General features: G+C 70.5%; 99 protein-coding genes and 1 pseudogene (1 of these 100 running past the window's edge). 63 read left to right on the forward strand and 37 right to left on the reverse strand.

The genetic code is table 11. The annotated features are described in order from the left end of the window. Together ACZ7NC_RS28115 and ctaC are read right to left on the reverse strand one after the other, a co-directional pair. Window positions 1–464 (reverse strand): cbb3-type cytochrome c oxidase subunit I (locus ACZ7NC_RS28115; protein WP_471492267.1); only part of this gene is annotated, 464 nt, incomplete at its 3' end. Beyond that, window positions 461–1,426, reverse strand: coding sequence for an aa3-type cytochrome oxidase subunit II (ctaC, locus tag ACZ7NC_RS28120; protein ID WP_471492268.1), 966 nt, complete (start codon window positions 1,424–1,426; stop codon window positions 461–463). The genes ctaC and ACZ7NC_RS28115, both read right to left, overlap by 4 nt. Before the next feature lie 287 nt (window positions 1,427–1,713). On the opposite strand from ctaC, the gene ACZ7NC_RS28125 reads away from it, so the two are divergent. Beyond that, window positions 1,714–3,093 carry an aminotransferase class V-fold PLP-dependent enzyme gene (locus ACZ7NC_RS28125; RefSeq protein WP_471492269.1) on the forward strand — a complete coding sequence of 460 codons (1,380 nt, stop codon included), beginning with the start codon at window positions 1,714–1,716 and terminating at the stop codon, window positions 3,091–3,093. A gap of 20 nt (window positions 3,094–3,113) precedes the next feature. On the opposite strand, the gene ACZ7NC_RS28130 is transcribed toward ACZ7NC_RS28125, so the two are convergent. After that, window positions 3,114–4,088, reverse strand: coding sequence for a carbohydrate kinase family protein (locus ACZ7NC_RS28130; RefSeq protein WP_471492270.1), 975 nt, complete (start codon window positions 4,086–4,088; stop codon window positions 3,114–3,116). Between the two features lie 131 nt (window positions 4,089–4,219). Between ACZ7NC_RS28130 and ACZ7NC_RS28135 the strand changes: the two genes are divergently transcribed. Then, complete coding sequence (locus ACZ7NC_RS28135; RefSeq protein WP_471492271.1) at window positions 4,220–4,429, forward strand: hypothetical protein; 210 nt, start codon at window positions 4,220–4,222, stop codon at window positions 4,427–4,429. A 227-nt stretch (window positions 4,430–4,656) separates the two neighbouring features. Then, on the forward strand, window positions 4,657–6,462 hold the full coding sequence (locus tag ACZ7NC_RS28140; RefSeq protein ID WP_471492272.1) for a hypothetical protein: 1,806 nt from the start codon (window positions 4,657–4,659) through the stop codon (window positions 6,460–6,462). Window positions 6,463–6,532: 70 nt separating this feature from the next. On the opposite strand, the gene ACZ7NC_RS28145 is transcribed toward ACZ7NC_RS28140, so the two are convergent. After that, window positions 6,533–6,889 carry an iron-sulfur cluster assembly accessory protein gene (locus tag ACZ7NC_RS28145; RefSeq protein WP_030951236.1) on the reverse strand — a complete coding sequence of 119 codons (357 nt, stop codon included), beginning with the start codon at window positions 6,887–6,889 and terminating at the stop codon, window positions 6,533–6,535. A gap of 325 nt (window positions 6,890–7,214) precedes the next feature. Here ACZ7NC_RS28145 and nadA point away from each other — a divergent pair, with 325 nt between their 5' ends. After that, window positions 7,215–8,399 (forward strand): quinolinate synthase NadA, encoded by a 1,185-nt coding sequence (gene nadA / locus ACZ7NC_RS28150; protein ID WP_471492273.1) that lies wholly within the window; start codon window positions 7,215–7,217, stop codon window positions 8,397–8,399. Between the two features lie 165 nt (window positions 8,400–8,564). Here the strand turns inward: nadA and ACZ7NC_RS28155 are convergent, their stop codons facing one another. The 5 genes from ACZ7NC_RS28155 to ACZ7NC_RS28175 form a co-directional block, all read right to left on the reverse strand. Next, window positions 8,565–11,714: an efflux RND transporter permease subunit gene (locus ACZ7NC_RS28155; protein WP_471492274.1), complete on the reverse strand. Its 3,150-nt coding sequence runs from the start codon at window positions 11,712–11,714 to the stop codon at window positions 8,565–8,567. Between the two features lie 178 nt (window positions 11,715–11,892). Then, entirely contained in the window at window positions 11,893–12,576 is a 684-nt protein-coding gene (locus tag ACZ7NC_RS28160) for a response regulator (RefSeq protein WP_471492275.1), read from the reverse strand. 110 nt (window positions 12,577–12,686) lie between these two features. After that, entirely contained in the window at window positions 12,687–13,904 is a 1,218-nt protein-coding gene (locus ACZ7NC_RS28165) for a sensor histidine kinase (protein ID WP_471492276.1), read from the reverse strand. Window positions 13,905–13,998: 94 nt separating this feature from the next. Then, window positions 13,999–14,277, reverse strand: a complete 279-nt coding sequence (gene pspAA / locus ACZ7NC_RS28170) for a PspA-associated protein PspAA (RefSeq protein ID WP_471492372.1) — start codon at window positions 14,275–14,277, stop codon at window positions 13,999–14,001. A 42-nt stretch (window positions 14,278–14,319) separates the two neighbouring features. Next, window positions 14,320–15,099, reverse strand: coding sequence for a PspA/IM30 family protein (locus tag ACZ7NC_RS28175; RefSeq protein ID WP_471492373.1), 780 nt, complete (start codon window positions 15,097–15,099; stop codon window positions 14,320–14,322). A 250-nt stretch (window positions 15,100–15,349) separates the two neighbouring features. Between ACZ7NC_RS28175 and ACZ7NC_RS28180 the strand changes: the two genes are divergently transcribed. The 3 genes from ACZ7NC_RS28180 (at window position 15,350) to ACZ7NC_RS28190 (ending at window position 17,970) form a co-directional block, all read left to right on the forward strand. Next, window positions 15,350–16,048, forward strand: coding sequence for a DUF3043 domain-containing protein (locus ACZ7NC_RS28180; protein WP_471492374.1), 699 nt, complete (start codon window positions 15,350–15,352; stop codon window positions 16,046–16,048). 83 nt (window positions 16,049–16,131) lie between these two features. Then, window positions 16,132–16,833 (forward strand): class I SAM-dependent methyltransferase, encoded by a 702-nt coding sequence (locus tag ACZ7NC_RS28185; RefSeq protein ID WP_471492375.1) that lies wholly within the window; start codon window positions 16,132–16,134, stop codon window positions 16,831–16,833. 57 nt (window positions 16,834–16,890) lie between these two features. Further along, window positions 16,891–17,970 (forward strand): S1C family serine protease, encoded by a 1,080-nt coding sequence (locus tag ACZ7NC_RS28190; protein ID WP_471492277.1) that lies wholly within the window; start codon window positions 16,891–16,893, stop codon window positions 17,968–17,970. 39 nt (window positions 17,971–18,009) lie between these two features. Here the strand turns inward: ACZ7NC_RS28190 and ACZ7NC_RS28195 are convergent, their stop codons facing one another. Continuing rightward, entirely contained in the window at window positions 18,010–18,222 is a 213-nt protein-coding gene (locus ACZ7NC_RS28195; protein WP_383417185.1) for a hypothetical protein, read from the reverse strand. 113 nt (window positions 18,223–18,335) lie between these two features. Between ACZ7NC_RS28195 and ACZ7NC_RS28200 the strand changes: the two genes are divergently transcribed. Further along, window positions 18,336–19,538 (forward strand): bifunctional adenosylcobinamide kinase/adenosylcobinamide-phosphate guanylyltransferase, encoded by a 1,203-nt coding sequence (locus tag ACZ7NC_RS28200; protein WP_471492278.1) that lies wholly within the window; start codon window positions 18,336–18,338, stop codon window positions 19,536–19,538. Between the two features lie 53 nt (window positions 19,539–19,591). Here ACZ7NC_RS28200 and ACZ7NC_RS28205 read toward each other — a convergent pair whose 3' ends face one another. Beyond that, window positions 19,592–20,398 (reverse strand): class I SAM-dependent methyltransferase, encoded by an 807-nt coding sequence (locus tag ACZ7NC_RS28205; protein ID WP_471492279.1) that lies wholly within the window; start codon window positions 20,396–20,398, stop codon window positions 19,592–19,594. A 215-nt stretch (window positions 20,399–20,613) separates the two neighbouring features. Here ACZ7NC_RS28205 and cobT point away from each other — a divergent pair, with 215 nt between their 5' ends. Continuing rightward, window positions 20,614–21,714 carry a nicotinate-nucleotide--dimethylbenzimidazole phosphoribosyltransferase gene (gene cobT / locus ACZ7NC_RS28210; RefSeq protein ID WP_471492280.1) on the forward strand — a complete coding sequence of 367 codons (1,101 nt, stop codon included), beginning with the start codon at window positions 20,614–20,616 and terminating at the stop codon, window positions 21,712–21,714. Window positions 21,715–21,922: 208 nt separating this feature from the next. After that, window positions 21,923–22,135: a hypothetical protein gene (locus tag ACZ7NC_RS28215; RefSeq protein WP_471492281.1), complete on the forward strand. Its 213-nt coding sequence runs from the start codon at window positions 21,923–21,925 to the stop codon at window positions 22,133–22,135. Window positions 22,136–22,167: 32 nt separating this feature from the next. Here ACZ7NC_RS28215 and ACZ7NC_RS28220 read toward each other — a convergent pair whose 3' ends face one another. Continuing rightward, a complete protein-coding gene (locus ACZ7NC_RS28220) occupies window positions 22,168–22,932 on the reverse strand; it encodes a hypothetical protein (RefSeq protein WP_471492282.1) in 765 nt (254 codons plus the stop codon). Window positions 22,933–23,005: 73 nt separating this feature from the next. Here ACZ7NC_RS28220 and ACZ7NC_RS28225 point away from each other — a divergent pair, with 73 nt between their 5' ends. Then, window positions 23,006–23,785, forward strand: a complete 780-nt coding sequence (locus ACZ7NC_RS28225) for an adenosylcobinamide-GDP ribazoletransferase (RefSeq protein WP_471492376.1) — start codon at window positions 23,006–23,008, stop codon at window positions 23,783–23,785. 342 nt (window positions 23,786–24,127) lie between these two features. On the opposite strand, the gene ACZ7NC_RS28230 is transcribed toward ACZ7NC_RS28225, so the two are convergent. The 3 genes from ACZ7NC_RS28230 to ACZ7NC_RS28240 all read right to left on the reverse strand — a co-directional run bounded on the left by ACZ7NC_RS28230 (window position 24,128) and on the right by ACZ7NC_RS28240 (window position 29,272). Next, window positions 24,128–25,570, reverse strand: coding sequence for a hypothetical protein (locus tag ACZ7NC_RS28230; protein WP_471492283.1), 1,443 nt, complete (start codon window positions 25,568–25,570; stop codon window positions 24,128–24,130). Then, complete coding sequence (gene pelF / locus ACZ7NC_RS28235; protein WP_471492284.1) at window positions 25,567–27,087, reverse strand: GT4 family glycosyltransferase PelF; 1,521 nt, start codon at window positions 27,085–27,087, stop codon at window positions 25,567–25,569. Before pelF ends, ACZ7NC_RS28230 begins: the two co-directional genes overlap by 4 nt. A 142-nt stretch (window positions 27,088–27,229) precedes the next feature. Next, window positions 27,230–29,272: a hypothetical protein gene (locus ACZ7NC_RS28240; protein ID WP_471492285.1), complete on the reverse strand. Its 2,043-nt coding sequence runs from the start codon at window positions 29,270–29,272 to the stop codon at window positions 27,230–27,232. 342 nt (window positions 29,273–29,614) lie between these two features. Here ACZ7NC_RS28240 and ACZ7NC_RS28245 point away from each other — a divergent pair, with 342 nt between their 5' ends. The 10 genes from ACZ7NC_RS28245 (at window position 29,615) to ACZ7NC_RS28290 (ending at window position 46,678) form a co-directional block, all read left to right on the forward strand. After that, a complete protein-coding gene (locus tag ACZ7NC_RS28245) occupies window positions 29,615–31,162 on the forward strand; it encodes a leucyl aminopeptidase (RefSeq protein ID WP_471492286.1) in 1,548 nt (515 codons plus the stop codon). A gap of 252 nt (window positions 31,163–31,414) precedes the next feature. Continuing rightward, on the forward strand, window positions 31,415–32,803 hold the full coding sequence (lpdA, locus tag ACZ7NC_RS28250) for a dihydrolipoyl dehydrogenase (protein ID WP_471492287.1): 1,389 nt from the start codon (window positions 31,415–31,417) through the stop codon (window positions 32,801–32,803). 59 nt (window positions 32,804–32,862) lie between these two features. Beyond that, a complete protein-coding gene (gene sucB / locus ACZ7NC_RS28255) occupies window positions 32,863–34,656 on the forward strand; it encodes a 2-oxoglutarate dehydrogenase, E2 component, dihydrolipoamide succinyltransferase (protein WP_471492288.1) in 1,794 nt (597 codons plus the stop codon). A 195-nt stretch (window positions 34,657–34,851) separates the two neighbouring features. Then, window positions 34,852–35,484 (forward strand): GntR family transcriptional regulator, encoded by a 633-nt coding sequence (locus tag ACZ7NC_RS28260; protein ID WP_471492289.1) that lies wholly within the window; start codon window positions 34,852–34,854, stop codon window positions 35,482–35,484. Between the two features lie 177 nt (window positions 35,485–35,661). Next, window positions 35,662–41,202 carry an HAD-IC family P-type ATPase gene (locus tag ACZ7NC_RS28265; RefSeq protein ID WP_471492290.1) on the forward strand — a complete coding sequence of 1,847 codons (5,541 nt, stop codon included), beginning with the start codon at window positions 35,662–35,664 and terminating at the stop codon, window positions 41,200–41,202. Between the two features lie 55 nt (window positions 41,203–41,257). Beyond that, on the forward strand, window positions 41,258–41,389 hold the full coding sequence (locus tag ACZ7NC_RS28270; RefSeq protein ID WP_471492291.1) for a hypothetical protein: 132 nt from the start codon (window positions 41,258–41,260) through the stop codon (window positions 41,387–41,389). A gap of 115 nt (window positions 41,390–41,504) precedes the next feature. Continuing rightward, window positions 41,505–41,972 (forward strand): hypothetical protein, encoded by a 468-nt coding sequence (locus ACZ7NC_RS28275; protein WP_471492292.1) that lies wholly within the window; start codon window positions 41,505–41,507, stop codon window positions 41,970–41,972. Between the two features lie 367 nt (window positions 41,973–42,339). Then, entirely contained in the window at window positions 42,340–45,042 is a 2,703-nt protein-coding gene (aceE, locus tag ACZ7NC_RS28280; protein ID WP_471492293.1) for a pyruvate dehydrogenase (acetyl-transferring), homodimeric type, read from the forward strand. A gap of 75 nt (window positions 45,043–45,117) precedes the next feature. Then, window positions 45,118–46,092, forward strand: a complete 975-nt coding sequence (locus ACZ7NC_RS28285; protein WP_471492294.1) for a helix-turn-helix transcriptional regulator — start codon at window positions 45,118–45,120, stop codon at window positions 46,090–46,092. A 67-nt stretch (window positions 46,093–46,159) separates the two neighbouring features. Beyond that, window positions 46,160–46,678 carry a DUF4240 domain-containing protein gene (locus ACZ7NC_RS28290; RefSeq protein WP_471492377.1) on the forward strand — a complete coding sequence of 173 codons (519 nt, stop codon included), beginning with the start codon at window positions 46,160–46,162 and terminating at the stop codon, window positions 46,676–46,678. Window positions 46,679–46,713: 35 nt separating this feature from the next. On the opposite strand, the gene ACZ7NC_RS28295 is transcribed toward ACZ7NC_RS28290, so the two are convergent. Next, on the reverse strand, window positions 46,714–46,926 hold the full coding sequence (locus ACZ7NC_RS28295) for a hypothetical protein (protein ID WP_471492380.1): 213 nt from the start codon (window positions 46,924–46,926) through the stop codon (window positions 46,714–46,716). Between the two features lie 70 nt (window positions 46,927–46,996). On the opposite strand from ACZ7NC_RS28295, the gene ACZ7NC_RS28300 reads away from it, so the two are divergent. Continuing rightward, window positions 46,997–48,136: a lipid II:glycine glycyltransferase FemX gene (locus ACZ7NC_RS28300; protein ID WP_471492295.1), complete on the forward strand. Its 1,140-nt coding sequence runs from the start codon at window positions 46,997–46,999 to the stop codon at window positions 48,134–48,136. A gap of 272 nt (window positions 48,137–48,408) precedes the next feature. Here the strand turns inward: ACZ7NC_RS28300 and ACZ7NC_RS28305 are convergent, their stop codons facing one another. Next, the gene (locus ACZ7NC_RS28305; RefSeq protein ID WP_471492378.1) at window positions 48,409–49,146 is read right to left on the reverse strand and encodes a peptidoglycan recognition protein family protein; all 738 of its coding nucleotides are present in this window, start codon (window positions 49,144–49,146) and stop codon (window positions 48,409–48,411) included. Here ACZ7NC_RS28305 and ACZ7NC_RS28310 point away from each other — a divergent pair. The 3 genes from ACZ7NC_RS28310 to ACZ7NC_RS28320 all read left to right on the forward strand — a co-directional run bounded on the left by ACZ7NC_RS28310 (window position 49,036) and on the right by ACZ7NC_RS28320 (window position 51,394). Next, window positions 49,036–49,383, forward strand: coding sequence for a hypothetical protein (locus tag ACZ7NC_RS28310; protein WP_471492381.1), 348 nt, complete (start codon window positions 49,036–49,038; stop codon window positions 49,381–49,383). The genes ACZ7NC_RS28305 and ACZ7NC_RS28310 overlap by 111 nt on opposite strands. Window positions 49,384–49,464: 81 nt before the next feature. Next, entirely contained in the window at window positions 49,465–49,653 is a 189-nt protein-coding gene (locus tag ACZ7NC_RS28315) for a hypothetical protein (RefSeq protein WP_471492296.1), read from the forward strand. A 556-nt stretch (window positions 49,654–50,209) separates the two neighbouring features. Continuing rightward, a complete protein-coding gene (locus ACZ7NC_RS28320) occupies window positions 50,210–51,394 on the forward strand; it encodes a MarP family serine protease (RefSeq protein ID WP_471492297.1) in 1,185 nt (394 codons plus the stop codon). 1 nt (window position 51,395) lies between these two features. Here the strand turns inward: ACZ7NC_RS28320 and ACZ7NC_RS28325 are convergent, their stop codons facing one another. Next, window positions 51,396–51,896, reverse strand: coding sequence for a GNAT family N-acetyltransferase (locus ACZ7NC_RS28325; RefSeq protein WP_471492298.1), 501 nt, complete (start codon window positions 51,894–51,896; stop codon window positions 51,396–51,398). Window positions 51,897–51,967: 71 nt separating this feature from the next. Here ACZ7NC_RS28325 and ACZ7NC_RS28330 point away from each other — a divergent pair, with 71 nt between their 5' ends. Together ACZ7NC_RS28330 and ACZ7NC_RS28335 are read left to right on the forward strand one after the other, a co-directional pair. Then, the gene (locus ACZ7NC_RS28330; RefSeq protein WP_471492299.1) at window positions 51,968–52,873 is read left to right on the forward strand and encodes a TIGR01777 family oxidoreductase; all 906 of its coding nucleotides are present in this window, start codon (window positions 51,968–51,970) and stop codon (window positions 52,871–52,873) included. A gap of 170 nt (window positions 52,874–53,043) precedes the next feature. Continuing rightward, window positions 53,044–54,429, forward strand: a complete 1,386-nt coding sequence (locus ACZ7NC_RS28335) for an NAD(P)/FAD-dependent oxidoreductase (RefSeq protein WP_471492300.1) — start codon at window positions 53,044–53,046, stop codon at window positions 54,427–54,429. 48 nt (window positions 54,430–54,477) lie between these two features. On the opposite strand, the gene ACZ7NC_RS28340 is transcribed toward ACZ7NC_RS28335, so the two are convergent. Then, window positions 54,478–55,917: a regulator gene (locus ACZ7NC_RS28340; protein ID WP_471492301.1), complete on the reverse strand. Its 1,440-nt coding sequence runs from the start codon at window positions 55,915–55,917 to the stop codon at window positions 54,478–54,480. 281 nt (window positions 55,918–56,198) lie between these two features. Between ACZ7NC_RS28340 and lipB the strand changes: the two genes are divergently transcribed. The 4 genes from lipB (at window position 56,199) to ACZ7NC_RS28360 (ending at window position 59,329) form a co-directional block, all read left to right on the forward strand. Further along, entirely contained in the window at window positions 56,199–57,035 is an 837-nt protein-coding gene (lipB, locus tag ACZ7NC_RS28345; protein ID WP_471492302.1) for a lipoyl(octanoyl) transferase LipB, read from the forward strand. 54 nt (window positions 57,036–57,089) lie between these two features. After that, window positions 57,090–58,079 (forward strand): lipoyl synthase, encoded by a 990-nt coding sequence (lipA, locus tag ACZ7NC_RS28350; protein WP_471492303.1) that lies wholly within the window; start codon window positions 57,090–57,092, stop codon window positions 58,077–58,079. 257 nt (window positions 58,080–58,336) lie between these two features. Next, the gene (locus ACZ7NC_RS28355; protein ID WP_471492304.1) at window positions 58,337–58,540 is read left to right on the forward strand and encodes an SCO2195 family GlnR-regulated protein; all 204 of its coding nucleotides are present in this window, start codon (window positions 58,337–58,339) and stop codon (window positions 58,538–58,540) included. Between the two features lie 90 nt (window positions 58,541–58,630). Continuing rightward, entirely contained in the window at window positions 58,631–59,329 is a 699-nt protein-coding gene (locus ACZ7NC_RS28360) for a DUF4191 domain-containing protein (RefSeq protein WP_471492305.1), read from the forward strand. 100 nt (window positions 59,330–59,429) lie between these two features. Here the strand turns inward: ACZ7NC_RS28360 and ACZ7NC_RS28365 are convergent, their stop codons facing one another. Further along, window positions 59,430–59,897 (reverse strand): RDD family protein, encoded by a 468-nt coding sequence (locus ACZ7NC_RS28365; protein ID WP_471492306.1) that lies wholly within the window; start codon window positions 59,895–59,897, stop codon window positions 59,430–59,432. Window positions 59,898–60,095: 198 nt separating this feature from the next. Between ACZ7NC_RS28365 and glnA the strand changes: the two genes are divergently transcribed. From glnA to pspAB, 4 genes are all read left to right on the forward strand, one after another. Then, a complete protein-coding gene (gene glnA, locus ACZ7NC_RS28370) occupies window positions 60,096–61,505 on the forward strand; it encodes a type I glutamate--ammonia ligase (protein WP_471492307.1) in 1,410 nt (469 codons plus the stop codon). 118 nt (window positions 61,506–61,623) lie between these two features. Further along, window positions 61,624–61,893 (forward strand): SCO2583/SCO2584 N-terminal domain-containing protein, encoded by a 270-nt coding sequence (locus tag ACZ7NC_RS28375; RefSeq protein WP_471492379.1) that lies wholly within the window; start codon window positions 61,624–61,626, stop codon window positions 61,891–61,893. 105 nt (window positions 61,894–61,998) lie between these two features. Next, window positions 61,999–62,916 (forward strand): zinc metalloprotease HtpX, encoded by a 918-nt coding sequence (gene htpX / locus ACZ7NC_RS28380; protein WP_471492308.1) that lies wholly within the window; start codon window positions 61,999–62,001, stop codon window positions 62,914–62,916. A 1-nt stretch (window position 62,917) separates the two neighbouring features. Then, window positions 62,918–63,517 (forward strand): PspA-associated protein PspAB, encoded by a 600-nt coding sequence (gene pspAB, locus ACZ7NC_RS28385; RefSeq protein ID WP_471492309.1) that lies wholly within the window; start codon window positions 62,918–62,920, stop codon window positions 63,515–63,517. Between the two features lie 40 nt (window positions 63,518–63,557). Here pspAB and ACZ7NC_RS28390 read toward each other — a convergent pair whose 3' ends face one another. Beyond that, window positions 63,558–63,863 (reverse strand): hypothetical protein, encoded by a 306-nt coding sequence (locus ACZ7NC_RS28390; RefSeq protein WP_471492310.1) that lies wholly within the window; start codon window positions 63,861–63,863, stop codon window positions 63,558–63,560. Between the two features lie 248 nt (window positions 63,864–64,111). On the opposite strand from ACZ7NC_RS28390, the gene ACZ7NC_RS28395 reads away from it, so the two are divergent. Then, window positions 64,112–65,791 carry an alpha/beta fold hydrolase gene (locus tag ACZ7NC_RS28395; protein WP_471492311.1) on the forward strand — a complete coding sequence of 560 codons (1,680 nt, stop codon included), beginning with the start codon at window positions 64,112–64,114 and terminating at the stop codon, window positions 65,789–65,791. Between the two features lie 32 nt (window positions 65,792–65,823). On the opposite strand, the gene ACZ7NC_RS28400 is transcribed toward ACZ7NC_RS28395, so the two are convergent. Continuing rightward, window positions 65,824–67,176, reverse strand: coding sequence for a DUF2252 domain-containing protein (locus tag ACZ7NC_RS28400; protein ID WP_471492312.1), 1,353 nt, complete (start codon window positions 67,174–67,176; stop codon window positions 65,824–65,826). 238 nt (window positions 67,177–67,414) lie between these two features. On the opposite strand from ACZ7NC_RS28400, the gene ACZ7NC_RS28405 reads away from it, so the two are divergent. Then, a complete protein-coding gene (locus tag ACZ7NC_RS28405; protein ID WP_471492313.1) occupies window positions 67,415–68,614 on the forward strand; it encodes a winged helix DNA-binding domain-containing protein in 1,200 nt (399 codons plus the stop codon). 104 nt (window positions 68,615–68,718) lie between these two features. Here the strand turns inward: ACZ7NC_RS28405 and ACZ7NC_RS28410 are convergent, their stop codons facing one another. Further along, entirely contained in the window at window positions 68,719–69,045 is a 327-nt protein-coding gene (locus tag ACZ7NC_RS28410; RefSeq protein ID WP_471492314.1) for a hypothetical protein, read from the reverse strand. A 220-nt stretch (window positions 69,046–69,265) separates the two neighbouring features. Between ACZ7NC_RS28410 and ACZ7NC_RS28415 the strand changes: the two genes are divergently transcribed. From ACZ7NC_RS28415 to ACZ7NC_RS28450, 8 genes are all read left to right on the forward strand, one after another. Continuing rightward, window positions 69,266–69,631 carry an arsenate reductase family protein gene (locus tag ACZ7NC_RS28415; RefSeq protein ID WP_471492315.1) on the forward strand — a complete coding sequence of 122 codons (366 nt, stop codon included), beginning with the start codon at window positions 69,266–69,268 and terminating at the stop codon, window positions 69,629–69,631. A 118-nt stretch (window positions 69,632–69,749) separates the two neighbouring features. Further along, entirely contained in the window at window positions 69,750–70,454 is a 705-nt protein-coding gene (locus tag ACZ7NC_RS28420; protein ID WP_471492316.1) for an RlpA-like double-psi beta-barrel domain-containing protein, read from the forward strand. Between the two features lie 272 nt (window positions 70,455–70,726). After that, on the forward strand, window positions 70,727–71,758 hold the full coding sequence (gene glnII / locus ACZ7NC_RS28425; protein WP_471492317.1) for a glutamine synthetase: 1,032 nt from the start codon (window positions 70,727–70,729) through the stop codon (window positions 71,756–71,758). Between the two features lie 420 nt (window positions 71,759–72,178). Next, window positions 72,179–72,730, forward strand: coding sequence for a winged helix-turn-helix domain-containing protein (locus ACZ7NC_RS28430; protein WP_471492318.1), 552 nt, complete (start codon window positions 72,179–72,181; stop codon window positions 72,728–72,730). A 78-nt stretch (window positions 72,731–72,808) separates the two neighbouring features. Next, window positions 72,809–73,834, forward strand: a complete 1,026-nt coding sequence (locus ACZ7NC_RS28435) for an SDR family oxidoreductase (protein ID WP_471492319.1) — start codon at window positions 72,809–72,811, stop codon at window positions 73,832–73,834. Window positions 73,835–73,887: 53 nt separating this feature from the next. After that, the gene (locus tag ACZ7NC_RS28440; RefSeq protein WP_471492320.1) at window positions 73,888–75,156 is read left to right on the forward strand and encodes a sensor histidine kinase; all 1,269 of its coding nucleotides are present in this window, start codon (window positions 73,888–73,890) and stop codon (window positions 75,154–75,156) included. Further along, window positions 75,141–75,794: a LuxR C-terminal-related transcriptional regulator gene (locus ACZ7NC_RS28445; protein WP_471492321.1), complete on the forward strand. Its 654-nt coding sequence runs from the start codon at window positions 75,141–75,143 to the stop codon at window positions 75,792–75,794. Before ACZ7NC_RS28440 ends, ACZ7NC_RS28445 begins: the two co-directional genes overlap by 16 nt. Before the next feature lie 204 nt (window positions 75,795–75,998). Beyond that, window positions 75,999–77,558, forward strand: coding sequence for a DUF1996 domain-containing protein (locus ACZ7NC_RS28450; RefSeq protein WP_471492322.1), 1,560 nt, complete (start codon window positions 75,999–76,001; stop codon window positions 77,556–77,558). A gap of 66 nt (window positions 77,559–77,624) precedes the next feature. On the opposite strand, the gene ACZ7NC_RS28455 is transcribed toward ACZ7NC_RS28450, so the two are convergent. Continuing rightward, window positions 77,625–78,041, reverse strand: coding sequence for a hypothetical protein (locus ACZ7NC_RS28455; RefSeq protein ID WP_471492323.1), 417 nt, complete (start codon window positions 78,039–78,041; stop codon window positions 77,625–77,627). Between the two features lie 121 nt (window positions 78,042–78,162). On the opposite strand from ACZ7NC_RS28455, the gene ACZ7NC_RS28460 reads away from it, so the two are divergent. The 5 genes from ACZ7NC_RS28460 (at window position 78,163) to ACZ7NC_RS28480 (ending at window position 83,411) form a co-directional block, all read left to right on the forward strand. Beyond that, entirely contained in the window at window positions 78,163–78,657 is a 495-nt protein-coding gene (locus ACZ7NC_RS28460; RefSeq protein WP_471492324.1) for a tetratricopeptide repeat protein, read from the forward strand. A 74-nt stretch (window positions 78,658–78,731) separates the two neighbouring features. Then, window positions 78,732–80,657 (forward strand): hypothetical protein, encoded by a 1,926-nt coding sequence (locus ACZ7NC_RS28465; RefSeq protein ID WP_471492325.1) that lies wholly within the window; start codon window positions 78,732–78,734, stop codon window positions 80,655–80,657. 107 nt (window positions 80,658–80,764) lie between these two features. Beyond that, window positions 80,765–81,643 carry a metal-dependent hydrolase gene (locus ACZ7NC_RS28470; protein WP_471492326.1) on the forward strand — a complete coding sequence of 293 codons (879 nt, stop codon included), beginning with the start codon at window positions 80,765–80,767 and terminating at the stop codon, window positions 81,641–81,643. Beyond that, on the forward strand, window positions 81,643–82,665 hold the full coding sequence (locus ACZ7NC_RS28475) for a PDR/VanB family oxidoreductase (protein WP_471492327.1): 1,023 nt from the start codon (window positions 81,643–81,645) through the stop codon (window positions 82,663–82,665). Before ACZ7NC_RS28470 ends, ACZ7NC_RS28475 begins: the two co-directional genes overlap by 1 nt. Before the next feature lie 56 nt (window positions 82,666–82,721). Continuing rightward, a complete protein-coding gene (locus ACZ7NC_RS28480; RefSeq protein WP_471492328.1) occupies window positions 82,722–83,411 on the forward strand; it encodes a TetR/AcrR family transcriptional regulator in 690 nt (229 codons plus the stop codon). Window positions 83,412–83,430: 19 nt separating this feature from the next. On the opposite strand, the gene ACZ7NC_RS28485 is transcribed toward ACZ7NC_RS28480, so the two are convergent. From ACZ7NC_RS28485 to ACZ7NC_RS28520, 8 genes are all read right to left on the reverse strand, one after another. Then, a complete protein-coding gene (locus ACZ7NC_RS28485) occupies window positions 83,431–83,787 on the reverse strand; it encodes a 5-carboxymethyl-2-hydroxymuconate Delta-isomerase (protein WP_471492329.1) in 357 nt (118 codons plus the stop codon). Window positions 83,788–83,815: 28 nt separating this feature from the next. Next, window positions 83,816–85,540, reverse strand: a complete 1,725-nt coding sequence (locus ACZ7NC_RS28490) for a SpoIIE family protein phosphatase (protein ID WP_471492330.1) — start codon at window positions 85,538–85,540, stop codon at window positions 83,816–83,818. A 75-nt stretch (window positions 85,541–85,615) separates the two neighbouring features. Then, window positions 85,616–91,015 carry a pullulanase-type alpha-1,6-glucosidase gene (pulA, locus tag ACZ7NC_RS28495; RefSeq protein WP_471492331.1) on the reverse strand — a complete coding sequence of 1,800 codons (5,400 nt, stop codon included), beginning with the start codon at window positions 91,013–91,015 and terminating at the stop codon, window positions 85,616–85,618. 127 nt (window positions 91,016–91,142) lie between these two features. After that, on the reverse strand, window positions 91,143–92,528 hold the full coding sequence (locus ACZ7NC_RS28500) for an alpha-amylase (protein WP_471492332.1): 1,386 nt from the start codon (window positions 92,526–92,528) through the stop codon (window positions 91,143–91,145). 258 nt (window positions 92,529–92,786) lie between these two features. Then, entirely contained in the window at window positions 92,787–94,451 is a 1,665-nt protein-coding gene (locus ACZ7NC_RS28505; protein WP_471492333.1) for a glycoside hydrolase family 13 protein, read from the reverse strand. A gap of 137 nt (window positions 94,452–94,588) precedes the next feature. Then, window positions 94,589–95,482 (reverse strand): sugar ABC transporter permease, encoded by an 894-nt coding sequence (locus ACZ7NC_RS28510; RefSeq protein ID WP_471492334.1) that lies wholly within the window; start codon window positions 95,480–95,482, stop codon window positions 94,589–94,591. A gap of 12 nt (window positions 95,483–95,494) precedes the next feature. Continuing rightward, window positions 95,495–96,499, reverse strand: coding sequence for a carbohydrate ABC transporter permease (locus ACZ7NC_RS28515; protein ID WP_471492335.1), 1,005 nt, complete (start codon window positions 96,497–96,499; stop codon window positions 95,495–95,497). Window positions 96,500–96,606: 107 nt separating this feature from the next. After that, on the reverse strand, window positions 96,607–97,878 hold the full coding sequence (locus tag ACZ7NC_RS28520; protein ID WP_471492336.1) for an extracellular solute-binding protein: 1,272 nt from the start codon (window positions 97,876–97,878) through the stop codon (window positions 96,607–96,609). A 380-nt stretch (window positions 97,879–98,258) separates the two neighbouring features. Here ACZ7NC_RS28520 and ACZ7NC_RS28525 point away from each other — a divergent pair, with 380 nt between their 5' ends. Together ACZ7NC_RS28525 and ACZ7NC_RS28530 are read left to right on the forward strand one after the other, a co-directional pair. Beyond that, window positions 98,259–99,293 carry a LacI family DNA-binding transcriptional regulator gene (locus ACZ7NC_RS28525; protein WP_471492337.1) on the forward strand — a complete coding sequence of 345 codons (1,035 nt, stop codon included), beginning with the start codon at window positions 98,259–98,261 and terminating at the stop codon, window positions 99,291–99,293. A 142-nt stretch (window positions 99,294–99,435) separates the two neighbouring features. Beyond that, complete coding sequence (locus ACZ7NC_RS28530; RefSeq protein ID WP_471492338.1) at window positions 99,436–100,311, forward strand: phosphatase PAP2 family protein; 876 nt, start codon at window positions 99,436–99,438, stop codon at window positions 100,309–100,311. Between the two features lie 25 nt (window positions 100,312–100,336). Here the strand turns inward: ACZ7NC_RS28530 and ACZ7NC_RS28535 are convergent, their stop codons facing one another. Then, window positions 100,337–103,339: a bifunctional [glutamine synthetase] adenylyltransferase/[glutamine synthetase]-adenylyl-L-tyrosine phosphorylase gene (locus tag ACZ7NC_RS28535; protein ID WP_471492339.1), complete on the reverse strand. Its 3,003-nt coding sequence runs from the start codon at window positions 103,337–103,339 to the stop codon at window positions 100,337–100,339. Window positions 103,340–103,508: 169 nt separating this feature from the next. On the opposite strand from ACZ7NC_RS28535, the gene ACZ7NC_RS28540 reads away from it, so the two are divergent. Both ACZ7NC_RS28540 and ACZ7NC_RS28545 read left to right on the forward strand, forming a co-directional pair. Continuing rightward, entirely contained in the window at window positions 103,509–104,030 is a 522-nt protein-coding gene (locus tag ACZ7NC_RS28540; RefSeq protein WP_471492340.1) for a pyridoxamine 5'-phosphate oxidase family protein, read from the forward strand. Between the two features lie 2 nt (window positions 104,031–104,032). After that, the gene (locus ACZ7NC_RS28545; protein WP_471492341.1) at window positions 104,033–104,491 is read left to right on the forward strand and encodes a VOC family protein; all 459 of its coding nucleotides are present in this window, start codon (window positions 104,033–104,035) and stop codon (window positions 104,489–104,491) included. A 61-nt stretch (window positions 104,492–104,552) separates the two neighbouring features. On the opposite strand, the gene ACZ7NC_RS28550 is transcribed toward ACZ7NC_RS28545, so the two are convergent. The 3 genes and pseudogenes from ACZ7NC_RS28550 to ACZ7NC_RS28560 all read right to left on the reverse strand — a co-directional run bounded on the left by ACZ7NC_RS28550 (window position 104,553) and on the right by ACZ7NC_RS28560 (window position 106,297). Further along, on the reverse strand, window positions 104,553–104,795 hold the full coding sequence (locus tag ACZ7NC_RS28550) for a hypothetical protein (RefSeq protein ID WP_471492342.1): 243 nt from the start codon (window positions 104,793–104,795) through the stop codon (window positions 104,553–104,555). Between the two features lie 172 nt (window positions 104,796–104,967). Further along, window positions 104,968–105,054, reverse strand: a pseudogene (locus tag ACZ7NC_RS28555) (glutamine synthetase); the annotation flags it as partial. A 388-nt stretch (window positions 105,055–105,442) separates the two neighbouring features. Further along, window positions 105,443–106,297: a hypothetical protein gene (locus ACZ7NC_RS28560; protein ID WP_471492343.1), complete on the reverse strand. Its 855-nt coding sequence runs from the start codon at window positions 106,295–106,297 to the stop codon at window positions 105,443–105,445. Window positions 106,298–106,800: 503 nt separating this feature from the next. Between ACZ7NC_RS28560 and ACZ7NC_RS28565 the strand changes: the two genes are divergently transcribed. Further along, window positions 106,801–107,928: a TIR domain-containing protein gene (locus ACZ7NC_RS28565; RefSeq protein WP_471492344.1), complete on the forward strand. Its 1,128-nt coding sequence runs from the start codon at window positions 106,801–106,803 to the stop codon at window positions 107,926–107,928. Between the two features lie 533 nt (window positions 107,929–108,461). Here the strand turns inward: ACZ7NC_RS28565 and ACZ7NC_RS28570 are convergent. Next, window positions 108,462–109,283, reverse strand: a complete 822-nt coding sequence (locus tag ACZ7NC_RS28570) for a class I SAM-dependent methyltransferase (protein WP_471492345.1) — start codon at window positions 109,281–109,283, stop codon at window positions 108,462–108,464. A gap of 56 nt (window positions 109,284–109,339) precedes the next feature. Here ACZ7NC_RS28570 and ACZ7NC_RS28575 point away from each other — a divergent pair, with 56 nt between their 5' ends. The 8 genes from ACZ7NC_RS28575 to ACZ7NC_RS28610 all read left to right on the forward strand — a co-directional run. Continuing rightward, a complete protein-coding gene (locus ACZ7NC_RS28575) occupies window positions 109,340–110,056 on the forward strand; it encodes a GntR family transcriptional regulator (protein ID WP_471492346.1) in 717 nt (238 codons plus the stop codon). A 521-nt stretch (window positions 110,057–110,577) separates the two neighbouring features. Beyond that, window positions 110,578–110,844: a DUF6284 family protein gene (locus ACZ7NC_RS28580; protein ID WP_471492347.1), complete on the forward strand. Its 267-nt coding sequence runs from the start codon at window positions 110,578–110,580 to the stop codon at window positions 110,842–110,844. Further along, a complete protein-coding gene (locus ACZ7NC_RS28585) occupies window positions 110,841–111,032 on the forward strand; it encodes a hypothetical protein (RefSeq protein WP_471492348.1) in 192 nt (63 codons plus the stop codon). Before ACZ7NC_RS28580 ends, ACZ7NC_RS28585 begins: the two co-directional genes overlap by 4 nt. Next, window positions 111,029–111,451 carry a hypothetical protein gene (locus ACZ7NC_RS28590; protein WP_471492349.1) on the forward strand — a complete coding sequence of 141 codons (423 nt, stop codon included), beginning with the start codon at window positions 111,029–111,031 and terminating at the stop codon, window positions 111,449–111,451. The genes ACZ7NC_RS28585 and ACZ7NC_RS28590 overlap by 4 nt, the downstream gene beginning before the upstream one ends. Continuing rightward, the gene (locus ACZ7NC_RS28595) at window positions 111,448–112,347 is read left to right on the forward strand and encodes a DUF2637 domain-containing protein (RefSeq protein WP_471492350.1); all 900 of its coding nucleotides are present in this window, start codon (window positions 111,448–111,450) and stop codon (window positions 112,345–112,347) included. Before ACZ7NC_RS28590 ends, ACZ7NC_RS28595 begins: the two co-directional genes overlap by 4 nt. Continuing rightward, window positions 112,344–113,168 carry a phosphoadenosine phosphosulfate reductase gene (locus ACZ7NC_RS28600; protein ID WP_471492351.1) on the forward strand — a complete coding sequence of 275 codons (825 nt, stop codon included), beginning with the start codon at window positions 112,344–112,346 and terminating at the stop codon, window positions 113,166–113,168. Before ACZ7NC_RS28595 ends, ACZ7NC_RS28600 begins: the two co-directional genes overlap by 4 nt. 38 nt (window positions 113,169–113,206) lie before the next feature. Then, window positions 113,207–113,524, forward strand: a complete 318-nt coding sequence (locus tag ACZ7NC_RS28605) for a hypothetical protein (RefSeq protein ID WP_471492352.1) — start codon at window positions 113,207–113,209, stop codon at window positions 113,522–113,524. Between the two features lie 100 nt (window positions 113,525–113,624). Next, window positions 113,625–113,627: the 5' end (the start) of an FtsK/SpoIIIE domain-containing protein gene (locus ACZ7NC_RS28610; protein ID WP_471492353.1), read on the forward strand. It continues 2,124 nt past the right edge of the window; 3 of the gene's 2,127 nt are visible here — the first part of the coding sequence; its start codon is at window positions 113,625–113,627; the stop codon falls past the right edge of the window.

Below are 113,627 nucleotides of genomic sequence, written 5' to 3' on the forward strand. Positions count from 1 at the left end.
CAGCCGAAGTCGGCCGCACCCTGCGGGGTGAGGAAGCCGCCGACCGCGATGAGCGAGCCGAACAGGTACAGCCAGTAGGCGAACATGTTCAGCCGGGGGAACGCCACGTCCGGCGCGCCGATCTGCAGCGGCATGATCCAGTTCGCGAAGCCGGCGAACAGCGGCGTCGCGAACATCAGCAGCATGATCGTGCCGTGCATCGTGAACGCCTGGTTGAACTGCTCGTTCGACATGAGCTGCAGACCGGGCCGGGCGAGCTCGGCGCGCATGAGCAGCGCCATCACGCCGCCGATCACGAAGAACGCGAACGACGTGACGAGGTACAGCGTTCCGATCGTCTTGTGGTCGGTGGTGGTGAGCCACTTGACCACGACGTTGCCGGGTTGCCTGCGCCGGACCGGCAGCTCGTTCTCGTACGAGTCCTCAGCTGCCGCGGCACCCTGGGGTTCGTTGAGGATGCTCACAGGTTGTTCGTCTCCCGGTTCTTCTCGTGGCTCGTCTGCGCGATGCCGGCGGGAACGTAACCGGTCTGCCCCTTCTTGGCGAGGTCCTTGAGGTGCTGCTCGTAGCGCTCGGGGGAGACGACCTTCACGTTGAACAGCATCCGGGAGTGGTCGACGCCGCAGAGTTCGGCGCACTTGCCCAGGAAGGTGCCCTCCTTGTTGGGGGTCACCTCGAAGGCGTTGGTGTGGCCCGGGATGACGTCCTGCTTCATCAGGAACGGCACCACCCAGAAGGAGTGGATGACGTCACGCGAGGTGAGGACGAAGCGGACCGTCTTGCCCTTGGGCAGCCACAGGGTGGGACCCGGGTTGCCCGTCTGCGGGTTCCGGGTACCGGGGGTACCGCAGTCGTAGACACCGCCGGCGTTCGCCGGGAAGTCTTCCTTGAACCGGGTCGGGATCGCGTCCAGTTCCTTGGCCGTCTTGGCGTCGCCGGTCGAGCCTTCGACGTCCGCGACCATGTTGAAGCACCAGCTCCACTGGAAGCCGACGACGTTGACGGTGACGTCGGGCTTGTCCTTGAGGCTGAGGATCTTCGACTCGTCGCGGGCCGTGAAGTAGAACAGGACCGAGACGATGATGAGCGGGACCACCGTGTACAGCGCCTCGATCGGCATGTTGTACCGGGTCTGCGGAGGTACCTCGACCTTGGTGCGGCTGCGCCGGTGGAACATGGCGCTCCACAGGATCAGCCCCCACACCAGCACGCCAACGGCGAGCGCAGCCGCCCAGGAACCCTGCCACAGGGAGAGGATCCGCGGAGCCTCTTCCGTGGTCGGGGTGGGCATACCAAGGCGGGGGAAGTCTTCCCAGTTGTACGAGCAACCGGTGGCTGTCGCCAGGACCAGGCCCGCGGTCATTGCCTGCAGCAGCTTCCGCCGCATCGGGCGCCGCGGCGAGCGGTCGGAGCCGTTGGGACTCACGTAGCGCCTTCCCGAGAGTCTCGCCCGCGCGGATCGGCTGCGGCCTGGCCTTCTCGCTGGTCGGTCGCCGCCCTGCGTCGGGCAGGGGTTTGGATGTTTATGCGGACCAAACCCTACTGGACGCTATTTGGGGTCGCGCGAGGAGGGGTGCCTACTAGCTCGGGTGGTTCGCTGGATTGGCGGGTGCGGGCTCGTTGTGGCTGATCGCGCCCCGCGGCGGAGCCGCTGATGTCACCGCCCGCGCCCCTTTGGGGGCGCCCGGGAGCCGGACGTTCTAGCGTTGCTGTGTGGCTTACTTCGACGCTGCTTCCAGCGCTCCGCTTCATCCTGTTGCACGGCAGGCACTGCTGGCCTCCCTCGATGAGGGGTGGGCTGATCCCGCCCGTCTCTATCGGGAAGGGCGGCGGGCGCGGTTGTTGCTCGATGCGGCTCGGGAAGCAGCCGCTGAGGCTGTGGGCTGCCGACCGGACGAGCTGGTCTTCGCGTCGTCCGGCACTCGGGCCGTGCACTCAGGGATCGCCGGGGTGTTGGCCGGGCGCCGTCGCGTCGGGCGTCACCTGATCGTGTCCGCGGTCGAACACTCCTCGGTGCTCCATGCGGCCGACGCGCACGAGGCCGACGGGGGGTCGGTCACCCAGGTCGCGGTGGACCGTGCGGGGACGGTGAGCGTGCAGGGCTACGCGGACGCCCTGCGCCCGGACACCGCGCTCGCGTGTCTCCAGTCGGCCAACCACGAGGTGGGGACCGAGCAGCCGGTGGCCGACGTGGCCGCCCTGTGCCGGGAGGCCGGGGTGCCGTTGCTGGTCGACGCGGCGCAGTCACTCGGGTGGGGGCGCGTCGAGGGCGACTGGTCGGTGGTGACCGGGAGTGCCCACAAGTGGGGCGGTCCGTCGGGGGTCGGGTTGCTCGTGGTGCGCAAGGGCGTGCGGTTCGCCGCGCAAGGGCCCTCGGACGAGCGGGAGTCGGGGCGGGCGGCCGGGTTCGAGAACATCCCGGCGATCGTCGCCGCGGCGGCCTCACTGCGGGCCGTACAGGCCGAGGCGGTTCAAGAGGCGGCACGGCTGCGGGAGTTGACGGAGCGGATCCGGGCGCGGGTGCCGCAGCTGGTGCCGGATGTGGAGGTGGTCGGCGATCCGGTGCGCCGGCTCCCCGGCATCGTCACCTTCTCCTGTCTCTATGTCGACGGGGAGACACTGCTGCACGAGCTGGATCGTTCGGGGTTCTCGGTTTCGTCCGGTTCATCCTGTACGAGCAGCACACTGACGCCCAGCCATGTGCTCAGGGCGATGGGGGTACTGAGCGAGGGGAACGTGCGTGTGTCCCTGCCGTCCGGGACGGCGGCGGAGGATGTCGAGCGGTTCCTGGAGGTGCTGCCGGGGGCGGTGGCGGGGGTGCGGGAGAAGCTCGGAGCGCCGGTCACCCGGGCGGTCGTGCGGGAGGACGACGTCCTCGTCGTTGATGCCGTGGACAAGCTGTGCCCGATCCCCGTCATCGAGCTCGCCAAGGTCATCGGCGAGGTCCCGGTGGGCGGCACGGTCCGGGTCCTCGCGAACGACGAGGCGGCGCGACTGGACATCCCGGCGTGGTGCGAGATGCGAGGACAGCAGTACGTGGGCGAGGAACCGGCGGAGAAGGGAACGGCATATCTTGTCCGCCGGGTGATCTGACCCCCGCAGGGCGCGCGGAATCAGCTCAGGTGCGTCCGAACCTCTTCTCCCGCGTCATGCCCGTACGCCTTGGTGAACCGGTCCATGAAGTGCGCGCGCCGCAACTGGTACTCCTGCGTGCCCACCGTCTCGATGACGAGCGTCGCCAGCATGCAGCCGACCTGCGCGGCCCGCTCCAGGGACACGCCCCACGCCAGCGCCGACAGGAACCCGGCGCGGAAGGCGTCGCCGACACCCGTGGGGTCGGCCTTGCGCTCCTCCTCGGGGCAGCCGACCTCGATCGGGTCCTCGCCCTTGCGCTCGATGCGTACGCCTCGCGAGCCGAGGGTGGTGACCCGGTGGCCGACCCTGGCCAGGATCTCCTCGTCCGTCCAGCCGGTCTTGGACTCGATGAGCCCCTTCTCGTACTCGTTCGAGAAGAGGTAGGTCGCCCCGTCCAGCAGTATCCGGATCTCGTCGCCGTTCATACGGGCGATCTGCTGGGAGAAGTCGGCCGCGAAGGGGATCGCGCGGGAGCGGCACTCCTCCGTGTGGCGGAGCATGCCCTCGGGGTCGTCGGCGCCGATGAGGACCAGGTCGAGGCCGCCCACGCGGTCCGCCACGGTCTTCAGCTCGATCAGCCGGGCCTCGCTCATCGCGCCCGTGTAGAAGGAGCCGATCTGGTTGTGATCGGCGTCGGTGGTGCAGACGAAGCGGGCGGTGTGCAGGGTCTCGGAGATGCGGACCGAGCCGGTGTCGACGCCGTGCCGGTCCAGCCAGGCCCGGTACTCGTCGAAGTCGGAGCCCGCGGCGCCGACCAGGATCGGCTTCGTACCCAGTTGGCCCATGCCGAAGGCGATGTTCGCGCCTACGCCGCCCCGGCGTACGTCCAGGTTGTCGACCAGGAAGGAGAGCGAGACCGTGTGCAGCTGGTCCGCTACGAACTGGTCGGCGAACCGGCCGGGGAAGGTCATGAGGTGGTCGGTGGCGATGGAGCCGGTGACTGCGATACGCACGGCGTGGAGTCTCCTGCGGAGAGGTGAGGTTGACATTCCACGCTACCGTTCGTGACCGGGACACAGAAGCAGGCAAAACTACCCGATAGTAGATCTTTCTTCGCGGGCTCAAGCGTGCATACGGTGCCGCTATGACGAAATTCGAGGTCCGTGCCCCTGCTCCGGCCGACCCGGAGGTCGACCTGGCGTCACTGCTGGGTGACTGCGCGCGGATGGCTCCGCACTGGGCCGTTCCCGACCGTGTCCTTTCCCGTCCGGTCTCCCCGTCACGCATCCACGGGGTGAGCGTGCCGCCGAAGTCCGCGCGGCTGCTGGACGCGATGTCCGACTACGGGGACTGACCGGACTGGGCCGATCGGGCGACCGGTCGGCGTGCGGCGGCCGAATCGGCGCGGTTCGGCCGCTTCGGCGCGAGCTCAGGCGCGAGTTCAGGGAACCGTGCGCTCCCCCGCTGCGTCCCATCGCTGTCCCCCGTAAAGGGGATGCGGGATACGACCCGACGGACCGACCTCTTTGACAGGGCCGGGTCAGGGTCATGGGACATGTGCGCAGCCGAAGGAGCGATGCGGTGAACACCGAGCGACCCGACAACGACGACGCGGGCGCCTCCGGCAAGGACGCGGAGGAAGCACGGGCGCAGCAGGGTGCCGTCGGTGCTGAGGGGCTCGCCGCCAAGGACGGGGAGGCAGGCGGAGCTCCTGACACCGGGGACGAGAAGGCCGAAGCGGCGCGCGAGAGCGACGAAGCCCCGGCGGCGCAGGAGGCCGCTGAGGGCGGGGCGGAGACCGAGGGGCCCTCGGAGGCTCCCGACGCACCCGTCGCTTCCGCCGCCGCGGACTCCGGGACCGCCCCCGCCCCGGATGCCGAGGACTCCGCCCCCGCTCCGGACGCCGAACACGACGACACCCACGACGGCTCCCGTCGCCGCTCCCCCGCGATCATCGCCTCCGTCGCGGCGGCCGTGCTGCTCGTCGGGGGCGGCGGGGCCTATCTCGCCGCCAACGCGTCCAGCGGGTCGGACGGCGGTACGTCGTCCGGGGCATCCGGCGACGACACTCCCCCGCCGCTCCACCTCGACGGCTACACCGAGGGCGGCGGCAACGGCATCGCCCCCGGGGAGCCCAACCCCTACGGCGTCACCTACAAGGCCGACGGCGAGCTGCCGGACGGGCCCGGATCGGCGCCGGTGTACCGGGCCGGGGGCCAGGTCGGCGCGGACGAGGTGGCCCGGCTGGCCGCGGCGCTCGGGGTGGACGGGAAGCCGGTGGCGCAGGGACAGACCTGGCGGGTCGGGTCGACGGACGGGGCTGGGCCCAGTCTGCAGGTGAACAAGCAGGCGCCGGGGACCTGGACCTTCTATCGGTACGCCCCGGGCCCGGACAACTGCCAGAGCACCACCGTCTGCGCCAAGGCCCCCACCGACCAGGCGGGCGGCGACCCGGTGAGCGAGGCCGTCGCCAAGAAGGCCGCCGCGCCCGTGCTCAAGGCGGTGGGTCAGGACGACGCGAAGCTCGACGCTAGCCAGGTCATGGGCGCCCAGCGGGCGGTCAACGCGAACCCCGTGGTCGGCGGACTGCCCACGTACGGCTGGACGACCGGGGTGACCGTGAACGCCCAGGGTGAAGTGGTGGGCGGAAGCGGCCAGTTGAAGGCGCCGGTGAAGGGGGACACGTACCCCGTGCTGGACGCCGAGAAGACGCTCGGGATGATGAACGCGGCGCCCGGGACCGACCACCGCATGGGCATCGGCGGCTGCGCCAGTCCCGTACCGCTGAAGGACCGTCTTGAGGCCCCCTGCGGTGCGGAGGCCTCGGCGAGCACGCCGGCCAAGGAGACCATCAAGGTCGAGAAGGCGGTGTTCGGGCTGGCCGCGCACTATGTGGACGCACGGCAGACGCTGGTGCCGTCCTGGCTGTTCGAGGTGCGGACGCCAGGCGCGCAGGACAGTTTCACGGTGACGCATCCGGCGATCGACCCGAAGTACCTGGCCTCCTCCACGCCCTCGGAGGAGCCGTCGGGGCGGCCGAGCCCGCGGCCGAGCCATCCGAAGGACGAGCCGACCTCGGCGCCGGTCACGCAGAACGTGCCGGTGGACGGCTACACCGTCGACGGCAAGGAGCTGACCGTGGCCTTCACGGGCGGTGTGTGCTCCGAGTACGAGGTGACGGCGCGCGAGAGCGGCGACCAGGTGACGGTCAAGGTGACGTCGACCACGCAGCCGAAGGAGATCTGCATCATGATCGCCAAGGTGTTCCACAAGACCGTGCGGCTGGACCAGCCGCTCGGTGACCGCGAGGTCGTGGGCTCGGACGGCCGGAAGGTCCCGCTGGAGAAGCCGGGAGATCGGCTTCCGGAGACGTCCGGGGCCCGGTAACGGCCCACGGACACGGGAAGGCGGCGGCCCCGTCGGAGGGGGTCGCCGCCTTTCTGCGTGGGGGCGGGGCTCAGCTGAAGGAGTCGCCGCAGGCGCAGGAACCCGTCGCGTTCGGGTTGTCGATCGTGAAGCCCTGCTTCTCGATCGTGTCCACGAAGTCGATGGACGCGCCGCCCAGGTACGGGGCGCTCATACGGTCGGTGACGACCTTGACCCCGCCGAAGTCCTTGACGACGTCGCCGTCGAGCGAGCGCTCGTCGAAGAAGAGCTGGTAGCGCAGGCCGGAGCAGCCACCGGGCTGAACGGCGACACGCAGCGCGAGGTCGTCGCGGCCTTCCTGGTCGAGCAGGGCCTTGACCTTGGCCGCGGCGGCGTCACTGAGGATGATGCCGTCGGTGGCGGTGCTGGTCTCGTCCGATACGGACATCTACATCTCTCCCGGGTTGTACGGAGACTGCTTGCCGACGGTTGCAACCGGCGGGGCCGCGGATTCATTCCGGGCCGGGCGCTTGTCTTTCGGTTCTCTTCATGCTCGCACACGGTGCGCTCAGCGGAAAACGCCTCATTCGGGAATACCCGAGCCCGCACCGGGATTCACGTCACATCGACATGATGGCCGTCGTCAAACTGACGTGAACCGGTTATGATAGATAACGTCAATTCGACGAGAAGTCGATGAAGGTGTCCCGCTTGACCCGCCGGGTCCGGATCCTCCGGTCCCGGCGAGCCGCAGAACAGAAAGGGTGCGTGTCGTGACCACCGCCCAGACCCAGGAGCTCGACGTACAGCCGACGCCCCTCGCCCTGCTGCTCCTCGGCCGCGAGGCCGACCCGAGGAGCGAGCGCGGCGTCGAGTGTCCCGGCGACCTTCCCTCGCCGTCCGACCCGGACCTGGTCGAGCGCGCCCGCGCGGCCAAGGAGAAGCTCGGCAGCAAGGTCTTCGTACTCGGCCACCACTACCAGCGCGACGAGGTCATCCAGTTCGCGGACGTGACCGGTGACTCGTTCAAGCTGGCCCGGGACGCGGCGGCGCGCCCGGAGGCCGAGTACATCGTGTTCTGCGGTGTGCACTTCATGGCCGAGTCGGCGGACATCCTGACGTCCGACGACCAGAAGGTGGTCCTGCCCGATCTCGCCGCCGGCTGCTCGATGGCCGACATGGCGACGGCCGAGCAGGTCGCCGAGTGCTGGGACGTGCTGACCGAGGCGGGCATAGCCGAGCAGGTCGTCCCCGTCTCGTACATGAACTCCTCCGCGGACATCAAGGCGTTCACGGGCAAGCACGGCGGCACGATCTGCACCTCCTCCAACGCCAAGCGGGCGCTGGACTGGGCCTTCGAGCAGGGCGAGAAGGTGCTCTTCCTGCCCGACCAGCACCTCGGCCGCAACACCGCCGTCCGCGACATGGGCATGTCCCTGGAGGACTGCGTCGTCTACAACCCGCACAAGCCGAACGGCGGGCTGACCGCCGACGAGCTGCGTGCCGCGAAGATGATCCTGTGGCGCGGCCACTGCTCGGTGCACGGCCGCTTCAGCCTCGACTCGGTGAACGACGTGCGTGAGCGCATCCCGGGCGTGAACGTCCTGGTGCACCCCGAGTGCAAGCACGAGGTCGTGGCCGCGGCGGACTACGTCGGCTCGACGGAGTACATCATCAAGGCCCTGGAGGCCGCGCCGGCCGGCTCCAAGTGGGCCATCGGCACGGAGCTGAACCTGGTCCGCCGGCTGGCGAACCGTTTCGCGCCGGAGGGCAAGGAGATCGTCTTCCTCGACAAGACGGTCTGCTTCTGCTCGACCATGAACCGCATCGACCTCCCCCACCTGGTCTGGACCCTGGAGTCGCTGGCCGAGGGCAACCTGGTCAACCGGATCGAGGTCGACAAGGAGACCGAGGCGTTCGCGAAGCTGGCGCTGGAGCGGATGCTGGCGCTGCCGTAGGCCGTACGGCGCTCTGGGCGTTCTGGGCGTTCTGGGCGTTCTGGGCGTTCTGGGCGTTCTGGGCGTTCTGGGCGTTCTGGGCGTTCTGGATAACGGGAAAACGGCGGTGGCCGGGTCCCGAACCGTACTTCGCGGTTCGGGACCCGGCCACCTCGGGTCGTGCGATCAGACCGACGCGGGCTCCGTCTCGTCCGAGGAGGCCGCCTGGGCCTCGGTCTCCGACTGCCCGGTCAGCCCCGCCCGCTTCGCCCGCTTCGCCGCCCGCTTCTTCGCCCGGCGCTCCTTGCGGAGCTCCAGCATCGCGTAGAGGGTCGGGACGAGGAGCAGGGTCAGCAGGGTCGAGGTGATCAGGCCGCCGATCACCACCACCGCCAGCGGCTGGGCGATGAAGCCGCCCTCGCCGGTGACGCCCAGGGCCATGGGGAGCAGGGCGAAGATCGTCGCCAGTGCGGTCATCAGGATGGGGCGCAGACGGTGGCGGCCGCCCTCGATCACCGCTTCCACGACGCCGTAACCCTGCTTGCGGTACTGGTTGATCAGGTCGATCAGCACGATCGCGTTCGTCACCACGATGCCGATCAGCATCAGCATGCCGATCATCGCGGGGACGCCCATCGGGGTGCCGGTGGCGATCAGGAGGCCGATCGCGCCGGTCGCGGCGAACGGGATCGAGACCAGCAGGATCAGCGGCTGGACCAGCGAACGGAACGTTGCGACCAGCAGCATGAAGACGATCGCGATGGCCGCCAGCATCGCCAGGCCCAGGTTGACGAACGCCTCGTCCTGGTCCTCGGAGACACCGCCGATCGAGGCCGTCGCGCCCGCCGGGAGGGTCAGCTGGTTGATCTTGGACTGGAGGTCCGCGCTCACCGCGCCCGTGTTGTCACCGGTCGGCTTCGCGGTGATCGTGGCGGCGCGCTGACCGTCGATCCGGGTCATCGAGACCGGGCCGTCCACCAGCTTCACATCCGCGATGTCGCCCAGCTTCACCGGGCCCAGGCGCAGGTCCTGAAGCTGCTTCAGCGTCGTCGCCGGCTTGGCCGACTTGATGACGACGTCCCGCTCGGTGTCGTCGAGGGTCGCCTGGGCCGCCGTGTTGCCACGGACCGCCTGGGCCACCGCCAGGCCGAGGGTCTGGTCGTTGAAGCCCGCCGCGGCCGCCTTGTCGTTGGCCTTGACCGAGATCCGCGGCACGCTCTGCGCCAGGTCGCTGGTGACGTCCGTGACGTCGTCCAGTCCGGCCACCGCCTCACGGACCTGCTCGGACGCCTTGCGCAGCACGTCCCCGTCGGCCGCCTTCACGACGACGCTCAGGTCCTGGGCGCCGAAGCCGTCACCGGCGGCGATCGTGGTGGTGCCGATGCCGTCCAGCTTCTTCAGGCCGGACTCGATACGGCCCTGTACGTCGTCGTAGGACGCCGAGTCCTCCAGCATCACCTGGTACGACGCCTGGTTGGTGTCGGTGCCGCCGCCGAAGGCCGCCATGAAGCCGGACGAGCCGATCGTGACCTGGTAGTCCTTGACGCCCTTGGTGTCGGCGAGCAGTTGCTCGACCTTCTTCGCCTGCTCGTCGGTCGCCGCGAGGCTGGTGCCCGGCTTCAACTCCTGCTTGACGGTGAGGACTTCCTGCTCGCCCTGGTCGAAGAAGTTCGTCTTCAGCAGCGGCGCCATGCCGAACGTGCCGATGAGGATGACGATCGCGAGCAGCACGCTGGTGAGGCGGCGGCGGGTCGCGAAGCGCAGGACGGGGACGTAGAAGCGCTGGAGCCTGCTCTTCGCCTCCTTCTCCTCCGCCAGGCGGCGTGCCTCCTCGGCGTCCTCTGGCGTGCCCTTCGGCGCGCGCAGGAACCAGTACGACAGGACCGGTACAACCGTCAGGGACACGATCAGCGACGCCAACAGGGCCGCCGTCACGGTCAGGCTGAACGAGCCGAACAGCTGGCCCACCATGCCGCCGACCAGGCCGATCGGCAGGAACACGGCCACCGTGGTGAGCGTGGACGACGTCACCGCGCCGGCGACCTCGCGGACCGCCTTGAGGATGGCGTCCTCGCGCTCCTCGCCGTAGCCGAGGTGCCGCTTGATGTTCTCCAGGACCACGATCGAGTCGTCGACGACCCGGCCGATGGCGATGGTGAGCGCGCCGAGCGTCAGCATGTTGAGCGAGAGGTCCCGCGTCCACAGCACGATCAGGGCCAGGACGACGGAGAGCGGGATGCTCACCGCCGTCACCAGCGTCGAGCGGATCGACGCGAGGAAGACCAGGATGACGAGGACCGCGAAGAGCAGCCCGAGCGCGCCCTCCGTCGTCAGACCGTCGATGGACTTCTTCACCGCCGGGCCCTGGTCGCTGACCACGGTGACCGCGGCGTCCGAGCCGAGGTCCTTGCGCATCTCCGGGAGCTTGTCCTCGACGGCGTCCGAGATGGCGACCGCGCTGCCGTCGCGGTCCATCGTGACGGCGACCGCGAGCGACGGCTTGCCGTCGGTGCGGGTGATGGAGTCGGCCGGGGCCTGCTCCTGCTCGACCGTGGCGACGGCACCGAGGCGGACCGGCTTCTTCGCGGACGCGCCCTCGCCGGTGATCATGAGGTCCTCGATCTGCTGGATCGAGGTGAAGCCGCCGCCGACCTGGACCGTGCGGTTGTCGCCGTCCTCGTCGAAGGAGCCCGCCGGGACGGTGGCGCCGCCCGCCTGGAGGGCCTGGGAGATGGCCGCCGAGGTCAGGCCCGCGTCCGCCAGCTTCGCGTCGTTCGGGGTGACGGTGACCTGGAGGTCGCGTACGCCGTCGACGGTGACCTGGCCGACGCCGTCGATGTCCTTCAGGTCCGGCACGATGGTCCGGTCGATCCGGTCGGCGAGGGCCTGCTGGTCCTTGCCGGAGGTGACGGCGAGGACGACGGTCGGGATGTCGTCCGTGGAACCGGCGATGACCTGCGGGTCCACATCGTCCGGCAGCTGGACGCGGGCCCGGTTGACGGCCTGCTGGACGTCCGCGACGAGCTGCTGGGTGTCGGGGCCGTAGTCGAAGGACGCCATGATCACGGCGTTGCCCTCGCTGGCCGTGGAGGTGACGCCGGTGATGCCGTCGACGGCTTCGAGGCTGTCCTCGATCGGCTCGACGACCTGCTTCTCGACCACGTCCGGGGAGGCGCCCTGGTACGGCGCCAGCACGGACACCATGGGCAGTTCGATGGAGGGCAGCAGCTGCTGCTTGAGCTGGGGTATCGCGATGGCACCGAAGGCGATCGCGATGATCGACATCAGGCCTATCAGGGCACGTTGGGCGAGGCTGATTCGGGACAGCCAGGACATGGGTCAGGGTCTCTCTTCTGTGAGCGGCAGAAGTGGGCAGCGGACGTGGCAGGGGCGTCTTGGCGCACAAGTGAGCGCCCGCCCCTACACCCTGAGCCATCGGGGAGCCGTTTTTCATAGGCCCCAGGACCATTTCCTTATACGGCGCATACTCCCGGCGCAGTATGCGCGGTCGAGCTCACTCCACCCTTGGACGTACCAGCCCGGACTCGTACGCGATCACCACGAGCTGGGCCCGGTCACGGGCGCCGAGCTTGGACATGGCCCGGTTGACGTGCGTCTTCACGGTCAGCGGGCTGACCTGGAGGCGCTCGGCGATCTCGTCGTTGGAGTGCCCGCCGGCGACCTGGACCAGGACCTCGCGCTCCCGGCCGGTGAGGGCGTCGAGCCGCTCGGCGCGGGCGGGGTCCCGGTCGTCGTCCGCGCCGTCGCCCTGGGCGAGGAAACGGGCGATCAGGCCCTTGGTGGCGGCCGGGGACAGCAGTGCCTCACCGCCGGCCGCGATGCGGATGGCGCTGAGGAGTTCGTCGGGTTCGGAGCCCTTGCCGAGGAAGCCGGAGGCGCCGGCGCGCAGCGACTGCACCACGTAGTCGTCGACCTCGAAGGTGGTCAGTATGACGACGCGGACCTGGGCGAGGGCGGGGTCGGCGCTGATCATGCGGGTGGCGGAGAGGCCGTCGGTGCCGGGCATCCGGATGTCCATCAGCACGACGTCCGCCCGCTGTTCCTTGGCCAGCCGCACCGCCTGCGCCCCGTCGGACGCCTCGCCGACGACCTCCATGTCGGGCTCGGAGTCGACCAGCACCCGGAAGGCGCTGCGCAGGAGGGCCTGGTCGTCGGCGAGCAGGACGCGGATGGTCATGCGGGGTCCTCGTCTGTCAGGTGGCGTAACGCGTCTGTCATGTGGTGTGCCGCGTCCTCGGTCGTCATACGGCCGCGTCCTCGGTCGTCATACGGCCTCCTCCGCGGTCGTCATACGGCCTCTTCCGCGGCGCGCGTACGGCTCTGGAGCGGCAGGATCGCATGGACGCGGAAGCCGCCTCCGTAGCGGGGGCCGGTGGTGAGGGTGCCGCGCAGGGCGGTGACACGCTCGCGCATGCCGAGCAGACCGTGGCCGCCGCCGTCGATCGTGTCGTCCTCGCCGGCGCCGTTGTCGAGGACGGTGATCTCGACGTTCGGGCCCACCCGGACGACGCTGACCTCGGCCTTGGCCGCCGGGCCCGCGTGCTTCTGCACATTGGTGAGGGCCTCCTGGATGACCCGGTAGGCGGCCAGGTCGACGGCGGCGGGGAGCGTGGTGCCCTGGTCGGCGCGGGCGACCTCGACCTGGAGGCCGGCGCTGCGGAAGGTGCCCGCGAGTTCGTCGAGGCGGTCGAGGCCGGGGGCCGGTTCGGTGGGGGCCTCGGGGTCGCCGGACTGGCGGAGCAGGCCGACGGTGGCGCGCAGTTCGTTGAGCGCGGAGCGGCTGGCCTCGCGTACGTGGGCGAGGGCCTCCTTGGCCTGGTCGGGTCGCTTGTCCATGACATGGGCCGCGACACCGGCCTGCACATTGACCAGGGCGATGTGGTGGGCGACGACGTCGTGCAGGTCCCGGGCGATCCGCAGGCGCTCCTCGGCGACGCGGCGGCGGGCCTCCTCCTCGCGGGTGCGCTCGGCTTTCTCGGCCCGCTCGCGGATGGCGGCGACGACGGCACGGCGGCTGCGGACGGCGTCGCCGGCGGTGGCGCCGATGCCGGTCCAGGCGAAGATGGCGAGGTTCTCCTGGGCGTACCAGGGCAGGGGGCCGGCGAGCATCGCGGAGCCGGTCAGGACGGTGATGGTGAGCAGGCCGACGCGCCAGGTGGTGGTGCGGTCGGTGGTGGAGGCGACGGTGTAGAGGGCGATCACCGCGGACATGGCGACGGGGGCGCGGGGGTCGCCGGTGACGGACTCCACGAGGGAGACCGCGCCGGTGAGGGCGAGCACCGTCATGGGGGCGCGGCGGCGGAAGACCAGGGCCGCGGAGCCGAGGGTGATGAGCAGGAGGCTGAGCACGTCCGGGGTGCGCAGGGCCCAGGTGACCTCGCTCTTCCCGTGCGGGTCCACGAACGAGCCGGCCACCATGCAGGCGAGGACCCCCACCGCCAACGCCGCGTCCAGCGCCAAGGGGTGCGCCTTGAGATGCTGCCGGGCTCGTTCGAGGGTGCTCACGCCTGATTACGGTACGGCGTCCCTGCGGGGCTTGGAACGGGTGCCGACCGGAGGTTCCTCACGTTTTGACGCGAACGCCGGACGGGCCGAGAGCTCACCCCGGGATCAAGCCGTCATCGCTCAGCAGTCCCCGAACCTCCTCCAGCGTCGCGTCCGGCGACGGCAGGATCAGTTCCGACGGTTCCAGGGAGTCGTCGGGCAGCGGCTCGCCCAGTTCGCGGACCTTGGACAGGAGTGCGGCGAGGGTACGGCGGAAGCCGGGCCCGTCGCCGTTCTCCATTTCCGTGAGGAGCTCGTCGTCGAGTTTGTTCAGCTGGGGCAGGTGGCTGTCGGACAGCTTCACCTGCCCCTCACCCATGATCCGGACGATCATGTCGCCCATCGCGCCCTCCTAGGCGTGGGCCCCGGCCGTCGGCTACTGCTTGTCGAAGCGCGGGGTGTCCTGCGGCTGCTGCTGGGACTGCTGCGCCTGACCCGAGCCGCCTTCGATGGCCTGCTGGCCGCCCGACGGGCCGCCCGCCAGCTCCGCCTTCATGCGCTGCAACTCCAGCTCTACATCCGTACCACCGGAGAGCCGGTCCAGCTCGGCCTGGAGATCGTCCTTCTGCATGCCGGACTGGTCGTCCAGGGCACCGGAGGCAAGGAGCTCGTCGATGGCTCCCGCGCGGGCCTGGAGCTGGGCCGTCTTGTCCTCCGCGCGCTGGATCGCCATGCCGACGTCGCCCATCTCCTCCGAGATGCCGGAGAAGGCCTCGCCGATCCGGGTCTGGGCCTGGGCCGCGGTGTACGTGGCCTTGATCGTCTCCTTCTTGGTGCGGAAGGCGTCGACCTTGGCCTGAAGGCGCTGCGCCGCGAGGGTGAGCTTCTCCTCCTCGCCCTGCAGGGTCGAGTGCTGTGTCTCCAGGTCGGTCACCTGCTGCTGGAGGGCGGCGCGGCGCGACAGCGCCTCGCGGGCCAGGTCCTCGCGACCCAGCGCGAGCGCCTTGCGGCCCTGGTCCTCCAGCTTCGACGACTGCTGTTGCAGTTGGTTCAGCTGGAGTTCCAGCCGCTTGCGCGACGTGGCGACGTCGGCCACGCCCCGGCGTACCTTCTGGAGCAGCTCCAGCTGCTTCTGGTACGAGTAATCGAGGGTCTCGCGCGGGTCCTCGGCCCGGTCAAGGGCCTTGTTCGCCTTCGCGCGGAAGATCATCCCCATACGCTTCATGACACCGCTCATGGGCTTCGCGCGCCCCCTTCTGACGGACTCCACTCCAGCACCTGCGACAGAACCCACAGTACGGGCCCTGCATCCATTACCGCACTGTTCGGGGACGGATGCGCTCATCCCCAAGGACGACTGCTGACGCTTGCGCTCCGGCGTAAGGAGTAGGTGACTCCCGGGCGGACCCAGGGGTGACCACCCGGTGCCGCCCGGGTGCCTCCCCCGTGGCCGCCGAACGAACCGTCTGCAACGTCCCCTCTGTCCCCCTACGACGACTGGTGTTGCCGGATCGTTCCCCACGGGGCTGGGGTCCAACCCCGGGCACCCCGTACCCTTGGGTTTTGTGTTCCGTAGCCGTGCGAAGGATGAGAAGGCCCAGACCGCCGACAAGGCCCTGGTGACCGACTCCAACGAGACCCGTCACCCCGAGGCCCCGAAGGGCCGCCCCACGCCCAAGCGCAGTGAGGCCCAGTCGCAGCGTCGCAGCGTGGCCAACACGTCGACGACGCGCAAGGAGGCCGCCAAGCGCGGGCGCGAGGAGCGCCGGGCCGCCCTGGAGCGTCAGCGCAAGGCGCTGGCCGGAGGCGACGAGCGGTATCTGCCGGCCCGTGACAAGGGTCCGGTCCGCAAGTTCGCGCGTGACTTCATCGACTCGCGGTTCAACATCGCGGAGTTCTTCCTGCCGATGGCCGTGGTCATCCTCGTGCTCAGCATGGTGCAGGTGCCCGCGTTGCAGAACATCGCGCTGCTGCTGTGGCTGGTCGTGATCGTGCTCATCGTGCTCGACTCGGCCGTCACCGGCTTCCGGCTGAAGAAGCGGCTCGCCGAGCGCTTCCCCGACGACAACAGGCGCGGCGCCGTCGCCTACGCGCTGATGCGCTCCCTGCAGATGCGCCGGCTCCGGCTGCCCAAGCCGCTGGTCAAGCGTGGAGAGCGGCCCTGAGCGCTGCGGCTTTCTCCGGGGGTGCGGCCGACGCGTGGCTCAGCAAGTTGGGTGGGGTGCGTGATGTCGTACGGCAGGAGCTGGTGGCCCGCCAGCTCGACGAGCAGATAGCCGGGCGGTTCCCGGTCGGGCAGCGGCTGCGGGTGCTCGACGTGGGGATGGGCCAGGGCACCCAGGCGCTGCGCCTGGCCCGCGCCGGGCACCAGGTGACCGGCGTCGAGCAGGACCCCACGATGATCGCGGCGGCCCGCGAGGAGCTGGCCGGTGAGCCGGAGGGGATCCGGGAGCGGGTGCGCCTGGTCCAGAGCGACGGGCGGGACACCGGCGTCCACTTTCTGCCGGGCAGCTTCGACCTCGTGCTGTGCCACGGCGTGCTGATGTACATCGACGAGCCCGATCCGATGCTGGCCGGGCTGGCCCGGATGCTCGCCCCGGGCGGACTGCTCTCACTCCTCGTACGCAACGGGGACGCGCTCGCCATGCGGCCCGGACTGTCCGGGGACTGGGCGGGGGCGTTGTCGGCCTTCGACACGACGACCTATCACAACCGGCTGGGCCTGGACGTTCGGGCCGACCGGCTGTCCGACCTGACCGCGACGCTCGCGGGGATCGGGGCGCCCCTGCACGCCTGGTACGGGGTGCGGGCGTTCACCGACACGGCGGCCGACGAGGCGGAGATCCCGGTGGACCTCGACGCCTTGCTGGCCGTCGAGGAACGGGCCGGGAAGACGGATCCCTATCGCAGTGTGGCGGCGCTGCTGCATCTGTGCGGAGTGCGCGGCTGATCCCGTTCGGGTGAGCAGTACGCGCCGGACCCCGGCCCCCGCGGTGAGACTCGGGGCATGGATGCCCGCCGTTTCCGTGCCCGGTGTTCGGCCGTCACGGCCATCGCCCTCGTCTGCTGCCTCGGCCTGCTCTCCGCCTGTTCGTCCTCCTCGTCCACGCGCGACGAGGAGGACGCGACGACACAGGCCGCCGTGCCGAGGACGGTCCGGGCGGCCGACGATCTTCAGGACGGCTATCTGAAGGTGATCAAGGACGTGCTGCCGTCGGTCGTGCAGATCCAGGGCCGGCGCGACCTGGGTTCGGGAGTGGTCTACGACGACGAGGGGCACATCGTCACCAACGCGCATGTCGTGGGGGACGAGAAGACCTTCCGCGTGACGACCGCCAACAGCGAGCACCAGTTCACCGCGAACCTCGTCTCCTCCTACCCGCAGCAGGATCTCGCCGTCATCGAACTCGACGATCCGCCGGACGGGCTGCGGGCGGCGAAGTTCGGGGACTCCTCGAAGGTCGAGGTCGGGCAGATCGTGCTGGCGATGGGCTCACCGCTCGGACTGTCGTCCAGCGTGACGCAGGGCATCGTCTCGGCGACCGGACGGACCGTCACCGAGGGCGGCGACGACGGCGGTACGGGCGCGACGATCGCCAACATGGTGCAGACCTCGGCGGCCATCAACCCGGGCAACAGCGGCGGCGCACTGGTGAACCTCGACAGCGAGGTGATCGGCGTGCCGACCCTCGCCGCCACCGACCCGGACCTGGGGGGCGGCGCGGCGCCCGGCATCGGGTTCGCGATCCCGGCGTCGACGGTGAAGACGATCGCCGACCAGATCGTCAAGGACGGCAGAGTGACCGACTCGGGCCGGGCGGCACTCGGCATCACCGGCCGTACGGTCGTGAACGACGACCTCCAGGCCGCCGGCGTGGCCGTCGTCGAGGTGCAGTCGGGCGGGGCGGCCGACAAGGCCGGTCTTGAGACCGGGGACATCATCACCCGGCTGGGCGACACGGACATCACCACCATCACCTCGCTGTCCGAGGCACTGGCCGCCGACAGGCCGGGAGACCGGACGACGGTGACATACACCCGTGACGGCAGCGAGAAGAAGGCGGACGTGACGCTGGGTGAGCAGTGACGGGGGCGGGCGAGGGCCGTGCGACCCTCGCCCGGGTGACTACGCCTCCGCGGCGCTCAGGCTCATCGGCCCATAGATCTCCGCGGCGTCCTCGAACAGCCGGACCTGGTCCACACCGCCCTCGAGCAGCGCCTTCCAGTGCTCCCCGATCCAGGACTCGGCGTCGCCCTGGGTGGTGAACTCCTCGGGCTGCACCGCGGGCTGGACCTCCGCCCCGTCGGCCTTCTCGAACCGCCACGTCCATGCCGCCATGTACGCCTCCAAGGTCTCAGCACATGCAGAGTGAAAGCCGGATCGAGGTCCGGCTCCTCTCCTGAGCCTAGTCGGAAGCGCGAGACCTGCGCGGACACGCGAAAATCGGTCCCGTGGAACTCACTCTTCTCGGCACCGGTGCCCCGGCGGGACTTCCCCGCCCCGACTGTCCGTGCGCGGCGTGTGCCAGTGCGCTCGGTGACGAGGCGCGGGCGGCGACCGCGTTGCTCGTGGACGGGGCGCTGCTGCTCGATCTGACGCCCGGGGCGGCGTTCGCGGCGGCGCGGGCCGGGCGTTCGCTGGGGGCCGTACGGCAGGTGCTGCTGTCGCATCCGCACAACGGGCCCGCCGTGGAGGTGCCGGCGGGGGTCCCGCAGCCCGGGCGGGTGCCGGACGGGCGGGAGTTGGCGGTGCTGACGGGGCATCGGGTGCGGGCGGTGGCGATGGACTCGCCGGGCACGGGGTACGCGGTGACCGGGCCGGACGGGCAGCGGCTGCTCTATCTGCCGCCGGGGGGTGCGCCGGCCGGGCTGGAGGAGGGGGCCGTCGGGATGTACGACATGGTGGTCGCCGATGTCGTGGGGCGGCCGGACGCCCTGGCCAAGCTGCGGGCGGTGGGGGCCGTCGGGCCGACGACGGATGTCATCGCCGTACATCTGGACCATGACGTGCCGCCGGGGGCGGAGTTGCGGCGGCGGCTTGCCGCGGCGGGCGCGCGGGCGGTGCCGGACGGGACGACGCTGGTGGTGGGGGCGTACGAGGACGTGCCGGACGTGCCGCGGCGGACCCTGGTGCTGGGCGGCGCCCGGTCCGGGAAGTCGGTCGAGGCGGAGCGGCGGCTGGAGGCCTTTCCGGATGTGCTGTACGTCGCGACCGGGGGCACCCGGGGCGGGGACAACGAGTGGGCGGCGCGGGTCGCCCTGCACCGGGAGCGGCGGCCGGGGTCATGGCGTACGGCCGAGACGTGCGACCTGGTGCCGCTTCTCTCCGAGGGTGGGGCGCCGTTGCTGATCGACTGTCTGTCCTTGTGGCTGACGGACGCCATGGACTCCGTCGGGGCGTGGGACGACGCGGTGTGGGCGGACGGCGGGGAACGGGCGCTCAGGGAGCGGGTGCGGGAGCTGACGCTTGCGGTGCGGGCGACTGGGCGGACCGTGGTCGCCGTGTCCAATGAGGTGGGGTCGGGGATTGTGCCGGCTACGGCTTCGGGGCGGCGGTATCGCGATGAGCTGGGGCGGCTGAACGCGGCGTTCGCGGGTGAGTGTGAGCAGGTGGTTCTGGTGGTGGCGGGGCAGGCGTTGGTGCTTCGCGGATGAGGGTGCCGCGGTGTGCCGTCGGGCGTGCGCTTCGGTGACCGTCGTGCCAGGACTCAGGCCGGCTCCTTGCGGGCGATGATCCGGTACGCGTTCGAGAAGCGGGTGTGGCGGAGGAACGGGGCGAGGAGGTGGTCCAGGGCCCAGGCCACGGCCACCAGGGGCGCGCCCACGCTCGACAGCAGGGACGGCAGCAGATGTGACACCACCAGCGATGTCGCGGCCGCGATGTCGTAGGGGATGTGCGCGGCGCGGCGGTCCGTCGCGACGATCGTGCAGCCCTGGGCCCGCAGTTCCTCGCACAGGGCGTCCATGGGCAGCAGGTGCAGATGGCCCGGCGGGCTGTGCGGAACCCACAGCCTGCCGAGCAGCGCGGCGAACAGGCAGCCGGGGTTGGGCAGTTCGAGCAGGAGGTGGCCGCCCGGGCGCAGGACCGTGAGGGCGGCGCGGAGTTCCTCGCGGGGGTCGCGGGCGTGTTCCAGGTGGCGGAACATGCTGACGATGTCGTAGCGGCCGCGCAGCCGGGCCGTGACGCGCCGGTCGGTGAGGCTGCCGACATGGGCCTCCTCCACGCGCTCGGCCACGCGCGCGTGCAGGACGCGGTAGGTCGGGTCCAGGCCGTCGAACGCCGTGTACGGGAAGAGCTCCTTCGCGGTCTCCGGGAAACGGGCGTATCCCGTGCCCACATCCAGCCAGCTCTCCGGCTCCGGGAAGGCGAGCGCCAGGCGGGCGGCGGCTCTGAGCCGGCGTGGCCCTCGCCGGGTGAGCCCCAGGTGGCGGGGGACGTAGGTGTGCTCCCGGCACGGGGTGAGGGTGAACGCGCAGACGGCGTGGGGGCGTTCGGAGGGTGCGGTCGCGGTCATGGGCGGCTCCCGGGCGTGGCGGCGTACGGCTGGGGCGTACGGCGAAGGCGGTGCGAGACGGTGCGAGCATGCCCCGACAATCCACTGCAAAACGGAACGTAAGGGATGGCGATCTTGGGTGCAACGACGTCGCGTGGAAGCGGGGGTGACGTGGCGGGGCCGGTGGTGGCCATGTGGCGCCGCTCTGTTCGACCGGTGCCGGTACTGTTCGGCGAATGAGCTCGCTTAATCTCGACGACTTCTCCGACCTGATCGAGCGCCCCGACGGTGGGGTGCGCCGTGACGCCGAGGCGCGCCGTGAGCGGCAGATCGTGCCGCCCGGGGCGCTGGGGCGCCTCGACGAACTGGGTGAGTGGCTGGCGGCGGCGCAGTCCGCGGTGCCGGTGCGGCCGATCGAACAGCCGCGGGTCGTTCTGTTCGCCGGTGACCACGGCGTCGCGGAGCTGGGCGTGTCGGGGCGGCCCGCGGGCGGTGCCGGGGAGTTGGTGCGGGAGATCCTCGAGGGCGGCCGGCCCGTGTCCGTGCTCGCGCGCCGGCTCGGGATCCCGGTGCGGGTGGTCGACATGGCGCTGGACTGCGATCCGGCATCGCTGCCGGAGGCGGTCGTACGGCATCGGGTGCGGCGGGGCAGCGGTCGCATCGACGTCGAGGACGCGCTCACGACCGAGGAGGCGGAGGCCGCCTTCCGGACCGGGATGGCGGTGGCCGACGAGGAGGCCGACTCCGGTACGGATCTGGTGGTGCTCGGCGATGTGAGCGTCGGGGGGACCACGGCGGCCGGGGTGCTGGTCGCGGCGCTGTGCGGGACGGACGCGTCCGTGGTGACCGGGCGGGGTGGCCTCGCCATCGACGACCTGACGTGGATGCGCAAGTGCGCGGCGATCCGGGACGCGCTGCGCCGGGCCCGGCCCGTGCTCGGGGATCAGCTGCAGCTGCTCGCGACGGTGGGCGGTGCCGACCTCGCCGCGATCACCGGGTTCCTGCTGCAGAGCGCGGTGCGGAAGATGCCGGTCGTGCTGGACGGGGTCGTGGTCGCCGCCTGTGCGCTGGTGGGCCAGCGGATCGCGTTCCGGGCACCGGACTGGTGGCTGGCGGCACACGACAGCGGGGAGCCGGGCCAGGCCAAGGCGCTGGACCGGATGGCCCTGGAGCCGGTGCTCGACCAGGGCGTGAAGGTCGGCGAGGGCGCCGGGGGCCTGCTGGCCCTGCCGCTGGTACAGGCGGCCGCGGCACTGGCCGCGGAACTGCCGGAGAAGCCGAAGGACACGGAGACGGCGGAGACGAGCGAGGCAGCCGAGGCAGCCGAGGCCGAGTAGGGGGCGCGGGCTGGGCTCTCACGGCGGGAAAACAAGGGCATACGCCCATAAGATCGACATCCGTGAGCGTTGACACCCTCGGTCGCTGGGCTCGTGCCGAGTGGGGGGCGTTGTATCTCGCCGTGCGAGGGGCGTGGGTGACGCGGCGGTGGTGGGCCTCGCCGTCTTCCTCGGATGGCGCTGCGGCGCGTAAGTCACGGCCGCTGTGGTGATCGCGGCGATGCTGGTCGAGGTCGCCCTGAAGGGGAACCTCGCCGCCAAGGAACACCTGGCGGCCATCGCGGCGGTGCTGGTGCTGTGCGCGCTGGCGACGGTACGTCAACGGCGTTCCAGGGCCCGGTCCGGGGTTGCGTCGGGGGTGCCGCCGATTCAGTCCTGGAGTTTGCGGCTGGGGCCCGCCCAGCGGCGGTCGTGGTGGTAGGCGCGCAGCTGGGTGTTGGCGGCGGCGGTGCGTCAGCGGTGTTCCAGGGCCCGGTCCGGGGTCGTGTCGGGGGCGCCACCGATCCAGTCCTGGAGTTTGCGGCTGGGGCCCGCCCAGCGGCGGTCGTGGTGGTAGGCGCGTAGCTGGGACTTGGCGCGGGCGCGTGGGCGGTTGCGGTAGAAGCGTTTTGCCCAGGGGGAGGTGGGGCGGGCCAGGCGGATCGCGCCGAACAGGGCGACGAAGGGGACGATCACCCCGAAGATCGCGATGCGGGCCTTGCCCTTGGCGAGGGCGATCAGGGCCAGGAGGAAGTTCCCGGCGATCGTGACGAGCACCGACCCGCGGTTCTGCATCTCGTCCTCGTTCAGGTCGTTCACCCCGAACGGCGCGTAGCCGAGGAGGAGCAGGCCGACCAGGGCGGCGGTGAGCACGACGACCTCGACGCTCTTGCGGCCGGCCTCGGTCCAGTAGACGTCGTCGAGGTGCAGGATCAGCGCGAACTCGTCCATGACCAGCCCCGCGCCCATTCCGAAGATCACGGCGGCCGCGGCCGAGCCGAAGCCGCGCTGCCCGCCGGCGACCGCGCAGAAGCCGCCGATGATCGTGAGGACGATGCCGGGGACGACATGGTGAATATGGACGGCGCCGGTCTCGATGTTGCGGAAGGGTCCTTTGCCCGCGCGGATGAGGCGGGTGATGACCCGGGTGACCACGAACGTGACCACGAAGGCGGCCAGGGCCAGGAGCAGGGGGAGTTTGCCCGGCTCGATGATGTTGCGCTGCCACCAGTCACCCATGTTCTCAGTGTGTCCGTGACAGGGGTGGGCTGCCTGGCGGGTACGACGTCCGGGCTAGTCTGCGGCCGTGTCCATGACCCCGCCGCCGCTGCACGGCCTCCGTTTCGCCTTCGGCACCCTGAGCGTGCTCCCCGTCAAGGTGAGCCGCTGGGACCGGGAGGCGGCGCGCGGCGGGATGCTGGCCGCGCCGCTCGTCGGGGTGGTGCTGGGCTGCGGTGCCGCCGTCGTCGCCCTGGTACTGCTCTACCTCGGCACCGGCTCCCTCCTCGCCGCCGTCGCGGCCGCCGCCGTCCCCGCCGTACTCACCCGGGGCCTGCATCTCGACGGGCTCGCGGACACCGCCGACGGGCTCGGCAGCGGCAAGCCCGCCGAGGACGCGCTGCGGATCATGAAGCAGTCGGACATCGGGCCGTTCGGCGTGATCACGCTCGTGTTCGTGCTGCTCGGCCAGGTGGCCGCGCTGTCGCGGCTGTACGACGACTCATGGACCCGGGGCGCCCTCGCGACCGTCGTCTCGGCCGTCGCCGCCCGCCTCGCCCTCACCCTCGCCGCACGGACCGGCGTGCCCGCGGCCCGGCCGGAGGGGCTGGGCGCCGCGGTGGCCGGGGTCGTTCCGGTACGGGGCGCTGTGGCGGTCGCCCTGGCCGTGACCGGCGTCGCCGCCGCGGCGGGGGCGCTGCTCGGGACGGACGGCATCGCCCGCACCGCCCTCGCGGTCCTCGCCGCGCTCGCCGTCGCCGAACTGCTCCTGCGGCACTGCGTCCGCCGCTTCGGCGGCGTCACCGGTGACGTCTTCGGCGGCCTGGCGGAGTCATCGGCGACGACCGCGCTCGTCGTACTGACCCTGGGCTGAGCGGAGCGGCCGGGTCACCGCACAGGCGCCAAGCCGTGCGGCAACGTGCCCCACGGGTGATCGCCCGTGCCCGGCACCGCGCAGTGCACCGAGGCGCCACGTGACCGGGCCAGTTCCGTCAGGTCGACGTCGGCCGGGACGCCGTACACCAGATGACACAGCCGCACTCCCCCGGCGCCGCGCCACCGCTGCGGGGTGAGACCGCTGTACGACTGCCAGGTGCCCTCGAAGGTGACCAGCAGGTCCGCGATCCTGGCGTACGAAGGATGCGGGGCCGTGCCGTGGTTCAGGGCGCGCCGCAGCCGCGCCCCAGGCGGCCGACGCGAGCCGCTGGTAGGTCGGTCATCGGTGGGCGGTCGCTCTCCCCAACAGGCCGTAGACCAGGGCGGCTTGGGTCACGGCCGCCGTGCCGTGGACGATCACGCCGATCCAGTGCGGGCTGCCCGTGTGGGTCACCAGGGCCACGGTCTGGGCGAGGGCCGCCGCGCAGCAGACCGTCGCCGCGCTGAGCACCGCGCCGAAGGACTGGAGCAGCAGGCCCGTCCACAGGACCACGCCCAGCAGGAGCAGTCCGGCGAGGCGGACGCCGGTGATTGCGGGGCCCTGGGGCCACAGGGCGGAGGTGGCAAGGCTGAGCGCAAGCAGGGCGGCCAGGTACCCGGCGAGGCACTCCACGAACGTGAGCGCCGTCGTACGCCGGAACGCCCTCGGTGTGCTGCTGGAGCGCAGGCCCGCCAGGCTGCCGCTGCGGAAGCGGTACAGCAGCCATTCGGCGGGGCCCATGCTGAGGGTGAGGGCGACCACTCCGGTTCCGTCCTCGGCGAGCGCGTCCCCCAGGGCTGTGTACAGGACGAGGACGCCGGTGGCCAGGCCGAAGAGGGCGTACGGGAGGGATGCGAAGAGTCGGGGCCGCGGCGGTAGCCGCACATCGGATACAGCCCCGCGCCCCTTGCGGGGCGCTACCTCGCGCAGGCCGAGAACGGCCACCGCCGTCAACGAGCCCAGCAGCAGAGTCAGTCGTGCGGCATCCGGTACGGAGTGGACCAGCGCTACGACCGCGCCCGCGGCCATCGGTAACAACGCGGCCAGCAGGGCCCGTTCGCGGCCCATCACCAGCAGGACGGTGGCCGCGCCCAGGTAGACGGACTGCCCGGCCGCGAAGGCCAGGGCGGCGGGGTGGGCAGCCCCCGCGACGGCCGCGACCAGGGCGCCGAGCAACGCTCCGACCGGGGCGCCCAGAAGCAGGGAGCCGCGGGCGGCCGATCGATCGCCCAACCCCAGCCAGGAGTAAGCCCGATGGGCGAGCCCCTGGTTCCACGCCCAGCCGACCAAGGCGCCGGCCAGCAGCGGGACCGTGCCCGCGGGGAGGCCGAAGTCGTCCTGCGGGCCCGCGAGCAGCGGGGCGCCGAGGACGTAGCCGAAGCCGGGAAGGGCGAAGACGACGCCGCGCAGGAGGCAGCCGAGCAGGCCCGTCCGCCACGGGTCGCGGACCTGGCCGTCCGGCTCGGGGTAGCGGCGCTCGACCCGCTCGTACAGCTCCTCGGCGAGGGCGAAGGAGTTCTTCACGCCGTAGCGCTCGCGTATCTGGTCGTCCGACAGACCGTCCGACTCCAGCAGCGCGGCTATCTCGTCCGGGTGGACGGCGGCGGCTATGAAGTCGTCGAGGCGTACGGCGAGTTCGTCGATGGGGTCGGCCTGCGCCCAGCTCGGTCGGGTGCGCGGGCGCGGGACGGCGGGCAGGGTCTCCGGGCGGGAGCCGGCCGGCATCCGGATGTTTCCGCTCACCAGCCGGTTCCGTCCGTGGCGACCTTCTCATACCAGGGGTCACGCAGTTCGAGGGTCCAGTCGGCGACCGTCTCCAGCGTGGGCTCGTACGCCTCGGAGCTGCCCGCGAGCTCCCGGTAGATCGTCCGGAAATTGTCCACGGAGCGGCGCAGCGTGAACCGGTCGATCACTCGCCGGCGGGACAACTCGCCCAGTTCCAGGCGCCGTTCGTCGTCGCGCAGGAGGGTCAGGGCGGCCGCGGCCAGCTTCTCCGGCTCGCGCGGCGGGACGACGAGGCCGGTGTCGCCGACGGCCTCGCGCACTCCCCCGACGTCGGTCGAGACGGTCGTACGGCCGCAGGACATGGCCTCGATGACGGAGAACGGGAAGCCCTCGGAGATGGACGACAGCATCACCAGGTGGCCGGCGGCGTAGGCGCGCCAGACCTCGCTGATCCGGCCCTCGAAGGTCAGGCCGTCCGTGACGCCGAGTTCCGCGGCGAGCTTCTCCAGCCTGGTCCTGTACGCCTCGCCGCCGGGCGGGACCGGGCCGAACAGCCGCAGCCGGGTCTCGGGGAGTTCGGCGCGGACCATGGCGTAGGCCCGCAGCAGGGTCTCCAGGTCCTTGATGGGGTCGACGCGGCCGCACCAGGAGAGGGTGGGGGCCTCGGGTTCGGGCCCCGCGTGCGGGAAGGCGTGCGGGTCGACGCCGTTGTAGACGGTGCGGATCCTGTCCGGGTCGGCGCCGCCGCGCTCCTCCCAGCGGCGGTTGTACTGGTTGCACGGGGTGATCAGGTCGGCCGTGCGGTATCCGTGCGAGTTCAGTTCGCGGTAGAAGCCGAGCATGAACGCCTTCACGGGCCAGCGCTGGGCGTCGCCACGGTGGCCGAGGTAGCGCTCGCGCAAGTAGATGCCGTGCTCGGTCAGGAGGAAGGGCACGCCGTCCAGTCTGCGGGCGGCGAGCGCCGGGAGGGTCGCGAGGCCGCTGCTGACGGCATGGGCGACGCAGTCCTCGGGGACACGGATCCCGAGCGGGCGCAGCGCGTGTTCCAGCAGGTCGGTCGCGGTCAGGGCGTCGTGCACGGTGGGGCGGGCGGCCGCGGTCGGCAGATGCGGCATCGTCCAGATCCACATCAGCGATCTGAGCGCCGTCTCGGTGCGCAGTGCCGCCGACAGGCGTCCGTCGCGGGCGACTACGGCGATCTCGTCCAGGGCTTCGCCGAAGTCGCCGTGGGCGTCGGGGTCGAGGAAGGAGAGCAGGAAGCGCTCGTAGGAGTCGGTGAAACGGCGACGGGCCCGGCCGTACGGCGCTCGTTCGCGCCCCGGACGCGGGCCCCAGGTGGGGACGGAGGTGTGACGGTAGACGTTCGGCGGCAGCTCCCAGGTCACCGGTTCACGGCCGGTTCCGGTGAGCGACACGATGTGGAAGTCGACCTCGGGCATGCCCTTGACGAGCTGGTCGCACCAGGTGCTGACCCCGCCGTGGACATGCGGATAGGTGCCTTCGGTGAGCATGGTGACATGACGGCCTGTGCGCATCGCTGCGCGACTCCCCCCTGTTGTTGCGGTCGCTGAACGTGGACGCGACCCCGGACCCGGCTACAGGCCCGTTGTGGCTGGTCGCGCCCACGCGGCGGAGCCGCGGATCGGTGCACTCCCGCGGCTCCTCAGGGCGTTGTCGCTACGGCAGCTTGAGCGTGACCGCCGACTGGAGCAGCCCCGGCGTGGTCCACGCCGAGCGTTCTCCCGCGTACGGCGTCCCGAACGCGGTGGTGCCGAGCAGGAGTTGCTTGACAGTGCCTTCCGGTGCGGTCACCGGGATCTGCGTTCCGGACGGGGCGTTGACGGTGACGGTCCTGCCGATGCGGTACGCCGTGACGGAGCCCTTCGCGAGCGCGCTCTGCCAGGCGGCACGGCGCTGCAGCTCGGTGCCGATGGCGCTCTGCGCGAGGTTCTCCACGGGGGTGTTGGCGGCGAAGAGCGCCTGGTAGTCGGCGAGCACCCGGTCCAGGACGGGGTAGAGGACGCGGCCCTCGGCCAGGTTGGACTGGTGGGCGTAGTGCGGACGCGGGTCGTTGCCGATCACATGCCCGAGGGCGAGGCGGGCCTCCTGCGGCACGATGTACGTGTCGTAGCCGGTGGCGGTGTCCAGCGGTTGGGCCAGGCAGGTGGAGGCGGGGTTGGTCTCGCAGATTCCGCTGCCGCCGTCGGCCGCCGAGGTGTAGATCCAGTTGTACTCGTCGGCCATCTCCTCCTCGGTGCCCGTGTTGTAGTACACGTTCATCGGATACCGGGGCACGGTGAGCGCGGCGCCGACCGAACGCTGCGCGGGCTCACGGGAGTTGTCCGAGGCGATCCACCTGACCCCGTTGTCGGCGAGGGCGCCGGCCAGGTTGGGGTTGTCGGCGGGCTGCTGCGGCAGGGTCTTCAGGCCCGAGTGCTCGCCGGTCACGAGTTCCGTGCGGTCGAGCGGGAGTCCCTTGGTGAGGCCCCAGTTGAGGTTGTTCCTGATCTGCGCCGAGATCTCCGAGCGGCTCATGTACCGCGTCGAGCCGTCCGCGTTCTTCGCACAGCTCCATGGCACGGTCGAGGTGTCCTGGACACAGCCGAGGAACAGGTGCGTGTAGGTGTGGTTGATCCAGCGGTACTGCGCCCGGTCCGCGAGCAGCCGGTCGGTGAGGGCGTCGGTGCCGCCGTTCTCGCTCTTCCACTCCTCGCCGGAGCCGGCGTTGTAGACCATGTCCAGCTTGAAGCCGCGCTCCCGCTGCCACTGCGCGGCGTGCACCGCGTCCTCGGCGGTCATACGGATCGGCGTGGCCTCCTCGCCGCCTCCGCCCACGCAGTCGATGTCACCGGGCGTGCAGTTGCGCTCGGTGTCCCAGCGGGCGTCGGGCGCGAAGACGTCGTCGACGTGGACCGCGAAGTAGTTGCGCGCCCGACCGAGGTGAGTCCCCTGGGTCAGCCATTCGACGATGCCGCGGGCGAGGACGCGGAACTGCTGCTGGTACTGGTTGTAGGCGAAGGTCACGACCAGCTGGCGGCGGCCGTCGCTGGTGTACTCGCCGACCAGGCTGCCGCGCCCGGAGCCGCCCGGCACCGGAACGTCGACATAGCTGGTGAAGCCCGTGCGGGGCCGCGCGATGTAGCCGTAACTCTCCGGCACGGACGGGTCGTTGTCCTCGAAGGCGAAGGCGCCGTCGAGATAGCCGAAGTACCCGGCCCTGCCCTGGGCGGTGACCGAGGCCTCCTGCCCGTCCAGGGTGCCCGCCCAGCCGCCCTCGCTGGTGTAGTCGAGGCCGACGCCCGGGTGGGCCCAGGTGTAGGCGTCGACCTGCGGGATGCCGTAGGTCCGCTCGTAGCTCTCCAGCGCGCTCTGCTCGGCCGAACCCGCCCCGAAGGGCGCCTCGTTGGGCAGTACGACGCCCTGGAACCTGGCGCGGGGCGTGCCGCCCACGGTGTCGCTGAGGAACCCGGGTGTGATGGTCGGGCGGTTCGCGGCGTTCAGGTCGACGGTGGTGTACGGGATGCCGGTGCTCTGCAACTGAGCGGCGATGGCCTGGACGGCGCTGCCGCCGTTGTCCACCACCAGCACCCTGAGATCGACGCGCGGTTCCTCGGCGGCCGCGGCGCCGGGCACCGAAAGGCCCAGTGTCAGCAGACCGGCGGCCGCCAGAACGGCGGCCGCGTTTTTGTGGTTTCTCCGTCTGTGCGCGCTGTGCGCCATTGGTTGTCCCTTCCCCCCAGAAGATCCTCTTGTGGCCGCTTGCGGTGAATCGGCGGAGGATCCGTGGAAATCATGCAAAGCGGCAAGCGGATGGCTCGCCGGAACCAGACGAGTGTGACTCAGCTCACTGGGGGCGGGGATCAAGAAATGGCCGCGACGCCACCGACAGGTGAACGCCCGAAAGAATGAGCGAACGCTCACGCGAGCGTAGGCTCATCCCGAGTGTTCGCCGTACCGGGGAAGGCCCCGCTGCCACCGCACCCGTAGGGTCGGCCGTCGGGCCCGGTCGACCCACACTGTTCGGCCATCGCAACTTCACATCGGAAGCGAGATTTCACCACCGTGACTGCTCTCACTCTCAGCACCGCTGCGGCGCCCGGCCTGCGCGCCGACGCGATCGTGATCGGTGTCGCCAAGGGCGCCAATGGCCCGGTCGTCGCACCGGGCGCTGAAGCCGTGGACAAGGCCTACGACGGCAGGCTCGCCGGCGTCCTGGAGACCCTCGGTGCCTCCGGCGCCGAGGGCGAGGTGACGAAGCTCCCCGCACCCGCCGGCTTCAAGACCCCGCTCGTGGTGGCGGTGGGGCTGGGCGCCGAGCCCGACAAGGACGCCGAGTACGACGGCGAGGCGCTGCGCAAGGCCGCCGGCGTCGCCGCCCGCGCCCTCGCCGGCTCCAAGAAGGCCGGGTTCGCGCTGCCACTGGGCGACTCCGGCGACGTCGGTGCCGTCGCCGAGGGCGTGCTGCTCGGGGCGTACTCCTTCGACGTCTACAAGGACAACGGCAAGGACGCCCAGGCCGCCCGCGGCGCCCAGGGCAGGAAGAACGGCAAGGCCCCCCTCGCCGAGGCCACGCTGCTCGGCGCCAAGCCCCGCGACAAGGAGCACAAGGCCGCGATCGAGCGCGCCACCGCCGTCTCCGAGGAGCTCAACCGCGCCCGCGACCTGATCAACACCCCGCCCAACGACCTCACCCCCGAGTCCTTCGCCGAGATCGCCACGGCGGCCGGCAAGGAGCACGGCATCAAGGTGCAGGTGCTCGACGAGAAGGCGCTGACCAAGGGCGGCTACGGCGGCATCCTCGGCGTCGGCTCCGGGTCGGCGGCGGGTCCGCGGCTGGTGAAGCTGACGTACACCCACTCCAAGGCGGACAAGCACCTCGCCCTGGTCGGCAAGGGCATCACCTACGACTCGGGCGGCATCTCGCTGAAGCCCGCCGGGCACAACGAGACGATGAAGTGCGACATGAGCGGCGCGGCCGCCGTGTTCGCCGCCGTCGTCGCCGCCGCGCGGCTCGGGCTGCGGGTCAACATCACCGGCTGGCTGGCGCTCGCCGAGAACATGCCGTCGGGTTCCGCGGTGCGCCCGGGCGACGTCCTGCGCATGCTCAGCGGCAAGACCGTGGAGGTGCTCAACACCGACGCCGAGGGGCGGCTGGTGCTGGCGGACGCCCTGTGGGCGGCCTCCCAGGAGAAGCCGGACGCGATCGTGGACGTGGCGACGCTGACCGGGGCGATGGTGCTGGCGCTGGGGAACCGGACGTTCGGCGTCATGGGCAACGACGACGCGTTCCGCTCCGCGATCGTGGAGGCGGCCGAGGAGGTCGGTGAGGCGTCCTGGCCGATGCCGATGCCGGAGCACCTGCGCAAGGGGATGGACTCGCCCACCGCCGACATCGCCAACATGGGTGAGCGCATGGGCGGCGGGCTGGTCGCGGGGCTCTTCCTGCGGGAGTTCGTGGGCGAGGGGATCACCTGGGCGCACCTGGACATCGCGGGGCCCGCGTTCAACGAGAGCGGGGCCTTCGGGTACACGCCGAAGGGTGGTACCGGCAGCGCGGTGCGGACGCTGGTGCGGCTGGCCGAGCTGACGGCGGCCGGGGACCTCGGCTGACGTCGATCCGAGTGAGGGGGCTCCGCCCCGCCCGCACGCGGGTGGGGCGGAGCCCCCTCTTCCATGCCCGCTCAAGTGAACGTGGGACGTCTCACACACCGGCCCGGCGTCTCGTTCGGTGTGGACAAGTGCGAAGATGGGGCTCGGCAGGACAGGGCCCCCACCACAGGGCCGAAGAAAGAGCGGCCGGACACCAGCCGCCGCCCGGTCAACGCTGACCGGCGTACGGCGCACATGCATGGAGGACGTGACGTGGCGAACGACGCCAGCACCGTTTTCGACCTAGTGATCCTCGGCGGTGGTAGCGGTGGTTACGCCGCGGCCCTGCGCGGGGCGCAGCTGGGCCTGGACGTCGCCCTGATCGAGAAGGACAAGGTCGGCGGCACCTGCCTGCACCGGGGTTGCATCCCCACCAAGGCCCTGCTCCACGCGGGCGAGATCGCCGACCAGGCCCGCGAGAGCGAGCAGTTCGGTGTGAAGGCCTCCTTCGAGGGCATCGACATCGCCGGGGTCCACAAGTACAAGGACGGCGTGATCTCCGGCCTCTACAAGGGCCTGCAGGGACTCGTCGCCTCCCGCAAGGTGACGTACATCGAGGGTGAAGGCCGACTGTCCTCCCCCACCTCCGTCGACGTGAACGGCCGGCGCGTCCAGGGCCGCCACGTCCTGCTGGCGACCGGCTCCGTGCCGAAGTCGCTGCCGGGCCTGGAGATCGACGGCAACCGGATCATCTCCTCGGACCACGCCCTCGTCCTGGACCGCGTACCCAAGTCCGCGATCATCCTGGGCGGCGGCGTCATCGGCGTCGAGTTCGCCTCCGCCTGGAAGTCCTTCGGCGCGGACGTCACCGTCATCGAGGGCCTGAAGCACCTCGTCCCGGTCGAGGACGAGAACAGCTCGAAGCTTCTTGAGCGCGCCTTCCGCAAGCGCGGCATCAAGTTCAACCTGGGCACCTTCTTTCAGAAGGCCGAGTACACCGCCGACGGCGTCAAGGTCACCCTCGCCGACGGCAAGGAGTTCGAGGCCGAGGTCCTGCTGGTCGCCGTCGGCCGCGGCCCGGTCTCCGCCGGTCTCGGCTACGAGGAGGCCGGCGTCGCCATGGACCGCGGCTACGTCCTCGTCGACGAGTACATGCGGACGAACGTCCCGACCATCTCCGCCGTCGGTGACCTGGTCCCGACCCTCCAGCTCGCGCACGTCGGCTTCGCCGAGGGCATTCTGGTGGCGGAGCGTCTGGCCGGTCTGAAGACCGTCCCGATCGACTACGACGGTGTCCCCCGCGTGACCTACTGCCACCCGGAGGTCGCCTCCGTCGGCATCACCGAGGCCAAGGCCAAGGAGATCTACGGTGCGGACAAGGTCGTCGCTCTGAAGTACAACCTGGCGGGCAACGGCAAGAGCAAGATCCTGAACACCTCGGGCGAGATCAAGCTCGTCCAGGTCAAGGACGGTGCGGTGGTCGGCGTCCACATGGTCGGCGACCGTATGGGCGAGCAGGTCGGCGAGGCCCAGCTGATCTACAACTGGGAGGCGCTGCCGGCCGAGGTCGCCCAGCTCATCCACGCCCACCCGACGCAGAACGAGGCGCTCGGCGAGGCCCACCTGGCCCTGGCGGGCAAGCCGCTGCACTCGCACGACTGACCCTCGGTCGACGAAGCGACGACTCAGACTTCCGCAATTCGTTAGGAGCAACCGAAACCATGGCGGTTTCCGTAACCCTTCCGGCGCTCGGCGAGAGCGTCACCGAGGGCACTGTCACCCGCTGGCTGAAGGCCGAGGGTGAGCGCGTCGAGGCCGACGAGCCGCTGCTCGAGGTCTCCACCGACAAGGTCGACACCGAGATCCCCTCGCCGGCCGCCGGCGTCCTGGCCTCCATCAAGGTCGCCGAGGACGAGACGGTCGAGGTCGGCGCCGAGCTGGCCGTGATCGACGACGGCACGGGCGCGCCCGCTGCCGCTCCGGCTCCGGCCGCCGAGCCCGCTCCGGCCGCCGAGCCGGAGCCGGCCCCGCAGGCCGCTGCCCCGTCCACCGAGCAGGCCGCCCCGGCTCCGGCGCCCACCGCCGAGGCCGCCGCCGGTGCCGGCTCCGCCGAGGGCACGGACGTGGTCCTGCCCGCGCTCGGCGAGTCCGTCACCGAGGGCACCGTCACCCGCTGGCTGAAGTCGGTCGGTGACAGCGTCGAGGCCGACGAGCCGCTGCTCGAGGTGTCGACGGACAAGGTCGACACCGAGATCCCCGCCCCCGCCTCCGGCACGCTGCTGGAGATCGTGGTCGGCGAGGACGAGACGGCCGAGGTCGGCGCCAAGCTGGCCGTCATCGGCGTCGCGGGTGCCGCTCCGGCGGCCGCCCCGGCCCCGGCTGCCCCGGCCCCCGCCGCCGCTGCCCCGGCTCCGGCCGCGCCCGCGGCTCCGGCAGCCCCGGCTCCGGCCCCCGCCGCTCCGGCCGCGCCCGCCGCTGCCGCTCCGGCTCCGGCCCAGCCCGCTGCTCCGGCTCCCGCGCCGGCCGCCCCGGCCCCGGTCACCCCGGCTCCGGCCGCTCCGGCCGCCGCCCAGCCGACCGACGAGGGCGCCTACGTCACCCCGCTGGTGCGCAAGCTCGCCGCCGAGCACGGCGTCGACCTGGCCGCCGTCAAGGGCACCGGCGTCGGCGGTCGTATCCGCAAGCAGGACGTCGTCGCCGCCGCCGAGGCCGCGAAGGCCGCCGCCGCTGCTCCGGCTCCCGCCGCTGCCGCCGCCCCGGCCGCCAAGAAGGCGCCGTCCCTGGAGGCCTCGCCGCTCCGTGGCCAGACCGTCAAGATGCCGCGCATCCGCAAGGTCATCGGCGACAACATGGTCAAGGCGCTGCACGAGCAGGCGCAGCTGTCCTCGGTCGTCGAGGTCGACGTCACCCGCCTGATGCGCCTGCGCGCCCAGGCCAAGGACTCCTTCGCCGCGCGCGAGGGCGTCAAGCTCTCCCCGATGCCGTTCTTCGTGAAGGCGGCGGCCCAGGCGCTGAAGGCCCACCCGGTCATCAACGCCAAGATCAACGAGGCCGAGGGCACGATCACCTACTTCGACTCCGAGAGCGTCGGAATCGCGGTGGACTCCGAGAAGGGCCTGATGACCCCGGTCATCAAGCACGCGGGCGACCTCAACATCGCCGGCATCGCGAAGGCCACGGCGGAGCTGGCCGGCAAGGTCCGCGCCAACAAGATCACGCCCGACGAGCTGTCCGGCGCGACCTTCACCATCTCCAACACCGGTTCGCGCGGTGCGCTCTTCGACACGATCATCGTGCCGCCGGGCCAGGTCGCGATCCTCGGCATCGGTGCCACGGTCAAGCGCCCGGCGGTCATCGAGACCGAGGAGGGCACGGTCATCGGCGTCCGCGACATGACGTACCTGACCCTCTCCTACGACCACCGCCTGGTGGACGGCGCCGACGCGGCCCGTTACCTGACGGCGGTCAAGGGGATCCTGGAGGCGGGCGAGTTCGAGGTCGAGCTCGGCCTGTAACTCCCTCCTGGGTACGGCTGTTCGGTGCCCCCGTCCGGAAGCTTCCGGACGGGGGCACCGCCATGTGGGTATGTAAGTCTCGTCTCACCTGCGCAAAAGCGCCCCCGTGCGCCCCTCCCGCGCGGCGTCCCGGCCGTATTGTCTAAACGTCAAAACGCCCCCGGGGGCCCCTGGGCCCCGCCCTAAGGAGCTCTCATGACCGCCCCCGTCATCCACTCGCTGCGCGAACAGATCCGCGAGCACATCCTGGAGGGGATCATCAGCGGTCGCTGGCAGCCGGGCGAGCGGATCGTGGAGCGGCGGATCGCGACCGAGCTGGAGGTCAGCCAGACGCCCGTGCGCGAGGCCCTGCGCGAGCTGGAGTCGCTGCGGCTGATCGAGTCCGCGCCCAACAAGGGCGTACGCGTACGGAATCTGACGGCCGCCGACCTGGAGGAGAGCTACCCGGTGCGGGCCGGTCTGGAGGCCATCGCCGCCGAACTCGCGGCCGACCGCCTCGCCGAGGACTGCTCGGCCCTCGAACCCCATGTCAGCGCCCTCTACGAGGCCGACCGCATGGCCGACGGCACGGCCCAGGTGCGGCACACGGTCGCCTTCCACCGGGAACTGGTCCGCGCGGCGGGCAACTCCGTGCTGCTGCACACCTGGGAGGGCCTCGGCATCGAGGTGTTCACGGCGCTGTCCATCCGGTGGCTGGGGACCGTGCAGCAGTCGTACGCGGAGGAGCACGAGGAGCTGGTGGCCGCGTTCCAGCGCCAGGACCCCCGGATCGCCGAGATCGTCAAGGCGCATGTGCTCGGGTGCGCGCCGCGGCACGAGGGCGAGTAGGGCGGGCTCGCGCTGAGTCCGCGCTGAGTCCGCGCCGGGTCCTCGCTGGGGGACTCGTCCACCCGGCCCAGCTTGAGCGGCTGTGACGAGCGGGGCTGTTGGGGCGCATCAATACTGGTGGGAGCCAAGTCTCCCCGAGGCGGCACCCACGACCCCCGTCGCCGAGGTGGAGGCCGCGTGATCTGGACACACCTCTCCTCCGTTCTCCCGCTGAGCGCCGTGGTGTCGACCGCCTCGGCGGTCCGGAACGTGGCGCGGAGCCTGAACGCCCTCCCCGCCGTGCTGCCGGTGATCGGGCCGCTGGTACGGCCTCGTACGCCCGGCGTGTGGCCCACCTCCGGAGGCGTACAGATCGAGCTCAAGCGGCTGGGCCGGCCCGACACGATCTCCGCGACCCGCGGTCTGGAGACAGCACTGCGCCGGGTACCGGGAGTGAGCCGCGCCGAGGTGAACGGCACGCTGGGCTGTGTCTACGTCGGCTGCGGGCCGGAGACCGACCTGAAGAGCGTCGCGGGCATGGTCGCGGCGGCCGATGCCGCCGCGGAAGAGGGCGCGGGACGTGACGGCACCCCATCCGGGGAAGCGGCGACGCGGGGGGCACGGCGGTATGGGGGCGGGGCGCGGGGGGCGGGACGTGACGGGGGCGGGGCGCGAGGGGCGGGACGTGACGGGGGCGGGGCGCCGGGCCAGGAACACGACGGGGCCGGGGCGCGGGGCACGGGACATGACGAGGCCGAGGCGCACGGCCCGGAACACGACGAGGCCGGGCCGCGGGGCCAGGAACACGACGAGGCCGAGGCGCACGGCCCGGAACACGACGGGTCCGGGGCGCAGGGCCCGGAACACGACGCGGCCGGGGCGCAGGACGCAGGCGACGAGGCCTGGGCGCGGGGCGGGCACCGCGAAGGGGCCGGGGCACGGGGCCCCCACGACGCGGCCGAGGCGCGAGACCCGGGGCACGACGCGGCCAAGGCGCAGAGCCCGGGACACGACGAGGCTGAGGCGCAGGGCGCGCGCCGCGGCGGGGCCGGGGCGCGGGGTGTGGAACTCGACGAAGCCAAGGCGCGCGGCGCTGAAGACGACGGCCCCAAGGCGGCACCCGGGCCGGGACACGACGACCCACGCGGCACGGAACACGACGCGGCCAAGGCACAGAGCGCGCCCCGCGATGCGGTGAGGCGGCGGGGTGTATCGCGCGAGGGCGGGGGCGATCGTGGGCGACCCACGGTTGGTTACCCGGGGGCTCCGGGGGCGCAGGTCGGGGCGGCCGTGCGGCTCGGGACGGGGGTGCTGGCCGTGGGGGTCGCGGCGGTGGGCGACGCGCTGCGGCTGCGCGGACTGCACCCGCTGGTGTTGTCGACGATCCAGCTCGCGGAGTCCACCCCGCCGCTGCGCGAGGGCCTCGCCCGCCGGCTCGGCGAGACCGCCACGGAGCGCGTCTTCGGCGTGGCGAACCTGCTGGCGACGACGTTCAGCTTCCGGCCGCTCGGCGCCACGGTGAGCGCCGCGCTGGCCGCCGCCCGGTACGCGGAGGTGCGGTCACGGCGCACGGCGTGGGAGAGGTGGGCGGGCAGGCTGGCCGTGCACGAGGGAACGTACCGCCATGACGCGGTACCGGCCCACGAGCGCCCCGCGCCGCTGCCGCCGGGCCCGGGCGACCGGTACGCGAACTGGGCGGCGCCGGTGTCGCTCGCGGCGTACGGGCTGACCACGCTCGGCACGTTCAGCCATGACCGGGGGCTGGCCCTGCTGATCGCGGGAACGCCGCGTGGCCCCCGGTCAGGTCGCGAGGCGTTCGCCTCCTCGGTGGGCCGGGCCGTGTCCGACCGGGGTGCGCTGGTGCTGCGGCCGGAGGTGCTGCGGCGGCTGGACCGGATCGACACCGTGGTCCTCGACGCCCGGGTGCTGGCCGGCCGCGACTGGACGCTCGAGGGCGTCCTGCGCCTGCCAACGCCCGGTGCCCGTCCCGGTGTTCGCCCGGAAGCGCCCGAGTCCTCGCCCACCGACGGTCAGCCCCAGGGCATCCCGGAGAGCAGGAAACCCGAGGACGCTGCCGAGCGGAACGGCCGGGAGGTGCCCGGTGCGCAGAGCGGTGGTGCGGCGAACGGCGGGCCGGACAACGGACCGGACGACAGGCCGGGCAACGGACCGGACGACAGGCCGGGCAACGGACCGGACGACAGGCCGGGCAACGGACCGGACGACAGGCCGGGCAACGGACCGGGCAACAGACCGGGCAACGGGCCGGACGACAGGCCGGACACCGGGCCAGACGACGAGCCGGGCAACGGACCGGGCAACGGGCCAGGCACCGGCCCGGGCGACGACGAGATCCACGTCCGCATCCACGAGCTGATCGAGGCGGAAGGTGCGGCCAAGAAACGTCCCCGGCAGGGCGTCGGGGCCCCCGAGCCGCGGCCGCGGGGCGGGTGGGAGTTGCGGCCGTTCGGCGGCGCCGACGGCGTTGTGCTGGCCCCGGACGCGGCCGCGCAGGCCCGGCAGTGGGGCGAGCGAGGGGCTCGGGTCGTGCTCGTGCTGCGGCAGGGCACTCCGGTGGCCGTGGCCGCTCTGGTGCCCCAACTGCATCCGCTGGCCCACCACTTGGTGCGCGCGGCGCAGGAGTGCGGCCAGGTGCGGCTGGTGGGCGGTCCGCCCGGACTGCATCTCCGGTTCGGGCTGGAGGAGGCCGTACCCACCGGGCACCGGCGTACGGCCGCCCTGGTGCGGTCCCTGCAGGCGGAGGGGCACGGGGTCGCCGTGGTCTCGGCGCGGACCCGGCGTGCCCTGGTCCGCGCCGACCTGGGCCTCGGATCGATCTCCGACCCCCGGCACGTGCCCTGGGACGCCGATGTCGCCGCCCCGCCCGATGTCATCCATCTGCTGCTGACGGCCCTGCCGGAGGCCCGTCGGATCAGCCGGCTGTGCGCACGGCTGGAGGGCGTCGGTGCCGTGGCGGGCTCGGCGCTCGCGCTGCTGGTGCCCCGGCCGCGGGCCTGGGCGCGGGCCCGTCTGGTGGCCGACGGAGTGACGGTCGCCGGTGTCTCGGCGGGGTTCTGGGCCGGGTGGCGGCTGCACGGCCAGCCGGCCCCGGCCGCCACCGGCCACACGCCCTGGCACGCGATGGCGGTACGTCAGGTGATGGCCCGGCTCGGCACGTCGTCCCGGGGCCTGGACGAGGCCGAGGCCGCGCGGCGCCGCCAGTTCGAAGGAGGCGACCGCCACGACGGCGCCGTCACCCTGATCGGCCGGGTCGCCGAGGAACTGGCCAATCCGCTCACCCCCATCCTCGCGGTCGGCGGCGGTATCTCGGCGGCGCTCGGCTCCGTGCTGGACGCCGTGCTGATCGGCGGGGTGCTCGGGGTGGACGCGTTGGTCGGCGGGGTGCAGCGGCAGCAGGCCGACGATGCGGCGGAACGGCTCGTCGAGGCCACCTCGGTGCAGGTGCGGGTGCTGCGGCCCGGCCGGGCGGAGGCGGTCCAGACGGCCGGTGAGCACCTGGTGCCCGGCGACGTGATCGAGCTGCGGGCCGGGGACTCGGTGCCGGCGGACTGCCGGGTGGTGCGGGCCCAGGGCCTGGAGGTGGACGAGTCCAGCCTGACCGGCGAGTCGCTGCCCGTCACGAAGACCGCGGCGCCGACCTCGGCCCGGGCGGTCGCGGACCGCACCTCGATGCTCTACGAGGGCACGACGGTGGCGGCCGGTCACGCGCTCGGCGTGGTCGTCGCCACCGGCACCGCCACCGAAGCGGGCAGCGCGGGCGAGGTGGGCGCCGAGGACGGACCGCCGGAGAGCGGGGTGGAGCGGCGGCTGAAGGCGCTGGGCCGCTGGTTCCTGCCGCTGTCCGTCGGCGCGGGCGTGGCCCTGTTCGCCGTGGACATGCTGCGCGGACGGCCGTTGGGCGCCGCCCTCGGCTCGGCCGTCAGCCTGTGCGTGGCGGCCGTACCGGAGGGGCTGCCGTTCGTCGCCACGGTCGCGGAGCTGGCGGCGGCCCGCCGGCTGTCCACGCGCGACACCCTGGTCCGCAGCGCCTCCACCATCGAGGCACTGGGCCGTACCGACGTGCTGTGCTTCGACAAGACGGGCACGCTCACCGAGGGCCGGATCAGCCTTCAGCAGGTCTCCGACGGCGTGGAGCGCGGTGCGCCCGACCGGCTCACCCCGGCGCTGCGACGCATCGTCGCCACGGCCGCACTGGCCGGACCGCCGGGCGCGGCCGCGGACCTCACCCATCCCACCGACCGGGCGATCGCGGCCGGGGCCGAGCTGCTGGGCGCCGCCCCGGCCCGGGCCGCCGGGCTCGGTACGGACACCTGGGAGCGCCTCGCGGAGCTGCCGTTCGAGCCGGGGCGTGGCTTTCACGCCGTGCGGGGGCGGTCGGACGGCGAGGCGCGGATCGTCGTCAAGGGCGCGCCGGAGGTCGTACTGGCGCGCTGTGACCGCGTGCGCCGGGGGGACGCCACCGAGCCGTTCGACGAGGCGCTGCGCGCGGAGTCGGAGGCGGAGGTCGACCGGCTCGCCAGACGCGGTCTCAGGGTGCTCGCGGTCGCCGAGCGCGTACTGCCCGAGGGCGCGTCGCCGGAGGACACCGAGCTGGACGACGAGAGCGTCGACGGGCTGTGTCTGCTGGGTCTGCTGGGGCTCGCGGACCCGGTGCGGGCCACCGCCGCCGAGAGCGTGGACCGGCTGTCGCGGGCCGGGGTGCGCATCGTCATGGTCACCGGGGACCACCCGAGCACCGCCGCCGCGATCGCCCGGGAGCTGCGCCCCGAGGAGGAGCCGCGCCTGATGACGGGGGCGGAGCTGGACGCTCTCGACGACGCGGCGCTGGTCAGGACGCTGCCGGACATCACCGTGTTCGCGCGGACCACCCCGGCGCACAAGGTCAGGATCGTCAGCGCGCTGCGCTCGACCGGCCGGATCGTCGCGGTCACCGGCGACGGCGCCAACGACGCGCCCGCCATCCGGATCGCCGACGTCGGCATCGCCCTGGGCTCGCGGGCGACGCCGGCGGCCCGTGCCGCCGCCGACATGGTCGTCACCGACGACCGGATCGAGACCATCGTCGACGCGTTCGTCGAGGGGCGGGCCATGTGGGCCTCGGTGCGCAAGGCGCTGGGCGTCCTGCTCGGCGGCAACCTGGGGGAGATCGCGTTCACCCTGGCGACGACGCTGCTCACCGGGCGCAGTGCGCTGAACGCCCGCCAGCTGCTGCTGGTCAATCTGCTCACCGACATGCTGCCCGCCATGGCCATCGCGGCCCGGCCGCCCGCCGCCGACCGCGACCAGTTGCTCGCCGAGGGCCCGGAGGCCTCGCTCGGCGAGGCCCTGACCCGGCACATCCGGCTGCGTGCCACGGTCACCACGGTCGCGGCCGGCACCGCCTGGATCGCCGCCCGGGCGACCGGCACCCGGGCGCACGCCGACACCGTCGCCCTGGTCGCCCTGGTGACGTCCCAGTTGTTCCAGACGCTCCAGGACGCGGGCCGCGATCCGGTGGTCGCCGCCGCCGTGGTGGGCTCGCTGGTGGTGCTGGGCGTGGTCGTGACCGTGCCGGGGCTCAGCCACTTCTTCGGCAGCCGGCCGCTCGGGCCGATGGGCTGGACGATCGCGCTGGCGACGGCGGCGGGGCCGGTGCTGGTGCCCGCGGCGGCCAGGGGCGTCGTCGACACGCTGGGGAAAGTTCACCCGCAGGACACCCAGGCGCAGCCCGCCGGATGACATCGGGCCGGACAAAGGAGTCGTACCGTACGACGCACACGAAAGGCGGCTGATCATGCCGCACATCCTCAGCACGATCCTGACCCAGGTGGCGGTCGCCCTCCTCGAGGCCGTCCTGGTGCGCCTGGCCATCCAGCTCTGGAAGGCGTTCGCCACGAGCGGCGCTCCGGCGGCCGCCCGCGCCTGACCGGCTCCCGCGCGGCCTGAATGAATTGTCCGTTCAGGCCGGGTTTATCCGGTTGAGGCCATGGAAGGCGGCTGGGAGGACCCCCTACCCAAGCCTCCAGCAGGGGAGGACGGCGATGACTTCCCCAGAACCGCAGACCCAGCAAGCACAGCAGCCCGCCCCGACCGGGGCCGGGGACCAGGCCGAGCAGAAGCGGACCGGCGGCAAGGTGATGCACCTGCACACCGCACACCCCCGCGTCCCCATTCCCTACGTGACACCGGGCGACATGTTCTCGGGCGCACGCAAGGCGACATCGACGGCCGCGTCCACAGCCACGTCGACGGCCACCTCCCTGGTCCCCCCGCCTCGCCGGCTCGCCTTCTACGGCATCCTCGGGGGCATGACCGTCGCCGGAGCCATGGCCTGGCCGGTCGCGTTCGCCGTCGGTGCCGCCACCGAGGTGATCACGCGCGAGCAGTCCGCCCGCCATCGCCAGCAGCATGAACAGATGGAGCGGCAACCCGCCGAGGCCGAGCAGGGCCCGCCGTCCACGACCGAATGGGCGGACCCCGGGACGACCCGGCAGACGACGACAGGATGAGCCCGCCCGCTTCCTGAGCGTCACTGGGGCGCTGGTCCCCAGTGACGCTCAGCACTTACCGGCACGCTTTCCGGTAACCCCTTCAAGCCGCCCAAGCTAGCCGTCCGCAACTCAGGTGAGCAGGGAAAACGCGGCACGGCGTGCCTGATAGCCCGGCACCGGATGCCAATTTCTTCGTACAGGCGCTTTTTAGCCCGCCACCCTTTGATCGATCATCGATCAGCGAGTTACAGTCGCCGACGGGCCGCGCGGCGGGAGTCGCATGGTGTCACAGCACCGAGGCCTCCGCCCTGTCCTGCCAAAGACAAAGGGCACCCCCGAACCCTTGACGATGAGGGAACCCCCTTCGACTGAGGAAGGCGGCGACATGACCGACCCCAACGCCATCCAGCCGAGCGAGCTCGACCAGCTCCCGGACCGCGACCCCGAGGAGACCGCCGAATGGCAGGCCTCCCTGGACGCCGTCACCAAGGCGGCCGGGCCGCACCGTGCCGCGTACCTGATGCGCCGCACGCTGGAGCGTGCCGAGGGCAACGGCATCGCGCTGCCCAAGCTCCTCGAGACCGACTACGTCAACACCATCCCGACCTCCGCCGAGCCGTCCGTGCCCGGTGACGAGGCGATGGAGCGCCGGATCACCGCGTGGAACCGCTGGAACGCGGCCGCGATGGTGACCCGCGGCTCGAAACACGGCGTCGGCGGCCACATCGCCACCTTCGCCTCCGCGGCCTGGCTCTACGAGACCGGCTTCAACCACTTCTTCAAGGGCAAGGAGGCCGACGGCTCCGGCGACCAGCTCTACATCCAGGGCCACGCCTCCCCCGGCATCTACGCCCGTGCCTTCCTCGACGGCCGCCTGACCGAGCAGCACCTCGACAACTTCCGTCAGGAAGCCGGCGGCAACGGCCTCCCGTCGTACCCGCACCCCCGCCGCCTGCCCTGGCTGTGGGAGTTCCCGACGGTGTCCATGGGCCTCGGCCCGCTGTCGGCGATCTACCAGGCGCGCTTCAACCGCTACCTCACCGCCCGAGGCATCAAGGACGTCTCCCAGTCCCACGTCTGGGCGTTCCTCGGCGACGGCGAGATGGACGAGCCGGAGTCGACCGCCGCACTCGCGCTCGCCTCCCGCGAGGGCCTGGACAACCTGACCTTCGTCATCAACTGCAACCTGCAGCGCCTCGACGGTCCGGTCCGCGCCAACTTCAAGATCGTGCAGGAGCTGGAGGCCCAGTTCCGCGGCGCCGGCTGGAACGTCGTCAAGTCGCTGTGGGGCACGGCGTGGGACGAGCTGTTCCAGCTCGACACCACCGGCGCGCTCGTACGCCGCCTGCGCGAGGTACCCGACGCGCAGGTGCAGACGTACCAGACCCGCGACGCCGCCTACATCCGCGAGGACTTCTTCGGCAAGGACCCGGTGCTCGCCGAGATGGCGAAGCTGCTGAGCGACGACAAGATCCTCGAGTGCTTCCACCTCTCCCGCGGTGGCCATGAGGCCCGCAAGGTGTACGCGGCCTACAAGGCGGCGCTGGACCACAAGGGCGCGCCGACGGTGATCCTGGCCCAGACGGTCAAGGGCTTCACGCTCGGCGAGGGCTTCGCGTCGAAGAACGCCAACCACCAGATGAAGAAGCTGACGGTGGACGAGTTCAAGAACATGCGTGACCTGCTGGAGCTGCCGATCTCCGACGCGCAGTTCGTCGACGGGGTCGTCCCCTACGGCCACCCCGGCGCCGACTCCCCCGAGGTCCGCTACCTCCAGGAGCGCCGCGCGGCCCTCGGCGGCCCGGCCCCGGCCCGTCGCGTGCACCCGGTGGCGCCGCTGCCCGCCCCCGCCGAGAAGGCGTTCGCCTCCTTCGACAAGGGCTCCGGCTCCCAGAACGTGGCCACCACCATGGCCTTCGTCCGCCTGATCAAGGACCTGGTCCGCGACAAGGAGTCGGGCAAGCGCTGGGTGCCGATCGTCCCGGACGAGGCGCGCACCTTCGGCATGGAGTCGCTGTTCCCGTCCCTCGGGATCTACTCCCCCAAGGGCCAGACGTACGAGCCGGTCGACCGGGACCAGCTGATGTACTACAAGGAGGCCAAGAACGGCCAGATCCTCAACGAGGGGATCACCGAGGCCGGTTCGATGGCCGACTTCATCGCCGCTTCCACCGCGTACTCCACGCACGGTGAGGCGATGATCCCGTTCTACATCTTCTACTCGATGTTCGGCTGGCAGCGCACGGCCGACCAGATGTGGCAGCTCGGCGACCAGCTCGGCCGCGGCTTCCTCGTCGGCGCGACGGCCGGCCGTACGACGCTGACGGGCGAGGGCCTGCAGCACGCCGACGGTCACTCGCCGGTGATCGCGGCGACGAACCCCGCGGCACTGACGTACGACCCGGCGTTCGCGTACGAGGTCGCGGCGATCGTCAAGGACGGCCTGCGGCGCATGTACGGCGAGGCGGCGCCGGGCGAGGACCCGAACGTCTTCTACTACCTCACCGTCTACAACGAGCCGCTCCCGCAGCCCGCGAAGCCGGCGGTGAACGGGATCGACCAGGGCATCGTCAAGGGCCTGTACCGCTTCAACACGGCGGAGTCGGCGGGCCTGTCCCCGGTCGCGAACGCCCCGCGCATCCAGCTGCTCGGCTCCGGCACGGCGATCCACTGGACCCTTCAGGCGCAGAAGCTGCTCGCCGAGGAGTGGGGCGTGGCGGCCGACGTCTGGTCGGCGACGTCCTGGACGGAGCTGCGCCGGGACGCCCTGGAGGCGGACGCGGCGCTGCTCCGCGGCGAGGAGCGGGTCCCCTACGTCCGGCAGGCACTGTACGGGGCCGAGGGCCCGGTGCTGGCGGTCTCCGACTACATGCGCCAGGTCCCGGACCAGATCGCGCAGTGGGTCGAGCAGGACTACTCCTCCCTGGGCGCCGACGGCTTCGGCCTCTCCGACACCCGCGAGGCGGCCCGCCGCCACTTCGGCGTCGACGCCCAGTCCATCGTCGTGGCGGCCCTGGCCCAGCTCGCGAAGCGGGGCGAGGTCAAGGCGACGGCGGTGAAGGAAGCCCGGGAGAAGTACGGCCTGTAGAAGCCGGCGCTCGATGAAGGGGTACGGCGGCTGCCGTACCCCTTCGTTGTCAGTGGCCCCCGGCATCATGGCGGTATGCGCGCTGCCCGGCTGATCAAGATGGTGCTGTTGCTCCAGTCCCGGCCCTCCATGACCGCTGCCGAGCTGGCGCGCGAGCTGGAGGTGTCCGAGCGGACCGTGACGCGGGACGCGCAGGCGTTGTCGGAGGCGGGGGTTCCGGTGTACGCGGACCGGGGGCGGGCCGGTGGGTACCGGCTCATCGGGGGGTATCGGACCAGGTTGACCGGGCTCGGGCGGAGCGAGGCCGAGGCGTTGTTCCTCAGCGGTGTTCCGGGCGCGCTGCGGGAGATGGGCCTGGAGGACGCCGCCTCCGCCGCCCGGCTGAAGGTGTCGGCGGCCCTCATGCCCTCCCTGCGCGACGCCTCCCGTTCCGCCGCCCAGCGGTTCCATCTGGACGCCCCGAACTGGTTCAGGGAACCGAAGACCCCCGAGCTGCTGCCGGCCGTCGCGGACGCGGTCTGGGACGACCGGCGGATCGTGGCGCGCTACCGGCGCGGGGAGGGCGAGGTCGAGCGGGAGCTGGAGCCGTACGGGCTCGTGTTGAAGGCGGGGGTCTGGTACGTGGCGGCCCGGGTCGCGGGGCACGGGTCGTACCGGGTGTACCGGATCGACCGGTTCACCGCCGTGGACACCGGTGACGAGCGGTTCGAACGGGACGAGGAGTTCGATCTGCCGGGCTTCTGGGAGGAGCGGGCCGAGCAGTTCGCGCGGTCCATTCTGCGGGCCGAGGTCGTGGCGCGGGTGTCCCCGGGCGGGGTGCGCAGACTGCCGTACAGCGTCGATCCGCAGTCCGCGCGGGAGGCGCTGGAGACGGCGGGCGCCCCGGACGAGGAGGGTTGGGTGACGCTGACGCTCCCGGTGGAGTCCTGGGAGGTCGCCCACACCCAGCTGTCGGCGCTCGGGCCGGAGGTGGAGGTGCTGGCGCCGCGGGAGCTCAGGGAGCGGTTCGCCGACGATGCGATACGGCTGGCCGCGCTGTATCGCGGCTGAGGCGCCCATAACAATCCGCCACACTCCACGTGCGTCCCGCCCGCCCAGGGCCGATGCTGGACCCGTGATGGACGAGACCGAGTTCTGGGAGCTGGTGGACGGCACCCGTGAAGACGCCGACGGTGACCCCGAGGAGCAGGCCGACCTGCTGGTGGACCGGCTTCTCCAACTGGACCCCGACGCGGTGCTCGACTTCGCCCGTCACTTCGAGGCCCGCTACAACCGCGCGTACACCTGGGACCTGTGGGGTGCCGCCTGGGTCCTGCTGGACGGGGCCAGCGACGACGCGTTCGACTTCTTCCGGTGCTGGCTGATCGGACAGGGCCGCGAGGTGTACGAGGGCGGGGTGCACGACCCCGACTCGCTGGCCGATCTGCTGGACGACTTCGACGAGGAGTTCGACGGCGACGCCGAGGAGCTCGGCTACGCCGCGGACGAGGCCTACGAACAGCTCACCGGCACGGTCGCCCCCGACCTCGGCATCCCGCCCGCGCCCCCGGAACCGGAGGGCACGCCGGTCGACTTCGAGAACGAACGGGCGCTGGCGGACCGCTTCCCCCGGCTGTGGGAGCGATTCAAGGACTGAGCCTCGCGCAGGGCCGGGCAGGGCAGGGCCGGGTGTCAGGCCACGACCCGCCTGCGGCCCGGGTCCGACGGGATGTACGCCTGCGTCTGCTCGGCCTTCACCGCGTGGTGCATCGGCGCCTTGTTGGCCTGGTCCAGCGCGGAGGCCGTGACGGCGGCCGGTCCGAGGCTGAGCGTCGGTCGAGCGGTGACGGAGGCCATGACCCGGGTCTGGTGACCGACGTCACCGGGCGGGCTGGGAAGGTTCACGCATCGGTCTCTTGACCTGTTGCGTGATCTCCGGCTTACGGTGGCCGCCCCGAACAGGAGCATCCAGCCCATGACCAGCCCGTACGTACGGGAGATCACACGCGAGGACCACCTGGCCCATCTGCGGCTGTACCCCGACGCGAGCCATCTCCAGATTCCCGAGTGGGGCGATGTGAAGCCCGACTGGCGGTCGGAGAGCGTCGGCTGGTTCGAGGACGGGCCCGCCGGTGAGGTCCTGATCGCGTCCGCGCTGGTTCTGTACCGCCCGCTGCCCGGCACCCGGCGCTGCCTCGCCTACCTTCCCGACGGGCCGGGGATCGACTGGCGGGCGCCGCGGGTGGACCGCTGGCTGGACGCCCTCGTCGCCCATGTGGAGCGGCGCGGAGCGTTCTCGGTGCGGATCGGGCCGCCCCTGGTCGTACGGCACTGGGAGGCGGACACGGTCGCGGCGGGCGTCGCCGACCCCGACGTACGCAATCTGCACGATCTGCCCGCCGACGGCCTCGACGGACATGCGCTGGACGTCGCGGAGCGGCTGGGGCGGCTCGGGTGGCGGCGGTGCGCGGAGGGCAACGGCAGCGGTTTCGGCCTCGGTCAGCCGCGCTACGGCTGCCAGGTGCCGCTGGCGGGGCGCTCGATGGACGAGTTGCGCGACGCCCTCGCACCACGCTGGGAGCAGTCCCTGCGCACCGCGGAGCGAGCGGGCGTGCAGGTGTCCTGGGCCACGGCCACCGATCTGCCGGAGTTCTACCGCCTGTACACCGCGACCGCCGAACGCGACGGGTTCCGAGCCCGCCCGCTGAGCTACTTCCAGCGCATGTGGGCGGCCCTGAACGCCATGGACGACGACCGGCTCCGGCTCTACGTCGCCGAGTACGACGGCGAGGTGCTCTCCGCCGCGCTCATGATCAGCGTCGGCTCCCGGGTCTGGCACTCGTACGCCGCGTCCGGCCGCCGGGGGCGGGAACTACGGCCCAGCAGCGCGCTGTTGTGGCGGATGCTGGGCGACGCCCGACAGTCGGGAGCGCGCACATACGACCTGCGCTCCATCACCCCGACCCTGACCGAGGACCGTCTGCTCGGACGCCTCCTGTTCAAGACCGGGGCGGGCGGCAGGGCGGTGGAGTACCTCGGGGAGTGGGAGCGACCGGTGGGCAGCCAGGGGAAGGCGCTTCAGCGGGCGGTGGGGGTTTATCTGGGGCGGAGGTGAGGCGCGAAGGCGGGGGCTGAACCGGGCTGGGCTGGGCTGGACTGGACGCATGCACATGGCCTGCCCTGGTGGCGGGCGGTGGTCTCCCTGGTCTCCGGGAGACGGGGCGGTGAGACGTCTACCTGCGGGGCAGGCGAGGCGCTCAAGGCCTGGCCAGAGACGGACCGCTCTCCCTGAGCACCGGAGGCAGAGGCGGGCCGGTGAGAGGTCTGTCTGAGGGCGCAGGCAGCGCGTTTCAGGACCTCCCCCGACGCGAGGCGCTCAGGACCCGCTCAGGGCCTCCCCTGTAGACGGGCCGCCGTCTCCCTGATCGCCGGGATGCGGGCGCTGAGGGCCTCGCCCGGGCAGCTGGTCATGTAGCCCACGTCGTGGCCGGCGACGGCGGGGAGCCTGGCGCTGGTGCCGGCGGAGTAGCGGCTCTCGCTGTTGCTGGAGGTCAGGCGGACCGTCGCGCGGGGGTCCGTGCCGGAGAGCCCCAGCTTCCACGCGGCGATCGCGGCGATCGCGTCGGTCATCGCCTTGGGCACGGGTACGCCGGCCGTGAAGGTGCCGAGCGCCGCGATGCCCGTGGTGCGGTGGTTGAAGCCCTGGGTGTGGGCGCCGGTGACGGCTCGGTCGATGCCGCCCGCGCGGCCCTCGTAGATGGTGCCGCAGCGGTCGACGAGGAAGTTGTAGCCGATGTCGTCCCAGTCGCGGGAGCCGGTCTGGCCCGTGTACACGTCCCGGATGATGCGCGGCACGTCGGCGCAGTCGTACCCGTTCGGCGAGTCGGTGTGATGCACGAACACGGCGACGACCTTGTCGTCGTAGCGCGGGGGCGGCTGTGCCCGACGGGCGTCGTCGTTCAGCCAGGCCGTCCTCGGCACGATGTGCGGCCGGGCCGCCTGATACGCCCCCGCATGCCTAGCCGCGACAGGCCGCTCGGCCACGTCCGCGCTCTGCTCGACTCCCCGCGCACAGAGCACCAGCGCGAGAAGGGCGGCGAGCCCCGGAAGGGAGGCGAGCACCACGAGCGGCCCGACGGGGACGCGGTCCCCGGGGCGGGGCCGCAACCAGATCCGGCCTTGCTGCCGGAGGTGCCGCTGCAACCAGGTCCGGGGCCGCTGCCCACTCCGATTTCGCTGCCGGACGTACCGCTGCGCCCCGGCTCGGCCCTGGCCCTTGGCCCCGAGCTGTCGCCGGAGCCGGTCATCGCGCTCGTACGGTGGCCGCCGCCGGATTCGGGACTGCTGCTGGGCAGGGGGTGACTGCGGGGCCCCGGCCGGTCGCCGGACCGGCTCGCGTCGCTCGACTCGCAGCCGCGACCGGATCCGGGACTTGCGCCGGGCGTGGGATTTCCGCTGATCACCGGCTGGCTGCTGGGCCCCGGCCGACCGCCGGACCGCATCCTGCCGCTCGACTCGAAGCCGCCGCCGGGTTCGGGACCTGCGCGGGTCGAGCGGGGGTTGCTGGGGACCAGCGGACCGCCGGATCGGGTCCTGCGCCTCGACGTGGGAGGGCTGCTGGACAGGGGGTGACCGCAGGACATCGGGCGGCTGCTGGGCCCGGGACGCCTGACGGGCATCAGACGCCCGCTGGGCACGAGACGGCCGATCCGGTCGGGCCTGCGGCGCTTGCGAGGCCGGCGGTTGCTGTTCCTCGGCCTGTGGCGCTCGCAAGGCCGGCCGTTGCTGCTCCTCGACCTGCCGCACGCCCGCCCCGCGCGCCGCAACCTCTACGCGCCCCGCTCCAGCCCCGCGCGCCCCCTCAGCCCGTGTGGCCTGAATCTGCGCACCCCACCCCACCGCCCACATCCGCGCAGCCCACGGTATTCGTACGGCACGAGGTCTTCGTCTCCCCCGTGTTGGCCGGAAGACCCTTCGGGTGACCCGTCGGAAGACACGCATGGTCCTACTGTCCGACGGATCCGGTCCGCCCGCGATGTGTGGTGTGACGCGCAGTGGAACCATCGTCCCGGTCCAGGACGTTTCTCCTGGTGCACGCAGCGTGGCCGGTTCCCGGCGACGTGGGCGTGTGTGCTGATCAACGGGCGCCTCGCGCGCGTACTAAGGGGTCCGAGAGAAAGGCGGCTCAGTGGACCTGCTCGACATCCTGCTGTTGCTGGTGATCCTGGCCTACGCGGCGTCCGGCTACCGCCGAGGACTGGTCGCCGGCTGCGTCTCGCTCGCCGGCTTCGTGGGCGGCGCGGTGATCGGCGTATGGATCCTGCCGTGGATGATGGACCTGGTCACGCCGGGGACGACGCAGGCGACGGTGACGGCGGTGCTCACCGTGCTGGTCCCGGCCGTGGTGGTGCACGAGCTGGCGGGGCGGCTCGCGCTGCGGCTGCGCCGGGAGCTGGACCGCGGGCCGCTCAGGGCGGCCGACGGGATCGGCGGGGCCGTGGCCAACTCGGTGGCCGTGCTGATCGTGGCCTGGGTGGCGGCCAGCGTCCTCGCCGCGTCCTCCTCCCCGGTGCTCACCGCGGCGATCCGGGACTCCCGGCTCCTCGGCACCGTGCAGGACGCCATGCCGGACACCACCCCGGCCTGGTTCGCACGCGCCACCTCCGCGCTCACCGAAGCGGGCTTCCCGCAGGTCTTCAACCCGTTCGAGAACGAGTCCACCGCCGAGGTCGCCAAACCCTCCGGCGACAGCGTCACGGCGGCCGCGACCAACGCCGCCAAGCTCAGCACCGTCAAGATCGAGGGCGCCTCGGGCACCCAGGGCCGCGAGGGCAGCGGCTTCGTCTACGCCCCGGAGCACGTGATGACCAACGCCCACGTGGTGGCCGGCATCGACGACCCCGGCGTCCGGGTCGGCGGCGTCGGACGGTCGTACGAGTCACGGGTGGTGCTCTTCGACCCGGCCAGGGACGTCGCCGTGCTGTACGTCCCCGAGCTGCGCGCCCCCGTCCTGCGGTTCGACGACGACGCCACCCGCGGCGACTCGGCGGTCGTGGCGGGCTACCCGGAGGACGGCGACCTGAACCTCCAGGCGGCGACGGTCGCGAACCGCGTACGGGCGACGGGCCAGAACATCTACAACGACGACACCGTCACCCGCGAGATCTACTCGATCCGCTCCACCGTCCGCCCCGGCAACTCCGGCGGCCCGCTGCTGACCACCGACGGCAAGGTGTTCGGCGTCGTCTTCGCCCGCTCCACCTCCGACGACGAGACCGGCTACGTCCTGACGGCGGCCGAGGTCGCCGCCGACGCCAGACGTGCCGCGGCCTCGACGGCCGCCGTGGACACCGGGGATCTCGTCACCTCGTGATTCAGAGCTGCCGCCCCATGAAGACGTCATCCACGAACTGACCGTCCAGGAAGAACTCCTCCGGCAGCACCCCCTCCACCGCGAACCCCTCAGCCTCGTACAGCTTGCGGGCCGGTGTGTTGTGCCCGAGGACGCGCAGGGTCAGACGGCGCGCTCCCCTGCGACGGGCCTCCTCGACGACCGCTCGGATCAGCGCCCGGCCGACGCCCCGTCCCCGGGCCTCGTCGGCGACCGCGAGCCCCTGGATCTGCCGGACATGCGCGTTGGAGGCGAGCGGGGTGGGAAAGCCCAGCCGGACATAGCCGACGATACGACGGTCGAGCTCGGCGACGAGATGGTCCCCGGGGGCGTGACGCTCGTCGAAGAACGGGGCGTAGGGCGGCTGCGGGGGCGGCGTCACCGCGTGCAGAGGCGACCACGTGCCGCGGTCGAGGAGGGACAGTTCCTCGTCGTCGTCGGGCAGGGCGATGCGTATGTTCGGCGGCTGGTGCGGTGCGGGCATGAGCGCCACCCTACGTCCGGGGGAAGGGATGCCAACCGGGGTTTTATCTGGTCACGGGCAGGATGGATTTCATGGAACATTCAAGAATCGTGGTGGCCGGGGCCTCCGGCCTCATCGGTGGCGCCCTGGTGCGGTCCCTGACCGCCGACGGGCATGAAGTGGTGCGTCTGGTGCGCCGCGCGCCGAGGTCCAGGGACGAGGTGCGGTGGGACCCGGAGGGCGGGGCCGTGGACGCGGCGGGGCTCGCCGGGTGCGACGCGGTGGTCAATCTGGCGGGGGCGAACGTGGGTTCGCGCCGCTGGACGGAGGAGTACAAGGCGAAGCTGCGGAGCGGCCGGGTGCTGGGCACGGCGGCGCTCGCCGAGGCCATGGCGTCGCTGGAGCCCGATCAGCGACCGCGGGTCTTCGTCAGCGGCAGCGCGATCGGCTACTACGGCGAGACCGGCGAGCGGGCCGTCGACGAGAGCGCCCCGGCCGGGGAGGGCTTCCTGCCCTCGCTGGTCGTCGAGTGGGAGGGCGCGGCGGCGCCCGCGCGCGAGGCGGGCGTGCGGACGGTGTTCCCGCGCACGGGACTGGTGGTGGCCCGCCACGGCGGGGCCTGGGGGCGGCTGTTCCCGCTGTTCAAGGCGGGCCTCGGCGGACGGCTGGGGGACGGACGGCAGTACTGGTCCTTCGTCTCGCTGCATGACGAGGTGGCCGCCATCCGGCATCTGATCGACCGGGACGACCTGTCGGGCCCGTTCAATGTGACAGCCCCGCAACCGCTGACGAACCGTGAGATCACCGAGGCGATGGGCCGGGTACTGCACCGGCCGACGCTGTTCCAGGTTCCCGCGCCGGTGCTGCGGACGGTGCTCGGCGAGATGGCCGGGGACGTCCTCGGCAGCCAACGGGTGCTGCCCGCGCGCCTGTTGGAGTCCGGGTTCGTCTTCGCGTTCCCGGAGATCGAGGGGGCGATCCGGGCGGTCGCCCGGTAATCACCAACCGAGGACGGGAGTCCGTATGCGACCGCTGTGCGACCGTGCACTGTCGATGCGCGACTGTTCCTGACCGATCACGGCCCTAACCTCGTCCCGAACTCGGGTATCCCCGGAGCCTGTTGGGGGCATGACGTCTCCACCGGCCGCGCAACCTCGAGGAGGGGCACGTGCTTGAGCCCGCGTACCAGGCGGACGTCGTCATCGTGGGAGCCGGGGTCGCCGGACTCTCCGCGGCGCATCGACTGACCAGCGCAGGAGTAAGGACCGCAGTTCTGGAGGCCGCCCCTTACCCGGGCGGCCGTATGTCGACCGAGAAGGTCGACGGGTTCCGGCTCGACCGGATCGGGCAACTCCTGACGATGCCCGCGATGGCACATCCCGACCTACGCCTGACACCAGGCCTCGACAACCTGGCGTTGCGCCCCTTCGCGCCAGGGGTCCTGCTGCACAGCGACGGACGCCGGCAACGCGCGGGAGCGGTGCCGAGCGCGATGGGGGCCAGGCGCGCGAGGGGCGCATTGCATGCGGTGCGCGCCCTGGCGAGCGCCCCTCGGACCACCTCCGTGCGGGGCGTTCCGGGGCAGGTCCCCAGGGTCCGCGCGGGCGCTCCGCTGGGCACCGCCGTGGACCAGGCCCGGCTCGGCGCCGCGCTCGCCCGCTTCGCCTCCTCCCCCGTCGAACGGCTGCTGGCCCGGCCGGAGTTGCCGGCCGCCCAGGCCCTCGCGGCGCGCGGGCTTCCCGCGCGCACGATCGACGGTTTCCTGCGGCCGCTGCTGGCCGCGCTGCTGTGCGACCCGGAGCTGACGACGTCCAGCCGATGCGCGGATCTCGCGCTGCGCGCCTTCGCCGGCGGGCGGCTGTGCGTGCCCGAGGGCGGCGCCGAGGCGCTGCCGGAGCTGCTCGCGCGGGCGCTGCCACCGGGGACCGTGCACACCGGGGTGCGGGTCACATCGGTGGCCACGACGTCCGTGACCACCGCGGAGCACGGCGAGATACGCTGCCGGGCCGTCCTGGTGGCGACGGACGCGCGGACCGCCGCCGAGCTGCTGCCGGGGCTGCGCGTGCCGGACTTCCACCCGGTGACGGTCCTCCACCACACCACCGACGAACCCCCGACGACCGGCGCCTCCCTCCTGCTCGACGCCGACCGGAGCGGCCCGGTCGCACACACAGCGGTGATCAGCCAGGTCGACCCGAGCCGCGCCCCGGCGGGCCGTGCCCTGATCTCCTCGACGGTCCTGGGCACGCCGCCGCCCGACATCGACACGGCCGTACGGATGCACCTGTCCCGCCTCTACGGCACCTCCACGGCCCGCTGGGAGACGCTCGCCGTGCAGCACACCCCGGAGGCTGTCCCGGCGATGCGCCCACCACACGACCTGCGCCGCCCGGTGCGCCTCCTGGCCGGCCTGTACGTCTGCGGCGACCACCGCGACACCAGCACGGTTCAGGGCGCCCTGCACTCGGCCCACCGGGCCACGGCGGCGATCCTGACGGACCTGGGGTCGGCGGGCTCGCTGCACCGGGCGGAGCCGTTACGAGCGGCGGCATGAAATACGCGGTGTCCCCGCGCCCCCGAGGGGCGCGGGGTCGGCGAGCCTCTACAACAGCGCCGCCACCTTGTCCCGGTACCCCCTCACCGGCGCCGCGTCCCGATAAGGCTCCAACCTCCGCTCGAAGTCCTTGACGTACTCGACCGCCCGCACGGACCGCATCTCCGCGGCCTGACCGGCCGCCTCCGCCCCCAGGGAACACGCCTGGTCGAGTTCGCCGAGCCCCAGGCGGGCGGAGGCGAGGACCACGCGGCAGAACAGGCGGCTTCGCGCGTAGGAGGGGGCGCGCAGCTGCAGGGAACGCTCGGCGTGCTGGGCGGCGGCACGGAACTGCTGAAGATCCCGGTGGCAGTGCCCGAACTCGTCGGCCAGCTGTGCCTCGTCGAAGAAGCGCGCCCAGTACGGGACGTCGTCGCCGGGGCGCGCGGCCTCAAGGGCGCGTTCGGCCCGCACGAGCGACGCCGTACAGGCGCGCACCTCGCCCAGTACGCCGTGCCCGCGCGCCTCGCACGAGTGCAACAGCGCCTGCACCACCGGTGGCGCGCTGGTACCCACGCCCTGCTGGGCGACCCGCGCCAGCTGGACGGCCTCGCGGCCGTGCCCGAGGTAGACGGCCTGGCGACTCATCGTGACAAGGACGTAGGAGCCGTACGGCCGGTCTCCGGCCGCCTGGGCGAGGCGCAGCGACTGCACGAAGTACCGCTGCGCGAGCCCGTGCGCCGCGATGTCGTACGACGTCCAGCCCGCGAGCCTCGTCAGGTCGGCGGCGGCCGCGAACAGGCGGCGGCCGGTCTGCTCGCCGTAGGTGCCGCGCAGCATCGGCTCGCACTCGTGCTCCAGATACCGCACGAGCGCCTGCCGGGCGTGGCCGCCGCCGTACATGTCGTCGAGGGAGCGGAACAGCTCGCCGACCGAGCGCAGCGCGGCGATGTCGCCGCCGGTGACCTTCTGACCGGGGCCGCGCTCGGCCTGGTTGCGCTGGCGGGGCACCGCCGTCGGACGGCCCTGGACCGGGATGCGGGCGAGCTGTTCCCCGCGGGCGACCTTCTCGTCGGCCCGGCCGATCAGCCAGTCCCGGCTGGGCACGACGAGCCCGGCCGGGGTGAAAGCGATCTTGCGCAGCTCGGCGTGGCTGCCGGAGTCCTTGCGCCACAGGCCGCTGACGATGTCGACGGCCTCCTCAGGAGTCGAGGCGAACTCCAGCCCCGCGTACACCGGCGCACAGGCGTCGAGCCCGAGGTCCTGGGCGCTGAGCCGACGGCCGAGGCGGCGCGTGAAGACCTCGGCGATGAGGGCGGGGGTGGTGCCGCGCGGCTGCTGACCGCGCAGCCAGCGGGTGACCGATGTCTTGTCGTATCTGAGATCAAGCCCGTGTTCGAGGCCGAGCTGGTCCACCCGGCGGGCGAGACCCGCGTTGGAGAATCCCGCTTCTGCGATGAGCGCGGCGAGCTGGCGGTTGGGAGTGCGCTGCGCGGGTCGTTCCGTCATCTGCGGTGCGGTCTCCTGCCTTTCGGGCCTTGCGAGGCCATACGGCCTTCGAGTGCCCGGATTGCCGTTGAGCAGCCCTTTTGGCCTCTCGAACGGCGCGAATGTAGCGGAGAGTAAGCAGTCGATCGCACACTACGCCGCCTATTCATCCGATCGTGTGAGGATTGCCCTACCGGGCTGACGCAGACCGCGAGACCGCACTCGAACGACCCGGTCGTACAGTGGCGTAGGCACGCTTTGTGCCTTACGACTTCAAGGCTGCTTCCAGGGAGGGGCTTGCCGTGAGTGAGTTGCGGTTCGTCCGCATGGGATTCGGCGCGGACGCCGTCGAGTACCAGCAGGCGTGGGACGAGCAGCGCCGGGTGCACGCGGCGCGGTTCGAGGACGAGATCCCCGACACGGTCCTGCTGCTCGAACACCCCCCGGTCTATACGGCGGGCCGGCGCACGGCGGACAACGAGCGGCCCCTGGACGGCACGCCGGTCATCGACGTGGACCGCGGCGGCAAGATCACCTGGCACGGCCCGGGCCAGCTGGTCGGCTACCCCATCCAGAAGCTGCCGCGCCCGGTGGACGTCGTGGCGCACGTACGGCGGCTGGAGGACGCCCTGATCCGCACGTGCGCGGAGTTCGGCCTGGAGACCACGCGGGTCGAGGGCCGCAGCGGGGTCTGGGTGCTCGGCGACCCGGTCGAGCAGCGCCCCGCCCTCGGCGGACTGGCCCTGGACTTCGATCCCCGCCTCACCGACGACGAGTTCGACCCGCGTCTGAACGGCCCCGAGTACGCCCCGTCCAACGCCGGCCAGCGCCGCGAGGACCGCAAGATCGCGGCGATCGGGATCCGGGTCGCCAAGGGCGTGACCATGCACGGCTTCGCGCTGAACGTGAACCCGGACAACAAGTGGTTCGACCGGATCATCCCGTGCGGGATCCGCGACGCGGGGGTCGCCTCGCTCGCCGCCGAGCTCGGCCGGGACGTCACGATCGACGAGGTGCTTCCGGTCATCGAGCGCCACCTGAAGGACGTGCTCGAGAATGCCGAGCTGAAGCCGCGCCTCATCGAGAAGTCGCCGGTATCGGTCAGCCCCGCATGGCCAGCACCAACGCCGAGCCACTAAATCCACGGGCGTACCCTGGGGAACGCCGAAGAATCAATCGCTAGGGAGCCGGTCGTGTCCGCAGTCGCACCCGACGGACGCAAGATGCTGCGCCTGGAGGTCCGCAACAGCCAGACCCCCATCGAGCGCAAGCCCGAGTGGATCAAGACCCGGGCGAAAATGGGCCCCGAGTACACGAAGATGCAGAGCCTCGTGAAGAGCGAGGGCCTGCACACGGTCTGCCAGGAAGCCGGCTGCCCGAACATCTACGAGTGCTGGGAGGACCGCGAGGCGACCTTCCTCATCGGCGGCGACCAGTGCACCCGGCGCTGCGACTTCTGCCAGATCGACACCGGCAAGCCCGAGGCGCTCGACCGGGACGAGCCGCGCCGCGTCGGCGAGTCCGTGGTCACCATGGACCTGAACTACGCCACCATCACCGGCGTGGCCCGCGACGACCTCCCGGACGGCGGCGCCTGGCTGTACGCCGAGACGGTCCGCCAGATCCACCAGCAGACCGCCGGCCGCGAGGGCGGCCACACCAAGGTCGAGCTGCTCGCCCCGGACTTCAATGCCGAACCGGAGCTGCTGGCGGAGGTCTTCGCCTCACGCCCCGAGGTCTTCGCGCACAACGTCGAGACGGTCCCGCGGATCTTCAAGCGGATCCGTCCGGGCTTCCGCTACGAGCGTTCCCTGAAGGTCATCACCGACGCCCGCGACTACGGCCTGGTCACCAAGTCCAATCTGATCCTCGGCATGGGCGAGACCCGTGAGGAGGTCAGCGAGGCACTGAAGCAGCTGCACGACGCGGGCTGCGAGCTGATCACCATCACGCAGTACCTGCGCCCGAGCGTCCGGCACCACCCCGTGGAGCGCTGGGTCAAGCCGCAGGAGTTCGTGGAGCTGAAGGACGAGGCCGAGCAGATCGGCTTCTCCGGTGTGATGTCCGGACCGCTGGTGCGGTCCTCCTACCGGGCCGGGCGGCTGTACCAGATGGCCGTCGAACAGCGACATTCAGCTGCTCCGCAGCGGGGTGGTTCCTACGTCGCCTCGCAGGCCGTCTGATGGCACGGAGTGCCACTCTGCTCGTGTGAATCCGCGCACAAGCAACTACTCCTCGGTAGCAGCCGATTGACGCGGCCCTGGACGTCCCCGCAGATAGGGGGGCCGTCAGGGCCGCGTCAAGCTTTTCCGGCGACGTATTAAGGCTTCATTGGTGTTTGACCGGTCGGTCACGCCCTGGTAACACCAATCAGTGACCCTGGTTGTACAGCCCGTGCACCACTCACCCAAGCCGCCATTCCCGAGGGGGGACCTCCACCATGCAGGCCGCGCCGGTTCGCGCCACCGCCATCCCGTCGTTCACCACTGCACTCCGTGCCGTCGAATCGCTGCTGATGAGCAGCGGCCAGCGCACCGCCCGTCGCAACGCCTGGACGTCCGTGCTGGAGGACCGCCGTCGCGCCAAGGACCGGGTCGAGGCGCAGCGCGTCCTGGACCAGGCCACCTCCGTCCGCCGCCCCTGACCGCTCCGCCCACCCGGCGGAGCCGCGTATCGGCTCAGCCCCGAGACACCGCCGTCGTCGGCGCTCCCGGGGCCACGTAGACTTCGTGGCATGGCGAGGAAGGACACGGCAGCGGACGCTGCGAATCCCGGGCGACTCAAGCAGATCGCTCTGACCTACAAGATGACCCGCAAGGCCGACAAGAAGATCGGTCTTGTACTCGCGGCTGTCGGAATCGTCACCTTCGGTGTCTTCCTCGCGATCGGTTTCTTGATCGGTCACCCCATCTATCTCGGCATCCTGGGCCTGCTGCTCGCCTTCCTCGCGATGGCGATCGTCTTCGGGCGCCGGGCCGAGCGGGCGGCCTTCGGGCAGATGGAGGGCCAGCCGGGCGCCGCAGCGGCCGTGCTGGACAACATCGGCCGGGGCTGGTCGACGACGCCCGCGGTGGCGATGAACCGCAGCCAGGACGTGGTCCACCGGGCCGTCGGCAAGGCCGGCATCGTGCTGGTCGCCGAGGGCAACCCGAACCGGGTGAAGAGCCTGCTGGCCGCGGAGAAGAAGAAGATGAACCGCATCGTCGCCGACGTGCCGGTGCACGATCTGATCGTCGGCTCCGGTGAGGGTCAGGTCGAGCTGAAGAAGCTGCGGACCACCATGCTGAAGCTGCCCCGCGTGCTGACCGGCCCCCAGGTGACCGCCACCAACGACCGGCTGAAGGCCATGGGCGACCTGATGAGCAACATGCCGTTGCCGAAGGGGCCCATGCCCAAGGGCATGAAGCTGCCGAAGGGCGGGAAGGCCCGCTGATCCCCCTCGTACGAGAACGTACGAGAAAGGGGGCGCCCGGCCACTCCGGGCGCCCCCTTTGTCATACGACCGCTGTCATACGACCGCTGCGATACGACCGCTAGATGCGCACTTCCACGGTGCCGGCCAACCGGTCGTGCAGCCCGCGGCCGTCGCGGTCCCAGATCAGGGCCGGGACGGCGACGCACAGCAGGGCCGTGCGCAGCAGGGCGCGCAGGGGGTTGACCGTGCCGGTGTCCAGGGAGACCACACGCAGGCCGAAGAGGCGCTTGCCCGGGGTGAAGCCGACCGTGCCTACGGTCAGGACGCCCATGACGAAGAACAGCAGCAGGGCCCAGTTGCTGGTCGCCTGGCCGTAGCCGTCGGTGATGAGACCGTATGCGATCAAGACGCAGATGCCCCAGTCCACGGCGAGTGCTCCGAGCCGTCGTCCCGGACGGGCGATGGAGCCCGGTCCCTCCTCCGGAAGGCCGAGCTGCTGACCCCGGTATCCGAACTCGACACCGGCTTCCTCGGCGGCCGCGCGGGGGCCGGAGAGCCAGGATCCGATTGCTTGCCTCTTGTCCACGCGTCCACGGTACTGTGCGCGTTTTGCGATACGGACAGGTGGGGTGAGGTATGGGATGTCCGGTTAACGTGGGTGAAACAAATGAGTCACGCCTGAGAAATCACCCGTCCCTAGGGTCGAGGTCAGCGTGTGCCACCGCACTGGCCGCACGAACGAACTACCACCCCGGCGCGGACGGTCGGGAGTAGGAGGAGCTGGATGTTCCAGAACGCCGACGAGGCCAAGAAGTTCATCGCGGACGAGGACGTCAAGTTCGTCGACGTACGGTTCTGCGACCTGCCGGGCGTCATGCAGCACTTCACGGTGCCCGTCGAGGCGTTCGACCCGGACGACGAGCTCGCCTTCGACGGATCCTCGATCCGTGGTTTCCAGGCGATCCACGAGTCCGACATGGCGCTGCGTGCCGACCTGTCGACGGCCCGTGTCGACCCGTTCCGCCGCGACAAGACGCTCAACATCAACTTCTTCATCCACGACCCGATCACGGGCGAGCAGTACTCCCGTGACCCGCGCAACGTGGCGAAGAAGGCCGAGGCCTACCTCGCCTCGACCGGTATCGCGGACACCGCGTACTTCGGTCCGGAGGCCGAGTTCTACGTCTTCGACAGCGTGCGTTTCGCCACGACGTCGAACGAGTCCTTCTACCACATCGACTCCGAGGCCGGCGCCTGGAACACCGGTGCCCTCGAGGACAACCGTGGTTACAAGGTCCGCTACAAGGGCGGCTACTTCCCGGTCCCGCCGGTCGACCACTTCGCCGACCTGCGTGCCGAGATCTCGCTGGAGCTGGACCGGGCCGGCCTGAAGGTCGAGCGCCAGCACCACGAGGTGGGCACCGCCGGCCAGGCCGAGATCAACTACAAGTTCAACACGCTGCTCGCCGCCGCCGACGACCTGCAGCTCTTCAAGTACATCGTGAAGAACGTCGCCTGGCGCAACGGCAAGACCGCGACCTTCATGCCGAAGCCGATCTTCGGTGACAACGGCTCTGGCATGCACGTGCACCAGTCGCTGTGGACCGGCGGCCAGCCGCTCTTCTACGACGAGGCCGGTTACGCGGGCCTGTCGGACACCGCTCGCTACTACATCGGCGGCATCCTCAAGCACGCCCCGTCGCTGCTGGCCTTCACCAACCCGACGGTGAACTCGTACCACCGTCTGGTGCCGGGCTTCGAGGCGCCGATCAACCTGGTGTACTCGCAGCGCAACCGCTCGGCCGCGATGCGTATCCCGATCACGGGCTCGAACCCGAAGGCCAAGCGCGTCGAGTTCCGCGCGCCCGACTCCTCCGGCAACCCGTACCTGGCCTTCTCGGCCCTGCTCCTCGCGGGCCTCGACGGCATCAAGAACAAGATCGAGCCGGCCGAGCCGATCGACAAGGACCTCTACGAGCTGGCTCCCGAGGAGCACGCGAACGTCGCGCAGGTCCCGACCTCCCTCCCGGCCGTCCTCGACTCCCTCGAGCGCGACCACGAGTTCCTCCTCCAGGGCGACGTCTTCACGCCGGACCTGATCGAGACGTGGATCGACTTCAAGCGCACGAACGAGATCGCGCCGCTGCAGCTGCGTCCGCACCCGCACGAGTTCGAGCTCTACTTCGACGTGTGATCGACGCCTGACGAAGGCGTCGCCGAGGCAGAGCGCCCGCGCCCCCGCTGTCGTACCGACAGCGGGGGCGCGGGCGTATGTTCTATTCTGCCGAGGAGACGACACGGGGGTGGACGGGATGCCGGAGCGGCACGAACACGACGACCAGGAGCGCGAGTTCGACCTGAAGTGGGCGGACAACGCGGAGCACAAGGAGCCCTCGGCACGGGCCCGTATGCTCGCCGCGCGCTGGAAGGAGAACCCTCCCGGTCCGGTGCCGTTCCGGGCTGAGCCGGAGCATGTGGCGCGGCAGCATCGCCGGTCGGGGTGGGTGTCGACGGTCGTCGTGCTGGGCTGTGTCGCGGCGGTGATCGTGGTGCTGGGGTACCTCGACTTCCGCGCGCCCTAGCCCCGGGGTCTTTGCTGCCCCTAGGGCCGATCGCGACCCGTTCATGGGCGTGGCCGGGTGCACACTGGGCAGTGGGACGAGTGCCTGAGTGCGGGGTGGTGCAAGATGCAGAGCCGCTTCCGGAGTGACCGGCGGTTGACCGCTCGTATGGGGGTCACGCTGTTTCTGCTCGGGTTGTTGTATGTGGGGTTCGTGGCCGCGCTGGTCGTGTTGCTGAAGTCCTGGGTGCTCGTGGTGGTCGTGGCGGCGGGCCTGCTGGGGGCCCAGTACTGGTTCTCCGACCGGGTCGCGCTGTTCGCGATGCGGGGCCGGGTCGTGGAGCGGGAGGAGTATCCCGAGCTGCACGGGGTGATCGACCGGCTGTGTGCCATCGCCGACATGCCGAAGCCCGTCGTCGCCGTGTCGGACATGGATATGCCGAACGCGTTCGCCACCGGACGCAATCCCGACCATGCCGTCCTCTGTGTGACCACGGGGCTGCTGCGCCGGCTGGAGCCGCACGAGCTGGAGGGTGTGCTCGCGCACGAGCTGTCCCATGTGGCGCACAAGGACGTCGCCGTGATCACCGTCGCCTCGTTCCTCGGGGTGATCGCGGGGCTGATCGTGCGGTTCGCCTTCTACAGCCAGCTGTTCGGGGGCGGGCGGCGGGACCAGAACACCGCCGTGATCTTCGCCGCCGTGCTCGGCGTGTCGGCAGCCGTGTACGCGATCAGCTTTTTGCTGATCCGGGCCCTGTCCCGGTACCGGGAGCTGGCGGCCGACCGGGCCGCGGCACTGCTCACCGGGCGGCCCTCGGCGCTGGCGTCCGCGCTGACCAAGGTCTCCGGCGACATCGCCCGGATCCCGTCCAAGGACCTGCGGACGGCGCAGGCCTTCAACGCGTTCTACTTCACTCCGGCGTTCGGCCGGGAGCCCGGCATCGCGAAGATCTTCTCCACGCACCCGAGCCTGGAGCAACGGCTCGACCAGCTGGGGCGGATCTCCACCGAGCTGGGCGAGGCCGCGACTCCCTCAGGGGCGTGAGATGGGGCTGCTGGACATCCTGCTCGGCCGTACGAAGCCGGTCGCGCCCGATCTCGACCAGCTCTTCGGGCTGCCGTCGGCGGCGGTGACGCTGGAGGCGGCGGCCGGGTTCCGGCCGACGGGGAGCGGGGCGGTGTGCTTCGCCACGGTCGAGGGCGCCGCCTTCGAGCAGACGCACCGTGAGGTCCAGGCACTGCTGGACGCGGACGCCGAACGCGAGGGCCGGCCGGTGGAGCTGACCCGGGACGGCTACGGCTACTCGTGGCTGGTGTCGCGGCGCGGCCCCGACCAGCTGCCGGAGCTGGTCAACGACCTGCACGCGGTGAACAGCGCGATGGAGGTCAACGGCTTCGGGCCGCAGCTGCTGTGCTCGCTGGCGGGATTCGAGCACGAGCAGGAGGGGGGCGAGCAGGGGCGGCGGCTCGCGCTCGTCTATCTCTACAAGCGCGGCACCTTCTATCCCTTCGCCCCGCTGCCCGGCACGGCGGAGCGGCGCGACAACCCGCTGGAGCTGCGGGTGAAGGCGGCACTCGGGAACGATCTGCGGATCGAGCAGGACCTGAGCCGCTGGTTCCCGGTGTGGGGTGCCCCCGGCCTGTGACCGGAGGCACCTCAGCCTCGACTCACCACCACAGGTGGTCTCACTTGCTCTTCTCGCGCTCCTGACGACGGGACTCCAGGGGGCGCTCGCGGCGATAGCGGCGCTCCCACTTGGCCTGCATGTCGCGGCGGTCGCGGTAGGAGCGGTAGTCCGCGGGCATGGAGCCTCCCGACGGGGCCCCTCCCCCGGAGCCCCCGGCACCCCTGGCTCCGCCGCTCGGCGCGGAGGAGTTCCGGCCGTACTGCAGGTAGAGGAAGAGCACAGCGACCGCGGCCAGCCAGTAGACGTGGTTTCCGAATCCTAGGATCACCAGGACGACAGTCCCGGACATGACGATGGTGCCCATCACGGGCCTCCGTGAACGTGGGTCGGTTCTGAGCGGTGCGAATGTCCCCGACGGGGCGCTGGGGGACGGGCGACCGTCCGTCGGTGCGTAGAGACTAGCCCCGAGCCCGCAGAGTGACGCCTTCCCTGCGAGAAGCGGCGTGAACAGCTCCGTTACGCATGTCCAGGGTAGGGACACGCTCACTCGGCGTGCATCTCCTTTTCCCGGGAAGGGAGTTCGGCCGGTGTCCGGTGTGAATGAATGGGCCCATGATCGAGCTCTCCTCTTTCACACACGCCTGCGACGGTGAACTGCTCAGCGGGGTGTACGGCGGTGACGCCGGCGGCGCGGACACGCCCACCGTCGTCCTGCTGCACGGCGCGGGCGCCGGCACCAAGGACCGGTTGCTGCCGATGCTCACCGAGTTCGTCTCCCGCGGCTGCCGCGGGCTCGCCTTCGACTTCTCGGGGCACGGGGAAAGCACCGGAGAGCTGAGGGAGTTGAGCCTAAGGCGCCGCTGCGAGCAGGCCATCGCCGTCATCGACGCCCATGTGCCGGAGAGCGGTCCGCTGGTCCTCGTCGGGTTCAGCATGAGCGGGCAGACGGTGACGGATCTCCTCGCGCACTACGGGGACCGGGTGGCCGCGATCGGGCTGTGCGCGCCCGCCGTGTACGCGCGGGAGGCGTGGGATGTGCCGTTCGGTGCGGGGGACGGCCGGTTCAGCGAGATCATCCGCAGGCCGGACGGCTGGCGCACGGCTCCCGCCCTCGATGTGCTGCGGGCGTACGAGGGGCGCGCGGTGCTCGCGGTGCCCGGGACGGACGCGATCATCCCGCCGGACGTGACGGAGGCGGTCCAGGACGCGCTGGCAGCTCACGCGCGGTTCACGCGGTTCGATGTGCCGGACGCCGAGCACATGCTCGGGCTGTGGTTCGAGGAACACGCCGAGGACCGGCGGGAGTTCGTGACCACCGTACTGGCCGGCCTCGGCGACCGGGGATGGACGGCTACCCGGTCGTGGCTGGCCAAGCAGTTACCGGAGGGACGGAAGGTCACCGACTCCGCCTTCTCGAAGGGAGGCTGGAGCTCACAGATGCGGCGGCTGACCCTCGACGACGGCACCGGGCTCGCGCTGCGCACCTTCGTGAAACCCTTCTTCCGCGGACACGCCCCCGGCCTGCTGGCCCGTGAGGCGTCGGTCCTCACCCTGCTCGCGGCCCAGGAGGACGTCCCTGCACCCGAGTTGATCGCCGTCGACGCCACCGCCGAGCACTGCGACCACCCCTCGCTGCTGATGTCGCTGCTGCCGGGCCGGGTGCGGGTGGACGAGGAGGATCAGGAGGAGCTGGACCGGCGCCTGGATCTGCTGGCGGCCCAGCTCGCCGCGATCCACCGGGTCGTACCGGACGAGCGGCCGAGGCCGTACCAGGCGTGGACGTCGCCGGAGCGGGTGCGGACGCCGGGTGGCGCGCTGTGGAAGCGGGCCGTGCAGATGATCCGGCGGGAGCCTGCGGCGTACGAGGGATGCTTTCTGCATCGGGACTTCCACCCGGGGAACGTCCTGTTCAGCGGTGCGGGCGCGGACGTGCGGATCAGCGGGGTCGTCGACTGGGTCGAGACGTCATGGGGCCCCGCCGACCTCGACGTCGCCCTCCCCCACTGCCTAAAGGGCGTGGGAGGTGCCCCCAGCTCGACGGCCCTGGCCCTACTGCACGGCCCGGAGCACGGGCTCGGCTTCCGCGAGCGGTACGAGACGCGGGGCGGGCGACGGCTCGCCGAAGGCGGGGACCACCTGTACTGGCGGCTGATCGACGCCCTCGCCTACTCCCCCGACGCCGCGAAGCTCGCGGGGCCGTGGCGTGATCTGGGGCGGACCGAGTTGACGCCTGAGGTGCTGGGCGGACGGCTGGAGGCGTACGTGGACGGGTTGCTGGGCCGGTACGTCTGACGCCGCGGCCGCCGTCGTACGGCCGGCGTAGGTCAGACATCGGGCGTGGCCCTGACCACCCCGGCCTCGACGGCGTTGCTCAGGGCCTTGTGGTCGGTGACGGTCTGGTCGGCGTAGGCCAGGGCGAACTCGGCGACCGCGTGGTCGAAGCTGTCGGCGCCGCCCAGGTAGCCCGCGATGGCGATACGGTCGCCGGATCGGGCGTGGGCCCGTGCGAGGGCGGTGCCGCACAGCCGGGCGTAGGCGCTCAGGTCGTCCGGGCCCATCCCGGCCACGTCGGCCGAGCCCTTCATGTCGCGCAGCTGCCGCCAGTAGAACGCGCGCCCCTGCGGCCCCGACATCCAGCCCAGGAAGATGTCCCCGGCGGCCTGCAGCAGCCGCTGGCCGGCGACGACGCGGTGGCCGGGATGGATGTACGGCCCACTCGGCAGATGCTCCTCCAGCACGGACTGCCGCGCCTCCTTGAGTTGGAGGAACAGCGGGTCGCCTGCGTCCCGTCCGGCGAGCAGCACGATGAAGCAGCGCAGGCCGACGCTGCCGACGCCGACGACCTTGCGGGCGGCGTCGACGAAGCGGTAGCGGTCGAGGAGCAGTCGGCGTTCCTCGGAGAGGGTGGAGCGGTAGTCGCTGAAGATCTTGCGCAGGGAGGCCATGTCGGAGGTGCCCGCGCGTTCGAGCAGCGGCGGGTCGTTGATGATGCGCCGGTGCCCGTCGACCGTCTCGGTCAGTTTGGCGAAGGCCCGCAGGCTGGTACGGCGGCGCGCGCGGCCGAGGCTGGCCTCGACGCGTTGATGGTGCCGGCGGGCGGAGCGGACCAGGGGCAGGAGCTGCTCGGCGTCGATGCGGGTGTACCAGACGTCGAGCTCGCCGAGCCGGGCCAGCCGGCGCATCGCGACACGGTACGCCGCGACGGCCTCCCGCGCCGCGCGGACGACCTTGGCCTCCGGGTGGCCGTTCTCGCGTGCCGCCACGGCGACCGAGGCGGCGAGCCGTTTGACGTCCCACTCGAACGGGCCCGGGAACGTCTCGTCGAAGTCGGTGAGGTCGAAGAGCAGGGCGCGTTCCGGTGAGGCGTGGAGGCCGAAGTTGAGCAGGTGGGCGTCGCCACACAGCTGCACCGTGAGACCGGTGTGCGGCGCGGCGGCGAGGTCGGCGGCCATCACGGCGGCGGCACCGCGCAGGAAGGCGAACGGCGACGACGCCATCCGGCCGTACCTGATCGGCAGCAGCTCCGGCAGCCGGTCGCGGCCCTGGTGTTCCAGTACGACGACGGGGTCCGGGCGGTCGACGGAGGGGATCCAGGCGGCGTGCGCGGAGCGGGGGGCACGTTTGCGGGCGGCCTTGCCCCGCACGAATCGGTCGGCGGGGGTGGCCGGGCTCGTCATGAGACGACGGCCCTGTCTCCGACCGTCCCGCACTGCGTCAGCCGTATACCGACCCCGTCCATCACGCCTCCCGCCGTGGTGCCGCCCGCTGGGGCGGCTCCGTCACCTCCTGCTTCGCAGTGAAAGGCGAGAGGGGGGCGAGCGCACTTCGGGGCGGCGGTTCGGGTGACGTCGATGTCAGTGGGGTCCGGGAGGATGCGGGCAGTGGTGGTTCGGCGGGTGACGGGTGGAGGCCGGGATGGGTGACGGGGTGCGGTACATCGGCGTGGCGGAGCGGCGGGCTCGGCTGGGGCTGCGGCATCGGCTGGCCGGGGTGGCGCGGGCCGAGGCGCCGGCCGAGGTCGCCGAGTCGCTGGTCGCGCTGCACGGTACCGATCCGGCGACCGTGTACCTGGCCGTGGGCGCGCGGCTGGCGGACCCCGGGAAGACCGTCACGGAGACCGAGCGGGCGCTGTACGAGGAGCGGACGCTGGTCCGGATGCACGGCATGCGGCACACCGTGTTCGTGTTCCCCACCGAGCTGACGGCCGTCGTGCACGCCTCGACCGGCCTCGCGGTCGCCGCCCGGGAGCGGACCTCGCTGGTCAAGGACATGGCCAAGGCGGGGGCCCCGGACGCGGCCTGGCTGCGGGAGGTCGAGGAGTCGGCCCTGGCCGCGCTGGCCCGGCGCGGGCAGGCGACGGCGGCCGAACTGGCCCTGGACGAGCCGCGGTTGCGCGAGCAGTTCGCGTACGCGGCCGGGAAGAGCTACGAGGGGGTGCACACCGTCTCGACGCGACTGCTGCGGGTGCTGGGCGTCGAGGGCAAGGTCGTGCGGGGACGGCCGCTGGGCTCCTGGACGTCCTCGCAGTTCCGGTGGGCGGTGGCGCCGGAGCATCCCGAGCTGGAGGTGGGCCGGGCGCAGGCGCAGCTGCTACGGCGCTGGCTCGCGGTGTGCGGGCCCGCGACGGAGGCCGATCTGAAGTGGTGGACGGGGTGGCGGGTGACGGAGGTGCGCCGGGCGCTCACGGCGATCGGGGCGCAGCCGGTGTCCGTCGACGAGGGGACGGGGTACGTCGTCGACGGCGACGTGGACCCGGTGGCCGGGCCCGAGGAACCGTGGGCGGCGCTGCTGCCGGCGCTCGATCCGACGGCGATGGGCTGGCAGCAGCGGGACTGGTATCTGGCGCCGGAGCTGCGGCCGTCACTGTTCGACCGTAGCGGCAATGTGGGGCCGACGGTGTGGTGGAACGGGCGGGTGGTGGGCGCGTGGGCCCAGCGCGCGGACGGGGAGATCGCCTGGCGGCTGTTGGCCGGCCTGGAGGGCACGGAGCGGCGTGCGGCCGAGGCGGCGGTCGCGGTGGAGGCGGAGCGGATGCGGGGGTGGGTGGGGGTGGCTCGGGTGACGCCTCGGTTTCGGACGCCGATGGAGCGGGAGTTGTCGAAGCAGCCGAAGTGAGGGGCACCAGGTGAGGGGCGCGAACTGAGGGGCACCAGCTGAGGGACCTCCTCGACTCCGGTACGCCGGGTGCCCCCACAAGGAGACGGCACCCGGCGCCACGGCTACCGCGAGTACCGCATCAGCGCCCTGACCATGTGGCACGTCGTGTCCGACGGCGGGTGGACGCCGATCGTCTCCGCGGTGTCCCGGATCGTCTCGTTGCGTGCCTGGTTCGGCATGTAGACGCCCGAGTCGAGGAGCGCTATCGCCAGGCGGAGGGCCTTCAGGCGGCGGTTGTGGGTGATGTACCACTCGCGCGGGCGGCCCGGCGGCAGCGGCCGCTTCTCCAGCGGTGTGTACGGAAGGTCGAGCAGCACCGGATGCTTCGCGGTGGACTGGGTGGGCAAGGGCTTGCGGGTGGGCTTCGGCTTCAGTGCGGCAGCGGGCACAGGCATCCTCCTGTCGCGGTCAGAGCGCCGGCCGGGCTCCCCGGTGACGCTCTCGAACACTACTTACAGTCTAGTGCCCGGCACTGACATCCGGGGCTTCGGAACGTCCAGGAAATGCCCTGGTCAGCAACGAAATTGTCACCGTGTCACACCAGCTCCGGGAGGTACGTTTGAGGCGGCAGCAAATTCGAACACGGCGCTTCGGGATACCGTGGGCGCCATGGAGATCTGGATCAATCCGGCCTGTTCCAAGTGCCGCAGCGCCCTCACGTTACTCGACGCCGAGGGGGCCGACTACACCGTCCGCCGCTACCTGGAGGACGTACCGAGCGAGGCCGAGATCCGGGAGGTGCTGGAGCGGCTCGGACTGGAGCCGTGGGACATCACCCGGACCCAGGAGGACGCCGCCAAGGAGCTCGGGGTCAAGGAGTGGGCGCGGGACGAGGGTTCGCGGGACCGGTGGGTGAAGGCACTGGCCGAGCATCCGAAGCTGATCCAGCGGCCGATCATCAGCGCGGAGGACGGCACGGCCGTCGTCGGGCGCACGGACGAGGCCGTACAGGACGCCCTGTCCCGCAAGAGCTGAGGCTCCATCAGATGGGCTGTGACGTACGTTACTTCAGTGACTCCTGTAACCGCTGAGTAACTCCGTTCGGTATCTCGTACATAGCGGCGTACGCTCCCCTACCTCCCAGGAGGCGCGCATGTCGCGTAGGAGAACTCTCAGCACGAAGAAGAAGATCGCTCTGCTGGTCAGTGCGGCGACGGTGGCGGGTGGCGGTGCCTTCGTCATGGCGAGCACCTCGAACGCCGCGCAGTCGCCGCAGACCGCCGCGGAGTCGAGTGTCTGCCAGGGACTCGCCACCGCGCTCGGCAACAACGAGCGGTTCATCGAGGGACAGCGGGCCGATCCCGACGCGCAGTCGCAGGCGCGGATCGCCAACCGTGAGGCCGTCATCCAGCAGATCAAGGTCCAGCAGGAAGCGTCCGGGTGTGTCGTTGGGGAGTCGGCTCAGGGCTCCCAGGCAGCACAGCCGAGCGCTCCGGCCGAGGGTGCCGGCAATGCCGCCAACACGGGGAACACCGGTGACACGGGGAACGCCGGTGACACGGGGAACGCCGGTGACACGGGGAACGCCGGCGGCGGTGCCGCGGCCTCCGGGCAGCAGGTCTGCAACGGGTCCACCGTCACGCTCTCCGGCGAGGGCGGGGCTCCGGCCGCGTCCAGCAACCAGTTCCCGGCCGGCACCAAGCTGAAGGTCACCAACCTGGACAACAACAAGTCCACGACGGTCGAGGTCACCTCGGTCTCCGGCAGCTGTGCGCTGCTCAACAACGCGGCCTTCGAGCAGGTGCGTGAACCCGGCAAGTTCCTGATCCGCCGTGCGCTGATCGAGAAGGTGGGGTGAGGCTCGGAGCATCAACCTCGTACGTGTCATGGGTCCTGCCACTCGCGGCCACGGGTGGCAGGACCCGCGTATGTCTGCGGAGTCGGCCTCGCACGGCAGCTCACCACGTGAGTCGCGGCACAGCAGCACCAGGTAACACGGGGTTCACATTCGAGCAATGACCGGGAAATCGCCTGTTGACAGGCTCGCGGGCATCAAGCGCGGCGCCTGAAGTGCCGCAGCGCCGCCGCACCCGCAAGTGCGCCTAGACCCACCCCCGAAGGATGTGGCCCGTGACCTTCAAGGCTGAGTACATCTGGATCGACGGCACCGAGCCGACGGCCAAGCTGCGTTCGAAGACGAAGATCATCGCAGGTGAGCCCGCCGGTCTGGACGCGCTGCCGATCTGGGGCTTCGACGGGTCCTCCACCAACCAGGCCGAGGGTCACGCCTCGGACTGCGTGCTCAAGCCGGTCTTCAGCTGCCCGGACCCGATCCGCGGCGGCGACGACATCCTGGTGCTGTGCGAGGTGCTGAACATCGACCTCACCCCGCACCCGTCCAACACGCGTGCCGCGCTGGCCGAGGTGGCGGAGAAGTTCGCCGGCCAGGAGCCGATCTTCGGTATCGAGCAGGAGTACACCTTCTTCCAGGACGGCTACCCGCTCGGCTTCCCCAAGGGCGGCTTCCCGGCCCCGCAGGGCGGCTACTACTGCGGTGTCGGCGCCGACGAGATCTTCGGCCGTGAGGTCGTCGAGGCGCACCTGGAGAACTGCCTGGCGGCCGGTCTCGGCCTCTCCGGTATCAACGCCGAGGTCATGCCCGGCCAGTGGGAGTTCCAGGTCGGCCCGCTGGCCCCGCTGGACGTCTCGGACCAGCTGTGGGTGGCCCGCTGGCTGCTCTACCGCACCGCCGAGGACTTCGGTGTCGCCGCCACCCTCGACCCCAAGCCGGTCAAGGGCGACTGGAACGGCGCCGGCGCGCACACCAACTTCTCCACGAAGGCGATGCGCGAGGGCTACGACGCGATCATCACCGCGTGCGAGTCGCTGGGCGAGGGCTCGAAGCCGCTCGACCACGTCAAGAACTACGGCGCCGGCATCGACGACCGCCTGACCGGTCTGCACGAGACCGCCCCGTGGAACGAGTACTCCTACGGTGTCTCCAACCGCGGTGCCTCGGTCCGTATCCCGTGGCAGGTCGAGAAGGACGGCAAGGGCTACATCGAGGACCGTCGTCCGAACGCGAACGTCGACCCGTACGTCGTGACGCGTCTGATCGTCGACACCTGCTGCTCCGCGCTGGAGAAGGCCGGCCAGGTCTGATCCGCACAGGTCTCCTGAAGGGGCGTCCACCCGTTGGTGGGCGCCCCTTCGTCGTGCGGTGATCGCGTTGTCAGTGGCGGGTGATGTCGGGCTGTCCACGGAGTGGGACGGCTCTCCGGCCAAGGCGATCAACGTCACGCCGTTGACCTGGGACAAACGGCCGGCGGGATGAGACGAAGGGTCCCGCCGGGAGCGGGTGTCTGCTTCAATGGGGACATGGCCAGCATCCAGAAGCACTCCTCGACAGGTCGCCATGACCTCGAGCCCTTCTGGCCTTCCCGTCAGCACCACGACTTCGACCGGGTGTGTTGCCGCGCGATGAACGCGCGGGCCCTCTAAAGCCGTCACCCCGGCCTTCGGCCAGCGCGAACGACGTTCCTCACCCACGACGGACCTCTCGCGCGAAAGAGCTGACCTCTCATGGCGACCACTCGTTCTCTCTCCCCCGCCGCCACGCTCAACTCTCCTTCGTCCAACGGCGCACGGCATCATCTGCGCGCCGTGGACCGGGACGAGGTGATCGACGTCGCGGACCTCCTGCCGCCGGACGCCACCTGGCTGCCCGCTCCCCAGCACTCCCTGCCCACGCTGCCGGGACAGCCGCCGATGATCGGCTACCTGGTGCTCGTCCCGGCCGACCGCCAGCCGCCCGTTCCACGGGCCGTCGACACCGACGGCGACCCGCTGGTGCGGGTCGACTCCGTGCGGCGCACCGCCGCGGTCGAGGGGCGTGAACTCGACCTCACGTACCTGGAGTTCGAGCTGCTCGCCCACCTGGTGGCCAACCCCCATCGCGTGCACACGCGCGACCAGCTGGTCACCACGGTGTGGGGGTACGGGCATGTGGGGGACGGCCGTACGGTCGACGTCCATATCGCCCGGCTGCGCCGCAAGCTGGGCGCCGAGCACCGGAACACCATCCGGACCGTGCGCAGGGTGGGGTACAAGTACGCCCCGCCGGCCGGGCGCTGATCCGGAGCCGACGCCCGGGCTTCTGCTGACGGCAGAGTCCTGTTCCGTCCCGCGTCCGTACCGTGCAGAGTCGACGGCATGAGGCTGTTGATGCTGGGTGGTACGGAGTTCGTGGGGCGGGCCGTGGTGGAGGCGGCCCTCGGGCGGGGCTGGGAGGTAACCGTCTTCCACCGGGGGCGGCACGAGCCCCCGGCGGGCGTGCGGTCGCTGCACGGTGACCGCACGGCGCCCGAGGGGCTCACTGCCCTCGCGGAGGCGGAGGGCGAGTGGGACGTCGTCGTCGACACCTGGTCGGCCGCGCCTCGTGCCGTACGGGACTCGGCGCGGCTGCTGCGGGGCCGCGCCGGACGGTATGTGTATGTGTCCAGTTGCTCGGTGTACCAGTGGGCCCAGCCCGCCGGGTACACCGAGGACGCGGCCCTCGTCGAGGGTGCCGAGGCCGGTGCGGAGCAGACCGACTACGCGCGGGACAAGCGGGGCGGAGAACTGGCCGCCGTAGAGGCCTTCGGGGCGGAGCGCTCGGTGCTCGTGCGGGCGGGGCTGATCCTCGGGCCGTACGAGAACATCGGCCGGCTGCCGTGGTGGCTCGGTCGCATTGCGCTCGGCGGGGCCGTCCTCGCGCCCGGGCCGCGGGACCTGCCGCTCCAGTACGTGGACGTCCGCGATCTCGCGGAGTGGGTGCTGGGGTCGGTGGAGCGGGAGTTGAGCGGGCCGTACAACCTCATCAGCCCCCGGGGGCACACCACCACGGGTGAGCTTCTCGACGCGTGCGTGGCCGTGACCGGTGCGAAAGCGGAGCTGCGCTGGACCGATCCGGACGTCGTCCTCGGCGCGGGCATCGAGCCATGGACCCAGCTGCCCGTGTGGGTGCCGCCGGGCAGCGACCTGCATGACGCCCTGCACAGCGCCGATGTGTCCCGCGCCGTCGCGGCAGGGCTGCGCTGCCGTCCCGTCTCCGAGACCGTGGCCGACACCTGGCAGTGGCTGCGGGACATCGGCGGAACCGCGCCCCAGCGGCCGGACCGGGCGTCGGTGGGCCTCGATCCTGAGGTGGAGGCGAAGGTGCTGGCAGCCCAGGGGGGTGTACCTGGCACCACCTCCTGATCCGGGGGTTCGGCCCCGTGACCTCCCCTCCCGCCCTCGGCCAGACTGACGCCATGAGCATCGACACCAAGAGCGGCGGCGGCGGACGGGCGAGGGCGCGGGGCATGGGTCTGGCGGCCGTACAGGGGTTGGCGTTGGCCCTGATCTCCCTGCCGGGGGCCGTCCTCTGCCTCGTCCTGTCCCTCGTGTCCATCGCGCTCATACCCATCGGCGTCGGCATCGTCACGACGCCGTGGGTGCTGACGGGGGTCAGGACGTTCGCCGACTGGCGGCGGGTGCTCGCGGCCGAGTGGGGCGGAGTGCGGATCCCGCCCGCGTACCGGCCGTTGCCGAAGGGCGCCAATCCGTGGACGCGCACCTTCGGGATGCTGGGCGACCCGGCGACCTGGCGGGATCTGCTGTGGCTGCCCGTCGACATGACGGCCGGGTTCCTCACCGCGCTGCTGCCGGCGGTGCTGCTCATCTATCCGCTGGAGGGGTTCGCGATCGCGGCGGGGCTGTGGCGGGTCCTGCCCGACGGGTACTGGTACGGCTTCGTACCGGTCACCGACCGGGCCTCCGCACTCGGCGCCGGTGCCCTGGGCGTCGTCATCCTCTTCTTCGCGCACTTCCTCACCGTGCCCCTGCTCCAGGTCCACTTCCGGCTGACCCGTGCCGTGCTCGGTTCCGGTCAGGGTGAACTCACCGAGCGGGTGCGGGTGTTGACGGAGACCCGGCGGGACGCCGTCGACACCTCGGCCGCCGAACTGCGCCGGATCGAGCGGGATCTGCACGACGGGGCGCAGGCCCGGCTGGTGGCGATGGGCATGGACCTCGGAACCATCGAGATGCTGCTCGACAAGGACCCGGAGCAGGCCAGGCAGCTCGTCGCCCAGGCCCGCCGGTCCTCCGCCGACGCCCTCGCCGAGCTGCGCGACCTGGTGCGCGGCATCCATCCGCCGGTGCTCGCGGAGCGCGGACTGGGCGACGCCGTACGGGCGTTGGCGCTGCGGCTGCCGGTGGTGACCGAGGTGAACGTGGAGCTGCCCGGGCGGGCGGAGGCGCCCGTGGAGTCGGCGGCGTACTTCGCGGTCAGCGAGGTGCTCACCAACGCCGTCAAGCACGCGGGCGCCGACCGGATCTGGATCGACGTGGACCACAGGGACGACATGCTGCGGGTCACCGTCACCGACAACGGCAAGGGCGGCGCGGTGATCGGGGCCGGTTCGGGGCTGGTCGGGATCGAGCGGCGACTGGGTACATTCGACGGCGTCCTGGCCGTCAGCTCGCCCGCGGGCGGCCCCACCATGGTCACCATGGAGATTCCTTGCGCGTTGTCCTAGCCGAAGACCTGTTCCTGCTGCGCGACGGACTGGTCCGGCTGCTTCAGGCCTACGACTTCGAGATCGCGGCGGCCGTAGAGACCGGCCCCGAGCTGGCCCGCGCGCTGGCCGAACTGGACCCGGACGTCGCCGTCGTCGACGTACGTCTGCCGCCGACGAACACCGACGAGGGGCTGCAGTGCGCCCTTGAGGCCCGCCGGAGGAAGCCCGGGCTGCCGGTACTGGTGCTGTCGCAGCACGTGGAGCAGCTGTACGCGCGGGAGTTGCTCGCCGACGGCAGCGGCGGGGTGGGGTATCTGCTGAAGGACCGGGTGTTCGACGCGGACCAGTTCGTGGACGCCGTACGGCGGGTCGCGGCGGGCGGTACGGCGATGGACCCGCAGGTGATCCAGCAGTTGCTGAGCCGGCGCGCGGCCGACGACCAGCCGCTGGCCCGGCTCACGCCCCGGGAGACGGAGGTGCTGGAACTGATGGCGCAGGGGCGGACGAACGCGGCGATCGCCGACCGGCTCGTCGTCACGGAACGGGCCATCGCGAAGCACACCGCCAATATCTTCGCCAAACTGGGCCTTGAGGTGTCGGACGACGACAACCGTCGCGTGCTGGCGGTTCTCGCGTATCTCGACCATGGCCGGTAAAACCGGGCCAGTTCATTCACCCGCCGTGCGGGATCAACAACTCGTGGTATTTCAGGGGCGGTTGAGCACACAGCGTTCTCACGAATCTCTCAACAATTTCCGAGGCGTCTGAACACCCATGGGACGGCCTCCGTATGAAAGGGAGCCGCTTCACTCCTGTCGGGCGCCCTCGATGCCCCCGAAAAAGGAAGTCAGAGGAGTTCCATGGGACGCAACACAAGAAAACGCCGTACGCCGCTGGCCACCAAGGCCATTGCCGCATCGGCAGCCCTAGCGCTCGGTGGGGGCGGGCTTGTATGGGCCAACTTCTATGCCTCGGCGCACGAGGACAACAACTCTGGGTGGAACCAGACGAAGTCCACGAACGCCCAGGTCGCGACGATCAACTGCCCGGACGTCGGCCAGAAGCTGACGAACGTGCCGCAGAGCGCGCGCGAGGGCGTTGCCAAGGAGCTGGCGCTGCTCGACAGGCAGATCACGGATGCCTACACGCGTCTCGCGGAGACGCGGCAGGCCCAGGCGGGGGACGCCAACTACGTCAACAACGCCATCCTCGGCCCGCTGAAGTCCAAGCGTGTGGCCACGCTCGACCGGATCGGTATCAACATCAACCGAGCCGGCGGCCAGCGCCCGCAGGGACTCGACCAGTTCGCCCAGTGTCAGGGCGTCCCGGCCGAGCAGCCGGAGACCAACGACGGCGACGCTGACGGGCAGGACCAGAACCAGGACGGTCAGGACCAGAACCAGGACCAGAACCAGGACCAGAACAACGACGGTCAGGATCAGGGTCAGGACAACGGTCTCGACCCGGTGCCCGAGGGCAACGGAGGCCAGGCCGGCAACGGCCCGGCGGCGGCCGACTTCGTCAACATCGAGGACGTCCAGCCGAACTCCCGCAACCTGCCGAACGGTCTGGCCGCGAACGGGGACACCGGTTCCACCGGTTCCTTCACCACGGAGTGTGGTACCAACGAGAACAACCTGTTCAACACCGACAACCTGATCGTCGCCCCGGGTGTCGACAACGGCGCGCACCACACGCACGACTACGTCGGCAACCAGGACAACGACGCCTTCTCCAGTGACCAGGACCTCGCCAACGCGGGCACCTCGTGTCAGAACCAGGGGGACAAGTCCACCTACTACTGGCCGGTGCTCAGGCTCCAGGACGGCTCGAACGAGTTCGACGCCGACCAGGCAGGCGGTGGCGCCGAGGGCAACGCCGGTACGATCCTGGAGGCCAGCCAGGCGGAGATCAAGTTCGTCGGGAGCAAGCAGGGCGACGTGGTCGCGATGCCGAAGTTCCTGCGCATCATCACCGGTGACGCCAAGGCCTTCACCAACGGTCTCGCCAACGCCAACACCTCGTTCAGCTGCACCGGCTTCGAGGACCGGCAGGTGACGGACAAGTACGTGCTCTGCCCCGAGGGCAGCCAGGTGGTGCGGACGTCCAACTTCCAGAGCTGCTGGGACGGACAGAACATCGACAGCGCCAACCACCGTACCCACGTGGCGTTCGTCCAGGCCGACGGCAGCTGTGCGAACGGCTTCAAGGCCATCCCGCAGCTCCAGGTCCGCCTGGTGTACGACGTTCCGGCCCCGACCGTCGAGAACGGTCAGGTGCAGAACCCGTACGCCGTGGACGGCTTCCCGGAGCAGCTGCACAAGCCGATCACGGACCACAACGACTTCATCAACGTCATGGACGAGGACCTGATGAACCAGGTGGTCGAGTGCATCAACTCCGGCCAGGAGTGCAAGTAACACCTCATTAGAAAGCCGGCGGTGGGATCTCCCACCGCCGGCTTTCCCCTGTCCAGGTCTGTGTGGTCAACCCTCGTGGGTGGCGGAGTGACCGGAGTGGTCGGTCCCGAGCTCTATGTCCCCGCCCAGCTCGTCCCGCAGGGACGTCACGACGTCCTCGTGGCCCACGGCCACCCACTTGCGGCCGACGAGGTAGTAACCGCCGTAGTCCTTGGCGGTGTTGATCCACTCGCGCTGGCCGCGGTCGGTGGCGAAGGTGGCGAGGATGTACTTCTCCTTGCCGGTCTTGCAGATGGCCTGGCGGATCTCGTCCGCGTCGGTCTGCATGTTCGGGTCGCACTTCGCCATGGCCGCCAGATGCTCCAGGCTGCCGGTCGCCGTCTTCGGCGCCTCGGCCTCCTTGTCGCCGCCGGAGCCACAGCCGGCCAGCGCGAGCACCGCCACCGCGCCGGACAGCGCGAGCATCGGTCGGGTCAATGTCATCTGTTCCTCCGGTCCATGCCGCACAGAGCCCCGTCGGGGGCCCTCGTCTCCCATACGGCTGTGGTGTGCGATGCGCTCAAAACAGAGGCTCTCACAGGCACGGGTGTGCGAATGTGGCTCGATGAACAAGGACTGGGAAGACCGCGTGGGTGCGGCATGGGCGACCTTCGACAGCTACCCCGAGGAGCGGGCGGCCGACTTCCGCGCCATCATCGACGCCCTCGTCACCGAACTGCCCGACGACAGCCCCCTCGGCCCCTTCGAGCAGGCCTGCGCCTGGGACTCGACGGGCCACTCGGACAAGGCGGCGCCGCTGTACCGGGAGGCGATCGCACGCGGGCTGGACGGTTACAAGGGCCGTCGGGCCAAGATCCAGCTGTCCAGCTCGCTGAGGAACATCGGACAGGCGGAGGAGGGCGTCAAACTCCTCACGCCCGAGCTGGACGCACCCTCCGACGAGCTGGACGACGCGGTGCGGGCGACGCTGGCGCTGTGCCTGTCCAGTCTCGGACGGGACCGGGAGGGGCTGGCGCTCGTGCTGGGTGCGCTCGCGGCACATCTGCCGCGGTATCAGCGGTCGATGGCGAACTACGCCCGAGCACTGCTGGAGCCCTGAGACCGAGCCTGTCCGCCCCGCCCGGACACCCCGTGCGGCGGTGACCAACCGCCGATTCGCTCGTTCTGCTGAACGTGCAGTCACAGGATGTCGCCTCCCGCCCCGCACCCGCCTCGGCCGACCCGGTCGTCGACGTCGAGCGGGCCGAGGCCGCGCTCGTCGAGCACTATCCGCGTCTCGTCCGGCTCGCCTATCTGGTGCTGCCACCGAGCCTCGGCCGCAACCGGCGTGTGGTGACCGCGCACTCCCTCACCCAGCGCGCCCTGCCCCGGGGCCGGGCGTCGTCGGCGTCCGTGATCCCGGCCCAGGCGACGGGCCGCGACGGCGACCCGGGGTACACCTTCCTGCGCCTGCGGGTTCTGCGTACGGCGCTGGAGGCGGGCCTGCCCCTGGTGCGCCCGGCCTGGCCCAAGCGCTCCCAACTGCCGCCCCTGCTCCCCCAGGTCTGGGGCCTGCGCCTCTTCCCCAGGTCGGGCGGCGCCGATGAACTCGCCCTGGACCAGCGGCTGTCGGCGCTGTCCGGCCCGGCGCGGGCGGCCTACGTCCTGCGCGGCCTGGAGAAGCTCCCGGACGGCGACGTACGCGAGGTACTGACTGCGGCCGGCGTCGAGGACGTGGACGACGCACTGGAGGAGGCCGACGCCGTGCCGGCGCAGTACGCGCTGCTCGACTCCCCCGAGTTCGACCCCTGCTCACTGCAGGCCAGGCCCACCGACCTGATGCGGCGCAGGCAGCACCTGCGGGCCGCGCTCGCCGCCGGCGCCGCCCTGCTCGTGTGCGGCGCACTGCTCGGCCTGCCCGGCGAGGGCTGGGCCCCCGACGGTCCCGCCGCGCCCTCGTACGCGCAGAACCCGGCGGCCGAGGCCGCCCTCGACCCGGCCCAGTTGACGAAGGTCCCCGCGCTGGCCTGGCAGTCCGCCGCGCGTACCGACTTCTCCGTGTGGCCCGCGCGCGGCGACCTCGCCGGCGACTCGGCCCTGCTGCGCCGCGCCCTCGCCGTGTGGGCCCGCCCCGGTGAGACGGTCACCGTCTCGGCGACCCCCGGCACCCCGGCGGGCGGCCCGCCCGGCGCGCCGCAGCTGCTGTACGCGGGGACCATCGACACCGCGCGCGTGGTGATCCTCTACGACGGTCTGCGCATCGCCCGCTACGCCGAGCCGACGGACGGCACGACCGGCGCCGCCCTCGACTTCTCCCGGGTCGACGGCGCGACCAGGGCGGAGGCGAGCGCGGTGGTGCTGAGCCGGGCCGACGGCAATGTCCGCTATCTGCTGGCGCCCTGGGTGAAGGGGGCGGCCGAGCGTGACCTGCTGAAGCCGGACTCCGGGGCCATGGACCTCACGGTGACGGACGGGGTCACCTCGCCGCTGTCGAGTCCGGTCTCCCAGCGGACCGGCGCGTGCTCGTCGTGGAACGTCCTTCAGGTGACCGACGCCGCCGGCACCCGGCTGCTGACCGACCTCGCCGAACTGGTCCCGGCCCGCCTCACCTCGGGCCGTCCCGGAGCCGCGAAGGACGTGACCGGTGCGCAGGCGCTGCACGCCTGGGCGCCCTCCTCCTGCTGGCTGGGCGCGATGCGCTCCGCGGGCGTGCGCACGGTCAACGCCTGGTCGTTCGCCCGGCAGACGCTGCCCGACGGCACCGGCTCGGCGGACTGGTCGTGCAGCCGTGCCGAGACCTGGCGTGGGGGCGGCGAGCGGGTGCTGGCCCAGTTCCGCACGCCGGGCACCGCGCAGGCGGCGGTGGTGGCCAAGGCGCAGAACGTGTCGGCGTGCGGGGCGCGGGATCCCCATGTGCTGGCCGGGGTGCTGTGGAAGGCGAAGGCGGGCGACTGGTACCTGATGGCGGCGGGCACGCGTGACACGGAGTCGATCCGGGCGACGGGCGGTGTGCGGGGCACCGCCGAGGGCAGTCTGCTGACCGTACGGGCCGAGCAGGGCGCGCAGGCCGAGCTGAAGGGCACCCTGGAGAACGGGCGGTCGATCAGCGGGCTGAAGTGAGCGGCCTGCTGACAGCAGCCTTGCTGACAGTCATGTAAACAAGGTGACGCACGGGGCTTCACCCGGGACTTACCGGTCAGTACATTGACGCCATGTCTAATACGGCCATGTCCAATACGCAGGACCGGGTGCCCCTCAAGGCCCGCAAGGTGTCCTTCTCCTGGGACGACACCCCGTTGCACTGGGTGCCGGGGGATCCGTTCACCACGCACACCATCAATGTGCTGCATCTGCTCCTGCCGGCCGGTGAACGATGGTTCGTGCACGTCTACAAGCAGGTGCTGCCGTACATACGGGACGAGCAACTGCGCGAGGACGTCCTCGGGTTCATCGGACAGGAGGCGATGCACTCGCAGGCCCACGACGAGGTGCTGCCGCATCTGCGGGAGCAGGGGCTCGATCCGACGCCGTACACCGCGCAGGTGGACTGGCTGTTCGAGAAGCTGCTCGGCGACCGCACGCTGCCGCCGGGCCGGGCGCGGCGCTGGTGGCTGATGGAGCGGGTCGCGCTCATCGCGGCGATCGAGCACTACACCGCCTTCCTCGGCGACTGGGTGCTGAACGCCGAGGAGCTGGACCGCCGGGGCGCCGACCCGACCATGCTGGACCTGCTGCGCTGGCACGGCGCCGAGGAGGTCGAGCACCGGTCGGTCGCCTTCGACGTGTTCATGCATGTCGACGGGGAGTACCGGCGGCGGGTGCGGACCTGGGCCACCGCGTTCACGGCTCTGGTCTTCCTCTGGCAGCGCGGGGCACGGTTCTTCATGGAGAACGACCCGACGCTCATCGACGGCAGGGCGACCTTCAAGGACTTCCACGTCCGCGGCAGGCGCGGCACGCTCCCCTCGACCGGGGACATGCTCAGGTCCATCCCGCGGTATCTGAGCCGGGCGTACCACCCCTCGCAGGAGGGCTCCACCCAGCAGGCCGTCGCCTATCTCGCCACATCCCCTGCCGCACTGGCCGCGGAGAAGGGTGCCGCCTGATGCCGAAGCTCCGTACCGTCGCCGTCGTCGCCGGTGCCGCCCTGCTCGCGCGGCGGGCGCTGCGGCGCCGTGTCCAGGTCTCGCCGCTGTGGCCGATGCCCGCCCTTGAGGAGCCGATCTCCGGGCGGCCCCGGTCGCGTGCGCTGCGGGTGCTGGTGGCCGCGCGCGAGGAGGTCGCCGAGGGGGTTGTACGACTACGGCTGGAGGGGCACGACCTGCCGCGCTGGGAGCCCGGCGCGCATCTCGACCTCGTCCTGCCGTCGGGGCTGGTGCGGCAGTACTCGCTGTGCGGCGACCCGGAGGACACCTCGTCGTACACCGTGGCGACCCGGCTGGTCCCGGACGGGCGGGGCGGCTCGCGCGAGGTGCACGAGCAGATCCGCGAGGGCATGGAGCTGGAGGTGCGCGGGCCGCGGAACCGGTTCCCGCTCGTCGAGGCCGAGTCGTATGTCTTCGTCGCGGGCGGCATCGGGATCACCCCTGTTCTGCCGATGCTGCGGGCGCTGCCGGAGGGCGCCGAGTGGCGGCTGCTGTACTGCGGGCGCGACCGCGCCTCGATGCCGTTCCTGGCGGACGTCGAGAAGCTGGGCGAGGGCCGGGTGACGGTCGTGGAGGGGCCGGCGGACGTCGACGGGTTCCTCGCGGACGTGCCCGAGGGTGCCGCCGTCTACTGCTGCGGGCCGGAAGGGCTGATGGCCGCGGTGGAGGCAAGGTTCCCGTCGGTCCGGCTGGAGCGGTTCACGCCCCGCGCCGCGGCGGGCGGCGCCTTCGAGGTCGAACTCCGGCGCAGCGGACGGACGTTGACCGTGTCCGCCGACTCGACCGTACTGGCCGCCGTACGCGCCGAGCTGCCGAACACCGCCTACTCCTGCGAGCAGGGTTTCTGCGGGACCTGTCAACAGCGGGTACTGGAGGGCGAGGTGGATCACCGGGACGAGTTGCTCACCGACGCGGAGCGGGGCGACTCCATGCTGATCTGTGTGTCGCGGGCGCGGGGTGATCGGCTCGTGCTGGATATGTGAACGACCATGGTCGGTCCGGTCCGTTCGGGGCCGGAATCGATCGGTAAGGTGTTCGCATGACTACCGGGGTACGGCGAAGAATGGGAGTCGAGGAGCGGCGGCAGCAGTTGATAGGCGTCGCCCTCGAACTGTTCAGCCAGCGATCGCCCGACGATGTCTCCATCGACGAGATAGCCGCGGCCGCGGGCATCTCCCGGCCGCTGGTGTATCACTACTTCCCCGGCAAACTCAGCCTGTACGAAGCCGCGTTGAAGCGTGCGGCGGAGGAACTGGCGGGTCGTTTCGTCGAGCCGCAGGAGGGGCCGCTTGGGGCGCGGCTGCTGCGGGTGATGCGGCGGTTCTTCGACTTCGTCGACGATCACGGCCCCGGTTTCTCGGCGCTGATGCGCGGCGGCCCGGCGGTCGGCTCGACGGCGACGAACGCGCTGATCGACTCCGTACGGCAGGCCGCGTATGTCCAAATCCTTTCGCATCTGCGCGTGGAGAATCCGCCGGCGCGACTGGAACTGGTCGTTCGCTCCTGGATCTCGCTCGCCGAGTCGACCGCGCTGATCTGGCTGGACGGCCGCCGCATCCCGCGCGGCGAGCTGGAGGTCCAGCTCGTGCACGACTTCGCCGCGCTGGCCGCCGTCAGCGCCGCCCAGGACGAGGAGATGGGCGCGCTGCTCCGCCGCATGCTCAGGGACGAACCGGCCGACGGCCCGTTCGCCGACCTGGTCGCCCGGCTGATCTCGCTGGCGGCATAGGGGGAAGCCAGAACAGGCCCTAGCGGTCGAATTTCCGGTAGGACGCGTCGAGGTCGCGCACCTCGGCGGAGGCGTGCAGCACGATGCCGTCGTCCTCGATGTGCTTGCGCAGCAGCTCCAGAACCGCCTCCGTCAGCCTCGCCTTGGTCTCGTCGCTGCGCCCGGCGAGCAGGCCGAGCGTGACATGGACGACCGCGTGGGCCGCAGCCTGCGGGTCCTCGTAGCCGAAGGCCGTGAGCCGGCTGGGCCGGAACTGTGTCTTGCACGCCTCCGGCTTGGCCGCCGCGATCTCGACGGTCGCGGTGTGCAGGTCCCTGGCGAAGCCCTCCCGGTCGAAGGAGATCGTCTGCGAGTAGTCGACCGTGATCTGCGGCATGAGCACTCCTGTTCTACGTCGGCAGCGCTCACCCTAACCGCAGCGCCAGCATCGCGATGTCGTCCTCCCGGTCGGGCCCGAAGCAGCCCAGCAGGCTGTCGCACAGCCCGTCGAGGCCGGCCGGGGCGTCGGCGGCGGCCGTGCGCAGCTGTTCCATGGAGGCGGCGAGGTCGATGCCGCGGGTCTCTATGAGGCCGTCGGTGACCATCAGGAGACGGTCCTGCCGGTTCAGCACCAGCTCGCTCGGCTCGGGCCGGTCGAGGCCGAGCCCGAGCAGCGGACCGTCCACCGGGACGTACTCGGCCTCGCCCTCCTCCCGCACGAGCACCGGCGGCAGATGGCCCGCGTTGGCGATCCGGACCCGCCCCGTGCCGGGGTCGACCAGGGCGAGGCAGACCGTGGCGGTGACCTCGGGGTGGTAGTGCAGCAGCATCCGGTCGAGCCGTTCGGCGAGTGCCCGCGGGTCGCTCTCCTCGACGCAGTAGGCGCGCAGCGCGTGCCGCATCTCGACCATCACGGTGGCCGCGTCCAGCGAGTGCCCGACGACGTCCCCGACCGCGGTGAGCACCCCGTCCGGGGTCCGCAGGGCGGCGTAGAAGTCGCCGCCGATCTCGGTCTGCCGGGAGGCGGGCACATACCGCACGACGAGGTCGACGCCCGGCAGATGGGGCAGCCGGTGCGGCTGGGGCAGGAAACTGTGCTGGAGGGTGAGGGCGATGTCCCGCTCCGCCTGGTACATCAGCAGCGGCTCGGCCGCGAGCGCGGTGGCCTGGGCGAGGCGGGCCAGGAGGTCGGCGGGGTCCTGCTCGGGAGGGACCAGCGGGGTCCGCGGGCGCGCGCGGGAGACGTGCGCGGTGCTCTGCGCGGGGAGCACCAGGGCCGACGACAGGTGGTCGTCCCCGAGTTCGCGGGACACGGCCGGCCGGTGTGCGGGGGTGGCGACGCACACCGGTGTGCGGCCCTCCTGGGTGACGGCCAGAACCAGGTGGGCGTCGTCCCTGGCGCCGGGGTGGAAGAATCCCGCCGGCCACAGGGGCGCCGGGACGACGGTGCTGTGCACACCGGTCCGCCCGCCCCAGCGCTGCGCGATCCGGGTGATCAGCCGCGCCGCCGCCTCGTGCGCTCCCGCGTCGGGCAGGGCGAGCCGGCTGCGCGAGGTGCCGCGGTGCGGTTCGCCGTCCGGGCCGATCAGGAACACGACGGCGGGCGTGCCGGTGAGCCGGGCCGCGCCCGCGGCGGCCGCGTCGGCCAGCTCCCCCAGGCAGCGCGCGGTCTGCACGGTGACGATGGTCTCGGACAGCAGCGTCAGCCGTTGCGCGAGCGCCTCGGCGTCGGTGCGCCGGCGCGCCCTGCGTACCGCCGCCTGGACGACGGCCTGGATCTCCCGGGGCTCGGCCGGCACGGTCAGGTAGGCGTCGGCGCCCGCGTCGAGCCCCCGGCACCGGTCCCCCGCGTCCCTCGCCGTCGCGGAGAAGTGTACGACGGGCAGCGCGGCCGTGGACGGGCGGGACTTGACCAGGCGGCACAGGTCGAAGCCGTTCATGTCCGGCAGCCCGATGTCGACGAGGGCCGCGTCCGGCAGGGCGCCCGCCCGCAGCCGTACGTCGAGCTCGCTCAGTGCCTCGCCCGCGCTCGCGACCGGTACCACGTCATGGCCAGCGCGGTGCAGCACGGCGCCCATGGCGTAGCGGTTGGTCGGGACGTCGTCGACGACCATCACGGTCGCGCCCGACGGCTTGACGTAACCGTCCATCGTCGGCAGCCCCTGGATGCGCGTAAGTGGGGCGGACCCGTTGGCCGGGCCCGCCCCACTCAAGCTAGCGCCGTGTCAAAGGGTTCGTGTGAAGACGGCGACAGTACGACCCGGAATGGCGAACGTGCCTGTTTCCTCCTCGTAGGAAGCGGACTTGACGATAGGGTCCGCGCCTGAGGCCTGCACCGGATGCAGCCGGTACCACTCGCCGGCGAGCGGGGCGACGCGCTGCTCCTGCTTATCGGGCGTCGCGTTGAAGACGACGACCAGGTCACCGAGCCGCATGGTGATCACGCCGGGCGTCTCGTCCGTGCCGGACAGCGGGAAGGACAGCTTCGACTGCACCTGCTCGGCCGTGCCGAGGGAGAAGGCGCTCTCCGTCGAACGGATCCGCAGCAGGTCCCGGTACGCCGCCGAGGTGCCCTCGATCTGCTCGCAGCCGACCTTGACGGTGCCGAGCAAGGGCTTGGCGTACGGCCACTTGGAGGCGTTGTCGGCCGCCATCGGCAGCCCCCGCCCGAAGCCGTTGCCGTCGGCGCAGTTCCAGTGGATGGCGTTGAACCAGTCGCCGCTGTCGTAGGAGTTGCGGTCCAGCGACTTGGAGCGCAGCAGGTCGGTGCCGGCCTGGGAGAGCGCCGGGCCCTGCGACAGGGTCGCCGTGGCCATGGCGAGGACCTGCATCCGGGCGCGGTCGGACGCGCTCGTCGTGGCGGGCAGCTTGAAGGCGAGGGCGTCGAACAGCGACTCGTTGTCGTGTGCGTCCGCGTAGGCGAGGGCGTCGCCGGGGGCGGCCGCGTAGCCGGCGGGTGAGCCGTTGTAGTCGACCTCGGAGCCCTTGACCTCCTTGCCCGCGGTGTCGGTGAAGCGGAAACCGGCGAGGTTGCCGGACAGGCCGACCTTGATCAGGTCCTGGTAGTGCAGCAGACGCGCCTTCTGCTCCTCAGAAGTGCCGTTGTTCTTCGAGGAGTTGGGCTCGGTGTAGAGCCCGGACGCGAAGCCCTGGACGCCCGGGTCCTCGTCGAAGGGCCCGCCGCCGCGTACGGCGTCCCGCGCCCGGTCGGAGAAGGTGGCGATACCGGTGCCGGCCATGTTCCGCTGGGTGGCCTGGGTGAAGCGGGCGTCGTCGGCGACCTCGCCGAAGTTCCAGCCCTCGCCGTACAGGATGATCTTCTTGCCGTCGACGCCGTCCCTGGCGAGGGTCAGCTCGTCGAGGGCCCGCCGGACCGCGAGGATGTTGGCCTTGGGATGGTGGCCCATGAGGTCGAAGCGGAAGCCGTCGACCTTGTACTTCTTGGCCCAGGTGACGATGGAGTCGACGACCAGCTTGCCCATCATGGCGTTCTCGGTGGCGGTGTTGGCACAGCAGGTGCTGTTGGCGACCGAGCCGTCGGCGAGGAGCCGCTGGTAGTAACCGGGGACGATGCGGTCGAGGACGCTGGTGTCGGCCTGACCGGCGGCCGCCGTGTGGTTGTAGACGACGTCCATGACGACCCGCAGGCCGTCCTCGTTCAGCGCCTTGACCATCTCGCGGAACTCGACGGTACGCGCGGTGCCGTCGGGGTCGGAGGCGTACGAGCCCTCCGGGACCGTGTAGTGGTAGGGGTCGTAGCCCCAGTTGTAGGCGTCCTTCGCGGCGATCTTCGCGACGCACTCCTGCTGCCGCTCGGAGTCGGCCGGGAGAGAGGCAAGGTCGCAGTCGGTGGTCGCCTGGTCGGACTTCTTCTCCGGGATGGTGGCGATGTCGAAGACCGGCAGCAGATGGACGTACGACGTGCCCGCCTCGGCCAGCTGCTTCAGGTGTTTGGAGCCGTCGCTGAGCTTGTCGGTGAAGGCGAGGTAGGTGCCCTTGTCCTTCGCAGGCACCGTCCTGTCCGCGATCGAGAAGTCCCGGACGTGCAGCTCCTGGATCTGCGCGTCCTTCAGCGGCACCGCCTTCGGCTTGGTGTACGTCGACCAGCCCGCCGGCGCCAGGGACCGGTCGTCGAGGTCGACGAGGAGGCTGCGCTCGGAGTTCGCGGTGAGCGCGACCGAGTAGGGGTCGGTGACCTTGTTGGTGACGACCTCGCGGACGCTGGGCGCCCAGACCCGCACGACGTACCGGTATGGCTTGTTCTTCCAGGACCTGGGCCCGGTGACGGACCAGACGCCGGTGCTCTCGTTCCGCTTCAGGGCGACGGTGGAGTCGCCGATCTCGGCCTTGACCGACTGTGCCGTGGGCGCCCAGACGGCGAGCGTCGGACGGCCCTTGTCGAAGGTCGGTCCGAGCTCGGCCTTCGCCGCGCCGGAGTACAGGTCGTCGAGCACGCCGGCGATCTGCACACCGGTCGCGGCCAGGACGGCACCACCCGCGGCCCGCTGCGAGGCGACGACCTGGCCCTTGAGTGCCTCGCGCACCCGGTCGCGGTCGCGCGGGTCGACGGACCAGGCGGCGTAGTCCTTCAGATGCGGGAACTTCGCCTTCTGGGCGTCGGTGAGGGACGTCTTCGACAGCCGCAGCCACTTGGCGTCGCCGCTCAGCGTCCCGTTCTCGACGGCGATCCCACCGTCCCGGCTGTACAGCAGCTGGGTGGAGGCGGCGGCGTCGGAGCCGTTCCAGGCGAGCGTGTTCCGGTCGATCCAGACCGCCTTGGAGGTGGTCAGGTCGAGGGCCGCCGCGGAGCCCGCCGGCTGCGGGAGCAGATACTTCTCCTGGCCGCTCAACAGCCACACCTCATGGCCGTTCGCCGTGAGGTCGAGCGACTGGTCGCTGGGCAGGTCCTTCTCGTCGCCCTTGTGGATGATGTAGCTGAGACTGGTGGCACCGTCGGTGAGCGGTACCTCGAAGACCGCACCATAACTGTCAGTCTTGACCGGCTTCAGGGGGTTCGACCACTCGGTGGGGTGCGCGGCACCCGTCCAGGTGTGCAGACCCCAGCCGTCGTAGTCGCCGTCGGCACGGTGGTAGTGGAGGGTCGCCCTGGTCCTGTCCTGCCCGGGAAGGTCCGGCCGCTCCGTGAGCACGTCCGCCTTGCCCTGCTCGACCCAGACCTCGCCCGTCCTGGTGACGTCGATCGTGCGGTCGGCGGAGACGTCCTTGTTGCCGTCCTTGTCGATGACGAGGAAGCCGATGCTCGACGCGCCGGGCTTCAGCTTGACGTAGGCGAAGGCGCCGTAGGCGTCCCGCCCGACGAAGGGGTGGCTCTTCGGCCACTCGGTGGACTCGCCGTCGGCGAGGTCGCCCCAGGCGTACAGGCCCCAGTCCGCGTAGTCGCCGTCGGTGCGCTTGTAGTGGACGATCGCGTAGTCGCGGGAGGAGGCGCTGGGGATCTCGGGGGCGGGCGGGGTGCCGGTGGTGGACTGGGCGGTCGCGCTCGCCCTGTGTCCCGCCGAGTCGATCACCACCGCCTTGTAGCGCAGGGTGGTTCCGGCCGGTACGTCCTTCCCGATGATCTGTGTGACCTTGTACGGGGCGTGGTCGGCGGAGCCGAGGGTCCCCCACTTGCCGGTTCCGGCCTGTGCGGCGAAGACGACGCGGTTGAGCTGCCCGCCGTCGACCTCGGCGCCGATCTCGACCGTGCCCGTGGCGCCGGCGGCCGGGGCCTTGAGGGTGATCGCCGGCTTGGCGGCGGGCTGGGCCGGCTTGCCCGCGGCCTTGAGGACGATCGCCGAGCCGGCCGGGACGGTGACGGTGAGCTTCTTGTCGCCGTCGCTCTTCAGGGAGCCGTCGCTGCCGTAGATGCCCTTGAACGTCATGCCGGCCGAACCGGTCGCGAATGTCGCCGTCTTCGCCTCGTCGGCGTTGTTGAAGGCGACGACGTACTCGGTGCCCGTCCTGGCGTCGGTGCGGGAGAAGGCGTAGATCCCGGCGCCGTCGGCCGCGAACCGCTCGGTCTGGACACCGTCGGCGAGGGCCGGGTTGGCCTTGCGGAGCTTGGAAAGCGCCGCGATCTGCCGGTACAGCGGCGCACCGGTGTCGTAGGCGTCGCTCGCGTGGGTGCGGTCGGTGCCGATCTGGTCGTCGTCGAGGTAGTCGGCGGTCCTGGAGGCGAACAGGGTCTGGCGGGCGTCCTTGTCGCCGCCGGAGCCCGTGAAGCCCTGCTCGTCGCCGTAGTAGACGACCGGGTTGCCGCGGCTGAGGAACATCAGCTCGTTGGCGAGCTCGTCCTTCTTCAGCAGTTCGGCGTCGGTCGCGTCCGGGGCGTCCTGCTTCAGGAAGTACCCGATGCGGCCCATGTCGTGGTTGCCGAGGAAGGTGACCTGCTCGTAGGCGTTGGCCTTGTCGGTCGTGTACTTGTAGTCGTCGCCGAAGACGCCGGCCAGCTTGCCTGCGCTGCCGCCCTGGGAGGCGTACTGGCGTGCCGCCTCCTGGAAGGGGAAGTCGAGCGTGGCGTCCAGGCGGCCCTGGGTGACGTACGGCGAGGTGATGCCCGTGTCGGCGGAGTAGACCTCACCGAACATGAAGAAGTCGTCGCGGCCCCGCTTGGCCGCGTAGGAGTCGAGGGCCGTGGCCCACTGGGTCCAGAACTCCATGTTGACGTGCTTCACGGTGTCGATCCGGAAGCCGTCGATGTCGAAGTCCCGTACCCACCGCTGGTAGATACGCTCCATCCCCCGTACGACCTCGGGGCGCTCGGTCCACAGGTCGTCGAGGCCGCCGAAGTCGCCGTGTGTGGAGCTCTCACCGGCGAAGGTGGAGTCGCCGCGGTTGTGGTACATCGTCGGGTCGTTGAGCCACGACGGGACCTTGGAGTTCCTCGTGACCTCGGGCGTGCGCGGGAAGGATTCGGTGTCGACGTCCGGGAAGTCCCTTCTGCCGTCCGCGTAGTCCGCGTCGTCGAAGGGCTTGCCGTCCTTCGTCAGATACGGGAAGGCGCCCTTGGAGAGGTAGTCGTAGGACTTCTCCTCGTAGTCGACGACGTCGGCGGTGTGGTTGGTGATGACGTCGAAGAAGACCTTCATGCCCTTGGCGTGGGCCTTGGAGATGAGGGTCTGAAGGTCCTTGTTGGTGCCGAAGTGCGGGTCGACCTGGGTGAAGTCGGTGACCCAGTAGCCGTGGTAGCCGGCGGAGGCGTTGCTCCCGGTCCCCTGCACGGGCTGGTTCCTGAAGATCGGGGCCATCCAGACGGCGGTGGTGCCGAGGCCCTTGATGTAGTCGAGGCGCTTGGTCAGGCCCTTGAGGTCGCCGCCCTGGTAGAAGCCCTTGTCGGTGGGGTCGTAGCCGGTGGAGAGCCGGGAGCCGGTGAGCCCGCCCCGGTCGTTGGACGTGTCGCCGTTGGCGAAACGGTCCGGCATCACGAAGTAGAACTGCTCACGGGTGGCGTCGTGCCGGGCGGGCTCGGCAGCGAGCTTCGCGTCGGACGGGGGCGCGGGCGGAGTGTCCGCCCGCGCCGCGAGCGGCTGGACGAGCGCTGCGGCCAGCGCGGTCACGGTGACCGCGGCGACCCGTCCGGCATGGCTGGTGCGGCGCCTCGACGGCGTCGGCCATCTCGGTATCACAGATGGACTCCTTGCGATTACGGCTCATTGGGTCCGACCCCGCGCGACCGTATCGCCGCCGTAAGGATTACAGCAAGAGTCTTGAAACCATCGGCAAGAAATTTCAGGCGGACCGTCAGCGGCCTGTTCAGCAGTTCGACTTCCCGGCGCGGATCGCCAGGGCCGTGTTCGAGCCCAGGGTGGCGGTGAACTGCCCACTGGAGTTGACGGTCACCGTCGTGTTGTTCTGCACGTTGCAGTACGTCCCCGCGGGCAACGACGTCTGGTAGGTGCGGCTCAGGCTGCTCGACTCGTGGTTGATGGCCACGAACCCCTTGCTGCCCCGTCCGAACGCGATCGCGTCGGCCCCGTTGTCCCACCAGTTGGTGACGGCCTCACCGCGCGTGGCGTTACGGAAGGCGACCATCGACTTGATCTCGGGCCAGTTGTGCTGACACTTCCAGCCGTCCTGCCAACAGGCGTTGACCGTACCGCCGTTGGGCGGGCCCGCGTCCGTGTCCGAGAACTCGTAGCCGGAGTTGATGTCGGGCGCGCCGTAGGGCCAGGCCAGCATGAAGACATTGGCCAGCGTGTAGCTGGCACCGTCCTTGTAGTTGAGGGTGGAGCCATTGCGCTCGGTGTCGTGATTGTCGACAAAGACACCAGAGACGCCGCTGCTCATATAGCCCCAGCCCTCGCCGTAGTTCTTCAGATAGGCGAGGTTCTCGTTGTTGAAGACGCGCTTGAGGTCGTAGGCGTAGCGGAACTCCTGGACGTCGCCGTTGCCGGTGTACTCGGTCGGCTGGACGGCCTCTCCGCTGCCGTAGATGGCCTCCTGCTTCCAGTACACGGAGGGGTTGGTGAGGCGTGACTTGATGTTGGCGAGGTCGGCGGCGTCCATGTGCTTGGCCGCGTCGATGCGGAAGCCGTCGACGCCGAGCGAGAGCAGATCGTTCATGTACCCGGCGATGGCGCCGCGGACGTAGGACTCACCGGTGTCCAGGTCGGCGAGGCCGACCAGCTCGCAGTGCTGGACGTTCCAGCGGTCCTGGTAGTTGCTGATCTGGCTGGTGCAGTCGTCGAAGTCGAACGAGGAGTACAGGCCCGGGTAGTTGTACTTCGTGTACGACGATCCGCCGGTGCCGGTGCCGCTGCCCGCGGCCATGTGGTTGACGACGGTGTCGACGACGACCTTCACACCGGCCGCGTGGCAGGTGTTGACCATGTTCTGGAAGGCCGTACGGTCGCCGAGGCGCCCGGCGATCTTGTAGCTCACCGGCTGGTACGAGGTCCACCACTGCGAGCCCTGGATGTGCTCGGCGGGCGGGGAGACCTGCACATAGCCGTAACCGGCGGGGCCGAGGGTGTTGGTGCACTCCTTGGCGACCGAGGCGAAGTTCCACTCGAACATCACCGCGGTGACGTCCTTGGCGCCGGGCGGGGAGGCCGATGCGGTGGTCGCGGGGGCCATGAGGGCCAACGACGAGGCGGCGAGCGCGGTCGCGATTGCGGTGACGGACCATCTCGATATCACAGGCGTGTACTCCTTGCGATGACGGCCAGGCGTCGTTGCCGGGCGCCGGCGTGAACGTACCGCCGCGAAAGGTTTACAGCAAGAGAGTTGAAAGTCATAGCAAGTACTTTCATCCGCAACCTTGACGTGCCCTACCCAACTCCCTCACGCTCACCGGTGGTTACCGGCGCACAGCAGCAGGGCCCGCTGCCTGTTCAGGCAGCGGGCCCTGTGAAGTTGCTCGGCTGGAAGTTGCCCGGGCTGGAAGTTGCTGGGCCGTCAGGCCGTCGTCCACCACACCGTCGTGTCCGACGGGACCTTCGTCTCGCCGTCCGCCTCGGTGATCTCACCGCTGGTGAGCAGGACGCGGCCGTGCGCGGGGAGGGTGACGGACTCGCCGGTGGTGTTCGCGACGCACACGAACTCGCCACGGCGGAAGGCCAGGACCCCCTCGGGTGCGCGGAGCCACTCCACCGAGTCGCCCGCGCCCAGGTCGGGCTCGGTGCGGCGGACGGCGAGGGCGGAGCGGTACAGCTCCAGCGTGGAGTCGGCGTCGCCGCTCTGGGCCTCGACGCTCAGCTCGCCCCAGCCCTCCGGCTGCGGCAGCCAGCTGCCGCCCGCGCCGAAGCCGTACGACGATCCCGTGCGCGTCCATGGGATCGGCACCCGGCAGCCGTCACGGAAGCCGTCCTGGCCGGCGCCGCGGAAGTACGCCGGGTCCTGGCGCACCTCGTCGGGCAGGTCGACGACGTCCGGCAGGCCGAGTTCCTCGCCCTGGTAGATGTACGCCGAGCCGGGCAGGGCCAGCATCAGCAGGGTGGCGGCGCGCGCCCGGCGCAGGCCCAGCTCGCGGTCCCCGGCCGTGCGGATCTGGGTGCCGAGGCCGGGCGGGTTGGCGAAGCGGGTGGCGTGGCGGGTGACGTCGTGGTTGGAGAGGACCCAGGTGGCGGGGGCGCCGACCGGGCGCATCGCCTCCAGGGTGCGGTCGATGACCTGGCGCAGCTCCTCCGCGTCCCAATCGGTCGACAGGTACTGGAAGTTGAAGGCCTGGTGCAGCTCGTCCGGGCGGACGTAGTTCGCGGTGCGCTCGACCGTCGGGGTCCAGGCCTCGGCGACGAAGATGCGCTCGCCCGCGTACTCGTCGAGGACCGTGCGCCACTGGCGGTAGATCTCGTGCACACCGTCCTGGTCGAAGAACGGCATGACATCGTTGCCCAGCAGCTTGAGCTGATCGTGGGATCCAAGGTCGGGCAGCCCCTCCGCCTTCACCAGGCCGTGGGCCACATCGATCCGGAAGCCGTCGACGCCCATGTCCAGCCAGAAGCGGAGAATCGAACGGAACTCGTCCCCCACCGCCGGGTGTTCCCAGTTGAAGTCGGGCTGCTCGGGCGCGAAGAGGTGCAGGTACCACTCCCCGTCCGCGACCCGTGTCCACGCCGGGCCGCCGAAGATGGACTCCCAGTCGTTGGGCGGCACTTCGCCGTTCTTCCCCTTGCCGGGACGGAAGTGGTAGCGGTCGCGCAGCGGGGAGCCGGGGCCCTCCGCGACGGCACGCTTGAACCACTCGTGCTGGTCGGAGGAGTGGTTCGGGACCAGATCGACGATGATCCTGAGCCCCAGCTCACGGGCGTCACGGATCAGCGCGTCCGCGTCGAGCAGGTTGCCGAACATCGGGTCGACGGCCCGGTAGTCGGCGACGTCGTAGCCGGCGTCGGCCTGCGGGGAGGCGTAGAAGGGGCTGAGCCACACGGCGTCCACACCGAGGTCACGCAGATACGGCAGGCGGGAGCGTACGCCTTCCAGGTCGCCCATGCCGTCGCCGTTGCTGTCGGCGAAGCTGCGCGGATAGACCTGGTAGATCACCGCGTCCCGCCACCAGTCCCGGCGCTTGGCGACGGTGGCGACGGCGGAGGTGGAGGCCGGGGCGGTGGGGTGCTGGCTCATGGCGTCCTTGGTACGTAACGGGGTCATCGGGTCAGAAGGGTGTGCGTACGGAGGCGGGTGACGAGGCGGCCGCGATGGCAGCGGGGTCGGATGGCCACCGCGGCCGCCTCGGGTATACGGGGAGCTGCTGAGGGAGCTCAGCCCTTGGTGCCGCCCGCCGTGAGCCCGGTCACCAGGTTCCTCTGCACGAAGTAGAAGAACGCGGAAACCGGTATGGCGACCAACACCGCCGTGGCGGCCATCAGGTTGCGCTGCGCGTCGTGCTCACTGATGAAGGTCTGCAGACCGACCGCGAACGTGTACTTCGTGTCGGACAGCATGAACGTCGACGCGAACGCGACCTCGCCGAAGGCCGTGAGGAAGCTGTAGAACGCGGCGACCGCCAGGCCCGGCTTGGCGAGCGGCAGGATCAGTCGCGCGAAGGTGCCGAAGGGGCTCAGCCCGTCGACGCGTCCCGCCTCGTCGATCTCGAACGGGATCGTGTCGAAGTAGCCCTTCATCAGCCAGGCACAGTACGGCACGGTCGTCGTGCAGTACACGAGGACGAGGCCGAGGTAGCTGTCGATGAGCTGGAGCTCGGACAGGATCTGGTACATCGGCACCATGAGGACGGCCACCGGGAACATCTGGGTCACCAGCAGCACCCACATGAACTTCTTGTAGCCCGGAAAGCGCATCCGAGAGACCGCGTAGCCGGTGGTGGCGGCGATGACGACGCCGATGAGCGTGGTGCCCAGCGTGACGATGAGTGTGCTCGTCAGCCAGTCGAGGAACTTCGTCTCCTGGAGGACGTAGGTGTAGTTGTCCAGCGTCATCTTCGCCCAGATGCCGCCGGGGTGGAGGTAGTCGTCCTTGTCCGGGCCGAGGGACAGGAAGAGCAGCCAGGCGACGGGGAAGAGCGCGATCAGGCTCGCCACGATGAGGATGCCGTGCGAGACGAGGGACGTGCCGCGGAGGCGCACTGTGCGCGGGGTTGCAGTAGGCACGGAGTCCTGCTTGTTCATCGGGGTCTCAACAGTGGTGGTACTCATGGGACTCCTGCCTCAGATCGCGAGCTGCTGGTCGTTGCGGTTCAGCCAGCGGCGGTAGAAGGAGGTGAACACGATCAGGATGGCCAGCAGCAGCATGCCGTAGGCCGCCGACTGCGCGAAGTCACGTGGCTGCTGTCCGAAACCGAGGCGGTAGGCCCAGGTGACGAGGATGTCGGCGTCCGGGGCGGTCTTGCCGAAGAGCAGGAAGATGATCGCGAACTGGTTGAAGGTCCAGATGATGCCGAGCAGTACGACGGTGGAACTCACGGACCGCAGGCCCGGCAGGGTGACGTACCGGAACTGCTGCCACCTGCTGGCGCCGTCCATCTCGGCGGCCTCGTACAGGGAGGAGTCGATGGACTGCAGGCCGCCGAGCAGCGAGAGCATCATGAACGGCACACCGCACCAGGTGTTGACCATGACCGCGGCGAACCGCTGCCAGAAGGTGTCCTCCAGCCACAGCGGGGTCGGCAGGTGGAGTGTCTCCAGGAAGGAGTTCACGACGCCGCCGTCGGCGAGCATGATCCGCCAGCCGAAGACGGTGACGAAGGTCGGCACGGCCCACGGCAGGATCAGGATCAGCCGGTACAGAGTGCGCCCGCGCAGCTTCTGGTTGAGCAGCAGGGCGAGGCCGAGGCCGATCGTGTAGTGGAGGGTGACGCAGGCCGCCGTCCACACGACCGTCCAGATGAGGTGCGACCAGAAGCGGTCGTAGGCCGTCTCGCCCCACAGGATGTCGGCGTAGTTGTCGAAGCCGATGAACTTGTAGGTGGCCTCGATCTCGTTGACGCCGATCGTGCGGGCGCTGTTGAGGCTGTTGGCGTCGGTGAGGGTGAGGTAGAAGCCGTACACCAAGGGGTAGACGACGAGCACGCCGAGGACGATCACCACCGGGGCGATCATCGCGTAGGCGTACCAGTGCTTCTGGTAGCCGTGCCTCAGGCGCTGGCCGAGCCCACGGCGTGGCCCGCGGTCACCTCGGGGTTTCCCGGTCGCGCGGTCGATGGCGACTGTCATGGTTCGACAACCTTCATGAAGATCGACAGTTCAGGGTGTACGGCGCACAGCGGGTGGCCGCCGGATCCTTCCCCCCATGATCAGGAGGATCCGACGGCCACTCGCGGTCACTTACTGAAGTCCGGGACCAGCTTGGTGATCTCGGTCTCGACTGTGCTCAGGCCCTTGTCCAGGGACTCCTTGCCCCCGGCGACCTTCAGCAGCTCGGTGTCCAGCGGGCCCCACAGCGAGCTGTACTCGGGCAGCGCCGGGCGCGGCTGGGCGGCGGCGAGGACGCCCTGGTAGCCGGCGATGCCCGGGTCGGCCTTGACCTCGGCGGTGTAGGCGTCGTCCCGCGTGGGCAGCGTGGAGTTCTTCAGGGCGATGGTCTCCTGGGCCTTCGCCGAGGTCATGAAGTTCACGAACTTCAGCGAGGCCTTCTGGTGCGCCTCGTCGGAGCCGGCGTACACGGAGAGGTTGTGGCCGCCGGTCGGGGCGCCCGCCTTGCCTGCGGAGCCGGCCGGGACGGTGGCGATGCCAAGGTTGTTCTTGTCCTTGAACGCGGAGCCCTTGTAGAAGTTGGTGATCTCCCACGGGCCCTGCATGATCGCGGCGACCTTGCCGTTGACGAACGCCTCCTGGATGTGGGCGTAAGCGTCCGCGGTGGTGTCGGCCTTGTGCAGGCCCTTGCCGTCGAAGAGGCTCAGCCAGGTGCCGTAGCCCTTCTTGGCCTCGGCCGAGTTGACGGTGATCTTCTTGGCGTCGGCGTCGACGGTGTCGGTGCCCTCGCCGTAGAGGAACGTCTGGGCGTAGTAGGCCTGGGTTGAGCCCCAGTAGCCGTCGACGCCGGTCTTGTCCTTGACCTTGGCGGCGGCCTTCTTCAGGTCGTCCCAGGTCTTGGGGGCCTCGACGCCGGCCTTCTTGAACAGGTCCTTGTTGTAGACGAAGGCGAGCGTGTCCGTGGTGAACGGAACGCCGTAGACCTTGCCCTCGTACTTGGCCTGCTCGATCAGGCTGGGCTGGAACTTGGCCTGGTCGGAGAGGGCGTCGGTGCCGTCCAGCGGCAGGAAGAAGCCCTTCTTGGCGAAGGCGGGGGTCCAGCCGACCTCGGAGCGCAGGATGTCCGGGGCGCCCTTGGAACCGGCGGCGGTGTCGAACTTGTTCTGCGCCTGGTCGAAGGGGACGTTGACGTACTTGACCTTGATGTCCTTGTTGGCGGCCTCGAACTCCTTGACCAAGGCCTGGTACGTCGGCGCCTCATTGGTGGCGTTGGAGGTGTCCCACCAGGTGATGGTGACCGGCCCGCTCGAGTCGCTGCCGCTGTCGTCCCCGCCGCCGCAGGCCGTCGCCGCGAGGGCGAGGGACGCCACCAGCGCGGTGGCCGCTATGCCACGCCGCATGAGTTCTCCTTGAAGTGAAAAGCCCGTGTGTGCAGGGGCGGCCCCGTCTGCCTGCCTCTGCTGTCGTGCCGACTGCGCCGTTGCGGCCGCCGGGCGACGTGAACGTAACAGCGCTGAAAGACTTACGAAAGACCTTGCAGCAAAAAAGTGCAAGAGAACGACGAAGTTATCCGGGTGTGACCGCCCGGCGACCACCATGAGACGCTTCTTTTCAACGGTGGAGCGGCATGGAGGCGGGTTGTGCAAGACTCTGCAAGCTCTTGCCATCACTTTCACGAGGGAGCGCGATGACGCAGCAGCCCGGGCGCGGCCGGTCAACAGGTCGCCCACGGCGTCCGATTGGTGTGCAAGGCGACATACGGCCGGTACAGTCCAGTGCCGTGACCACACGGCTTGCCGACATCGCTGCTCAGGCGGGGGTGAGCGAAGCGACCGTCAGCCGCGTCCTCAACGGGAAGCCGGGCGTCGCCGCCACCACTCGCCAGTCCGTGCTGGCCGCACTCGACGTGCTCGGCTATGAGCGTCCGGTGAGGCTGCGCCAGCGCAGCGAGGGCCTGGTGGGTCTGATAACCCCGGAGCTGGAGAACCCGATATTCCCGGCCCTGGCCCAGGTCATCGGCCAGGCGCTCACCAGGCAGGGCTACACGCCGGTGCTGGCCACCCAGACCCCCGGCGGCTCCACCGAGGACGAGCTCACGGAGATGCTCGTCGACCGTGGAGTGGCCGGCATCATCTACGTCTCCGGCCTCCATGCCGACACCACCGCCGACATGCAGCGCTACGAGCGACTGCGCGCCCAGGGTGTCCCCTTCGTCCTGGTGGACGGCTTCTCCCCGAAGGTCCAGGCGCCGTTCATCTCCCCCGACGACCGCGCGGCGATGAACCTCGCGGTCACGCACCTCGCCTCGCTGGGCCACACCCGTATCGGCCTGGCGCTCGGCCCCAAGCGCTTCGTCCCGGTGCAGCGCAAGATCGAGGGCTTCGTCCGCACGGTGCAGGACCAGCTGAACCTGCCGACGGACGTCATCGAGAGCGAACTGATCCAGCACTCCCTGTACACGCTGGAGGGCGGCCAGGCGGCGGCCACGGCCCTGATCGGCCGCGACTGCACCGCGGTGGTCTGCGCCAGCGACATGATGGCGCTGGGCGCGATAAGGGCGGCCCGCCAGCTCGGCCTGGAGGTCCCCACGGACATCTCGGTGGTGGGCTTCGACGACTCCCCGCTGATCGCCTTCACCGACCCGCCGCTGACCACGGTCCGCAAGCCGGTCCCGGCGATGGGCCAGGCCGCGGTACGCACCCTCCTGGAGGAGATCGGCGGGACTCCGGCGCCGCACAGCGAGTTCGTGTTCATGCCGGAGCTGGTGGTACGCGGTTCGACGGCTTCGGCACCCGGGGACAGAAACCGTCCCTGAGTCGTCCGCGAGGCGAAGACCGGTCGCGCCCACCCCTGCGTTGGTAGGAGAATGGGGCGATACGTCCGCTGTAGAACGTGCGTCCTGAACCCGTCCGAGGAATGATCGGCCGGGGAAGGCTTATCTGGCAGACTCTGTGCCTATGGGTGACACGACCGTGACGACATTGGAAGGCCGCGAAGCGGCCGTTCCGCACCCCGTCGCGGACGAGACGGGGCGGGGTCCGTTGCGGCGACTGCGCACTCCTCGCCGCCCTCGCCTCTGGTTCGAGATCCTGTTGATCGCGGTGAGTTACTGGACCTACTCACTGATCCGCAACGCGGTACCGGAGCAGAGGTCCGAGGCGCTGCGCAACGCCGACTGGCTCTGGAGGCTGGAGCACAGCCTCGGCCTCGCCGTCGAGGAGTCGATCAACCACGCCGTGAACTCGGTGACTTGGCTCATCGTCGGCATGAACTACTACTACGCGACCCTGCACTTCATCGTCACCCTGGCCGTCCTGGTCTGGCTCTACCGCAGCCACCCCGGCCGCTACGCGGCGACCCGCCTGGTCCTCTTCGCCACCACGGGCGTGGCCCTGGTCGGTTACTACCTGTACCCGCTCGCTCCCCCACGGCTGATGACCAACACCGGTTTCATCGACACGGTCCTGGTCCACGACACCTGGGGTTCGATGGCATCGGGCGACCTGAAGAACATGTCGAACCAGTACGCCGCGATGCCGTCGATGCACATCGGCTGGTCCGTCTGGTCAGGGCTGACGATCTTCGCCCTGGCGAGGATCCCCTGGGTACGCGTGCTGGGCCTGCTGTATCCCACCGCCACCCTTCTGGTGATCGTGGCGACGGCCAACCACTTCTGGCTCGACGCGGTGGGCGGCCTCCTCTGTCTGGCCTTCGGCTACACGGTGGCACGCGTCTGGTACGGAGCGCTCCCGTACGCCCTGCCGAGGCAGGTGGCCCAGTCGCGAACGGCGAGCAACCCCCCGGCACGACCCCGGCCCACGGCGAAACCGTAGGCGCTACGCGCACCCCGCCCGCGCTTCACCCGCCGTAGAACAGCTCCTCCACAACCCCCCGGGCCCGCCGCGCGGTACGCCGATAAGCGTCGAGCATGTCCCCGACGTGACCGAGCTCGTACCCCAGGTAACGCCCCACCGCGGCCAGCTCCCTGCTGTCCGACGGAAACGTGTCCCCGGCCCGCCCCCGCACCAGCATCACGGCGTTGCGGACCCGCGTGGCCAGCACCCACGCCTCGTCCAGGATCGCCGCCTCCTCCTCCGGAATGAGCCCGGCGGCGACAGCGGCGGCAAGCGCCTCACGTGTCCGGGTCGTCCGCAGTCCGGGCTCGGCCCAGCCGTGCCTCAGTTGCAGCAGCTGCACGGTCCACTCGACGTCGGAGAGCCCACCGGGCCCGAGCTTGGTGTGCAGCTTGGGGTCGGCGCCGCGCGGCATCCGCTCGGACTCCATCCGCGCCTTCAGCCGCCGGATCTCCCGCACACCGTCCTCGCCGAGCCCTCCGGCGGGATACCGCAGGGGATCGATCAACTCGACGAACCGGCGCGCCAGATCCTCGTCCCCCGCCACCGGCTCGGCCCGCAGCAACGCCTGTGACTCCCACACCAGCGACCACCGCCGGTAGTACGCCGCGTACGAGTTCAGCGTACGAACCAACGGCCCCGACTTCCCCTCGGGCCGCAGATCGGCGTCGATCAGCAACGGCGGATCCGCACTGGGAATCTGCAGCAGCCGCCGCATCTCCTCGACGACCCGGTTCGCGGCCACACCGGCCTCATGGTCGTCGACGCCGTCGCGCGGCTCGTGCACGAACAGGACATCGGCGTCACTGCCGTATCCCAGCTCATGCCCCCCGAACCGCCCCATGCCGATGATCGCGAACCGGGTCGGCAAGGTGTCGCCCCATCCGTCCCGGACCACCGCCCGCAACGTCCCCGCCAGCGTCGCCGCCGTCAGATCCGAGACCGCGCCCCCGACCCGGTCCACCAACGCGCCCTGATCGGGCTCCGCCGGCTTCGTCTCGGTGCCGTAGGAGTCGACGATGTCGGCCGCGGCCGTACGCAACAGCTCCCGGCGCCGCACCCCACGGGCCGCCGTGACCGCCTGTACGGCACCGTCCGCGCGACGGACCGCCGCGAGGATCTCCTGCTCCAGGTGCCCACGCGAACGAGGCTCAAGACCGGTCCCGCCGTCCCCGTCGCCGAGCAGCGCCACCGCCTCCGGCGCCCGCATCAGCAGGTCCGGAGCGAGCCGGCCGGCCGACAGCACTCGGGCGAGGTTCTCGGCGGCGGCCCCCTCGTCCCGCAACAGCCGCAGATACCAAGGGGTCTTGCCGAGCGCGTCCGACACCTTCCGGAAGTTCAGCAGGCCCGCGTCCGGATCGGCCGAGTCCGCGAACCACCCCAACAGCACGGGCAGCAGCGTGCGTTGGATCGCCGCCTTCCGTGTCACCCCGGATGCCAGCGCCTCCAGGTGTCTGAGCGCGGAGGCCGGATCGGCGTACCCGAGCGCGACCAGCCGCTCCCTCGCCGCATCGGCGCTCAACCGGGCCTCGCCGGGGGCGAGTTGGGCCACGGCGTCGAGCAGCGGCCGGTAGAAGAGCTTCTCGTGCAGCCGTCGTACGACACTCGCGTGCCGTTTCCACTCGCGGTTCAGCTCGGCGACCGGGTCGACGCGCAGCCCGAGCGAGCGGCCGATGCGCCGCAGGTCGGCGTCGTCCTCGGGCACCAGGTGGGTGCGCCGCAGCCGGTAGAGCTGGATGCGGTGCTCCATGGAGCGCAGAAAGCGGTAGGCGGTGTCGAGCTGCGCGGCATCGGCCCGCCCTACGTACCCGCCCGCCGCGAGCGCCTGCAACGCGTCCAGGGTCGTACCGCTGCGCAACGAGGCGTCGTGCCGGCCGTGCACCAACTGCAGCAGCTGTACAGCGAATTCGACGTCCCGGAGCCCTCCCGGGCCCAGCTTCAGCTGCCGGTCCAGCTCCGCCACCGGGATGTTCTCGACGACCCGGCGCCGCATCTTCTGCACGTCGGCGACGAAGTTCTCCCGCTCGGCGGCCGTCCAGACCAGCGGCTCCAGCGCGGCGACGTACTGCTCGCCGAGCTCGATGTCGCCCGCCACCGGGCGGGCCTTGAGCAGCGCCTGGAACTCCCAGGTCTTGGCCCAGCGCCGGTAGTAGGCGAGGTGGCTGCTGAGCGTGCGCACCAGGGGACCGTTTCTGCCCTCGGGGCGCAGATTGGCGTCCACGGGCCAGATGGAGCCCTCGACGGTCGTCTCGGAGCAGATCCGCATCATGTGCGAGGCGAGCCTGGTGGCCGACCGCAGCGCCTTGCCCTCGTCGGCGCCGTCGGCGGTCTCACCGACGAAGATGACGTCGACGTCGGAGACGTAATTGAGCTCGTGGCCCCCGCACTTGCCCATCGCGATCACAGCGAGCCGGCACTGTGCGGCGTCCTCGGGGGCGGCGGCGCGGGCGATGGCGAGGGCGGCGCGCAGGGTCGCGGTGGCGAGGTCGGCGAGTTCAGCGGCGGTCTGGGCCACGTCGACGGTGCCGCACACGTCGCGTGCGGCGATGGACAGCAGGCAGCGCCGGTAGGCGACGCGCAGCGACACCGGGTCGGTGGCGTCGGCGAGGCCCTGCTCGAACTCCTCCACCTCGGGGTGCAGATCCCGCGGTTCGTACATGACCAGCGCCTGCCAGTCGTCGGGGTGCCGGGCGAGGTGGTCGGCGAGCGCGGAGGAGGCGCCGAGCACGCCGAGCAGCCGGTCGCGCAGGGGTTTGGCCGCTATGACGGTGTCGAGCAGCTCACGCTGGGCGGTGTGGGCAGCCGACTGCGCTTCCAGGAGCCGGACCAGGCCGTGCAGGGCGAGGTCCGGGTCGGCGGTGCCGCCGAGGGCCTCAAGCAGCACCGGGTCGTTCCTGATCAGCGCGAGCTCGGCGCTCTCCAGAAGCCGCTCGGCGGCCGACGGGTCGGTGAATCCGTGCCGCAGCAGCCGTGTGAAGGTACTGCTCCTGCGCCCCGGCGCCGTCATGCTCGCCCTCCCGTCCGATCGGGGTCGGACGCGCCCGATCAAGGTCGTACGCGGTCGAGCCTAACCGGAGTACCTGCGCGTGGCGCCGATGAGTTCCGGCGGCGTGCGCGGTCAGCATGGTGGAGCGACGTTCGAGCGATATTCGAGCGACATGTCTGGAGGGCGCCCGATGACCGACAAGCAACCGCAGACCCGGCTGGATGCGCGTTACAGCGACGAGGCGGCCACGGCGGTCCCGTGGACCGATGCCGAGAAGCTGCTGGCCGAGGCCGAGCTGTTCTGGATCTCGACGGTACGGCCGGACGGGCGCCCGCATGTGACCCCGCTGCCCGCGGTGTGGTCGCGGGGCGCGCTGCACTTCTGCACGGGACCGGAGGAGCGCAAGGCGCGGAACCTGGCGGAAAACCCGAAGCTCGTCCTGACGACCGGCACGAACACCTGGAACCGCGGGTACGACCTGGTGGTCGAGGGCGAGGCGGTGCGGATCACCGACGACGCCCGGCTGCGCGAACTGGCCGCCGCCTGGGAGGCGAAGTACGGCAGCTTCTGGCACTTCGACGTCGCCGACGGCTCTTTCCAGCACGGTGCGGGACACGCGTACGTCTACTCGGTGGCGCCGCGCACCGTTTTCGGCTTCGGTAAGGGTGAACCGTTCAGCCAGACCCGTTGGCGATTCACCTTGGAGGACTAGCGATGGACTTCACGCTCGAAGTGATCCCGCTGCCCGTGAGCGACATCGACCGGGCCCGCGACTTCTACCGGGACAAGGTCGGCTTCCACGTCGACATCGACCAGGAGGTCATGCCGGGCATGCGCATCGTCCAGCTCACGCCTCCGGGCTCCGGCTGCTCGATCGCCCTCGGCGACAGCATATGGGAGATGACGAAGGGCGAAACCAGGCCCGAGCCCGGCTCCTACCAGGGCCTCCAGCTCTGCGTGGCCGACATCAAGGCGGCCCACGCGGAACTGGTCGAGCGCGGCCTGGATGTCTCGGAGCCGGTCCAGTACTCCCCCGACGACGGCGCGACGTTCATGTACTTCACGGACCCGGACGGCAACGGCTGGTCGATCCAGGAGTACCGGCGCAGGGAGACCGAGCCCCTGCACAAGCTCCTGGCGGATCTGGCCGCGAAGCGGCGGCAGGAGCGGTAGCCGGCAGCGTCCTACGGCATGGGCAAGCCGCGGTGCCGAGGCACCGCGGCCCTTTCCTGGGTCAGTTGTGTCCCGGCGGGGCGTGACCGGCGGGGTTCTGGTTCTCGGTCTCCTGTGTGAGCCCACCTCCCGTGCACGTGGGCTGCTGCCCGTTCGGCGTCTGACCGCCGTTGTTGGTGCACTGGGTGTCTTGAGGGGTGATCTTGGCGTCGGCGACACCTGCGCCGCCGAGGCTCAGTGCGAATATCGCGGCGCCGGCGCCGAGCGCCGTGGCGATCCGCCTTGCGGTGATTGTGGCCGTCATACGCGATCGGCCTCCAGTCCTTTTCCGGCGGTGCGGCAGAGCGGTTGGGACTGTCGCGTGTCTGGAACCACGCTTGTCACTGGCACGGCTTACGTCAAGAAGAAACGGACATTTTTTCACAAAGCGCTTCTCAGCCCCCGCACCACCCCAGGCGCGGGGGCCGCGCGAAGCGCTACAGCACCGGCAGATTCTTCCGCATCTCGAACGCCGTCACCTCGGAGCGGTACTCGTGCCACTCCGCCCGCTTGTTGCGCAGGAAGTGACGCGGCCCGGAAGCGGCCTCCCCCGATCGACGTCCATGCAGCACAGCCAGACGCCCAAGCAGTCGTCTTTGGTCGTCGTTGGTGACTCAGGGCCGCCCTTAGACGGCCCACAGACGGCCCCGCTCCGGGCCACAGCAGATTTACAGCGGCGCAGTTCACCTCCTACGACCTGCGGTTTTCCGTGTGTCGCCGGCTGTCGGGGTACACCTGGGGGAAGCAGAGTTAGGTCAGGGGGTCTGCGCAGACATCCATGGCGGGCGGATGAGCACTGCTTTAGGAGTTCGATCGGGAGCTGGCATCGGCGAGGTGACCTCGCACCGCTGCGGCCGGACATGAGGGCTCGTGTACGCCCTCGTCCGACATCGTTGATGTCAGCTGTGGATGTCAGGGACTTGTCATCAGGGAGAGGTCATCTGTACTGGATCGGGCATCCAGAGCCTGTCTGCAAGCAGGAAGGAGCTGCTCTACAGCAGACGAGAGCTGCCGATTGAGCGCCTTTGGATCCGTGAAATAGTCGAGTGCCTCGTTGAGTAGCGCGACCCATTCAGAGATTCCTATGTCGTCCGACAACTGGCCATGTAGCTCCCTTGCACGTTCGACGCCCTCTGTCACTTCCTGCGGCGGCGTCTGCCGTGACCCCGGCCGAGCGTTGTACCCAGTCTCGCTTACTACCACGGTCAAGCTCATCAACGCTGCGTCCAGTTCTGCAGCTATGGGATTGGACGAGCTGAGGTGATAGAGGGTGCTGGCCGCACGATGGTACTCAGCCTTCCGAGCCAGTGCCTCAGTGAGTTCGTAGGTAAGTGAGGACACACTCCCAGCTATGTCAGCGACAGCAGAGGGCCCTTCGAGCTTCACCACCCAGAGTGCTGCGCTCAGATCATTTTTCGCCCGAGTGAGCTCACCCTCGGCAGCACTGAGAACTTGAGACGTCTCCAGCCGTCTCAGCGGTAAGGCCTCGGCCGCCTGCACACAGTGCGTCATCGCCAGCAGGAATCCTGCGTACGCGTCACGTCGAATGCCACGTCGCCACTGCAGGTGAGCCGCGTCAGCCTCAGTACGAACAGCATCCAGGGCTGCTCTGTAAGTCGACTCAGCCTGAGCAATGCCGACACGACCTGTTTCCTCAGCCGCTCGCAGCGCACCGCGCATCTGCCAACGGCCCACCAGGACAGCGGCTGGGACTCCGAGCGCTGCCACGGCTGTAGCGGAGATGGCACCGATCCTCTCCAGATCCATGCCCTGAGCATGCCGCAATCGGTACCTCCCTTACTACGGCACGCGTGCGCAGGAACACCGAGCCTGAGGCTGGCCGGGGCTGCCACAACTGACCATCGGCGGCCGTGACCTGCGGCCGCCTAAACGATCAGCGTCCTGACCTGCTGCTGAGCTGTCGGCAGTTGTCGGCGTTGGTCATCACTGAGCGCCCTTCCACGGCCCGAGGACGGCCCGGGAGAGCGCTTGTGCGGGAGTACGGCATCAACTCAGGCGCCAGACCGGTCGCCGCCATCTCTCGGCACGACAGTCGCGAGTGTCGGAGACCTATGACTCGGAGTCCCGCAGCAGTCAGTCAACGTCTGTCATCCAGTTGCCACGGGGCGAGCCAGTTAGTTGGCGCAGGTAGACGCTGCGGCTGTGGCACCTCTCGGCAGTACTGCCGACGTCGGGCCAGTGTGCCTGACAGACAGTCTTGGGGCGCGTGTAGGCGATAGGACGAACGAACGTCGCGAAGATCCGGCACCATGAGCAGTATGACCTACTCTGGCGCCCTGCGTGACCTAAGTAACCAGCTGAAGAATGATTTCCCCCTAGTCGACGACGCTTTCTCTGGAACTTTGAAGGCATATGACAAAGCTGTCCAGGTAATGTCAGAGGCGTGGTCAGGGTCCAATATTGGATATCATGCGAACGTCTATTATGAAGGGTTTCAAGCGCCGCCACCGGGTGACCATTTCAGTAAAGAGTGGGGGTTCGCCAACCTGTTCAATGAGTCCGCAACGGGGTGGAGAGAGCATCCGCGAGCGGCAGTCATTGTGAAATTTCGCGAGCTATCTGAAGGGGCTGATATCGGTGATGCACTAGCTTCAGCTGAGCGAGCGCGCGTTGCACTCAAGGTGGTCAAGTCCGAGGCGGAATCTATTCTCAGTGCATACCTCGCGTTCACTCACGACGAGTACATCGAAAATATCAAGGGGGAGGTTCAGAAAATCTCAGTTCCTAAGGCTGATTTGATCTCTCGGCAAATGCTGCCAAAAGGTCTTGAGGCCAGCCGTGACAGTGTGGCAATCAGTCAAGGCCTACAGCTTGCTGAGCATCAAAAGATGGCTGCTAAGGTGAGTGAAGTGCGACGAGCCTTCGAAGCTCACAAAGAGATGCTCTTCCTCCTCGACAGGGCTGCGAACCATATCGATAGACGAAGCGTTGCGCCGAGGATGGCTGGGCGGCAGACTGGTGAGAGTGTATTTATCGGCCACGGGCGTTCTCCGCTCTGGAGGGAGCTCAAAGACTTCGTTAGCGACCGCCTCAAACTTCCATGGGATGAGTTCAATAGGGTCCCCGTAGCCGGAGTCGCCACCACGGTCCGACTGGCACAGATGCTGGATAGAGCGGCATTCGCCTTCCTTATTATGACTGCCGAAGATGAGACGGCGGACGGAAAGCTTCACGCTCGCCAGAACGTGATCCATGAGGTGGGGCTATTTCAAGGTAGGCTCGGCTTTGAACGGGCTATCGTCATGCTTGAAGAGGGTTGCGAGGACTTCTCTAATATCGACGGCCTGTCGCAAATCAGATTTCCCAAAGGGGACATCTCTGCCAAATTCGAGGAAGTGCGACAGGTATTGGAGCGGGAAGGATTGCTAGAGCAGTAATCAGAGGTCGGCGGAGCGGGTTTAGCCGGTGGCCTGCCCGGTCTGGGGTCGAGCATGATCAGGGGGCCTTACGCTGGTTGGCAACTCGGGCAGGCTTTGGGCCTGACCGCAATGTGCATGAGTGGCCCCCTGGTCTTGCTCGACGCGGGCCCCGGACCGGGGAGGTGGCTAAAGCCGTGGAGCCGACCGGCCCCAGCCCCAGGCTTTCCTGCTCTGTCCGCTGCACGTGGCGCGCCGCCGGGCGCGGCCAGCCGGGGCGAAGACAGGAGGCAGGCCGCGCCGCAGAGGCGGCGCGCGCCCGCGCCGTGCGCGGGCCTTGATGCAGTAGGGAACGTTCCCCCTCAGCCAGCTCGCGGCCTCAGGGAAGCACCGACGGAGCGCGGTTCTCCGGCACATCGGCGCGGCCGAGCACGGCGCCTTCTGATCCGTAGGCGGGTGCGCGAACGATGCGTTCCTCCTCCCGCGTACTTACAGGGGCGCGGACGACAGACGGAACGGCTGCCTCTGTCCGTCAATGTTGACCACCGTTGATGTCAGGCGTTGATGTCGGCGGGAGCCCTGCCCACGGCCAGGAGGTGCGAACTGGCAGCGAGCAACTCCGGGTACGGCTCTGCCATGCGCGCCGCCTCCATGGCGGAGGCAATCAGTTCGTCCGTGGGCCCCTCGCCCGGCTGCTGCTCGGCCGCTTTCACGAGCGACCATGCGGGCCCCTCGATGCCGAAGACCTGCACGTCCGTCAACCCGGAGGCCACCAACTCCGCCACAAGCTCTTCAGCACGGTGGAAGTAGGACAAGGTGAACCCTCGTACACCGTCATAGACGGACGTCTGAAGGATCTTGGATACGGAGTCGCGAATCCGTTCCGTGTGCAGGTGGGCGTAGGTGACATGCTCAAAGAGCGACGCGTAGCGGTTGATCGCAGCCGCCGCAACCAATCCGCCCGGCTTCACCACGCGGCCGGCTTCCGCCAGCGCCCTGCGCCGATCGTCGGCGTCGGGAAGGTGATACAGCGGCCCAAGAAGCTGCACAACGTCGAAACTGTCGTCCGGCTCACGCAGATCGCGAGCGTCTCCCACGATCGCCGAGCACACGGCCACCGCGCTCTCGACATGACGGGGCACGGGGTCCACGAGCGTGACGTCGTAGCCGTCCTTCACAAGCCATTCAGCGTGAATCCCAGTCCCCCCTCCCACGTCGAGCACGCGCGCCGGCGCGGGGGGCAAGAAGCGTCGGAGAAGCTCCTGAGTCCTGACCAGCTCCATACGTCCGTCTGCCGAGCTGCGCAGACGGCTGTCCTCGTTCACTGTCTCGCCGTAGAACCGCATCACGGAGGGAGCCAATTCGAGATTCGACATGGTCGAAGTATCCTGTGTACCGGTGGACCAGTCCAGCGCGCGGAGTAGGGGAAGCCATGGCCGTTTTGAAGTACGAAGAGATCGCCGAGTCTCTGCGCGCCCGTATCGCCGCTGGCGAGTACGCCCCCGGTGCCACCATCCCGTCCGGCCGCGACCTGGCCGAGCAGTGGGGCGTGTCACGGGCCACCGCCATCAAGGCCGTGGACGTGCTGCGCAACGACGGCGTTGTGGTGGCCAAGCAGGGCACAGGTTTCGTCGTCACGGAGACACCCGTAGCCCGCCCCGCCGGCGCCCGCCGAGCCGGGTCGGCCCGCATCTTGGGCGGAATGCCGTTCCTGCGGATCGGTACGCCCGACTGGGCGGAACCGCCTACCCGTGTCGCCAATGCGCTTGGGACCTCCTCCGGAGTGCTGGCGCTACGACGCATCCGCGTTCTCCAGCTTCCGGACGGAACCCCGAACAGTTGCGTGGAGGCGTGGTTTCCCCCAGAGATCGCGGAAGCATCACCTCGCCTCGCCGACACTGCTCCCATCGCGGAGGGCACGACACGCTACGTCCGTCGGCAGACCGGCCGGTTCCCGGTCGAGGGAGTGGACATCACAACGGTCCGCCTCGCTACGGAAACGGAGGCGGACCGCTTGCAGGTAGCACCGGGCACCGCGGTCGCCGTGCTCCTCCACACGGCATACGACGAGGACGGCCGTCCGTTGGTCTGCGAGGAAGGCGTCACGCCGTCCTCACTTTTCGAGCAGGTGGACACCTACGCCATGTAGGGAAGCCGCCCGAACTGAGCTGGACCGGTCCGCCGGTCCAGCTTTTTTGATGCCCCGTCATGCATTCTGACCTGCGGAAATTCCATCTGGCGTCACCCAACTCCATTTTCACCGCTTGACTGGACCGGTCCACCGGTCCAGTCTGTTTGACGTAACGCCGCTCCTCCTCCGTGAGGAGTGGTTCCGGATCGGGATGGCTCGCCACAACTAGGGGCCCCGCACTGGTGGTTGCTTGACAACTTCACACAGGGAACTGCCGGTAACCCGTGGTCCGCCTGCCCGAAGGGGTCGGAAACAAGGCGGAGAAGACCGGTGTACGTGGGTCATGGCCCCGCGTGCGACTACAGCGCAGTTTGACCAGCCCGCAGCTCATCTGCTGCGGCCGGTTGCCTCCGCTGCTCGTCTCGTACGAGCAGCGCTGAGGGGACCCGGATCTACCGACTTCAACGGCGAGCGGTCCCCGGGGTGCCACCCGGGGACCGCGTTCGGGCCGTTCCACCTGTGAGAGGAACCACGACCCAATGAGCCACATCGTCACTGTTCAGGACGCTGTTACCGCGTTCGCCGACTGGATCGAACCGACGGACGCGGAGCTGGACGCCATCGACGCGGAGATGCCCGTCATCCGCACGGAGATGGAGTTGCTGGACGCACAGATCATCGTCATCGACCGCACCCCGACCGAGCTGGACGCGCGCCGCATCCGCCGCGCCCGCCGCCGCGCGCTCGCCGCCCGAGTCGCGCTGATCAACCGCAAGAGCGCGAGCATGCCGGGCGGTGCCGCATGAGGGCGAACACCTCCCCGAGCGGTCTGGCCCTGCTGCTGATCGTGGTGGGTCTGCTGATTTCCTTCATCAGCATCACGGCCGCGTTCGTCACCCATGAGCACGTCTGGCGCTGCCTGATCGCGGGCGGCTGCCTCGTGCAGTTCCTCGGCTGGGTGGTACACGGCCGCCGGAACGGGAGCAGGCGATGAGGCGCATTGAGTTGAGCCTGCATGAGCGGGTGCAGGTCGAGGTGGCGCGGGAAACGCTCGCCGCGATCGACGGGGTGAGGCTGACAGACCCGTCCGCCGCCGCTCACATGGTGGGCCGCCTGGAGGTGTCGCTTCGGTCTCTGCTGGAGATCCTCGACGCCGACCAAGAGCGAGCCCGCCGCTGCCCAGCCGCGCACCCGGAGGACCTGACGCCGTGCGGCGGGCCGGTCGTCGTGACCGTCCTGGACTCGCAGAACGCGGGCGCCGACGGTTGCGAGCTGCACGCCGCACGCCTGATGGCCTCGATCGCCGGCGGGCGCCCGGTCGCCAAGCCGGAGGCCCCCGCTGGTGTGGCCTTGCGTATCTTCCGGGCCGCGCACCACACCCGCCCCTTCCCATGGCGGGAGGGGCGGTCATGAACCTTCACCGCAAGGGGCGCGCCGCCCTGGTGCTCGCGCTGGTCGCCGTGGTCGGTATGGCGTTCCGGGTGTCGTGGAACGCGCTGCGTGACATCGCCGGCGCCGTGGGTGCGGACGAGACGGCCGCGATGCTGTACCCGTTCGTGGTCGACGGCCTGATGGCGCTCGCCCTGATCGCCACCCTCGTACTCACCGGCGACGCCCGACGCTTCGCGCTGCGGGTGCTCGGGGCGTACACGATCGCCTCGCTGGTCCTGAACTACGTGCACGGGTTGGTCCCGGAGCTCCACGGCCGTACGGTCGACTGGGGTCGACTGGCCGACTGGGACCCGGCGAACTGGGCCCTGGTCCTGCTCGCCACGTCCCTGCCGGTCGGGTCGATCTACTTCGGTTCCGACCTCGTGGCCAAGGTGCTGCACCACCGCCCCGCCCCGATCCCGACCGTGAGCACAAATGCGGAGGAATCGACCGAGACCAACACGAAACGGTCTACGGCTGACCTGCCGGTATCGACTCCGGCGCCGATCACGCCAAACGTGACCGTGCTGCCCCGGCCGGTGGCCGTCGGCTTCCTGAAGTCGACGCTCCCGGCCAAGCCGCTCCCCTCGATCGCACCGGCCCCCGCCGCGCCGATCGAGCGGCGCGCGGTGGCTGCGGAATCGACTCGACCGCGCCGCGCCACGGGCCGTGTCCCGGCGGTGGCGAAGTCGATCCGACCGAAGCGCACCCCGGAACAGTTGCTCGCCGAAGCACGCAAGGCGACGGCCGATTGGCCGGACGCGAAGGTGACCGGCGAGGGCATCCGCCGCGCCATCCACACGTCGCCCGCCAACGCCCGCTCCCTGCGGGACACGCTCCTTGCTGAGCGGGCCCGCACGGTGGGAGTGGCGGAATGACCACGCCCACGACGGACACGGTGAAGTCGTTCAGCTTCGGCGGCGGTGTCCAGTCCACGGCCGCCCTAGTCCTCGCTGCCACGGGCGAGCTGGACTACCGCACCTTCCTGATGGCCAACGTCGGGGACGACTCCGAACACCCCGGCACCCTCGCCTACCTGCGCCAGTACGCCATCCCCTACGCCGAAGCGCACGGCCTTGAACTGGTCGTGCTGGACCGGGTCATGAAGCGCTCTGGTGAGGTCCGCACGCTGTACCAGGACCTCACCCGGGAGGGATCGCGGTCGCTGAAGATCCCGGTGCGCATGTCGAACGGGGCCCCCGGCACCCGCTCCTGCACGGCGCAATTCAAAATCAAGGTCATCGCCGACGAACTCAAACGACGCGGCGCCACCAAGGACGCCCCGGCCACCGTCGGCATCGGGATCAGCCTGGACGAGATCCAGCGGGCAAACAACCGGCGCTGCGAGCCGCACGAGCGCATCGAATACCCGCTGCTAGAGCGTGGAATCCGGCGCATCGACTGCGCCCGCATCATCCGCGCTGCGGGCCTGCCGGTGCCGCCGAAGTCGTCGTGCTGGTTCTGCCCGTTCCACCGGCCGGAGACGTGGCACGACATGCGCCGCACCGAGCCGGAGCTGTTCGAGAAGGCGTGCCAGCTCGAAGAACTCCTCAACCGGCGCCGTGACGAACTCGGCAAAGACCACGTCTGGCTGACCCGGTTCAACCGGCCCCTGCGGGCCGCGATCCCGGACGGCGTCGACACGCTGCCGTTCGACGAATGGGACTCCGGCTGTGACTCCGGCTGGTGCATGACCTGAAACCGGCAAGCACCCAACCCATCGAGGGGAAGCCACGCATGCGTAACTCCGAGATCCGCCGCCTGGACCGAGAGATTCAGGCGACCATGAAGAAGCTCGAAGCGGTCCGCCGGGGTGAATGGTGGCCGCTGAACGCCAGCGAGCGCCGGGCCATGGCCCGCTCCCTGGCCGTCGGTGGCTACAAGGTGGCCCGGGGCCGTAGCGCAGGCCGTGAAGAGCAGCGCATGGACGCCACCGGCAACAGCGTGGAGATCCGGCTGAACGCGGAACTGACCGCCCTGCACGGCGAGCGTCAGCGTCTCCTCACCGAGGCCGCCCGCGCCAAGGCCAAGAAGAAGTCGTCCGGCTGGTTCTGACCAGCCATCACACCGGGGTGGCCGCTCTTTCCATGGACCCGGCCACCCCGGCTCTCCCTTACTCCCGCCCCCGCTGGGGGCAGTCAGGAGCACTTCCAGCATG

This window comes from Streptomyces sp. NPDC111802 (assembly GCF_055634335.1).

Coding starts and splice junctions, on each gene's coding strand:
- ACZ7NC_RS28195 (WP_383417185.1), bottom strand. CDS start 18,222: ATGGCGGCATGGACGTGGCGGTTCGAGAAGGCCGACGGGGCGGAGGTC.
- ACZ7NC_RS28530 (WP_471492338.1), top strand. CDS start 99,436: ATGGGTGACACGACCGTGACGACATTGGAAGGCCGCGAAGCGGCCGTT.
- ACZ7NC_RS28275 (WP_471492292.1), top strand. CDS start 41,505: ATGACTTCCCCAGAACCGCAGACCCAGCAAGCACAGCAGCCCGCCCCG.
- ACZ7NC_RS28480 (WP_471492328.1), top strand. CDS start 82,722: ATGACTACCGGGGTACGGCGAAGAATGGGAGTCGAGGAGCGGCGGCAG.
- ACZ7NC_RS28285 (WP_471492294.1), top strand. CDS start 45,118: ATGCGCGCTGCCCGGCTGATCAAGATGGTGCTGTTGCTCCAGTCCCGG.
- ACZ7NC_RS28535 (WP_471492339.1), bottom strand. CDS start 103,339: ATGACGGCGCCGGGGCGCAGGAGCAGTACCTTCACACGGCTGCTGCGG.
- ACZ7NC_RS28505 (WP_471492333.1), bottom strand. CDS start 94,451: ATGAGCCAGCACCCCACCGCCCCGGCCTCCACCTCCGCCGTCGCCACC.
- ACZ7NC_RS28435 (WP_471492319.1), top strand. CDS start 72,809: ATGAGGCTGTTGATGCTGGGTGGTACGGAGTTCGTGGGGCGGGCCGTG.
- ACZ7NC_RS28430 (WP_471492318.1), top strand. CDS start 72,179: ATGGCGACCACTCGTTCTCTCTCCCCCGCCGCCACGCTCAACTCTCCT.
- ACZ7NC_RS28390 (WP_471492310.1), bottom strand. CDS start 63,863: ATGGGCACCATCGTCATGTCCGGGACTGTCGTCCTGGTGATCCTAGGA.
- glnA (WP_471492307.1), top strand. CDS start 60,096: ATGTTCCAGAACGCCGACGAGGCCAAGAAGTTCATCGCGGACGAGGAC.
- ACZ7NC_RS28485 (WP_471492329.1), bottom strand. CDS start 83,787: ATGCCGCAGATCACGGTCGACTACTCGCAGACGATCTCCTTCGACCGG.
- ACZ7NC_RS28400 (WP_471492312.1), bottom strand. CDS start 67,176: ATGACGAGCCCGGCCACCCCCGCCGACCGATTCGTGCGGGGCAAGGCC.
- ACZ7NC_RS28540 (WP_471492340.1), top strand. CDS start 103,509: ATGACCGACAAGCAACCGCAGACCCGGCTGGATGCGCGTTACAGCGAC.
- ACZ7NC_RS28325 (WP_471492298.1), bottom strand. CDS start 51,896: ATGCCCGCACCGCACCAGCCGCCGAACATACGCATCGCCCTGCCCGAC.
- ACZ7NC_RS28330 (WP_471492299.1), top strand. CDS start 51,968: ATGGAACATTCAAGAATCGTGGTGGCCGGGGCCTCCGGCCTCATCGGT.
- ACZ7NC_RS28135 (WP_471492271.1), top strand. CDS start 4,220: ATGACGAAATTCGAGGTCCGTGCCCCTGCTCCGGCCGACCCGGAGGTC.
- ACZ7NC_RS28420 (WP_471492316.1), top strand. CDS start 69,750: ATGTCGCGTAGGAGAACTCTCAGCACGAAGAAGAAGATCGCTCTGCTG.
- ACZ7NC_RS28160 (WP_471492275.1), bottom strand. CDS start 12,576: ATGACCATCCGCGTCCTGCTCGCCGACGACCAGGCCCTCCTGCGCAGC.
- ACZ7NC_RS28155 (WP_471492274.1), bottom strand. CDS start 11,714: ATGTCCTGGCTGTCCCGAATCAGCCTCGCCCAACGTGCCCTGATAGGC.
- ACZ7NC_RS28240 (WP_471492285.1), bottom strand. CDS start 29,272: ATGGCGCACAGCGCGCACAGACGGAGAAACCACAAAAACGCGGCCGCC.
- ACZ7NC_RS28575 (WP_471492346.1), top strand. CDS start 109,340: ATGGCCGTTTTGAAGTACGAAGAGATCGCCGAGTCTCTGCGCGCCCGT.
- ACZ7NC_RS28545 (WP_471492341.1), top strand. CDS start 104,033: ATGGACTTCACGCTCGAAGTGATCCCGCTGCCCGTGAGCGACATCGAC.
- ACZ7NC_RS28360 (WP_471492305.1), top strand. CDS start 58,631: ATGGCGAGGAAGGACACGGCAGCGGACGCTGCGAATCCCGGGCGACTC.
- ACZ7NC_RS28145 (WP_030951236.1), bottom strand. CDS start 6,889: ATGTCCGTATCGGACGAGACCAGCACCGCCACCGACGGCATCATCCTC.
- ACZ7NC_RS28405 (WP_471492313.1), top strand. CDS start 67,415: ATGGGTGACGGGGTGCGGTACATCGGCGTGGCGGAGCGGCGGGCTCGG.
- ACZ7NC_RS28395 (WP_471492311.1), top strand. CDS start 64,112: ATGATCGAGCTCTCCTCTTTCACACACGCCTGCGACGGTGAACTGCTC.
- ACZ7NC_RS28590 (WP_471492349.1), top strand. CDS start 111,029: ATGAGGCGCATTGAGTTGAGCCTGCATGAGCGGGTGCAGGTCGAGGTG.
- ACZ7NC_RS28475 (WP_471492327.1), top strand. CDS start 81,643: ATGCCGAAGCTCCGTACCGTCGCCGTCGTCGCCGGTGCCGCCCTGCTC.
- ACZ7NC_RS28225 (WP_471492376.1), top strand. CDS start 23,006: ATGACCCCGCCGCCGCTGCACGGCCTCCGTTTCGCCTTCGGCACCCTG.
- ACZ7NC_RS28175 (WP_471492373.1), bottom strand. CDS start 15,099: ATGGGGATGATCTTCCGCGCGAAGGCGAACAAGGCCCTTGACCGGGCC.
- ACZ7NC_RS28490 (WP_471492330.1), bottom strand. CDS start 85,540: ATGGACGGTTACGTCAAGCCGTCGGGCGCGACCGTGATGGTCGTCGAC.
- ACZ7NC_RS28310 (WP_471492381.1), top strand. CDS start 49,036: ATGCCTAGCCGCGACAGGCCGCTCGGCCACGTCCGCGCTCTGCTCGAC.
- ACZ7NC_RS28560 (WP_471492343.1), bottom strand. CDS start 106,297: ATGGATCTGGAGAGGATCGGTGCCATCTCCGCTACAGCCGTGGCAGCG.
- ACZ7NC_RS28520 (WP_471492336.1), bottom strand. CDS start 97,878: ATGCGGCGTGGCATAGCGGCCACCGCGCTGGTGGCGTCCCTCGCCCTC.
- pspAB (WP_471492309.1), top strand. CDS start 62,918: ATGGGGCTGCTGGACATCCTGCTCGGCCGTACGAAGCCGGTCGCGCCC.
- ACZ7NC_RS28355 (WP_471492304.1), top strand. CDS start 58,337: ATGCAGGCCGCGCCGGTTCGCGCCACCGCCATCCCGTCGTTCACCACT.
- ACZ7NC_RS28600 (WP_471492351.1), top strand. CDS start 112,344: ATGACCACGCCCACGACGGACACGGTGAAGTCGTTCAGCTTCGGCGGC.
- ACZ7NC_RS28220 (WP_471492282.1), bottom strand. CDS start 22,932: ATGGGTGACTGGTGGCAGCGCAACATCATCGAGCCGGGCAAACTCCCC.
- ACZ7NC_RS28440 (WP_471492320.1), top strand. CDS start 73,888: ATGAGCATCGACACCAAGAGCGGCGGCGGCGGACGGGCGAGGGCGCGG.
- ACZ7NC_RS28415 (WP_471492315.1), top strand. CDS start 69,266: ATGGAGATCTGGATCAATCCGGCCTGTTCCAAGTGCCGCAGCGCCCTC.
- ACZ7NC_RS28595 (WP_471492350.1), top strand. CDS start 111,448: ATGAACCTTCACCGCAAGGGGCGCGCCGCCCTGGTGCTCGCGCTGGTC.
- pspAA (WP_471492372.1), bottom strand. CDS start 14,277: ATGATCGTCCGGATCATGGGTGAGGGGCAGGTGAAGCTGTCCGACAGC.
- ACZ7NC_RS28570 (WP_471492345.1), bottom strand. CDS start 109,283: ATGTCGAATCTCGAATTGGCTCCCTCCGTGATGCGGTTCTACGGCGAG.
- sucB (WP_471492288.1), top strand. CDS start 32,863: ATGGCGGTTTCCGTAACCCTTCCGGCGCTCGGCGAGAGCGTCACCGAG.
- ACZ7NC_RS28585 (WP_471492348.1), top strand. CDS start 110,841: ATGAGGGCGAACACCTCCCCGAGCGGTCTGGCCCTGCTGCTGATCGTG.
- ACZ7NC_RS28300 (WP_471492295.1), top strand. CDS start 46,997: ATGACCAGCCCGTACGTACGGGAGATCACACGCGAGGACCACCTGGCC.
- ACZ7NC_RS28470 (WP_471492326.1), top strand. CDS start 80,765: ATGTCCAATACGCAGGACCGGGTGCCCCTCAAGGCCCGCAAGGTGTCC.
- ACZ7NC_RS28190 (WP_471492277.1), top strand. CDS start 16,891: ATGGATGCCCGCCGTTTCCGTGCCCGGTGTTCGGCCGTCACGGCCATC.
- cobT (WP_471492280.1), top strand. CDS start 20,614: ATGAGCTCGCTTAATCTCGACGACTTCTCCGACCTGATCGAGCGCCCC.
- ACZ7NC_RS28550 (WP_471492342.1), bottom strand. CDS start 104,795: ATGACGGCCACAATCACCGCAAGGCGGATCGCCACGGCGCTCGGCGCC.
- ACZ7NC_RS28340 (WP_471492301.1), bottom strand. CDS start 55,917: ATGACGGAACGACCCGCGCAGCGCACTCCCAACCGCCAGCTCGCCGCG.
- ACZ7NC_RS28270 (WP_471492291.1), top strand. CDS start 41,258: ATGCCGCACATCCTCAGCACGATCCTGACCCAGGTGGCGGTCGCCCTC.
- ACZ7NC_RS28565 (WP_471492344.1), top strand. CDS start 106,801: ATGAGCAGTATGACCTACTCTGGCGCCCTGCGTGACCTAAGTAACCAG.
- ACZ7NC_RS28580 (WP_471492347.1), top strand. CDS start 110,578: ATGAGCCACATCGTCACTGTTCAGGACGCTGTTACCGCGTTCGCCGAC.
- ACZ7NC_RS28205 (WP_471492279.1), bottom strand. CDS start 20,398: ATGACCGCGACCGCACCCTCCGAACGCCCCCACGCCGTCTGCGCGTTC.
- ACZ7NC_RS28290 (WP_471492377.1), top strand. CDS start 46,160: ATGGACGAGACCGAGTTCTGGGAGCTGGTGGACGGCACCCGTGAAGAC.
- htpX (WP_471492308.1), top strand. CDS start 61,999: ATGCAGAGCCGCTTCCGGAGTGACCGGCGGTTGACCGCTCGTATGGGG.
- ACZ7NC_RS28510 (WP_471492334.1), bottom strand. CDS start 95,482: ATGAGTACCACCACTGTTGAGACCCCGATGAACAAGCAGGACTCCGTG.
- ACZ7NC_RS28515 (WP_471492335.1), bottom strand. CDS start 96,499: ATGACAGTCGCCATCGACCGCGCGACCGGGAAACCCCGAGGTGACCGC.
- ACZ7NC_RS28460 (WP_471492324.1), top strand. CDS start 78,163: ATGAACAAGGACTGGGAAGACCGCGTGGGTGCGGCATGGGCGACCTTC.
- ACZ7NC_RS28605 (WP_471492352.1), top strand. CDS start 113,207: ATGCGTAACTCCGAGATCCGCCGCCTGGACCGAGAGATTCAGGCGACC.
- ACZ7NC_RS28260 (WP_471492289.1), top strand. CDS start 34,852: ATGACCGCCCCCGTCATCCACTCGCTGCGCGAACAGATCCGCGAGCAC.
- ACZ7NC_RS28450 (WP_471492322.1), top strand. CDS start 75,999: ATGGGACGCAACACAAGAAAACGCCGTACGCCGCTGGCCACCAAGGCC.
- ACZ7NC_RS28455 (WP_471492323.1), bottom strand. CDS start 78,041: ATGACATTGACCCGACCGATGCTCGCGCTGTCCGGCGCGGTGGCGGTG.
- aceE (WP_471492293.1), top strand. CDS start 42,340: ATGACCGACCCCAACGCCATCCAGCCGAGCGAGCTCGACCAGCTCCCG.
- pelF (WP_471492284.1), bottom strand. CDS start 27,087: ATGCGCACAGGCCGTCATGTCACCATGCTCACCGAAGGCACCTATCCG.
- ACZ7NC_RS28375 (WP_471492379.1), top strand. CDS start 61,624: ATGCCGGAGCGGCACGAACACGACGACCAGGAGCGCGAGTTCGACCTG.